The following is a 112,392-nucleotide window of genomic DNA, read 5'->3' as shown; positions in this document are numbered from 1 at the left end:
CCTGGCCCTCACCGCCCAGGCCGAGGCAGGCCTGCCGGTCGCGCCGCTGCTGCGACGTACCGAGCGGCTCATCGCCCGCACGCGCGAGCTGAGCGCCACGGAGCTGCCGCACGCGCTGCTGCTGGGAGCCCGCTTGGCGGGCGCAGTCCGATCCCATCGCGCATCGGCCCTGAGGCGGGCCTGGCTCGAGGAGGCGTCCGCCTACCGGCGGAGCACGTCGGGCCCTACGCGCGTCCTGGGATGGTACGCGCTGGCCCAGTGCCGGGCGCTCGACGGCGACGTCGCCGGTGTGCTGCGCGCGTCTGACGCGGGCCTGAAGGCTCTCGAGGAGCACCGGGCGACCCTCGGCAGCCAGGAGCTGCGGGCCGCCTCATCGAGCCACGGGGCCGACCTGGCCGAGCTCGGGACCCGCACGGCCCTGGAGTCCGGGGACGCGCGCCGGCTGCTCCGATGGTCCGAGCGCTGGCGCGCGACCTCGCTCGCCGTGCCGCCTGCGTACGACCGGCGCGACCCCGAGACGACGGCCGACCTGGCCGCGCTGCGGGCCCAGCACCGGCGCATCGCTGACGCCCGGGCCCACGGTGCGCCGACGGACCGCCTGGAGGCGCGCGCCGCAAAGCTCGAGCAGTCCGTGCGCCAGAGGATGTTCCACCTGCGCGGCTCCGGGGTGACCGCGCAGCAGCTGGACGTCGACAAGCTCCTGGCTGCCCTGGCGGAGGACGACACCGTGTTGGTCGAGCTCACCGAGATCGACGGCCAGCTCCACGCCCTCGTCGCCGGGCACGGACGCGTACGCCGCCTCGACGTGGGTGACGCCGCGGCCGCTGCGTCGGCGGTGGACTTCGCGCTCTTTTCCCTCCGCGGTGCGGCGCGCGGCCGTCGCTCCCAGCTCGACCTCGCCGGCGTACGACTCCAGCGGGCGCTGCTGGGGTCCGCGCTCGACCACGTGGGGGAGGCGCGGGTCGTGGTGTCGGGCACCAGCGCCCTGCAGGGCGTCCCGTGGGGCCTCCTGCCCGGTCTCGCGGACCGGCCGGTGACCAGCACCCCGTCCGCCCGGCTCTGGCTGCGCGCGCGGCAGGCCGCAGCGCCCGAGCCCGACCGGCGCGTCATGCTCGCCGGGCCGGGGCTCGCCAGCGGCGGTGCCGAGGTGCCGGCCGTGGCGGCCCACGACCCGTCCGCCGTGGTGCTCGACGGGCAGGACGCGACCGTGGAGGCCTCGCTGGCCGCGCTCGACGGTGCGGGCCTGGCCCACGTCGCCGCGCACGGGCACTTCCGCGATGACAGCCCGCTCTTCTCCTCGCTCGTGATGGCAGACGGACCGTTGCTGGTGCACGACCTGCAGCGGCTCAGGCGGCCGCCGCACCGGGTCGTGCTCTCGGCGTGCGAGTCGGGGGAGCTCGCCCCCGTCGGGGCCCAGGAGCTGCTCGGCCTCTCCGCCGCCCTGTTGTCCATGGGCACCGCCGGCATCGTCTCCAGCCTCGGCGAGGTCGACGACGCCGCCACGGTCGAGGTGATGGTCGCCCTCCACGCGGCGTTGCGGCAGGGCCACGGCCTCGGCGAGGCGATGCTCGCTGCGCGTCGTGCGGCCGCGGGCGACCAGGTGCTGGCCGCCACCGCCGCGTCGTTCACCGCGCTGGGTGTCTGAGCTCGTCCGCGAGCTGAGGCCTCCGGGGCGATCCGGGCTCAGGGAGCAGACGCCTTCACCGGGTCGGTGGCGTTCTCGCAGGCGTCGAGCGTGCAGCGCACGGTGGCGGACTTGCGCCGACCGTTGACGTCGAGCAGGAGCGTGCCGGGCGACTCCCACTGCCAGTCGCTGAACCAGCCGGTCGTGTACGTCGCCAGCTTCGATCCCCGGACGGTGCGCAGCTTCAGCTCGCCGGGCCCGAGGCCGTCGGTGAGGAGGTGCATGGTCAGCATCTGCGTGCCGTCGGGGGAGAGGGCGGCGACCCGCTCGCGGCACGACGCGAAGCGCTTCACCCGCGGCCGGTCCAGCTCGACGAGCCTGAGGCAGCCGCCGAAGTAGGGGTCCTTGGTGTAGTACGCCAGCAGGCCGTGCTGGAGGCTCGCCAGGCTGCCGGTCCTCCTCACGATCGTCCGGGTGGCGCCGGTGGCGAATGTCCACGCGTAGGTGCGGCCGTCGCGGCTGAGCACGACCTGCTCGGCGTCCACGTCGAGGAGGTCGACATACCGACCGGGTCCCTTGCTGCCCAGGACGGTGCCGTCGGCGGCCGAGGCGACGAGCGTCGTCACCTTCCGTCCCTTGCTGGTGAACTGCTGCCAGGCGAGGGTGCTGCCGTCAGCCGACAGGATGACGGTCGAGGGGTCGATGTTGCGCAGCACGTCGACGACCGAGCCGTCCGCCTCGACCCGTACGACGCGCCGGTTGCGCTTGACGTCCACGTTGTTGGTGCCGACCAGCCAGGCGTCGCCGGAGCGGCCGATGACCCGGGCGATCGTGCCCGGCAGCTCCACGCGGCGTACACCGTCGACGAAGTCGCCGTCCTCGATGTGCGGGACCGCGACGTCCGCGCCCCGGGTGAGCCGCTGCGGCTGGAGGTCGACGGTCGGCGCGGCCGCCTGGGCGGGCGTCGCGAGCGAGAGTGCGGTGGTCAGTGCGGCCAGCACGAGGCCGGCAGTGCGTGAGCGACGCATGGTGTCTCCCCTGGTCTGGGTGCGGTGTCGTCAAGGAGACGTCGCACCTGGTCGCGAGGTTGCCTGCGACCGTGCACCAATCTGGTTCGCGGTGGCCGGAGTGCCGCACCTATCCTTGCGCCCATGACTGGCCGCCTCCTCCGCATGTCGACCCTGTTCGTGCGCACCCTGCGCGACGACCCCAACGACGCCGAGGTGCCGAGCCACAGGCTGCTGGTCCGCGCCGGCTACATCCGCCGCAACGCGCCGGGCATCTACACGATGCTGCCGCTGGGCCTGCGCGTGCTGCGCCGGATCGAGAACATCATCCGCGAGGAGATGGACGACATCGGCGCCCAGGAGCTGTCGTTCCCGGCGCTGCTGCCCCGTGAGCCCTACGAGGCGACCAACCGCTGGACCGAGTACGGCCCCAACATCTTCCGGCTCCAGGACCGCAAGGGCGCCGACTACCTCCTCGGCCCCACGCACGAGGAGATGTTCACCCTCGTGGTGAAGGACCTCTACTCGTCCTACAAGGACCTGCCCCTGTCGATCTACCAGATCCAGACCAAGTACCGCGACGAGGCGCGTCCCCGCGCGGGATTGCTGCGCGGCCGCGAGTTCATCATGAAGGACTCCTACTCCTTCGACGTCGACGACGCCGGATTGGACGAGTCCTACGCGCGGCACCGCGAGGCCTACATCCGGATCTTCGACCGGCTCGGGTTCGAGTACGTCATCGTGCGGGCGCACGCCGGCGCGATGGGCGGCTCCAAGTCCGAGGAGTTCCTCGCCAACGCGGCTGTCGGCGAGGACACCTATGTCACCTGCCCGGCCTGCGGGTTCGCCGCCAACGTCGAGGCTGTCGAGACGCCGTCGCCCGCCCCGGTGTCGTACGACGACGTGCCCGAGGCGCACGTCGAGGACACGCCTGACACCCCCACCATCGACTCCCTGGTCGAGCTGCTCAACGACCGGTTCCCGCGCGAGGACCGTGCGTGGCTGGCCGAGGACACGCTCAAGAACGTGCTCTTCGTCGTCACGCAGCCCGACGCCACCAGCGAGCCCCTGGCCATCGGCGTGCCCGGTGACCGCGAGGTCGATCCCAAGCGGCTCGAGGCAACGCTCTACCCGGCCGAGTTCCGGCCCTTCGGCGAGGAGGACTTCGCCCGATACCCCGACCTCGTGAAGGGCTACATCGGCCCCGGGGTGCTCGGCGAGAAGGGCGCGACCGGGATCCGCTTCCTCGTGGACCCGCGAATCGTGGAGGGCACCCGCTGGGTCACCGGCGCCGACCAGCCCGGCCGCCACGCGATCGACCTGGTCGTGGGTCGCGACTTCACCCCCGACGGCACGATCGAGGCCGCCGAGGTCCGGGCCGGTGACCCCTGCCCGCGCGGCGACGGCATCCTCGAGGCCGCGCGCGGCATCGAGATGGGCCACATCTTCCAGCTCGGCCGCAAGTTCGCCGACGCCCTCGGCTTGCAGGTGCTCGACGAGAACGGCAAGCTCGTCACCGTCACGATGGGCTCCTACGGCATCGGCCCCTCGCGCGCCGTCGCCGCGATCGCGGAGAACACCCTCGACGACCTCGGCCTGTGCTGGCCCCGCAACGTCGCGCCCGCCGACGTCCACGTGGTCGCGGCCGGCAAGGACGAGGCGATCCTCGCCGCTGCCGAGCAGCTGGCGCGCGACCTCAAGGACGCCGGCCTCGAGGTCCTCCTCGACGACCGCGTCGGCAAGGTCAGCCCCGGCGTGAAGTTCAAGGACGCCGAGCTGATCGGCGTGCCGACGATCGTCACCGTGGGCCGCGGCCTGGCCGACGGGACGATCGAGGTCCGCGACCGCAGGTCCGGCGAGCGCGAGGAGGTCGCGGTCGAGCGCGCCGCCACGCACATCGTCGACATCGTCAGGTCCTGACGTGCCCGGGTCCTGGCGCGAGCACCTCGCCGGGATCCGGCCCGACGCCGACCCGGCCGAGGCCGACTGGTGGGACACCGCCTGGGACGCGGGCACGCCACCGGCGGTGGGCTTCCTCATCCCGCACGGGTTCGAGGCCTACGCCCGGGTGCTCCACCCGGCGCACGACTCGGAGTGGCGGGAGGTCCGGTGGGCCGCGGTGGCCGCGGAGAACGGGACGACGCTCCATCCCGAGGCACAGTGGTGGCGGCTGGCTCGACGCTCCGACTCGTACGACCAGAGTGCCGGGTGGGCGGGGCACAACCCCGAGCCCGGCCGCCTGCACCGTCCGGCGTTCGAGGCACTCACCGACGTGCTCGGGCGTCACACCACGCGGTCGGATCCCACGTTCGTCGCCTTCTGGGTCGGGTACGGCGTGTGGCCCCCGGCCTGGTTCGGTCTGCCGACGACGCGTCGTCCGGTCCGGGAGTCCTACCTCTTCGAGCGCCCCTTCGACGACGTGGTGACGCTGTGCGCGGAGGCACCCGCGGTGGCGTACGCCCTGGGCACCCCGACAGGGACGTCCGTGGTGATCGGCGGGCCGCCGCTCACCGCGGACGAGCAGTTCGACGTGTGGGCACCACACGGGTGGCAAAGCCCCAGCGCCTGGTGGCCGGCCGACCACGCGTGGGCGACCTCCAACGACACCGACCTCGACTCCACCCTGGTCGGCGGCTCCCGGGCCCTCGTCGACGACCTCCTCGCCGACGGCCGGCTCGAGGTGCTGCGGTGGCCGGTCGACGGCTCGCTCTGGTCCGGCGCCGACACCGTCAACCAATAGGCACCGGCGACCCGAGGTGCACCCAGCAGGCAGTTCGCCAGCCGCGGACCGCCGCTGAGCGTGGCGCAGGCATGCGAGGACGCGAACTGCCTTCATGGTGCGCGCGAGGGTCGGTAGGTTCGCGGGCATGGCGATCCAGGCTGTCATCTTCGACTGGGGCGGCACGCTGACGCGGTGGCACGACGTGGACTTCCACGCCGAGTCGCTGGCCCTCGCGGAGGCCGTACGTCGTACACCCACGCCCGACGACGACCACCACGCCCACGCCGAACGGCTCCACCGCGCCGGCGACGTGATCTGGGGGCGCAGCCGCGACCACCAGCGGAGTGCGACGATCGCGGACCTGTTCGTCGAGGCCGGGCTCGACCACGACCCGGACCTGCTGCAGGCCTACTACGACTTCTGGGAGCCGCACACCCTCACCGACCCGGAGGCCGGGCCGATGTTCGAGGAGCTGCGCTCGGCCGGGCTCAAGGTCGGCGTGCTGTCCAACACCGTGTGGCCGCGGGCGTGGCACGTCGGGTTCTTCGAGCGTGACGGCGTGTACGACCTCATCGACGGCGACGTGTACTCCAGCGAGATCCCGTGGACCAAGCCGTCACCGCACGCCTTCGCCGCGGCGATGGCGGCCGTCGGCGTCACCGACCCGGGCGCCTGCGTCTACGTGGGTGACCGCCTCTTCGACGACGTCTGGGGCGCGCAGAACGCGGGCCTGCACGCGATCCACGTCCCGTTGAGCAACATCCCACCGGCCCAGGTCGGGCACAGCGAGGGCGAGCCCGACGCCACCGTCGAGTCGCTGGCCGACATCCCGGCCGCCGTGCTCGCCCTCGGCTCCCGCTGAGCGGTTCCCGCCCCCGGGTCGCTGCAACTTTGTGCGTTGCACGAACATGCAACCGTGTTGTGGTTCCCGCCGTCCCGGATCGAATGCATGATTGTGCATGTGGCTCCACCACCCCCACAGGAGGGGCCACATCGGGTGATGCTGACCAACCCCACAAGGCGGTCCGCGTCCTCGGCCATTGGGAAGGATCTCGGGACTTTCCCAATGGTTGAGGCCGCGGGCCGCCTCCCCACATTTCGGGGTCTTCTCCGGCCGGGCTGTCCCCCGACCGCGACGGCAGCGCCGGTCAGTCCAGCTCCGGGGCGCCCGGCCAGGTCTGCGGCTCCCCGCCGAGCTCGAGCTGCCACGTGGCCGACCAGGTCGCCTCGGTGAGCGCCCACTGCCGCACGCTCCCCGACGACTGGGCGACCAGCGCGAGGAGCGTCTCCGCGCCGTCGACCTCGACGGAGAGCGCGGCGTCGCGGATCCGGGCGTCGCCCCGGACCGGGAGCTCGACGTCGTACGCCGCCGCTGCCGCCACCGGCTCGCCACCCGCCGCGGTGACCATGGCGCGGAGCTGGTCGCGGCGCGCCCGGTGCCGGCGGTACGCCGTCGTCAGCGCGTCGTACAGCAGGGGAGCTGCGGCCTGGGAGGTCCGCGCGCCGAGCACGCCGTAGGCGTAGAGGGCCGCGTGCTCGTCGGCGAGCGTCGTCTGGAGCGCGTCGAGCACGGTCATGACGTCGCCTCGGGGAGGCCGAGCGCCGCGACGTGCTGGGAGGTCGAGGCGGCCATGCTGGCCAGGATGCGGGCGAGGTCGCCGCTCGCGGCGCCGAGGCAGCTGTCGCGCAGCGTGCGGAGCAGCTGCTGCTCCGAGCGGCGGACCGCGCGGAGGGCCGGCTGAGGCTGGGCCGGCACGGTGGCGGGCGCGGCGCTCGGCAGCTCGGCGTCGGGCACGGCTCCGGCGAGGAGCTCGCGGTGCGCCGTGTGGGCGGCGACGAGGGGGTCGAGCCGCGCGTCGAGCGCGGGCACCGCGGCGCCGGCCGCGGCGAGCACCGCGCCCGCGTCGACCAGCGCCGCGACCACCGTCGCGACCAGCTCGGAATCCTCCGGCGGAGGCGGTGTCGATGCCGAGGAGCCGGCGTCGCGCGAGGGCGGGTCGATGTCGCACGCCGCCAGGACCAGGGGAGCCGTGAGCGCCGAGCCCAGCGTCGTACGACGGGAGAGCGGGCGTCCGGGCACGCCCGAACCCTATCCGCCGCGAGCCCCGGCCCGGACCGGCCACCGGGGGCTCACGGGGTCGCTCGGTGGGCCGCTAGGGTGTTCCTTCCACAACAGCACAAGGAGGTCGCATCCTCATGAGTTCCCACCAGGACGCCACCCGGGACCGCATCGAAGCGGAGCTGGTCGACCCCTTGAGCGCGATGGGCCTCGACGTCGAGGCCGTCGAGGTCACCCCGGCCGGCAAGCGCCGGGTGCTGCGCGTGGCGGTCGACAAGGACGGTGGCGTCACCCTCGACGACGTGGCCGACGCGACGCGCGAGGTCTCCCGCGTGCTCGACGAGTCCGACGTGATGGGCGAGATGCCCTACACGCTCGAGGTCACGTCCCGCGGGGTCGACCGGCCGCTGACCCTCCCGCGCCACTGGCGCCGCAACGAGGACCGGCTGGTCAAGGCCACGCTCACCGACGGGTCCGCCGTCACCGGGCGGATCCTGGGCTCGTCCGAGGAGTCGGTGACCCTCGACGTGTCCGGCACGAAGCGCGAGGTCGCCTACGCCGACGTGGCGAAGGCCCTCGTGCAGATCGAGTTCAACCGCAAGAGCGAGAAGAAGGACGACTGATGGACATCGATCTGAGCATCCTGCGGATGCTGGAGCGCGAGAAGGAGATCTCCTTCGAGGTGCTGGCCGAGGCCATCGAGCAGGCCCTCCTGACGGCCTACCAGCGCGCGACCGAGTCGCACCGCCCCGCGCGGGTCGAGCTCGACCGCAAGACCGGTCACGTCACCGTCTGGGCGCGCGAGGTCGAGGAGGACGGCACCGCCGGCCCGGAGTACGACGACACCCCGGAGGGCTTCGGCCGCATCGCCGCCACGACCGCCAAGCAGGTCATGCTGCAGCGGCTGCGCGACGCCGAGGACGAGATCAAGTTCGGCGAGTTCTCCGGCAAGGAGGGCGACATCATCTCCGGGGTCATCCAGCAGGGTCGCAACCCCGACGACGTGATGGTCGACCTCGGCAAGGTCGAGGCGCTGCTGCCGGTCAGCGAGCGGGTGCCGGGGGAGAAGTACGTCCACGGCGAGCGCATCAAGTGCCTGGTGACCTCGGTCCGCAAGGGCATGCGCGGCCCGCAGATCACCCTGTCCCGCTCCCACCCGACGCTGGTCAAGAAGCTCTTCGCCCTCGAGGTGCCCGAGATCGCCGACGGCACCGTCGAGGTCGCCGCCATCGCCCGCGAGGCCGGCCACCGCACCAAGATCGCCGTGCACTCCACCGTCCCCGGCGTGAACGCCAAGGGCGCCTGCATCGGCCCGATGGGGCAGCGGGTGCGCAACGTGATGAGCGAGCTGCACGGCGAGAAGATCGACATCGTCGACTGGGCCGAGGACCCTGCCGAGCTCGTCGCCCACGCGCTGTCCCCGGCGCGCGTCACCTCCGTGGAGATCGTCGACCTCGCCGCACGGTCGGCCCGCGTGGTCGTCCCCGACTTCCAGCTCTCCCTCGCCATCGGCAAGGAGGGGCAGAACGCGCGCCTCGCCGCCCGGCTCACCGGCTGGCGGATCGACATCCGCAGCGATGAGGCGCCGGCACCCGAGTAGCGGCGTCGGCGTACGCCCGGTTCGTAAACCTGTGGCGTGAACCGGTAGAGTGGAGGTCAGTGGCCACCACGTCTGACACCCCTGCGCCCGGACCCGTCCGGACCTGCGTGGGTTGCCGGGCCAGGGCCGCTGCGAACGAGCTGTTGCGGGTGGTCGCAGGCTCGGACGCCGAGGGCCGTCCGGCCCTGGTGCCCGATCCGGACCGCCGGGCACCCGGCCGGGGAGCGCACGTCCACCCCACGTCGGAGTGTTGGCAGCTCGCGGTGCGACGCCGAGCGTTTCCCCGGGCCCTGCGCTCGGGACAGGGGCTCGACACCGCGCTGGTGGAGCAGTACCTCACCACGCACGCACCACCACCCGAACCACACGAACACCGACCAGAAACTGGAGCACGCAGCTCATGAGCACTCGATGAGTAACTCGCGATGAGTTTGCACACCCACTAGCTGTTCCGTTTCCCCTCTCCTTCTGGGGTCACGGACCAGAAGGAGCGAAAAACAACCGTGGCAAAGACCCGAGTCCACGAACTCGCCAAGGAGTTCGGAGTCGAGAGCAAGTTCGTTCTCGAGAAGCTCAAGGAGATGGGGGAGTTCGTCAAGTCGGCGTCGTCGACTGTCGAGCCGCCCGTCGAGATGCGCTTCAAGAAGCAGTACGGCGACGAGCTGAAGGCCGCAGCGGCCTCCGCTCCCGCCGCCGAGCCCGCCGCCCCGGCGGAGAAGCCGGCCGCCAAGAAGGCCGCCCCCAAGCCCGGCCCGAAGCCGGCGCCCGCCGCCGAGACGCCCGCCGAGGCGCCCGCGGAGGCCCCGGCCCAGACGCCTGCTGAGGCACCCGCCGCGGCGCCCGCCGAGGCTGCCCCGGCTGCCAAGCCCGGCCCGAAGCCCGGCCCGAAGGCCCCGGCCGCCGAGCCCCAGGCTCCGGCTGCCGAGCCCGAGGCGCCTGCCGCGCCGGCGGCGAAGACGGCGGCCCCCGCGCCCCGTCCGGTCGGCCGTCCCGGCGCGCCGCGTCCGGGCAACAACCCGTTCGCGCCGAGCCAGGGCATGGGGTCGCGTCCGGCCCCGCGCACGCCCGGTGACGACACCCGTCCGCCGCGCCCGCCGGCCGGTGGCGACGCCCGTCCGGGCATGCCCCGACCCAACCCGGCGATGATGCCGAAGTCGCCCGCCGCCTTCGGCAACGGTCCCGGTGGCCGTCCGGCCCGTGGTGGCCCCGGTGGCGGTCCCGGTCGTCCGGGTGCCCCCGGCCGCGGTGCCCCGGGTCGTCCCGGCGCCGGCGCCGGTGCCCCGGGCGGTGCCCCGGGTCGTCCCGGCGGCTTCGGCCCGTCCGGTGGCGGTCGCCCCGGTGGCGGTCGTCCCGGCCAGCGTGGCCAGACCCAGGGTGCCTTCGGTCGCCCGGGTGGACCCTCGCGCCGCGGTCGCAAGTCCAAGCGCGCCCGTCGTCAGGAGTTCGAGGCCATGGAGGCCCCGACGATCGGTGGCGTGCGCGTCCGCAAGGGCAACGGCGAGACCGTCCGTCTCCCGCGTGGTGCGTCCCTGACCGACTTCGCCGAGAAGATCAACGTCGACGCCGCGGCGCTCGTGCAGATGCTCTTCTCGCTCGGCGAGATGGTCACCTCCACCCAGTCGGTCGGTGACGAGACGTTCGAGCTGCTCGCCGAGGAGCTCAACTACGTCGTGCAGATCGTCTCCCCCGAGGACGAGGACCGCGAGCTGCTCGAGACGTTCGACCTCGAGTTCGGCGCCGACGAGGGCGACGAGTCCGACCTGGTGGTCCGTCCGCCGGTCGTCACCGTCATGGGTCACGTCGACCACGGAAAGACCAAGCTCCTCGACGCGCTGCGCAACGCCAACGTCGTCGACAAGGAGGCCGGTGGCATCACCCAGCACATCGGTGCCTACCAGGTCCACACCGAGGTCGACGGCGACGACCGTCGCATCACCCTCATCGACACCCCCGGTCACGAGGCGTTCACCGCCATGCGTGCCCGTGGTGCCCAGGCCACCGACATCGCGATCCTGGTCGTCGCGGCCGACGACGGCGTCATGCCGCAGACGGTCGAGGCGCTCAACCACGCCAAGGCGGCCGACGTGCCGATCGTGGTCGCGGTCAACAAGATCGACAAGCCGGAGGCCGACGCGACCAAGGTCCGCGGCCAGCTGACCGAGTACGGCCTGATCCCCGAGGAGTACGGCGGCGACGCCATGTTCGTCGACGTCTCGGCCAAGGCCGGCCTCAACCTCGACAAGCTGCTCGAGGCCGTCGTGCTCACCGCCGACGCGTCGCTCGACCTGCGTGCCAACCCCGACCAGGACGCCCAGGGCCTCGTGGTCGAGGCGCACCTCGACCGCGGTCGCGGTCCGGTCGCCACGGTCCTGGTCCAGCGCGGCACGCTGCGCGTGGGTGACTCCATCGTCGCCGGCCCGGCCCACGGCCGCGTCCGCGCGATGCTGGACGAGCACGGCAACGAGATCACCGAGGCCGACCCGTCGCGTCCGGCGATGGTGCTGGGTCTCTCCGCGGTGCCGGGTGCGGGCCAGAACTTCATCGTGGTCGAGGACGACCGCATGGCCCGCCAGATCGCCGAGAAGCGGGAGGCGCGCGAGCGTGCGGCCATGCAGGCCAAGCGTCGCGTGCGTCGCAGCCTCGAGGACTTCATGGCCTCCATGGAGAAGGGCGAGAGCCAGGAGCTCAACCTCATCCTCAAGGGCGACGTGTCCGGTTCCGTCGAGGCGCTCGAGGACGCCCTGTCGCAGATCGACGTCGGCGACGAGGTCTCCCTCCGCGTGATCGACCGCGGTGTCGGTGCCATCACCGAGACCAACGTCGACCTGGCGGCGGCCTCCGACGCGATCATCATCGGCTTCAACGTCCGCCCGCAGGGCAAGGCGACCGAGATGGCCGACCGCGAGGGTGTGGAGATCCGCTACTACACGGTGATCTACCAGGCCATCGAGGAGATCGAGGCCGCGCTCAAGGGCATGCTCAAGCCGGAGTACGAGGAGGCCACCCTCGGCCAGGCGGAGATCCGCGAGATCTTCCGCTCGTCCAAGGCGGGCAACATCGCCGGCTGCATGGTCACCTCGGGTGTCATCCGCCGCAACGCCAAGGTGCGCGTCATCCGCGACGGCTCGGTCGTCCAGGACAACCTGGACCTGGCCTCGCTCCGCCGCGAGAAGGACGACGCGTCCGAGGTCCGCGAGGGCTTCGAGTGCGGTCTGGTGCTCCGCAACTTCCAGGACATCAAGATCGGCGACGTCGTCGAGTCCTTCGAGATGCGCGAGATCCCCCGCAGCTGATCACCGAGCGGGCACTTGCTCGCGCTGGACCGGCTCGACCGGGCACTTCCTCGCGCTACAGCGCGAGGAAGTGCCCGGTCAGCGTCTGTCAGCGCGAGGAAGTGCCCGGTGAGCTTTCTGAGAGAGTGAGCACCATGAGCAACCCCCGCGTCCGCAAGATCGCCGACCGCATCCAGGTGGTCGTCGCCGAGATGCTCGAGCGACGCATCAAGGACCCGCGGCTGGGGTTCGTCACCGTCACCGACGTGCGCGTCACCGGCGACTCGCAGCAGGCGTCGATCTTCTACACCGTCCTCGGGACGGAGGACGAGCTCGCCAGCACGGCGGCGGCGCTGGAGTCGGCCAAGGGCGTGATCCGCTCCGAGGTCGCCAAGCAGCTCGGCATGCGCATCGTGCCGTCGCTGACGTTCATCCCCGACGCGCTGCCCGAGAGCGCCCGCGCCCTCGACGAGGTGCTCGAGCGCGCCCGCCAGCAGGACGCGGAGGTCGCCGCCCGCCGGGTCGAGGCCTACGCAGGCGAGGCCGACCCCTACAAGAAGCCGCGCGTGGTCGAGGACGAGGTCGACGACGAGGACGAGCTCGACGACCTGGACGGCGGGCTCGACGAGTCCGACGTGGACGACCGCCCCTGATGGTCGACCCCGGTCTGGTCGTCGTCGACAAGGCCCCGGGCATGACCTCGCACGACGTCGTGGCCCGGGTCCGCCGGCTCGCCGGCACCCGAAAGGTCGGGCACGCCGGCACCCTCGACCCGATGGCCACGGGCGTCCTCGTCCTGGGCGTCGACCGAGCCACCCGGCTCCTCGGCCACCTCATGCTGACCGAGAAGGCCTACGACGCGACCATCCGGCTCGGGGTCGCCACGACCACCGACGACGCCGAGGGCGAGGTCGTGTCGACGTCGCCTGTCGACGGCGTGACGGAGGACGACGTACGACGTGCGCTCGCGGGGTTCGTGGGTGACATCGAGCAGGTGCCGACCGCGGTCTCGGCCATCAAGGTCGACGGCCGGCGTGCCTACGCCCGCGTCCGGGCGGGGGAGGACGTCGAGCTGCCGGCCCGCCCCGTCACCATCCACGAGCTGGTCGTCCACGAGGTCTCGCTGCCCGACGTGCGGATCTCGGTGCGCTGCTCCTCGGGCACCTACATCCGCGCGATCGCGCGCGACCTGGGCGCCGCGCTCGGCGTGGGCGGGCACCTCACCGCCCTGCGACGCACCGCCGTGGGCTCCTTCGACCTGGGGGTCGCCAGGACGCTGGAGGCCCTCGCCGAGGACTTCGCGGTCCTCCCGATCGCCGACGCCGCCCGGTCGTCGTTCGTCCCGGTCGACCTCGACGAGGGGCAGGCGGCCGACGTGCGCTTCGGCCGGGCCCTCGACCTCACCCTGCCGGGGGAAGGTCCGCACGCCCTCTTCGCGCCCGACGGCGCGTTCCTCGCCCTCTACGAGCAGCGCGGCCAGCAGGCGAAGGCCGTCGCGGTCTTCGTCTGACCCGACGCGGCGCCCGGCCCGCGGACGGCGGCGAGCCCGCCAGTAGGCTGCCGCCGTGCAGATCTGGCGAGACGTCGACGACGTGCCGGCCGACCTCGGCCGCACCGTCGTCAGCATCGGGAACTTCGACGGGGTGCACCTGGGCCACGCCCACGTGCTGCGCGAGGCGCGCGAGACCGGGCGCCGGCTCGGCATCGACACCGTCGTCGCGGTCACCTTCGACCCGCACCCGATGGCGGTGCTGCGGCCCGAGCACGCCCCGCCCACACTGACCTCCATCGAGACGCGGGCCCGGCTCCTCGAAGCCGCGGGCGTCGACGCGATCCTCGTGGTCGGCTTCGACCGGGAGATCGCCGGCTGGTCGCCGGAGGAGTTCATCGACCGGATCCTCGTCGGCACGCTGCATGCGGGCGCCGTGGTCGTCGGCTCGAACTTCCGCTTCGGCGCGAAGGCGGCCGGTGAGGTCGCCACGCTCGTGGAGGCGGGGCGCTCGCGCGACTTCGAGACGGTCGGGGTGCCGCTCGACGGCGGCCCGCAGGTGTGGAGCTCGACCTACGTCCGCCAGTGCCTGGCGACGGGGGACGTCGCGGGCGCCGCGGAGGCGCTGGGCCGCCCGTTCACGGTCCGCGGCACCGTCGTGGAGGGCGACAAGCGCGGACGCGAGCTCGGCTACCCGACGGCCAACGTCCCGATCCCGCCCGTCGACGCCGCTCCCGCCGACGGCGTGTACGCCGGCTGGCTCACCCGCCTCGACACCCACGAGCGCTACCCCGCGGCGATCTCCGTGGGCACCAACCCGACCTTCGACGGCGAGCGCGACCGCCGGGTCGAATCCTACGTGCTCGACCGCGACGACCTCGAGCTCTACGGCGTCGAGGTCGAGGTCGCCTTCGTCGACCGGCTGCGCGGGATGGTCAAGTTCGAGGGCATCGAGGCGCTCGTCGAGACCATGCGCGACGACGTACGCCGCGCGCGCGAGGTCCTGGGTGGCTGACGCGCGCCAGAGGGACCTGACGGCCGCCGAGCACTGGTTCGTCGCGCACGGTCTGCCCTACTTCGTCGACGGGATCCGGGACGAGGTCCATCGGGGGCTGTCCCGCGCGCGCCTGGTGCGGGTCGCGCTCGTCGCCGTCGCGCTCGCCGCGCTGGTGGTGGTGGGCTTCGCGCTCGCCCCGCACCTGGAGTGGGACGACGGCGTGGTCCCGGGCATCAACATCGGGCTGCTGAGCGTCGTGCTCTACGGCCTCTTCACGCTGCGCGCATGGGTGATCGCGACCTGGGCAGCCCAGCGGACCTTCTCCAGCCTGGGGCTGCTGTTCCCGCTCGTGACCCGGGCACTGCCGCTGCTGCTGCTCTTCGTGACGTTCCTCTTCATCAACGCCGAGGTGTGGGAGGTCTCCGCGCGGCTGGACGGACGCGTCATGTGGCTGACCGTGGCGTTGTTCGTCCTCATCACGGTCGGCTTCCTGCTGGCCCGGTTGCCCGAGGAGCTGGCGGTCTTCGACGAGGAGGTCGACCCGGAGGCGATCGCCCGCCACTGCGCGGGGACCCCGCTCGAGGGCAGGGTCGACGTGGCCGCGGTCGCCGAGGAGACCCACCTGGCCGGTCTGCAGAAGGCCAACCTCCTGCTGATGCTGCTCATCACCCAGCTGGTCCAGGTGGTCCTGCTGAGCCTCAGCGTCTTCGTCTTCTTCGTGGTGTTCGGCCTGCTCGTCATGGACCCCGGCGTGGTCGAGGGCTGGACGGGGGAGCCGGTCACGGCGCTGCCCTTCGCCGAGCGGGCGAACTGGCAGCTGATCCAGGTCTCGACGTTCCTGGCGGCCTTCAGCGGCCTCTACTTCACCGTGTACGCCGTCACCGACGAGGTCTACCGCACCCAGTTCTTCAGCTCGATCCTGCGCGAGCTCGAGCGCGCCGTGAGCGTGCGCGCGGCCTACCGCTCGCTGCGCCGCACCTCCTGAGGCCGCGCAGGCCCGGACACGACGACGGGCGGCGCGCCGACCCACCTGCCGCGAGGAAGGGGGCCGGGGCACCGCCCGTGCGGTGGATCAGGCGTCGAGGTCCTGCTCGACCAGCGCGGCGATCGTGTCGACCGCGGCCTGGTCGTCACCGGCCACCTCGACCGTGTCGCCGTTGCCGGCGCCGAGGGTCATGATCATCAACGACGAGCTGGCGTCGACCCCGTTGATGGTGACGTCGGAGCCGAGCTCGGCGGCCTTCTCGGCGATGATCGCGGCGGGGCGGGCGTGGAGGCCGACGGCGGAACCGACGACGACGGACTTGCTGGGCATGGTTCTCCTCTGGTCGTGCGGGTGGGACGTACGAGTGGTGCGAACAGGCGGGGGCGGTGCTCAGACAGTAGCGACGTCGGCGTCGGAGCGGCCGAAGCTCTTGAGCACGACGACGAGCGCGGCGCCGACCGCGACACCGGCAGCGAGCGCGATCAGGTAGCCCAGCACGCCGTCGACGGCGAAGAGGACGAAGATGCCGCCGTGCGGCGCCCGCACGCTGACGTCCATCGCCATCGAGAGCCCTCCGGTGACGGCGCTGCCGGCCATGATGGCCGGGATGATGCGCAGCGGGTCGGCCGCCGCGAACGGGATGGCGCCCTCGGTGATGAACGACGCGCCGAGCAACCAGCCGGCCTTGCCGTTCTCGCGCTCGGGCACCGAGAACAGCTGGGGTCGCAGCACCGTCGCCAGGGCGAGGGCGATCGGGGGCACCATGCCGGCGAGCATGACGGCCGCCATGATCTTGAGCTCGGGGGCGTCGTTGGACAGCGCCGCGCCTCCGACCCCCGCCGCAGCGAAGCTGTAGGCCACCTTGTTGAGCGGGCCGCCCATGTCGAAGGCCATCATCAGGCCCAGAATGATGCCGAGCAGCACCGCGCTGCCGCCGCTGAGGGAGCTGAGGCCGTCGGCGAGCTGCTCCATCAGCCAGGCGATGGGGCGGCCCAGCACGACGATCATCAGCAGGCCCACCAGCATGGTGGTGAGCAGCGGGATGACCAGGACCGGCATCAGGCCGCGGGCCCAGGCGGGGACCTTCCAGCCGGTGATCCAGTGCGCGACCATGCCTGCGAGGACACCGCCCACGATGGCGCCGAGGAAGCCGCTCTGCGGAACCCCGAAGGCCGAGACGTCGGTCACCAGGCCGCCCATGACGAAGCCGGGGGCGATGCCGGGTCGGTCCGCGATGGCGTACGCGATGTACCCGGCGAGGGCCGGGACGAAGAAGGCGAAGGCGATCTTGCCGAGCATGAAGAGCGCGGCTCCGAGGTAGGCCAGCACGCCGGAGTCGAGCGGGACGTGGCCCAGCGCGGGCTCGCTGTAGGCGGTGATGTCGGGCGGGCTGAAGAGCGTGCCGTCGGCGAGGACGGCCGCGGCGTGGTTGGCGATCTCGTAGCCACCGAGGAGGAAGCCGAGCGCGATCAGGAGGCCGCCCGCGGCGACGAAGGGGATCATGTAGGACACGCCGGTCATCAGGACCCGGCGGACCCGGCCGCCCCAGGACTCCTCGGCTCCGTGGTCGGCGCCCGCGGCGGACGCCTCGCCCTCGACGCGCGGCGCGCTTGACGGGTCGGCGGCGTAGCGCAGCGCCTCGGCGATCATCGCGTCGGCGTCGTCGATGGGCCGCTTGACGCCCGAGCTGACCATCGGCTTGCCGGCGAACCGGGCGCGGTCGCGCACCCCGACGTCCACGGCGAAGATGACGGCGCCCGCCACAGCGATCGCGTCGTGCGAGAGCGGCGTGGAGCCGGCCGACCCCTGCGTCTCGACCTGGAGGCGGACGCCGGCACGCTCGGCCGCGGCCTCGAGTGCCTCGGCGGCCATGTAGGTGTGCGCGATGCCGGTCGGGCACGCGGTGACGGCGACCAGCGAGGGCGTGGCGGTCGCCGTGCCACCGGCGGGCGGGGCGTCGGCCGGTGCGGTGGCCGGGGCTGCGCCGGCCTGGGCGGCAGCGGTCTCGCCGCCGCTGGGCGACGCGGCACCGGAGGGTGCGCCCGACGCGGGGGCCGGGGCGGGCTCGCCGAGCTCGTGGCTGACCAGGTCGACGACCTCCTCGGCGGACTCGGCGGCGCGGAGCGCGTCGGTGAAGGCCGGCTTCACCAGCGCGCGGGCGAGCTTGGTCAAGATGGTGAGGTGGTCGGCGTCGCCGCCCGCGGGGGCCGCGATGAGGAACGCCAGGTCGGCGGGGCCGTCCTTGGCGCCGAAGTCCACCGGGGGCTCGAGCCGGGCGAAGGCGAGCGTGGGCTCCTCGACGCCGGTGGTGCGGCAGTGCGGGATCGCGATGCCGCCGGGCAGGCCGGTGGCCGACGTCGCCTCCCGGGCGAACGCGTCCTCGACGAGCTGGTCCTTGTCGCTCGCGCGGCCCGCGTCGTCGACGACGGCGGCGAGGGCGCGGATCACGTCCTGCTTGTCGGCGCCCCACGCGGCGCCGAGCCGCACGAGGTCGGTGGTGATCAGGTCGGTCATGCGGTGCCTCCGAGGGCGGTGACGCCGACGAGCTCCGTGCGGAGCTGCGACGGCTGGGGGATGGTGGTGCCGGGAAGGCCTGCGGCGGCGCTGCCGTAGGCGACTGCGAGGGCCAGGCGGTCGGGGGCGGGCAGCCCCCGGATGTCGCCCAGCAGGTAGCCGAAGAGGCTGGAGTCACCCGCCCCGACCGTGCTCACCACGGTGGTGGGCGGCGGGGTGGCGTGCCACGCCCCCTCGGGGGTGACGAGGACGGCGCCGTTGCCGCCCAGGGTGGCGAGGACGGCGCCCACGCCGCGGTCGATCAGCTGTCGAGCGGCAGCGGCGGTCGCCGCAGGGTTGGCCTCGAGCTCGTCGGCGTCGCCGCCGGTGAACGACGCGAGCTCCTCGCCGTTGGGCTTCATCAGGTCGGGCGCCGCCTCGGGGAGGGCGTCCACCAGGGCCTGGAGGGGCGCCTCGCTGGTGTCGACCGCGACCCGGCCGCCGACCTCACGGAGTCGGCGTACGAGGTCGGCGTAGAACCCGGCAGGGGCACCCACGGGAAGTGAGCCTGCCAGCACCGTCCAGTCGGCGCCAGAGGCGCGGACGAGCACGGCCTGGGCCATCAGCTCGAGGTGCAGCGGGAGCACCCCCGCGCCGGGGGAGTTGAGCTTGGTGGTCGTGCCGTCGGGCTCGGTGACCGTGAGGTTGACCCGCACGTCGCCGGCCGGCGTGACCGGACGGCAGTCGATGCCGGCGCCGAGCAGCTCGAGGACGAACGGGTCGTCCTTCGCGGCAGGTACGACGGCGATGCTGGGGATGTCGGCACTGACCGCGGCGCGGGAGATGTTCACGCCCTTGCCGCCGGCCTGCGAGGTCACCGAGGCGACCCGGTGCACCTGGCCGCGCACCAGCTCGCCGTCGAGCGCGACCGTGCGGTCGATGCTCGGGTTGGGGGTCAGGGTCAGGATCATGCGATCACCACCTCGATTCCGGCTTGCTCCAGCGCCCGGCGGTCGACGGACTCGATGCCGCTGTCGGTCACGAGCACGTCGAGGCTGTCGAGCGTCGCGAACCGCACAGCGGTCTCCACCCCGAGCTTGGTGGAGTCCGCGAGCACGACGGTGCGCCGCGCGCAGGCGATGATCGCCCGCTTGGTCGACGCCTCGTCGGAGTCCGGGGTGGTGAGGCCGTGGCCGACGGTGATGCCGTTGGTGGCCACGAAGGCGACGTCGGCCCGCAGCTCGGCGAGCGCGGCCACGGTGTCGGCCCCGACGGCGGCGTGGGTCGTCGGGCGCACCCGTCCCGGCAGCAGGTGCAGCTCGATCTGCGGCAGCCCCGCCAGCCGGGTGGCGACCGGCACGGCGTGCGTGATCACGGTCAGCCGGTGGTCGCGGGGGAGGGCGGCGGCGAACCGGGCGGTGGTGGTGCCGGCGTCGATGACGACCACGGAGTCCGGCGGCGGGAGGAGCGCGACGGCGGCCGCGGCGATCGCCTCCTTGGCCTGCGTGTTGGACTGGTCGCGCTCGCCGATCCCTGATTCGATGACGGTGAGCGAGCCGGCCGGCACCGCGCCGCCGTGCACCCGTCGGACCAGCCCCATCCGGTCCAGCGTCGACAGGTCGCGACGGACGGTCTCGGTGGTGACCTCGAACTGCTCGGCGAGCTGCACCACGGAGAGACGGCCACGGCGGCTGATCAGCTGTGCCATCGCCTGCTGGCGCTCTTCGGCGTACATCGTGGCCCTTCCCGCAGCGATCTGTGTATGTGTTGTTTTAGTCCCGAATGTGTTGCTTGTCAACCATGCCGTGATCTACGGTGTGTCCATGACCACACCCGACACCCTGAGCGGGACCCCGGTCGTTCCGGGGGTCGCCGCCGGCCCCGTCGTCCACGTGCGCGGGGAGGTCTCGCCCGAGGCCATCGCACGCTACGGCGACGGAGACTTCGCCGATGCCGACGCCGCGCTGGCGGCGTACGACGAGGCCGCCGCGGCGGTCGCCGACACGTTCTCCGAGAAGGCCGCCTCCGCGCAGGGCGCGGCGGCGGAGGTCCTCACCGCGAGCGCCGGTCTCGCCCGTGACAAGGGACTGCGGTCCGGCGTCGCGAAGAACCTGCAGGCCGGTCAGGGGCCCGTCGCCGCGGTCCAGGGTGCGGTCGAGCAGTTCGTCACGATCTTCACCAACATGGGCGGCCTGATGGCCGAGCGCGTCACCGACCTGCGCGACATCGAGCGCCGCGTCGTCGCGCACCTGGTGGGGGAGCCCGCGCCTGGGGTGCCGACGCCGAAGGTGCCCTCGATCCTGGTCGCGGAGGACCTCGCGCCCAGCGACACCTCGGGCCTCGACCCCGCGGTCGTGACCGCGCTCGTCACCGAGCGCGGCGGCGCGACCAGCCACACCGCGATCATCGCCCGCCAGCTCGGCATCCCGTGCGTCGTCGGCGCGGCCGGCATCACCGGCCTGGCCGAGGGCACGTTCGTGGTGGTGGACGGCGAGGCCGGCACCATCGAGCAGGGCGCCGACCCCGAGGAGGCGCAGGCGCGCGTCGACGAGAGCCGCCGGCTGCGGGAGGAGCTGGCCGCGTGGACCGGGCCGGCGGCCACGTCCGACGGGATGCCGGTCAAGCTGCTCGCCAACGTCGCCGACGGCGCCTCCGCGCAGACGGCCGGCACCGAGCCAGTCCAGGGCGTGGGCCTGTTCCGCACCGAGCTGTGCTTCCTCAACCGCAAGGACGAGCCGAGCGTCGAGGAGCAGACCGACATCTACGCCGACGTGCTCTCGCCCTACGCCGACGGTCGCTACGTCGTCGTCCGCACCCTCGACGCGGGGTCGGACAAGCCCATCGCGTTCGCGACGCAGGAGGGGGAGGAGAACCCCGCCCTCGGCGTGCGCGGGCTGCGGCTCAGCTTCGGCAACCCCGGGCTCATGGACCGACAGCTCGACGCCATCGCGGCGGCCGCCGAGCGCACCGGCACCGAGACCTGGGTGATGGCGCCGATGGTCGCCACCGTGGCCGAGGCCGCCGACTTCTCGGAGAAGGTGCGCGCCCGCGGGCTCAGGTCCGGCGTGATGGTGGAGATCCCGAGCGCCGCGCTGCTCGCCCACCGCATGCTCGAGGTCGTCGACTTCCTCTCCATCGGCACCAACGACCTCACCCAGTACGCCATGGCCGCCGACCGCATGGCCACCGACCTCGCGCACCTCACCGACCCGTGGCAGCCGGCGGTGCTGCAGCTCATCGCCATCACCGCGCACGCAGGCGCCGAGGCCGGCAAGCCCGTCGGCGTGTGCGGCGAGGCGGCGGCCGACCCGCTGCTGGCCACCGCGCTCATCGGGATGGGCATCTCCTCGCTGTCGATGGCCGCCCGTGCCGTCCGCCCCGTCGGCGCCCAGCTCGCCCGGGTCACCTCGGAGACCTGCGAGGTCGCCGCGGAGGCCGCCCTCGGGGCACCCGACCCGATGGCCGCGCGCGCCGCCGTGCGCGAGGTCCTCGGGCACTGAGGCCCCCCACCCCTGATCCACCTCACCACGGAGGAAACGATGACATCAGCGTACGACCGCTACCGCGCGGCCGATTCCGAGCTCCCCGACGGCTCGTGGACCTGGTTCCTGCACGGCGCGGGCGAGGAGAACATGGGCAAGGACGGTGCGCCCGAGCTGGTGCCCGTCCCCACGCCCGACGCCGACCACATGCTCGTCCGCATCGACAGCGTGGGCCTGTGCTTCTCGGACGTGAAGATCATGCGCCAGGGCGGCAGCCACCCCAAGCTCTACGGCCGCGACCTGTCCCAGGAGCCCACCCGGCTGGGGCACGAGGTCAGCCTCACCGTGATCGAGGTGGGCGACAACCTCAAGGACCGCTACCACCCCGGCCAGCGGCTGGCCGTCCAACCCGACATCTACCAGGACGGCAAGAGCACCGCCTACGGCTACACCATCCCCGGCGGGCTCACCCAGTACCACCTCATGGGTGCCGAGATGCTCGAGACCGACGACGGTGCCTGCCTGCTGCCCCTGCCGGACTCGATGGGGTACGCCGAGGCCTCCACGCTCGAGCCGTGGGGCTGCGTGATGGCCGCCTACACCCAGCGCCGCCGCCTCGAGCCCAAGGCCGGCGGGACGATGTGGATCGTCGGTCGGCCGGGTGACGAGCGGGAGTACGCCTTCTCGGCCGGGCTGGACGCTCCGGCGACCATCGTGCTGACCGACGTGCCCGACTCGGTCGCGACGCTGGTGGAGGGGACGTCCGCCACCACGGTCGTGCGCAACGGCCTGGACGCCGAGGACTACCAGGCGCTCGTGGACGAGCTGACCGGCGGCGCGGGCTTCGACGACATCGTCGTGCTCGACCCGCGGTCGGCAGCGACCATCGGAGCCGTGGCCACCCACATCGCCCGGCGGGGCACCCTCAACCTGGTCGGCGAGACCGAGCTGGACGGCCTGGTGGACACCGACGTGGGTCGCCTCCACTACGACTACACCGCCTACCTCGGCGGCCGGGGTCCGGACATCGCCGCCTCCTACGGCGAGGCGCGCAACCGCTGCGACCTCCGCGCCGGAGGCACGACGGTCTTCGTGGGCGCCGGCGGACCCATGGGGCTGATGCACGTCCAGCGAGCCATCCAGCAGTCCGACGGTCCCCGGACGATCGTCGCCACCGAGGTGAGCGACGAGCGCCTGAAGGCCCTCGAGGAGCGTCTGGCCCACCTGGCCGAGACCAACGACTGCGAGCTGATCACCTTCAACTCGCAGACGTCCGAGAAGTCCCTCCACGACTTCGTCATGGACCTCACCGACGGCAAGGGCGCCGACGACGTGGTGGTCAGCGTCCCCATCGCCGGCGTGATGGCCGAGGCCGACACCCTCATGCGCTCCGACGGCATGCTGGTCTTCTTCGCCGGCGTCCCCAACGGCACGATGGCGCCGATGAACCTCAGCGCGGTCTACCTCGACAACGCCCAGTACACCGGGACGTCGGGACTCACCATCCACGACCAGCAGCAGGTGGTCGACCTGGCCGAGCAGGGCCAGCTCTCGCCGGGCTCGATCGTGGGCGCCATCGGTGGCATGCGGGCGGCGAAGGACGGCCTCCAGGCCCTCGTGGACGCGACGTACTCCGGCAAGGTCCTCGTCTTCCCCCAGGTCCACGACTTCCCCCTCACCGGTCTCGACGAGCTGGGGGAGAGGCTGCCCGAGGTCGCCGCGAAGCTGGGGCCGGGCAACACGTGGAACGACGAGGCGGAGCGGGCGTTCCTCGACAGCCAGCTGGGCGGGTAGCGGCACGCCGCCTCGCTCCTCCCCGACCCTCCTGCGCCACTCGGGCCCACCGGGCCCGGGTGGCGCTGTCGATGCCGTCACGCACCCCGAATCAGGTAAAGCCACACAGTCGGGCACGAATTCATGCCCGAATGCTTGGCAACATGCCCGTTCGTGCGGTTTAATTTCGACATCGTGTGATCGGGGTCACCCCCGCATTCCATCTGGAGGACATCAGCATGGCGACCACCACTTCCACCCCCGCGTCCGGGACGTCCGCGCGCGTACGCGTGCAGCGGTTCGGCACGTTCCTCTCCAACATGATCATGCCGAACATCCCGGCACTGATCGCGTGGGGACTTCTCACCGCCCTCTTCATCGACGTCGGCTGGTTGCCGAACGCCGACCTGGCCACGATGGTCGGACCGACCATCCACTACCTGCTCCCGATCCTGATCGCCGCGACGGGCGGCCGGATGGTCCACGGCGACCGCGGTGCCGTCGTCGGCGCGTTCGCGGTCATGGGTGCCATCGCCGGCTCCGACCTGCTGGTGGCGAACTTCAACGCCGACGCACTGGCGGACTGGGTCGCCGCAGGCAACGCCGAGGCCGACTTCAGTGCGCTCGGCCAGGTCCACATGTTCATCGGAGCGATGATCCTCGGACCGCTCGCGGCCTACGTCATGAAGCGCCTGGACGCGCTGTGGGACGGCAAGGTCAGGGCCGGCTTCGAGATGCTCGTCAACATGTTCTCGGCGGGCATCGTCGCCTTCGTGATGGCCATCGTCGGCTTCTGGGTCGTCGCCCCCGTCGTCAACGAGATCATGGAGGTCCTCGGCAACGCCGTCGAGACCCTGGTCGACAACAACCTGCTGCCCCTCACCTCGCTGCTGATCGAGCCGGCGAAGGTCTTCTTCCTCAACAACGCGATCAACCACGGTGTGCTCACCCCGCTCGGCCTCACCGAGGCGGCGGAGAGCGGCAAGTCCGTGCTCTTCCTGCTCGAGGCGAACCCCGGTCCCGGCCTCGGCCTGCTCCTGGCGTACTCCGTCTTCGGTCGCGGCGTCGCCAAGGCGACGGCGCCCGGCGCGGCGATCATCCACTTCCTGGGCGGGATCCACGAGATCTACTTCCCGTACGTCCTGATGAAGCCCAAGCTGATCCTGGCCATGATCGCCGGCGGCATGACCGGTGTGGCGGTCAACGTCGCCTTCGACGTGGGCCTGCGCGCCCCGGCGGCTCCCGGCTCCATCTTCGCGGTCTACGCCCAGACCGCGCGGGGCAGCTACCTCGGCGTCACCCTGGCCGTGATCGCCTCGGCCGCCGTGACCTTCGCGGTCGCCGCCGTCCTCCTCAAGCTCGACAAGTCCGACGACGAGGGTGACCTGGCCGCTGCGACGGCCCAGATGGAGGCCAACAAGGGCAAGAAGTCGTCGGTCGCCAGCTCCCTGACGGGCGGCGCGGCCGCCGGGGGCACGGCCACCGCGACGCGGGAGATCCGCAACATCGTGTTCGCCTGCGACGCCGGCATGGGCTCCTCCGCGATGGGTGCCTCGGTGCTCCGCAAGAAGATCCAGGACTCCGGGCATCCCGAGGTGACGGTGGTCAACAAGGCGATCGCCAACCTGCAGGACGACGTCGACCTGGTGGTCACCCACCAGGACCTCACCGACCGGGCCCGCCAGCAGAGCCCCTCGGCGATCCACGTCTCGGTCGACAACTTCATGGCCAGTCCTCGCTACGACGAGATCGTGACCATGGTCGACGAGAACAACACCCGGACCTAGCACCCCCGCAGGCCGGCACCGGTGGGGCAGGGCCGGCTCTCCATCCCCGAGGAGAGCCGGCCCTGCCGCACCACCACCGCCGTGTGGTCTCATGACCGGACGGCACCACCCCAACCACGACACCACGACGACCACGCAAGGAATGAGGCGCCAGATGAGCGACGTACTGAGCCGGGACGCGATCGTGCTGGGCGGTCAGGCCCGCGACCGCGACGCGGCCATCACCGAGGCCGGACAGCTGCTGGTGGCGTCCGGAGCCGTCGACCAGGCCTACGTCGACGCGATGCACGAGCGGGAGACGTCGGTCTCGACCTTCATGGGCAACGGCCTCGCCATCCCGCACGGCACCAACGAGGCCAAGGCCCTGATCCAGCACACCGCCATCTCCTTCGTCCGCTACGACGAGCCCATCGACTGGAAGGGCAGCCCGGCGAGGTACGTCGTCGGCATCGCCGGGGCCGGCGACGACCACCTCACGGTCCTCCAGGCGCTGGCCGGGGCGTTCACCGACGACGCCCAGATCGCGGCGCTCGACGCGGCGCAGACCCCCGACGACGTGCTCGCCGTCCTCGGCGACGTCAGCGTCTGAGCTCACGCGCCCGCACGCAGCAGGAGCCCCCGCCGGATCGGTGGGGGCTCCTGTGCGTCTGCCCGACGCGCCGGGACGTTCCTCGGCTGGCGCACTACTGCGGAGTGCGTAGTAGTGTGCGACGCATGGATCAGACCCAGCTCCTCAAGGGGGTGCTCGACCTCGCGGTGCTCGCCGTGGTGCACCGCGAGGACGGCTACGGCTACGACATCGTCCGTCGGCTGCGCGACGGCGGGATCAGCGAGGTCGGGGACGCCTCGGTCTACGGCACGCTTCGCCGGCTCTACGCAGCGGGCGCACTGACGTCGTACGTCGTGCCGTCCGAGAGCGGCCCGCACCGCAAGTACTACGGCATCACCCCGATCGGACGTGACCAGCTCGCGCGCCAGGCCAAGGACTGGCACCACTTCTCGACCACCCTCGACGGGATCCTCGCCGGGCCCGTCGCCTCCTCGCAGGGAGCCAGCGCATGAACACCACCGAACTCCCGGTCCGTCCCGACGTCGCCGCCTTCGTGACCCGCGTGCGTGAGCTGCTGGTCGACCTCTCCGACGAGGACCGCCTCGAGCTCACCGAGGGACTCGAGGCCGACCTCACCGACCAGGTGGCCGAGCACGGCGCGGGAGCGCTCGACGACCCGGAGGCGTACGCCAGTGAGCTGCGCACCGCCGCCGGGTTCGAGCCCGTTGCGCGGCGGCGCGTCCGACGAGGTCGACCGATGTCGGCGAGCGAGGTGCTCGACGACGTCCGCGCGCGTTGGGAGGCGCTGGTCGCACACCCGCGGGTCGCGCCCGGGTGGCGGGTGCTCGTCGCCCTCCGGCCCGCCTGGTGGGTGCTGAGGGCCTGGGCGGCAGCGGTCGTCCTCGCCAGGCTCGTCCCCGGGTGGCATCCCTACGGCCTCACGTGGTTGCCGGGCGTGCACGCGGCGGTCGGGCTCGGGCTCCTCGCTGCGTGCATCGTCGGCAGTGCCCTCGTCGGCCTCGGGAGGGTCTGGCCGGGAAGCGCGTCGAGCGTGCTGGCACGCACGACGCTGCTGCTGCTCAACCTGGCTGCCGTCATCGCCGTGCCCGTGATCAACGGCCAGCTCGACCGGCTGTCGTGGGACCGCTACAGCCAGGGCTACAACGAGGCGCGGTGGCTCGGGAACAGCGAGGGGCTGGTCAACCGCGGGCGACAGGTGTGCAACATCGCGGCGTACGACGCCGACGGCCAACCGCTGATCGGCGTGCAGCTCTTCGACCAGGCGGGCCGGCCCCTCGACGTGCGCTGCTGGGACCAGAGGGCGACCAAGGTGCCGTGGGTGCTGGGCGACGTCACCCGGTGGAACGTCTTCCCGCTGGGCGAGCGCGACCGGCCGGCGCGCACGGAGCGGCGTCGCGAGGACCTGACGAGCGCAGCGTTCCCGACGACGGACCGGGCCACCGCGCCTGAGGTCACCAGCCCGCTCGTCCCCGAACCGGCCGAGCGCGAGCAGACCTCGGCCCGTGACGGGGGCACCAAGGGCGGGGCGAAGGCCGGCGCGAAGGACGGGACCGACGACAGCCGCCGGAACGGGCGCGACGTCAGCAGGCGCTGACCGAGACCGGCACGCCGTTGAGCGCGGCGTTGCCGGACACGTCGAGCAGCTCGGGGTCGGTCAGGTCGTTGACCGAGACCCCCGCGACGTCGCGGCTGCGGCTCATCAGGACTCCGTCCCGGGCGTGGCCGTAGCCGTGGGGGAGCGACACCACGCCGGGCATCAGGTCGTCGGAGGCGGCGACCTCCACCTCGACCGAGCCGACCCGTGAGGTGACCCGGACCCGCGTCCCGTCGGCGATCGACCGGTCGGCGAGGTCGGCCGGGTTCATCAGCAGCTGGTGGCGCGGCCGGCCGCGGGTGAGCCGTTCGGAGTTGTGCATCCAGGAGTTGCAGTCCTGCTTGTGGCGCCGGCCGATCAGCAGGAGCTCGTCGCCGGCCGGGGCGGGCACGGCCGCGAGGCGGGCGACGTCCTCGACCACGAGGGCGGGCGCGAGGTCGACGCGCTTCCGCTTCGACGGCAGCCGGGCGGGCAGCTGCCCGGGGCGCAGCGGGCCGAGGTCGATCCCCGCGGGGCGCGCCCGCAGCTTCGCCAGCGTCACGCCGCTGTCGCCGCGTCGCAGCAGCTGGCCGACGAGGAACGTCGGGCTGGCGGTCAGCCGGGCGCGCTGGACCAGGCGCTTCTTCAACGGGGCCTTCCGGCGCAGCCGCGCCGCCGTGCGCACGGTGATCTCGCGGAAGATCTGCCAGTCGTGGCGCTGGTCGGCGTCCTTCTCGAACACGGCCGGGGTGAACCGGGCCGTGTTGCGCACCGCCAGGAGGTGGAAGACGAGGTCGTAGTGGTCGCGCTCGAGCGCGGTGGTCGGCGGCAGGATCACGTCGGCGTGGCGGGTCGTCTCGTTGACGTAGATGTCGACCGCAGCCATGAAGTCGAGACCACGCAGGGCGGCGTCGAGCCTTGCCCCGTCGGGGGTGGAGAGGACCGGGTTGCCGGCGACGGTGAGCATCGCGCGGACCTGCCCCTCGCCCGGCGTCTCGATCTCCTCGCGCAGCGCGGCGACCGGCAGCTCGCCGGCGGTCTCGGGCAGCCCGCGGACCCGCGAGCGCCAGGCGTCGAAGTGCCCGCGGCCGATCAGCCCGGTGCCGACCGCGTCGATGGCGGGCGTGGTGAACATCGCGCCGCCGACCCGGTCGAGGTTGCCGCTGAGGATGTTCAGGCAGTTCACCGCCCACTGGCACACGGTGCCCCACGGACCGGCCGAGACGCCGATGCGGCTGTAGACCACGCCCGCGTCCGCGGCCACCAGCTCGGCGGCCAGCCGCCGGACCTCGGCGGCGGGCAGGCCGCTCATCGCCTCGGCCCGCTCCGGGGTGAACTCGGCGACCAGGTCGACGACCGTGCCCAGCCCGTCGACGTACGACGTCACGGCGGGCGTCGCGTGCGCGGTGAGCTCGTGCAGCATCGCGAGGAGCACCCACGCGTCGGTCCCCGGTCGGACGAAGTGGTGCTCGTCGGCCACCTTGGCCGTCTCGGTGCGGCGCGGGTCCAGCACGACCATCCGCCCGCCGCGCGCATGCAGGTCGCGGACGCGCTGCGGGAAGTCGGGCACGGTCATCAGCGAGCCGTTGGACGCCATCGGGTTGGCGCCGATCACCAGGAACCACGACGTCCGGTCGATGTCGGGGATCGGCAGGAACAGCTGGTGGCCGAACATCAGGTGCGCCACGAGCTGGTGGGGGAGCTGGTCGACCGACGTGGCGGAGTAGCGGTTCCGCGTCCGGAACGACTTGAACATGGCCGTGCCGTGGGTCATCGATCCCAGGCTGTGCGCGTTGGGGTTGCCGAGGTAGACGCCGAGGGCGTCGTCGCCGTGCTCCTCGATGATGCGAGCGAGGTTGTCGGCCACGAGGTCGAACGCCTCGTCCCAGCCGATCTCCTGCCAGCCCGCGTCGGGTCCCTCGCCGGTGCGGCGGACCGGCCGGCGCAAGCGGTCGGGGTCGGCGTACACGTCGGCGATCGCGACGCCCTTGGGGCAGATGTGGCCGCGGGACAGCGGGTCGGCGGAGTTGCCGCGCACCGCGACGACCTCGCGCCCCTCGACGGTGAGCTCCAGGCCGCAGATCGCCTCGCAGAGGTTGCACACGCCGATGCGCTTCTCGCCCATCACGTCACCTCTTCGTGAGCCAGAAGCCACCCCCGACCAGGGGCGTCCCGGTCGGCGGCAGGAAGGGCCTGAGCTCGTCGAGCAGGTGCGGCGACGTGGCGACGTGGTGGGTGCCGAGCAGGACCTCGTCGCCCGCGGCACCGCCGGCGAGGTAGCACATGAGGAGGTACTGCTCGGCGTAGAACCGGTCGTTCCACTCGGCGGGGTAGTCGTCGGGGATGAACGTGTCGTGCAGGCCGTAGACCACGCCCGGGCTGAGGTAGGGCAGAGACTCGGTGAAGAAGACCGTCACGTCCGAGTTCGTGAAGGCACGGTGGCTGTTGTCGACGAAGAGCATGTCGCCGGGGCCGAGGCGGTCCAGCAGGTCGAGGTCGATGTCCTCGTAGGGGGACCGGACGACCTCGTCGCAGAGCGCGTCGACCTCGGCGCGCGGCTGCGGGTCGATCGAGACGATGCGGGTGTCGAGGCCGTGGTCGCGGATCGCCAGGCGGGCGAACTTCGTCGAGAAGCCCGAACCCACCTCCATGTAGAGCGAGGGCCGCCTGGCGGCGATGAGGCCGTAGAGGGTCGCGCCGTCCAGTGGCGGGAGCCACGGGTTGGACCAGAACGGCAGGGACGGGTCGGTCTCGTCCTCCGGCACCGCGGCCAGGGGTGCGAGCACGGGCCCCATCTCGCGCAGCAGGGCGGCGGAACGGGGGTCGGCGGCGCGCATCAGGTCGCCGAAGAAGTCCTTCCCGGGCCGACCGAACGTCCGTGGCCGCGGGTTGACGGGGTAGTCGAAGAGGGCGGCGCGGCCCTCCTCGACACGGGCCGCGTGGTCACGCTCGAGCTGCATGTAGTGCTGGAGCGTCACGTGGGTGTTGCCGAGGTCGGCGTCGAGCCCGGCCAGCCGTGCCTCGGCGTGGACCAGCTCGGCGCGTGAGCGGCGGGACTCGGACCGAGCGGCCACCAGCGCCGCCCTGGTCCGCTCGAGGCGGGCGGCGAGCCGCGCCGCCTTCTCCTGGCTCCTGGCCAGGCGGCGGCGCACCCGCGCGAGCTCCTCGGCCTGCTGCCGCCGGCGCCGGCCCGGCAGGACCCGGCCGGCCAGCTTCCTCACCCGATGTGCCACGGACCGATCCAACCACGTCGCGCGCGCGAGGTGGGGGCACCCGGACGGGGGTTCCGCATCCCGGGTCGGTCAGGCACACTCTGGGCGCCCGGTCAGCACCGGGCGTCCCCGACAGAATGGAGCACGTCATGGGTTACGGAGGACCGATCGGCCTCATCGTGGTGGGTCTTGTCCTGTCGCTGGCCTTCAACGAGCGGCAGGTGGGTCCCCTCGAGGTGACCACCCTGGGCTGGATCCTCGTGCTGGCCGGAGCACTCTGGCTGGTGCTCACGCTGGTGCAGCAGAACACCCGCCGGCGGCACAGCACCACGGCGACCACGACCGACGCCCACGGCCGCCAGGCGACGACGCAGCGCACCACGGAGTCGGACCCGCCGCCCCCGCCGGCCGTCTGAGCCACGCAGGCACGCAGCAGGAGCCCCCGCCGGGTCCGGCGGGGGGTCCTGCGCGTCCGGTTCGCGATTGGGTCCGCGACCCACGGCTCGATATGCTTCTCCGGTTGTCCGACTGGACGACACGCCGTGCACACGGCCGCGGAACCAGAGTGCCCCGGTGAACAGGCCCGGGCGCGCCGCGCAACGAGAGAACCGAAGGAGCCTTCATGTCGATCGGTACCGACGCGGAGACCAAGAAGAAGATCATCGCCGAGTACGCCCTGACCGAGGGCGACACCGGATCCCCCGAGGTGCAGGTCGCGATGCTGACGCAGCGCATCAAGGACCTCACCGAGCACCTCAAGGAGCACAAGCACGACCACCACTCGCGTCGTGGGCTGTTCCTGCTCGTCGGTCAGCGCCGCCGTCTCCTGGGCTACCTCCAGGACGTCGACATCAACCGTTACCGCTCGCTCATCGAGCGCCTCGGCCTCCGCCGCTGACCACTGGAGCGGCCTCCCGGACACGGGGGGCCGCTCCGCTCGGTTTCCGGGGTCCCGCCGCGCTAGTGTCGGCCCCGACGCACGTCACAACTGAACACCCGAAGATCCAGGAGCGACCCGCGCACCCGGCTCGGTCCTCGGTAGTGGCCTTCAGGTCCCGAGTCCTCACGGACACGACACCTGCGGGCCTCGATCGAAGACCGGCACCTCATGCGGCGTCGCGGATCGCTCCGCGAAGAGAAAGCAGGATCCTGCTTCCATGAGTGAACCCATCATCTCCGCCGTCGAGACCGTCATCGACAACGGCTCCTTCGGCCAGCGCACGGTCAAGTTCGAGACCGGCCTGCTCGCCCGCCAGGCGGCGGGTGCCGTCACGGCGTACCTCGACGACGAGACCATGCTGCTCTCGGCGACCACCGCCTCGAAGACCCCGAAGGACCACTTCGACTTCTTCCCCCTCACGATCGACGTCGAGGAGCGGATGTACGCCGTGGGCCAGATCCCCGGCTCGTTCTTCCGGTCCGAGGGCCGCCCGGGCGAGGACGCGATCCTCACCTGCCGCCTCATCGACCGCCCGCTGCGCCCGACCTTCAAGAAGGGCCTGCGCAACGAGGTCCAGGTCGTCATCACCGTCCTCGCGCTCGACGCCAACGTCCCCTACGACGTGCTGGCCATCAACGCCGCGTCGATGTCGACCCAGCTCTCCGGCCTGCCGTTCTCCGGCCCGGTCGGTGGCGTGCGCGTCGCCCTCATCGACGGCCAGTGGGTCGCCTTCCCGACCCACTCGCAGCTCGAGTCCGCCGTGTTCGACATGGTCGTCGCCGGCCGGGTCACCGAGACCGGCGACGTCGCGATCATGATGGTCGAGGCCGAGGCCACCGAGGAGACCATCACCCTCGTGCAGGGTGGCGCCCAGGCGCCCACCGAGGAGGTCGTGGCCGGTGGCCTCGACGCCGCGAAGCCCTTCATCAAGCAGCTGTGCGAGGCGCAGTCGCAGCTCGCCGCCGAGGCCGCGAAGCCGGTCCAGGACTTCCCCGTCTTCCTCGACTACGAGGACGACGTGTACGCCGCCGTCGAGGAGGCCGTGAAGGCCGACCTGACCGCTGCCATGCAGATCGGCGACAAGCAGGAGCGCGAGGCCCGCACCGACGAGCTCAAGTCCTCCCTGCTCGAGAAGCTCGCCGGCCAGTTCGAGGGCCGGGAGAAGGAGATCGGCGCGGCCTTCCGCTCCGTGAACAAGAACGTCGTGCGTGAGCGCGTGCTGCGCGACAAGGTCCGAATCGACGGCCGCGGCCTGGCCGACATCCGTCCGCTGCACGCCGAGGTCAACGTGATCCCGCGCGTCCACGGCTCGGCGCTGTTCGAGCGCGGCGAGACCCAGATCCTGGGCGTCACCACCCTCGACATGCTCAAGATGGAGCAGCAGCTCGACACCCTCTCCCCGGAGAAGTCGCGCCGCTACATGCACAAGTACGTCTTCCCGCCGTTCTCCACCGGTGAGACCGGCCGTGTGGGCTCGCCCAAGCGCCGCGAGGTCGGCCACGGCGCCCTGGCGCGCCGCGCGCTCCTGCCGGTGCTCCCCACGCGCGAGGAGTTCCCCTACGCGATCCGCCAGCTCTCCGAGGCCATGGGCTCCAACGGCTCCACCTCGATGGGCTCGGTCTGCGCCTCGACCCTCTCGCTGCTGCAGGCCGGCGTGCCGCTCAAGGCACCCGTCGCCGGCATCGCGATGGGCCTCATCTCCGGCGAGATCGACGGTGAGACCCAGTACGTCGCGCTCACCGACATCCTCGGTGCCGAGGACGCCTTCGGCGACATGGACTTCAAGGTCGCCGGCACCCGCGAGTTCGTCACCGCGCTGCAGCTCGACACCAAGCTCGACGGCATCCCCGCCGAGGTGCTGGCCGCCGCGCTGACCCAGGCCCGCGACGCGCGCCTGGCGATCCTCGACGTGATGGGCGAGGCGATCGACGCGCCGGAGGAGATGTCGGTCCACGCGCCGCGCATCATCACCGTCCGCGTGCCCGTCGACAAGATCGGCGAGGTCATCGGCCCCAAGGGCAAGGTGATCAACCAGATCCAGGACGACACGGGCGCGACGCTGTCCATCGAGGACGACGGCACGGTCTACATCGGTGCGACCAACGGCGAGGCGGCCGAGGCCGCCAAGGCCGCGGTCAACGCGATCGCCAACCCGACGATGCCGGAGGTCGGCGAGCGCTACCTCGGCACCGTGGTGAAGACGACCAACTTCGGTGCGTTCGTCTCGCTCATGCCGGGCAAGGACGGCCTGCTGCACATCAGCAAGCTGCGCGCCCTGGCCGGTGGCAAGCGCGTCGAGGCCGTCGAGGACGTCCTGTCGGTGGGCCAGAAGGTGCAGGTCTCGATCGCCGAGATCGACGACCGCGGCAAGCTGTCTCTGGTCCCGGTCGTCGAGGAGACCGAGGGCGGCTCCGAGGAGACGGCCGAGGCCGCCCCCGAGGCAGTCGACGCCGAGTGACCTGCTCCGCGTGATCATCACCTGATGCTCCACCCGCGACCGGTCGGCCGTCTGGCCGACCGGTCGCGGTGCTTCACCCCCCAGCAGAAGAAGGACCCCTTGCAGAAGAACGGCACCACCCGCACCCTCCAGACCGTCAAGGACGCCGACGGGGCCGTGACCTCGCGCGTGCGTCGTACGGTCCTGCCGAGCGGCCTGCGGATCGTCACCGAGCAGATGGCCGGCTCCCGCTCGGCCAGCATCGGCGTGTGGGTCGACGTCGGCTCGCGCGACGAGACGCCCGCGCTCCACGGTTGCTCCCACTTCCTCGAGCACCTGCTCTTCAAGGGCACCGCCGAGCGCTCCGCGATGGAGATCTCGGTGGCCCTCGACGCGGTGGGCGGCGAGTTCAACGCGTTCACCACCAAGGAGTACACGGTCTTCCACGCCCGCGTCCTCGACGAGGACCTCGGCACGGCGGTCGACGTCCTCGGCGACATGGTCACCGCCTCGACCATCACCGAGCTCGACGTCGAGGCCGAGCGCGACGTGATCCTCGACGAGATCGCCATGCACGACGACGACCCGGACGACGTGGTGCACAACCTCTTCGCCCACCAGGCGTGGGGAGACAGCCCGCTCGGGCGCCCGATCGCCGGCACCGAGGCGTCGATCACCGCGATGACGCGCGAGCAGATCCACCGCTTCTACCGCCGCCACTACCGCCCCGAGAACATGGTCGTCTCGGTCGCCGGCAACGTCGACCACACGGCCGTCGTGCGTCAGGTCCGCAAGGCCTTCGGGCGCAGCGGCTTCCTCGACGGCGAGGCCACCCCGGCTTCGCCGCAGCAGACCGACAAGGCCCGGCGGGTCCAGCCCGGCGAGGCCCGCACGGTCCGTCCGCAGGAGCAGGTCAACCTCGTCCTCGGCGTGAAGGGCCTCACCCGCACCGACCCGCGGCGCTACGCCCTGGGCGTGCTCAACACGGCCCTCGGCGGCGGCACGTCGTCGCGGCTGTTCCAGGAGGTCCGCGAGGTGCGCGGACTGGCCTACTCCGTCTACTCCTTCGCCACCCACCACGCCGACGCCGGAGTGGTCGGCGTCTCGGTCGGCTGCCTGCCCGGCAAGTACGACGCCGTGCTGGAGACCGTGCGGGGCGAGCTGGCGAAGGTGGCCGAGGGCGGCATCACCGCCGAGGAGCTCGAGCGCGGCAAGGGCCAGCTCAAGGGCGGGCTGGTGCTCGGCCTCGAGGACTCCGGCTCACGGATGTCGCGCATCGGCAAGGCCGAGCTGGTCTACGACGAGCTGCTCACCATCGACGAGGTGGTCAGCCGCATCGAGGCGGTCACCCTGGAGGACGTCGCGCTGCTGGCGAGGGAGCTGTTCAGCCAGCCCGAGCTGCTTGCGGTCGTGGGTCCGGCGCACTGACCGCTGCCGGGGCACGTCGCGGCGGCCGCGTCGCGACGAGCACCCCGGTGACCACGAGCGCGGCGCCGGCGGCCTCGCCGCGGCTGACGGTCTCGCCGAGCGCGACCCAGGCCGCGCTCATCCCCACCACCGGCACCAGCATCGAGAACGGCGCCACGACCCCTGCGGGGTGCCGGGCCATCAGCCACGTCCAGATCCCTGAGCCCAGCACGGTCCCCACGAGGATCGTGTAGGCCAGGCCGATGACCGCGGGCACCGTGTCGGGGGAGTCCCACGTGGTCAGCGAGTCCGCGATGCGGCCGGGCCCCTCCACGACGAGCGAGAGCGCGAGCATCGGCAGGGGCGGCACCACCGCCATCCAGAGGGTGAGGTGCAGCGGCTCGGGCGCGCGTGCCTGCGCGGTGCACAGGTTGCCGAAAGCCCACGCGAGGGCGCCTGCCAGCACGAGGACGAACGGCCAGAACGCGGCCGGCCCCTCGAGGCGCTGCCAGCCGACGACCGCGAGGCCGACGACGGCGACCAGCACGCCGACCCCGGCGCGCGGGGTCAGCCGGTGGCCGAGCAGGACGCCGGCGAGGAGCACGGTGAACGGGGCGGAGGCCTGCAGCACCAGGGACGACAGCCCCGCCGGCATGCCGGCCGCCATGCCCCAGTAGAGGAACAGGAACTGGAAGGTGCCGAAGCCGAGCCCGTAGCCGACCAGCCAGCGCACCGGCACGCGCGGGAACGGCACCAGCAGCACCGTCGGCACCGCGATCAGCGCGAAGCGCAGCGCGACGAGGAAGAACGGCGGGAAGTGCTGGAGCGAGGCGTCGATCGCCAGGAAGTTCAGGCCCCAGCACGCGGCGACCAACGCGGCGAGGAGGCGGTGGCGGGTCGGCATGGCACCAGCCTGTCGGCGTCCTTGTTGAAGGACAAGTGAAACGTTCTCACGTCGCTGTGTAGGCTGACTACATGGATGTCCGGCACCTCGATCTGCTGCGCGAGCTGGCCGACCGCGGCAGCGTGACGGCGGTCGCCGCCGCCACCCACCGCACCCCGTCGGCGGTGTCGCAACAGCTGAGGAGCGCCGAACGCGCCTTCGGCGTCCCCCTCGTCGAGGCCCGGGGGCGCGGGGTGCGGCTCACCGACGCAGGCCGGGTGCTCGCCGCGTCGGGACGCGACGTCGCTCTCGCGGTCGCCGAGGCCGAGGCGCGGTGGCAGGACTTCCGCGGCACGGTGGCCGGGACGGTGAGCATCGCGGCCCTCCCGAGCGCGGCGACCTTCCTGCTGCCGGGGGTCCTCCGGGAGCTCGCCGACGAGCCGGTCGACGTGGTCTGCACCGACATCGACATCGCCGAGGCGGCGTACGCCGGGCAGGCCGTCGACCACGACATCGTGATCGCGCACTCGGCGCTGCGCAGCCCGACGCACGCCGACGACCTCGTGGTGCGACGGCTTGCCCGTGAGCCGCTCGACATCGCCATGGCGGCCGGACACCCGCTCGCGGCGCACGAGGTCGTGACCCCGGACGACCTGGTCGCCTGGCCGTGGATCGGCGTGCCGCTGGGCTACCCCTTCGACAGCATCCGGCTCGCCGTCGAGGAGGCCACGGGCCGCCTCGTGGACGTACGCCAACGGGTGCGGGACAACCGGCTCGTCGAGGCTCTCGTGGGGGCGGGGGAGTGCCTCGCGGTGCTCCCGCGGTTCACCGCACCCGCCGGTGACGAGGTGGTGCTGCGCCCGATCGCCGGCATCGTGTCGGGTCGCCACGTCCTCGCCATCCTGCGCCCCGACCGGGCGCAGCGCCGCGTGGTGCGTCGGGTGCTGGAGGCGCTGACGACCGTGGGCGGCCGGTACTCGGGGAGTGGCGGCTGACCCGGCGCTCAGCGCTTGGCGATGAGCCCGATGACCGGGGGAGCCTTCTGCTCCACCACGCTGACCCGGAAGCCGCCGCGCTGGAGGTTCTCGGAAGCGAGCTTGACGATGTTGGGCACCAGCTCGGGCCGGCTGGCCTCGTAGAAGAGGTAGACCGCGCCGCCGGGGACGACCCGCTCGTGGAGCAGGGCCACCTCGTCGTCGCAGGCGCGCACCCAGAAGAGGTTCACGTTGAAGGCGAAGACCTTGTTGAGCCGCTTGACCGGCACGCGCAGCGTGGCGAGGTCGATCTGGCGCACCACGAGCCGGCCGGCGTCGACGTACTTCTGGTTGCGCCGCTTGGTGCGGTCGACGCCCGACTCGGAGCGGTCGATGGCGAACAGCTTGCCCGTCTCCAGTTTGGCGCAGATCGCCTCCGCGCCGGCGCCGGGCCCGCAGCCGATCTCCAGGACCTGGTCGCCCGGCTGGACGTCCATGAGGTCGACGGCCCACTTGATGCGCGGCGGGATGGTCGAGATCGGCATGACCCACAGCCTGCCAGACGCGAGTTCACGAGTCAGCCACCGCCACCCACCGGGTGTCCGACTCGCTAGGTTGGGCGGGTGAGCACAGCAGACCCCGCACCGCGTCCCGCGTCCACCGCCGCTCCGATCCGGGTCGGGGTCCTCGGGGCGCGGGGCAAGGTCGGTTCCGAGGTGTGCCGCGCGGTCGGTGCCGCCGGCGACACCGAGCTGGTCGCCGAGGTCGACGCCGGCGACGACCTCGCCGCCCTCGTCGAGGCCGACGCACAGGTCGTCGTCGACTTCACCCACCCCGACGTGGTGATGGACAACCTCCGCTTCTGCATCGAGCACGGCATCCACGCGGTCGTCGGCACGACGGGCTTCGACCAGTCCCGCCTCGACCAGCTCGAGGCCTGGCTGGCCGACGCACCCGGGGTGGGCGTGCTGATCGCGCCGAACTTCTCGATCGGTGCGATCTTGATGATGCGGTTCGCGGCGCAGGCGGCGCCGTTCTTCGAGTCGGTCGAGGTCGTCGAGCTGCACCACCCCGACAAGGCCGACGCGCCGTCCGGCACCGCGCGCCGGACCGCGGAGATGATCGCGGCCGCCCGGCGCGAGGCCGGCAGCGACCCGATGCCCGACGCCACGTCCACCGGTCTCGACGGGGCGCGCGGCGCCGACGTCGACGGCGTCCGGGTCCACGGCCTGCGCGTGCGCGGCCTGGTGGCGCACCAGGAGGTGGTCCTCGGTGCTGCGGGCGAGACGCTCACCATCCGCCACGACTCGCTCGACCGCGTCTCCTTCACCCCCGGCGTGCTGACCGGCGTCCGCGCGATCGGCGACCACCCGGGGCTCACCGTGGGGCTCGACGCCTTCCTCGACATCGGCTGAGCCGAGGCTGCGCCCCTGGTCCGGCTCAGGCGAGGCGGGCCAGGGCGGCGACGACCGCCGCCCCGACCACGACGACGAGGAACGGCATCCTCAGCAGCAGCGCGACGACCGCGAAGGCCAGGCCCAGCACCCTGGCGTCCAGGGTCAGCGACGTACCAGCCGAGAAGACCTGGACCGCGACGAGCGCAGCGAGCAGCGCCACCGGGATCAGGTCGGCGACGCGCTCGACCGTGGGGTGGCTCAGCACCCGCTCGGGAAGCGACATCCCGGCGAGCTTGAGCAGGTAGCAGCCGATCCCGGCGAGGAGCACCGCGGTCCACATCAGCGGTGACCTCCCGCGACGTCGTCGGGGCCGGGGACCTCCGTCAGGTCGTCCCCGCGGGCCAGCGCCCCGACCAGCAGGGCGACGCCGCCCGCCGCCAGCACGGGCACGCCGGGTGCGGTGAGCGGCACCATGGAGATCGCGACGAGGGCCGCGAGGACGCCGACGAGCACGTTGCGGCGATCCTTCAGCCGCGGCCAGAGGAGGGCGAGGAACGCCGCGCCGACGGCGGCGTCGAGGCCGAACGTGCGCGGGTCGCCGACGGCCTCACCGGCGACGGCCCCGACGGCCGTGGCGAGGTTCCAGAGGACGAACACCGAGATCCCGGTGGTCAGGAAGCCCAGGCGCACCGCCGGCGTCGTGCCCCGGCTGACCGACATCGCCGTCGACTCGTCGATGAGGACGTGGGCGGCCGCGGCCCGGCGCCACCCGCGCCACTTCAGCAGCGGCGCCATCCGCAGGCCGTACAACGTGTTCCGGGTGCCGAGGAGCAGCGCCGTCGCGGCCCCGGACATCGGTGCGCCGCCGGCGGCCACGACCCCGGCCAGAGCGAACTGGCTGGCCCCGGTGAACATCAGCAGCGACAGCACGCACGTCTGCGCGACGCTGAGCCCCGAGGCGACCGAGACCGCCCCGAACCCGATGCCGTAGGCGCCGGTCGCGACACCGACCGCCAGGCTGTCGCGCACAATCCCGGAGCGCTCGCTCGGGGTGAGGACTGGCTCGGGCACGCCCCGAGGCTAGTGCGGCTCGCCGCCGCTCCTCGTCAGTGGGTACGACGCCGGACCCGCGCCGCCCGGACGTGCCCCTGGTGGTAGCCGTGGTGGAAGTCGTGGACCAGCGCGAAGGCCGCCGCCACCCCGGCCGCGGCGCCCGCGAGCAGGCCGACCCGGAGGTTCAGCGGGACCTCGGGCATCGCCCCGAGCCAGAAGCCGATGCCGACGCAGACGACCAGCGCGGCGAGGACGAGCGCGAACCGGTGCAGAGCGGGAAGCGGACCGAACATGGTGGAACCCCCGTGGCTGGCCGGCGGAGTAGCCGGCCCCTCCATGGTGACGCGCGCCGCGCGGAAAACAAGATCCGGAGGGGTGGAGTTTCGGCGGGCCACCTCGGGGCGGTCACAGCGGACGGAACCGGCGCGCGTCAGCCGATCGCGGTGTGGAGCCGGACCTGCTTCACCGTGGTCGCGCCGGTGCCGTCCAGGTCGAGCTCGCGGTGGGCGGTGTCGGGCGCCCAGCCCGCCTCGGTGAGGAAGGACCGCAGCGCGTCGTCACCGGCGTTGACCCAGGTCACCGCTCGGGTGAACCGGTCGGCCGCGAGGGTGTCGACCGCCGCCTGGAGGAGCCGGGAGCCGTGGCCCTTCGACGTCTCCTCGGGATCGAGGGTGACCTCAGCGAGCTCGCCGTCGGAGACGGGGTCGCAGTCGGGGTCGGCGGCCGGGGAGGTGAGCGCGAAGCCGACGACCCGGTTGCGCTCCAGCGCGACCAGCACCCGGTTGCGCGCGTCGGCCGGCCGGGCCAGCGCCTGCCGCCACTGCGCGGCGACGGCCGCGGCGTCGGTGGGCAGCACGTCGGGGGGCAGCACGTCGGCGTACAGCACCGGCCACGCCCGCAGCTGCACGGAGGCGATCGCGTCGGCGTCGTCGGCCCACGCGACGCGCACGGAGACGTCGGCGGTGGGGCCGCCGGGGTGCTCGTGGGTCATCGGCGGGTGCTCATCGATAGGTCTCGGGGAGCTTCTCGCCGATCTTCACCTGGGCCTTGGGCAGGCGCAGGAACTTCATCTGCAACGAGCGCATCGCGGCGTACCTCGTGACACCCTTGGTGGGCTCGTCGGGGAACCGGCGCGCCATCTCGCGGCGCAGGCGGAAGCGCAGCATCACGATGTCGAAGATGATGACCATGATCGTGGTGAACAGCACCGTGTTGCCGAGGTTCATCGCGGTCTGGTTGCCGGAGTAGCCCAGGATCATCGACACGATGAGCAGCGGCACCATCAGCTCGATGAAGCTGAAGCGGGAGTCCACGAAGTCGCGGATGAACCGGCGCACCGGGCCCCGGTCGCGCGCGGGGAGGTAGCGGTCGTCGCCGGTCTTCATCGCCTGGCGCATCTTCGCCGCGGTGTCGCCGCGGGCCGCTCGCTGGGCAGCCGCCTGCTCCTTGCGGTTGCGGGGCACCTTGGCCCGCGCCCGGGCGGCCGCCTCGGCTTCCTTGCGCGTCGGCGTGGGTCGACCCTTGCCGCCCACCTTGTCGGTGGCGGCCGGGACCTCGGGCTCGGGGGTGGAACGACGGAACAACGCCTGCTGCCTTCACGTGGATCGGATGCTGGCGCCCAGCCTATCGCCGTCGCCCGGCACGGGCGCCGTCGCGGCCATGGCCTACCTCCGGTTGGGGTTTGGTCCTAGGGTTGGGCCAACGCCCCGCCCACGCTCGCGTGGCGCGTGCGTGCCCCACCGACACGTCATGACCAAGAGAGGGTCTGCACCCCGATGAGTCTCATGAAGCGCATCAGCCTGATCTTCCGCTCCAAGGCCAACAAGGCCCTGGACAAGGCGGAGGACCCCCGGGAGACCCTCGACTACAGCTACCAGCGGCAGCTCGAGCTCCTCTCGAAGGTACGCCGCGGCGTCGCCGACGTCGCCACCAGCCGCAAGCGCGTGGAGCTGCAGGTCAACCAGCTCGAGCAGCAGGCGGCCAAGCTCCAGGGCCAGGCCGAGAAGGCCATCGGCGCGGGTCGCGAGGACCTCGCCCGCGAGGCCCTCACCCGCAAGTCCGGCCTGACGTCCCAGATCACCAGCCTCAAGGAGCAGCAGGCGACGCTCCAGGGCGAGGAGGAGAAGCTCGTCCTGGCACAGCAGCGGCTCCAGGCCAAGGTCGAGGCCTTCCGCACGCGCAAGGAGACCATCAAGGCCACCTACACCGCGGCGGAGGCCCAGACCCGCATCGGCGAGGCCATGTCCGGCATCGGCGAGGAGATGGGCGATGTGGGGCTGGCCATCCAGCGCGCGGAGGACAAGACCGCCCAGATGCAGGCACGGGGCCAGGCCATCGACGAGCTGATCGCCTCCGGCGCCCTCGACGACGCCTCGCAGCTCAACGCCGGCGACGACATCTCCCGCGAGCTCGACGCCCTGTCGTCCACCTCCGACGTGGAGGCCGAGCTGGCCCGGCTCAAGGCCGGTGCCGCGGCGCCCCAGGCCATCGAGGCCGGCGACGGCGGCGACATCCTCGAGGCCGAGGAGGAGCCCGCGCAGCGCCAGGCCAACGAGGGCGGGACCGCATGATCGTCCGCATCCTCGGCGAGGGTCAGTACGACCTCGACGACCACGCGCTCGACGCCCTCAACGGTCTCGACACGCAGATCGAGCAGGCCATCGAGGCCGGTGACGAGGCGATGTTCCGCACGGCGCTGAGCGGCCTGCTCGCGGCCGTGCGGTCCAACGGCACGCACCACGACGTCGACACCCTCGACGAGTCCGACCTGATCCTGCCGCCGCCGGACGCCACGATCGACGAGGTCCGCGAGCTCCTGGGCGACGACGGCCTGATCCCCGGCTGAGGCGGGCCACACCTTCGGCCATGGCCTCCTCGCGCTTCATCAAGGACAGCGGGCTCACCGCCCGGATGACCCTGACCATGTTCCTGCTCGGCGGGCTGTTCGTCGGCCTGGTCGTCGTGCTCATCCAGGTCGTCGGGTCCGGCTACGCGCCGCTCGTGGCGGTCATCGCGATCGGCATGGCCTTCTGGCAGTGGTGGAGCTCCGACAAGGTGGCCATGCGGGCGATGCGCGCCCGCGAGGTCTCCCCGGAGGAGGCACCCGAGCTGCACGGCATGGTCGACCGGCTCTGCGCGCTGGCCGACATGCCGAAGCCGCGGGTGGGCGTCGCGGACATGGCGGTGCCCAACGCCTTCGCGACGGGACGGTCCCCGGACCGCGCGGTGGTCTGCGTGACCACCGGCATCCTGCAGACGCTCGACGCGGAGGAGCTCGAGGCCGTCCTCGCCCACGAGCTGAGCCACGTGGCCCACCGCGACGTGCTGGTCATGACCGTCGCCTCCTCGGCCGGCATCGCGGCCGGCCTGCTGATGCGCTTCGCCCAGTTCGGCGGGATGGGCCGGCGCAACAACAACGGCGCCCTCCCGGCGGTGCTCGTCGCCCTGCTCGTCAGCCTGGTGGTGTACGCCGTCAGCTTCCTGCTGCTGCGCCTGCTGTCGCGCTACCGCGAGCTCTGCGCCGACCGGTCGGGCGCCTACCTGACGATGAAGCCCGCCGCACTGGCCTCCGCGCTCCAGAAGATCAGCGGTGAGGCAGCCGCCACCCCGCAGCGCGACCTGCGTGCCAACGCCGCCAGCGCGCTGTGCATCGTGCCGGCCTTCCGCAGCGGCCTGAGCGGCCTGATGGCCACGCACCCGCCGCTGCAGCAGCGGCTCGAGCAGCTCGCCCGCATCCAGGCCGAGCTCAGCAGGCCGACGGGCTGAGGGGGCAGGCGATGGGGCTCTGGGAGGCGATGCGCGCGCGGACGCAGCCCAAGCGCAACAACCTCGACGCGCTCTTCCACGTGCCGAGCGCGGCGGTCACGCTGCAAACGGCGCTGGGGTTCGAGCCGACGGGCTCCGGCTCGGTCTGCTACCGCTCCGCCGCAGGCGCCGCGTTCGCCCAGGCCCAGGACGACGTGGTGGCCTTGATCCGCGACGACGCGGAGGCGCCCGAGGTCAGCGTCAGCCAGGACGACTTCGGCTTCACCTGGTTGGTGGTCACCGGGGACAGGGACGACATGGCCGGCCTGTGCACCGACCTCCACGCCGTCAACACCACCCTCGAGCTCAACGGCTTCGCGTCCGGCCTGCTCTGCTCGATGGTGCCCTTCCGCAACGCCGCCGGGCAGGCGTTCGGGCTGACCTACCTCTACAAGCAGGGCACGTTCTACCCCTTCGCACCCACGGGCGAGCAGTCCCGCGACACGCTGCTCGAGCTGTCCGTGCGCGACCTCTTGGACAAGGAGCTGCCGATGGAGCCCGACACCCAGCGCTGGCTGGCCGTCTGGAAGGCGCCCGGGCTGTGAGCGCGGGGGCGGAGCGCGACCGCGCGTTGGCCGCGTACGACGTCGTCGAGGGGCCACCGCGACGCGAGCTCGTCGCGCTGGTGGACCTCGCAGCCCACGTGGCGGGCGTGCCGTACGCCGCCGTCAACCTGCTCAGCAGCAGGCAGCAGCACCAGGTGGCCACGACGGGCTTCGAGGGCCGGACGACGCCGTGCGACGACTCGATGTGCCGGCAGGTGGTGGAGTCGGGTCGGCCGATCATGCTCGACGACGCCGGCCGGGACCCGCGCTTCGCCGACAACCCGTGGACGACCGGTGAGATCGCGGAGGTGAAGTACTACGGCTCCCACCCGTTGCGCACGCCCGAAGGCGTCGTCATCGGCACACTGTGCGTGTTCGACAGCGAGGCCCACCCGGTGACCGAGGAGGCGGCGCGCGGGCTGGCGCTGCTCGCCGACCGCGTGGTCGACGTGCTGGAGCTCGACCTGACGTCTCGCCGGCTCGGCGAGGCCAACGCCCGACTGAGCACCTCCAACGAGCGACTGGCGAACTTCGCCGGTCAGGTCAGCCACGACCTGAAGAACCCGCTGACCGCCATCTCGCTGTCCCTCGAGGCGCTCGAGCTGGAGGTCACCGACGACTACCAGGTCGAGACGGTGGCGCGCGCCCGCCGGGGCGTCGACCGGACGAACGACATGATCAGCACGCTCCTCGAGTTCGCCTCGCAGGGAGACCCACCGGGAGACGAGCGCGTCGACCTGGCGACCGAGGTCGAGGCCGCGCTGGACGACCTCGCGGGCCGGATCGACCGTTCGCAGGTCCGTGTCGGCCCGCTGCCGGTGGTGCACGGCGACGCAACGCAGCTGCGGTCCGTGCTGATGAACCTGATCGACAACGCTGCGAAGTTCACGGTCGTGGGGGAGCAGCCCGACGTCGAGGTCGGCAGCCAGCGGGTCGACGGTCGCCACCGGGTCGAGGTGCGCGACCGCGGGCGCGGCATTCCCGACGACAAGCGCGAGCGGGTGTTCGCGCCCCTGGCCCGCCTGGACAAGACCGTGGAGGGCTCGGGCCTCGGCCTGGCGACGTGCCGCCGGGTCGTCGAGGCCCACGGCGGCACGATGGGCGTGGAGCCGCGTGAGGGCGGCGGCTCCGTCTTCTGGTTCGCGCTGCCGGCCGTCGACGTCGACTAGGGCAGCCTGGCCAGCTTCATCTGCTGCGAGGCGTAGACGTGGCCGACGACGGTGCCGTCGAGCCAGTCGGTGAGCCGGCGCGCCTCGCGCTCCAGGGCGTCGCGACCGGCCGGCTCGACGTCCTCGAGGAGGGACAGCCGGACGACGCCCTCGTCGTCCTGCACCCAGCAGCCCACGACCCGACCGTCCCACCAGGCCGTGGTGCCGGCGTTGCCGTTGGTGTCGAAGAGGTAGGGCACGTGCGCGGGGTCGAGGTAGAACCCGCGCTGCTTCCACCCCATGACGGTCGGGTCGAGGGTCGGCAGCAGCGCGGCCCAGGGCTCCACCGGCCCGGCGTCCTCGGCGTCCTCGGGCAGCAGCCACCCGACGGAGCCGTCGTCGAGCGCGACCTGGACGGCGTCGACGTCCGCCAGCGCCCGGGTGACCGCGGTCTTGGTCGACCCGAGCCACCACTGGATGTCCGCGGCCGTGCCCGGACCGAAGGTGGTCAGCCACGAGCGGACGAGGGCGGCGTACCCGTCGGCCTCGCCGAGGGGCTCGGGCACGACGCCGAGCCAGTCCTCGGCGGTGGTCCACGTCGGCTTGTTCAGCCGCCAGTGCCCGGCGTTGCGGCCGCGGAGGACCTTCCCCTCGAGGCCGAGGTGCGTCAGGACCCACGGCGCCACCGGGACCGGTCGGTCCCACGTCTTGTCCGTGTCACCGCCGATCATCCCGGCGAGCTCCGGCACCTCCGCGCGCAGCTGCGTCGTCGTGGCCGGTCCGGCGGCTAGGCGGGCGAGCACTGCCTCTCGCGCGGCGTCGAGCCAGGCGTCGCCGTCAGGGGCGATGCCGGCCCCGGCGATGGCCTTGGCGATCCGCTTGCGCTCGGAGGTCGCGACCCGGGCGGCGGCGCTGCCCCACGCCGCCGGGAGCAGCTCGCGCGGGAAGACGAAGAGCGTGCGCCGCATGGCCAGCTGCTTGACGACCATGCGCACGTCGTAGAGCTCGGCGTCGATCGCCTCGGGCGTCAGCCCCTCCGTGCGCGCGGCGAGCGCGAGGTGGACGGTCGCCGCCTCGGTCGCGTGCAGGGCGGTCATCGCCCACGTGACCGTGCCGACGTCGTCCTTGCGGTGCGGCGGCGCCAGGCAGTGGCGTACGGCGATCCGGCTGCGCCGCTCCGAGTCGCTGACGCGCCGCAGTGCCGTCCCCATCTCGCGCGGCCGGGTCAGTCGCGGTGGGACTTGCCGGGCAGGTCGAGCATCCGTTGCAGGGCCAGCAGCGCGTCGGCCTCGGTCTCCGGGTCGACGGTGATCTGGTTGACGACCTCGCCGGCGACGAGGTTCTCCAGGGCCCAGACGAGGTGGGGCAGGTCGATGCGGTTCATCGTCGAGCAGTAGCAGACGTTGCGGTCGAGGAACACGATCGTCTTGTCGGGGTGGGCGTCGGCGAGCCGCTTGACCAGGTTGAGCTCGGTGCCGATGGCCCAGACGGTGCCGGGCTCGGCCGCCTCGATGGTCTTGATGATGAACTCGGTCGAGCCGACCAGGTCGGCCTTGAGCACGACCTCGTGCTTGCACTCGGGGTGGACCAGCACCCTGATGCCGGGGTGCGCGGCGCGCAGCTCGTCGACGACGTCCTCGGAGAAGCGTCCGTGCACCGAGCAGTGGCCCTTCCAGAGGATCATCCGGGCGCGCTGGAGCTCCTCCGCCGTGAGGCCGCCACCGGGCTGGAGCGGGTCCCACACGACGCAGTCGTCGAGCGACATGCCCATCTGGAGCACGGCGGTGTTGCGACCGAGGTGCTGGTCGGGGAGGAAGAGGACCTTGGCGTCGGCGTCACCCTTCTGCGCGAACGCCCACTCGAGCGCGACGTCGGCGTTGGAGGACGTGCAGACCACCCCGCCGTTGCGGCCGCAGAACGCCTTGATGTCGGCGCTGGAGTTCATGTAGGTCACCGGCACGACGCTGTCCTGGATGCCGGCGTCGGCCATCGCGTCCCAGGCGTCCTCGACCTGCCGCAGCCGGGCCATGTCGGCCATGGAGCACCCGGCGGCGAGGTCGGGCAGCACGACCTGCTGGGCGGGGGAGGTGAGGATGTCGGCCGACTCGGCCATGAAGTGGACGCCGCAGAAGACGATGAACTCGGCGTCGGGACGCGCGGCGGCGTCGCGCGCCAGCTTGAAGGAGTCGCCGGTGACGTCGGCGAACTGGATCACCTCGTCGCGCTGGTAGTGGTGGCCGAGCACGAACACCCGGCCGCCGAGGGCCTCCTTGGCCGCGCGGGCACGCTCGACCAGCGACGGGTCGGATGCCGCAGGCAGGTCGCCGGGGCACTCGACGCCACGCTCGGCGTCGAGGTCGCGGCCCTTGCCGAGCGGGAGCAGCGGCAGGTCGACAAGGCTCATGGACACCATCCTAGGAGGCGAGGCTGACATCACCGTGGCCATGGCACCCTGTCGGTCATGACGCGACGCGGTGAGGTCCTGGCCCTGGTGCAAGCGGGCGGGCAGGGCTCCCGCATGGACGTGCTCACCCGCGAGCGCGCCAAGCCCGCACTGCCCTACGGCGGCGTCCACCGGCTCATCGACTTCGCGCTGTCCGGGCTCGTGCACGCGGACCTCTCCGACGTGTGGGTGTCCCTGGAGTACCAGGTCACCTCGATCGACGAGTACCTCTCCGGCGGCCGGCCGTGGAGCCTGGACCGCAACCGCGGCGGCTTCCGCCGCATCGTCCCGCAGACCGGCACGGGACCGGCGACCGAGAGCGGGTTCGCCCACGGCAACGGCGACCTGCTGCTGCGGATGTCGGCCGACCTCGAGGCCTTCGCCGCCCCCACGCTCGTGGTGTGCAGTGCCGACCACGTCTTCAACATGGACCTCGCCCCGGTGGTGGAGGAGCACGTCGCCGCGGGCCGGGCGGCCACGGTCCTCACCAGCGAGGTGACCAAGAAGGACGCCTCCGACAACGTCGTGGTGGTCACCGGCCGCGGCGGCACGGTGACCGCGGTCGAGCACAAGCCGTCGCGGCCCTCGACGGGCACGGTGGCGACGGAGATCTTCGTCTACGACACGGCCGTGCTCCTCGAGACCCTCCACGAGCTGCGCGCCGAGCTCGTCGGGGAGCAGGACGAGGAGGACGCCCAGGACGGCGACAGCGGCATCGGGGACTTCGGCGAGCACCTCCTTCCGCGCCTGGTGGACCGCGGGAAGGTGGTCGCGGTCCCGCTGACGGGCTACTGGCGCGACGTCGGCCAGCCCGGCCTCTACCTCCAGTCCCACCGCGACCTTCTCGCCGGCAGGGTCGACGTCTTCGACCACCCCGGTCGGCCGGTCATCTCGCACTGGCCCGACCGGCCCGCCGCGCGCGTGCGCGCCGCGGGGGAGTGCCGCGACTCCCTGCTCTCCCCGGGAGCGGACGTGAGCGGGACCGTGGTCGGCAGCGTCCTCGGCCCGGGCGTCGTGGTGGAGAAGGGCGCCGAGGTGCACGACAGCGTCGTGATGGAGGACTGCGTGATCCGCGCTGGGGCCGTGGTCCGCACGACCGTCCTCGACGAGCGCTGCGTGGTCGGCGAGCGGGCGCGGGTCGGCGGTGAGCCCGCCGGGCGGCTCGCGCGGGACGAGGACGTCGTACTCGTCGGGCGGGACTCGCGGATCCGAGCCGACGTCGCCGCGGGTTCGCGGCTCGAGCCGGGGTCCGACGCCTGACCCGTCCGGCTACAGCAGCGAGCCGTGGTGGATGTAGGGCGCAGGCGGCTTCATCCGGCGCACGCACAGGTAGCCGTACTGGTGGATCGACAGCCTTGCCTCCAGCCCGACGTCGAGCGCCCACGCGTTGGCGGCGGTGACGTGGTGGACCGAGACCTGCGCGCCCGGAGCCGACGACGCGAGCGCCTCCCACAGCAGGGCCGCGGCCGTACGCCGGTTGGTGGCCGCCACCAGCGTGGGCGAGCCGTCGCCGTCGATGTAGGCGTAGCCCGAGCCGGTCGTGTGGTCCACGACGACCAGCCGGAACTGGTCGAGCAGGAGCTCGTGGTCGGAGAGGTGCGCGGCGCCGCGGGTGCGTCGGTCGACCGAGTCCATCAGGTCGATGTCGGCGGCCGCGCCCTCGCGGACCCGTTCCACCACCGGGATCGCGCTGCGGTCGACCACGCCGGTGAGCATCATCTGGGGGTGGAGGTCGAAGCCGGCCAGCCGGTAGCGGCGCACGGCACCGGGATCGGCGCTCGCGGAGAACATGCCTCGCAGGCACCCGCGCCCGTGGTGCAGGCTCGCCGCGAGCAGCTGGGTGCCGATGCCGCGGCCCTGGTGCTCGGGCAGCACGGCGAAGGACGCCAGGATCCACATCAGCTCGCGGACCCGGGAGACCGCGCCGCCCACGACCCGGCCGTCGACCTCGGCGACCCAGCAGCCGGCTGCGTCGGTCCGCAGCGCGGCACGGGTGCGGGCGATCCAGGCACCGTTGCGGGCCGGAGGACGGCGTACGGGGTCCGGCCAGGCCCGTTGGTAGGTCCGGGTGTCCACCTCGTGGTAGCTGGTGGCGGTGATCTCCGCGAAGGGCTCGAGGTCGCCCTCGCGCATCGGGCGGACGAGCAGGGTCACGACACGTGCGAGGCGTACCGGGCGAGCAGGTCGGGCCAGTGCGTGTAGGTGGCGCGCACGTGCTCCGAGCCGTCGGACCAGCCGCCGTGCTCGAGGTGGACGCGGGTGCCGTCGCCCTCGTCGGTGAAGCGCACGTCGAGCGTGGTCGGCTCGGTCTGGTCGTGCCCGAGCCAGAAGTCCATGACCAGGTGCCCCAGCGGGTCCCAGGTCGTGACGTTGCCCCAGGTGTAGCGCTGGTCGTCGTCGTGGACGGTCTCGACCGGCCCGTTGGGGTCGATCGCGATGCTGCTGTAGGTGGGCGGGTCGGGGCTCAGCATCGGGTCCCACCACTCGCCCATCTGGGCCGTGAACCCGACGAACGCCTGGGCGGGTTTCACCGGGACCGTGATCTCCGCGACGATCGGTGCAAGGCTCATGCACGTACTCGCTTCGCTCCGTGCGCGCATGAGGCACCTGAGACGCTGTGTTGGATGACTCGCTCGCTGCGCTCGCTCATGCGAGAAGCATGCCCGATGGCACCACTGCAAGGATGGTCGCCATGCGCGTGCTGATCGCCCCGGACAAGTTCGCCGGGACCCTCACGGCCGTGGAGGCCGCCCACGCCATCGCCACCGGCTGGCGTCGCCACGCCCCGGACGACGAGCTCGACCTCGCGCCGATGGCCGACGGTGGCCCCGGTTTCGTGGACGTGCTGCACGCCGCGCTGGGTGGTGAGCTGTCGGCCGTCACGGTCTCCGGGCCGCACGGTGGCCCGGTGCCCGCGGTGGTGTTGCGAGTGGGGGAGACGGCGTACGTCGAGAGCGCGCAGGCCGCGGGCCTGCACCTGGTCTCCGGCCCGGTCGAGACGGCGACGAGCCGCGGGGTCGGCGAGCTCGTGCTCGCTGCGGCCTCCGGCGGCGCGACGACCGTGGTGGTCGGGCTGGGCGGCACCGGCACGAACGACGGCGGCGCCGGCGTCCTCGACGCGCTCGGCGCGACCTCGGACGGTGTGCTCGACGGCGGTGCGGCGCCGCTGGCGACGGTGACTACCGTCGACCTCGCCCCGGCCCGGGCGCGCCTCGACGGGGTGACCCTGGTGGCGGCCAGTGACGTCGACAACCCGCTGACCGGCCTGTTCGGGGCGACCAAGACGTTCGGCCCGCAGAAGGGCGTCGACGAGGACCGGATCGCCGCAGTCGACGGCTGGCTCGAGGCCTTCGCGGTCGCCACCGACCGGCGTACGTCGCTGGAGAAGGGTGCCGGCGCCGCCGGAGGCATCGGCTTCGCGCTCCTCGCCCTCGGCGCCACCCGCGAGCCCGGCATCGGCCTGGTCACCGACGCCGTGTCCCTCGCCCGACGTGCCCGCGCCGCGGACCTCGTGGTCACGGGCGAGGGTGCCTTCGACTTCTCCAGCCGCGCCGGCAAGGTGCCCTACGGCGTGGCTGCCGTCGCCGCCGAGGCCCTCCGCCCCTGCATCGCCCTCGCGGGGCAGGTGCTCGTCGGGTCGCGGGAGATGCGCGCCCTCGGCATCGAGTCGGCGTACTCCCTCGTCGAGCTGGTGGGGGAGGACCGCGCCCTCAGCGCCCCCGCCGACGCCCTCGCCGACCTCGCCGCCCGGGTCGCGCGCACCTGGTCCCGCTGAGCGCCCTCCGCGCCCGGTGCGCGTGTCCCCGCCCGGGGGTGGCGGCAGATCGCGTGTGGTCGGGGGCTGGCGCCGCGATGTGCCGCCACCCCGCACGGCCCGCGAGCCGTCCCCAGCCCGGCCGGCCTCGTACCTGTCCACAAGGAGCGCTGGGCGTGCTGGAGGGCTTCCCCCACCCGACCCACGCTCGTGCACGTGGCAGACCTTCGAGCCCTGCGGGGACACCGACGCGGAACGTCGTGGGTGTCGGTGACGTACGGCGTGCACCGGCCGACAGGCTCCCCGTCGGCACCTGAGCATCCCCCCTTCTGGGACGAGGACGACCTGTGCGGCTGGCAGCTGCTCATGACGGACGTCGGGTGCTTCACGGGGCTGACTGCGCTCGAGGTTTTGGGCGTGCCGTTGCCGCCCCTTCCGGACCGGTGCCCTGTCTTCATGGCCCTCGCGAAGGACGATCCTCGCCCCATGCGCGACGGGGTGCACACGAGCCGGCACATCCGGCCCGTGGCGTACGTCGAGGTGCGCGGCCTCCGTGTCGCCCGCGTGCCGGAGGCGCTGGCCGCGGCAGGACGCTGGGTGGGGCTGGTCGACCTCGTGGCCATGGCGGACGCGGCCCTCCACCTCGAGCTCGTGACGTTCGACGAGCTCGAGGAGATCGCCGCCTCGCCGCGGCCGGGCAGCCGTCGCCTTCGTGCGGCCCTCACCATGGTGGATGCCAGGGCCGAGTCGCTGTGGGAGACGTTGCTCCGCCTGCTCCACGTCGTGTGCGACATCGAGGTCGAGGCCCCAGTGGACGCTGATGGACCCAGACGGGGTCGTCGTCGCGGAGGCCGACCTCTGGCTCGTCGGCACGACGGCGCTGTACGAGTACGACGGGGACGAGCACGAGAAGGCTCCACGCAGGGTCCGTGACCGCCGTCGCGATCGACGGGTGGACAGGCAGGGTTTCGTACGCCGGGGCTACACCGCAGGCGACGTGATCCACCGGGCCGTCTCGGTCCTGGAGGACGCTGACCGCTCGATCGGCCGACCGCACGCCCCGACCCGGATCCGCGCGTGGCACGACCTGCTGCGCGACTCCCTCTTCACGCCTGCGGGCCGGGCGGCGTTCCTCCGGCGCGTGCCGGTGTCGCCACCCCGCCGGCGTCACGCCTGAGGGTGGCGGCAGATCGCGGCTGGAGTGGGTCGTGCGGTGCGATGTGCCGCCACCCCGTCGGATCGGTCTGGTGGGGGTGGCGGCAGATCGCAGCTGGAGTGGGTCGTGGGGTGCGACGTGCCGCCACCCCGAGGATGGGTCTGGTGGGGGTGGCGGCAGATCGCAGCTGGAGTGGGTCGTGGGATGCGATGTGCCGCCACCCCGAGCCGGCGGAGGGGCGATCGCGGCCACACGGCTGGGGAATAACCCGTGGTGTGCGACCATTGGAGACAGCAGTGCCCCGAGACTTCTGGAGTGATGAGATGACCGAGCAGGTCGAGACCACCGAGCGCCGTACCGACCAGATCAACCTCTCCGCCGTCGCGGCGGGCAAGGTCAAGAGCCTCCTCGAGCAGGAGGGCCGCGACGACCTGGCCCTGCGCATCTCCGTCCAGCCGGGTGGCTGCTCGGGCCTGCGCTACCAGCTCTTCTTCGACGAGCGGACCCTCGACGGCGACGTGACCACCGACTTCGACGGCGTGACCGTCGTGGTCGACCGGATGAGCGTCCCCTACCTCAACGGTGCGGAGATCGACTTCGTCGACACCATCGAGAAGCAGGGCTTCACCATCGACAACCCCAACGCCACCGGCTCCTGCGCCTGCGGCGACAGCTTCCACTGAGCTGACACGCACGAAGGCCCCCGCCAGTGGCGGGGGCCTTCGTCGTGCTCGGGGTCCGAGGTGTGCGATCAGTCCAGGTGCAGGTGCAGCGCGCCGGCCAGTCGGGCGGCGGCCTCGGAGATCCGGATCTCGCGCTTGGCGACCTCGGCGGGGTAGTCCTCGAAAGCCAGGCTCGGCGGGGTGGTGACGGCGGCCCTCGCCGCGCGCTCGAGGTGGGCCTCGAGGCGGAGGTTGCGGCCGGTCTCCTGGCAGTCGGCGGCCATCTCGGCGGGGGTCGCGAGCTCGTCGTGGACCAGGTGCGCGGGGCGGGTGCCACCGCCCGATGAAGTCGTCATGACGACGACGTTATTGGCTACTGCGGGGTATCCCGAGGCGTACCGGAAGGTAGTGTTTCGCGTCGTGTCCCTCCTTGTTGCCGGATCCATCGCGACCGACCACCTGATGTCCTTCCCGGGCAAGTTCGCCGACAGCCTGGTCGTGGACCAGCTCGACAAGCTGTCGGTGTCCTTCCTGGTCGAGGAGCTCGAGGTACGACGCGGCGGGTGCGCGGCGAACATCTGCTTCGGCTTGGGCAACCTGGGCCTGCGCCCGGTCCTCGTCGGGGCGGTGGGGGAGGACTTCGCCGAGTACCGCTCCTGGCTCGAGCGCCACAACGTCGACTGCGACTCCGTGCACGTCTCGGAGACCAAGCACACCGCCCGCTTCGTGTGCACCAACGACAGCGCGCACGCCCAGATCGCGAGCTTCTACGCCGGCGCGATGAGCGAGTCGCGCGAGATCGAGCTCAAGCCGATCGTCGACCGCGTCGGGCAGCCCGACTACGTCATCATCGGCCCCGACGACCCGCAGGGCATGCTGCGGCACACCGAGGAGTGCCGCCAGCGCGGCTACCGCTTCCTCGCCGACCCGTCGCAGCAGCTCGCCTTCGGCGACGGCGACCTGATCCGCCCGCTGATCGACGGTGCGGAGATCCTGTTCTCCAACGAGTACGAGGCCAGCCTGATCACGCAGAAGACCGGCTGGACCGCCGAGGAGATCCTCTCCCGGGTCGGCACCTGGGTCGTCACCCTCGGCCCCGCCGGCGTGCGCATCGACCGCTCGGGGGAGGAGTCGGTCGTGGTGCCGGCGGTCCCCGAGATCGAGAAGGTCGAGCCGACCGGCGTCGGCGACGCGTTCCGCGCCGGCTTCCTCGCCGCGCTCAGCTGGGGCCTCGACCACGTCCGCGCAGCCCAGCTCGGCTGCCTGCTGGCCGTCTACGTCGTCGAGCAGGTCGGCACCCAGGAGTACGAGATCTCCCGCAGCGCCTTCCTCGCCCGCTGCGAGGAGACCTACGGCGCCGAGGCCGTCGCCGACCTCGAGCCGCACCTCAGGACGATCCGGCCCTGATCGAGACCCGGTCAGCCGGGCAGCGACATCAGCTGCGGCGCCGCACGACGTAGCGCGGCGCTCCGTCGGCTGCGGTGTCGGTGCCGACGTGGTCCTGGCCCTTCATCCGGCACCAGGCAGGTACGTCGACCGCTGCCGCGGGGTCGCGCGCGACGACGGCGAGCAGGCTGCCGACCTCGACCTCGGCGAGGTGGCGGGCGAGCTCGATGACCGGCATCGGGCAGGGCAGGTCGCGGCAGTCGAGCTCGAGCGCGACGTCGTACGGGCGGTCGGGGGTCACAGGCCCACCCGCGCCCGGATCTCGGCGACCAGGCCGGGCAGGACGTCGCAGAAGGCGTCCACGTCGGCGCGCGTGGTGCCGCGCTGGAGGGAGAGCCGCACGTTGCCGTGGGTGAGCACGCCCATCGCCTCCAGCACGTGGCTCGGCGTGAGCGTCGAGGCCGTGCATGCCGAGCCGCTGGCGATGCCGAACCCGCGGCGGTCGAGCTCGGTGACGAGCGCCTCGCCGTCGACGTAGAGGCAGGAGAAGGTCACCAGGTGGGGGAGCCGCCGGTCGGGGTCGCCCACGACCTCGACGTCGGGGACCTCCATGGCCACCCGGTGGCGTACGACGTCGACGAGGGCGTGCTGGCGAGCGTTGACCTCCTCGCGCTCGGCCACCACGGCTTGCAGCGCGGCGGCCGCGGCGAGGACCGCCGGGACGTTCTCGAAGCCCGTCGAGCGCTCGTCGACCCGGTCGTCGCCGGGGAACGGGTTGCGCCACCGCGCCCGCTTGCGGACCAGCAGCACCCCGACGCCGGCAGGCCCGCCCCACTTGTGCGCGGACCCCGCGGCGGCGGCCCAGCCGTCGGGCAGGGGCAGGCGTCCCATCGAGGCGCAGGCGTCGGTGAACAGCGGCACGTCGCCCGGCAGGTCGACGTCGCCGACGTCCTGGACCGTGCCGACCTCGTGGTTGGCGGACTGCAGGGCGACGACGGCGACGTCGGGTCCGGTGGCGGCCTGCGCGAGGTCGCCGACGCGCACCCGCCCGTCGGCCCCCACGCCCACCTCGGCGGCCCGGGCGCCCCACGCCACGGCGTGCCGCACCGCCGAGTGCTCGATCGCCGAGTGGACCACGACGTCGCCGCGGCGCGAGCCCCGCACCAGGCCGAGCAGGCCGAGGTGGACCGCGTGCGTGCCGCTGGGCGTGAACGTCACCTCGTCCGGTCGGACGCCCAGGGCGTCGGCCGTGGCCTCGCGGGCGTTGTCGAGCAGCAGCCGGGCCTCGCGCCCGGGACGGTGCAGCCGGCGCGGGTCGGCGTACCCTCGGTCGAGGGCCGCGAGCAGGACCTCGCGGGCCGCCGGGTGCAGGGGCGAGGACGACGCGCTGTCGAGGTCGCCCTCTCGGGCCGCGGGACCGGTCACACCCGCAACTTATGCCACGCACGGCGCACTGCGCGGCGGGCGAGGGACGCTCACCGGGCGAGATCGGCCGACACCCGACCCTGCCCCGCATGGCCGGGCCCGATGGGGATACTCTCTATCCGTCGAAAAGGACCGAGAGAGAGGCTCGTCAGTGGGTCTGCAAGTCCCCAAGCTTTCAGGCGCGCCGGCGCGGCGCATCCTGAGGGTCGCGCTGCTGGGCGTGACGATGCTGGTGCTGGCCGGGTGTTCCGACGCCGACGAGCACCAGATCCGCAACCTGGCGATGCCCGACCGTGCCAGCGCGCAGGGTCCCTACACCTACGAGCTGTGGAAGTGGGCCTGGGTGGCCGCCATGGTCACCGGCGTCATCGTCTGGGGCCTGATCTTCTACGCCGTGGTGAGGTTCCGCCGTCGCAGCGACGACGAGGTCCCGCGCCAGACGCGCTACAACCTCCCGCTCGAGGTCTTCTACACGATCGCCCCGGTGCTGATGTGCGTCGTGTTCTTCTTCCACACCGTCCGCGTGCAGGACGAGGTCGTGAAGCTCGAGGACAACCCCGACATGACCGTCGAGGTGATGGGCCAGCAGTGGTCGTGGACCTTCAACTACGGCGTCGGTGAGCAGGACCCGGGCGCGAACCCCGAGGACGACGAGTACGCCTACCAGGAGTACGTCTACACCTCCGGCGACGGCAACGAGATCCCGACGCTGGTGCTGCCCGTCGACCAGCGGATCCAGTTCAACCTGCACTCGCCCGACGTGATCCACGACTTCGGCGTCCCGGCCTTCCTGGTCAAGATGGACGTCATCCCCGGACGCGTGAACCGGCTCCAGGTCACCCCGACCGTCGAGGGCGACTACGCCGGCAAGTGCTACGAGCTCTGCGGCGTCTACCACTCCCGGATGCTGTTCAACGTCAAGGTCGTCAGCCAGGCCGAGTACGACGCCTACCTCGCCGACCTCGCCGAGGCAGGCCAGACGGCCGACTCGCCCGTCCTCGGCGGGTCCAACTCCACGACTCAGACCGGACTGGCCGAAGACCAGTCCCAGGAAGGGAGCCAGGAGTGAGCGCCCCCACCTCCGCCGCCCCGCACGCCGCCCCGGCCGCTCCGCAGGGGCGCAAGACGCTCGGCCAGCAGGCGGTCCGCCTGCTCACCACCACGGACCACAAGCTCATCGGCAAGATGTACCTCGTCACCTCGTTCGCGTGGTTCCTCGCCGCGGGCCTGATGGCGATGCTGATCCGCGCGGAGCTGGCCTACCCCGGCCAGCAGGTCGTCAACGAGCAGCTCTACAACCAGCTGTTCACGATGCACGGCACGATCATGCTGCTGCTGTTCGCGACGCCGCTGTTCTTCGGCTTCGCCAACGTGATCATGCCGCTGCAGATCGGTGCGCCCGACGTGGCGTTCCCGCGCCTCAACATGTTCAGCTACTGGCTGTTCCTGTTCGGCGGCCTGATCGCGGCCTCGGGCTTCCTGACCCCGCAGGGCGCCGCCGACTTCGGCTGGTTCGCCTACACGCCGCTCTCCGACGCGGTCCGCAGCCCCGGCGTGGGCGGTGACCTCTGGATCATGGGCCTCTGGATGGCCGGTCTCGGCTCGATCCTCGGTGGCGTCAACTTCATCACCACGATCATCTGCATGCGTGCCCCCGGCATGACCATGTTCCGGATGCCGATCTTCGTCTGGAACACCCTGATCACCTCGATGCTCGTGATCATGGTCTTCCCGATCCTGGCGGGCGCGCTGCTCTCGCTGGAGGCCGACCGCATCCTCGGTGCCCACGTGTTCGACCCGTCGCACGGCGGGCCGATCCTGTGGCAGCACCTGTTCTGGTTCTTCGGCCACCCCGAGGTCTACATCATCGCGCTGCCGTTCTTCGGCATCATCTCCGAGATCCTCCCGGTCTTCAGCCGCAAGCCGATCTTCGGCTACGTCGGCCTGGTGGCCGCGACGCTCGGCATCGCGATGCTCTCGGTGGCCGTGTGGGCCCACCACATGTTCGTCACCGGTGCGGTGGACCTGCCGTTCTTCTCCGGCATGACCTTCCTGATCGCGGTGCCCACGGGCGTGAAGTTCTTCAACTGGATCGGCACGATGTGGGGCGGCAGCCTGTCCTTCGACACCCCCATGCTGTGGTCGATCGGCTTCCTCACCACCTTCCTGTTCGGTGGCCTCACCGGCGTCATCCTGGCCAGCCCGCCGCTGGACTTCCACGTCTCGGACTCCTACTTCGTGGTCGCGCACTTCCACTACGTCGTCTTCGGCACCGTGGTGTTCGCGATGTTCGCCGGCTTCTACTTCTGGTGGCCGAAGATGACCGGCCGGATGCTCGACGAGCGCCTCGGCAAGGTGCACTTCTGGCTGCTCTTCGTCGGCTTCCACACCACCTTCCTCGTCCAGCACTGGCTGGGTGTCGAGGGCATGCCGCGTCGCTACGCCGACTACCTCCCGGCCGACGGCTTCACCACGCTCAACCAGATCTCCACCGTGGGCTCGTTCCTGCTCGGTGCGTCGATGCTGCCGTTCTTCTACAACGTCTACGTCTCCGCCAAGGCGCCGATGGTCGAGGTGGACGACCCGTGGGGCTGGGGCCGCTCCCTGGAGTGGGCCACCAGCAGCCCGCCGCCGCGCCACAACTTCCTCACGCTGCCCCGGATCCGCTCCGAGTCGCCTGCCTTCGACCTGCACCACCCCGAGGTGGCGCTGCGTGAGCTGAGCGAGCACCCGGCCGAGCGCAACGGTGACCTCGCCGACGCCCCCGAGGTGTCGGGTCGCGAGGAGATGCTGCGCGACCGTGCCGACACGACCACCCCGACCGAGGAGGAGAACCGATGAAGGCCGAGGCCTGGATCTTCGGGATCACCACCGTCTTCGTCGCGGTGGTGGCGCCCGCCTACTGGTTCCTCGCCGAGGACCCCACCGGCACCTCCGCGCTCGTGATGACCGCGTTGCTGACCGGCATGGTCACCCTCTACCTCGGCTTCCACGCCTCGCGCATGGACCCGCGGCCCGAGGACCGCAAGGAGGGCGAGATCGCCGAGGGCGCGGGCGAGCTGGGCTTCTTCCCGCCCTACTCCTGGTGGCCGCTGTGGTGCGCCGCCGCGCTGGGCGTCATCGTCTACGGCACGGCCCTCGCGGCCTGGTGGCTGGTGATCATCGGCTTCACGCTGGGCGCCGTCGTCCTGTGCGGCTTCGTCTTCGAGTACTACCGGGGTGAGCACGCGCACTGAGCGCCCGCGTCGAATTCGGATGACCCCCTCCACGCCGTACGCTGGAGGGGTTCGTCCGTCTCGTGCTGTTCCAGGGGGTCTCGCCGCATGCGTCCTCGTGCGTCCCTGCCCGTGTCCACGTCCGGGCGCCGGGCCCGCCGTCGTACGGCTGCCGCTGCCGCCCTGCTGATGGTCGCCGGGCTCGCCGGCTGCTCCTCCGCCGGAGGCGGCTCGCCGTCGTCCGACGCGCCCGCTGCCGGCGGCGCCGCGTCGGAGTCGCCCGCGCCTGAGCCGGTGCGGCTGACCACGAGCTTCCGCGACGCCCGCGCCGTTCCGATCGACGCCCCGGTGACCGTGAGCGCGACCGGCGGCACGCTCGGCAGCGTGACGGTGACGTCTGCGGCCGGTGAGCTCCCGGGCGCCGTGCGGGACGGCTCCTGGTCGTCGTCCGCGGGCCTCGAACCGGGCACGGAGTACACGATCACGGCGAGCGCCGAGCGTTCCGACGGCAGCAGCGTGGAGCGTACGCGCACCTTCCGCACCGTGGACCTCTCCCTCGACGAGCAGACCTATGCCGCCGTCGCCCCGCTCGACGGCGAGACCGTCGGCGTCGGCATGCCGGTCGTCGTCACCTTCGACGTGCCGGTGACCGACAAGGCGCTGTTCGAGAAGCACATGCGCGTCACCAGCAGCCCGCGGCAGAAGGGCTCCTGGTACTGGCTGAGCGACCACGAGGCGCACTACCGCCCGGCGAGGTACTGGCAGGCCGGCACGGACGTCGACGTCGACCTCGAGATCAACAGCCTGCCTGCCGGCAACGGCATCTACGGCCAGGAGGACCGCCGGGTGTCCTTCCACGTCGGCGACGCCCACGTCTACAAGGTCAACGCGCAGACCCACCAGATGCAGGTCTTCTCCAACGGCGAGCTGCTACGCACCCTCCCGATCACCACCGGCAAGCCCGGCTTCACCACCCGCTCGGGCACCAAGGTGATCATGGAGAAGTTCGACCAGAAGCGGATGAACTCCGAGACCGTCGGCATCAACCGCAACAGTCCCGAGGCCTACGACATCGACGACGTCCAGTGGGCGATGCGGGTCACCTACTCCGGCGAGTTCATCCACGCCGCCCCGTGGTCCGTCGGCTCCCAGGGCTACGCCAACGTCTCGCACGGTTGCACGGGCATGTCGACCGCCGACGCCGGCTGGCTCTACGCCATGAGCCGCCGCGGTGACGTGGTCGAGTACACCGGCACGGACCGCCGGATGACCCTCGAGAACGGCTACGGCGACTGGAACCTCTCCCCGGCCGCGTGGAAGCAGGGCTCCGCCCTCTCCTGAGGCAGCTGGCCGCCACGACAGTGGCGGCACACGACATCGGCCCCAGACAGGTGGCGGCACACGACATCGTTCTGGCCGTCGGTGGTGTCGTCTGCCGCCATGGACGTGAGTGCGGTGTCGTGCGCCGCCACCTTCCACGGGTGGTCGGCGGGGAAGGCATCTGTCCACAACGATGCGGGCTCGACCTCCCTCCACAGGTAGGGGGCATGGCGCTGGTGGCGGTCCTCGTCGCGCTGCACAGTCGCTCGCATGACTCGCCGAGCTCCCGACGACCGTCCGACTGCACCGGCCCTGCGTGGGCAGCCGCGCCTCCGGGCTTACGTCCGCGAGTCGTACGGCGTCCACCGGCGCGCCGACCTGGGGGACGATCTGTGCGCCCAGCTGCAGGCGTGGCAGCTCCTGATGACGGGCGCCGGCTGCTTCACCGCGCTCACGAGCGCCGCGTTGAGGGGCTGGTGGCTGCCTCCCGTGCCTCTGGGCACGCCTGTGTTCATGGCCCTCCAGGTCGACGACCCCCGACCGATGCGCGCCGGTGTGCGCACGAGCCGGCACACCCGCGAGGTGGCGCGAGAGCAGCTCGCCGGGCTGCGATGCGCATCGGCACCGGAGACCCTGTTGGCGTGCGCGAGGTGGATCGGTCTGCTCGACCTGGTGGTCCTCATCGACTGTGCCCTGCACCAGGGGGACTGTGACGTGGACCAGATCAGGGCAGTCATCGGCCCTCGCCGTCCCGGTGCGGTTGCGCTGTCGCGAGCGCTGGCGCTCGCCGACGAACGATCCGAGTCGCCGTACGAGACGCTCCTGCGCCTGCTCCACGTGCTGTGCGGGATCGAGGTGGAGTCCCAGTACGCCGTGCTGGACCAGGCGGGCGTTGAGGTCGCACGCGCCGACCTCCGGATCGTCGGTACGAACGCTCTCCCGGAGTTCGACGGCGACGAGCACGAGGCGGCGCCGCGACGAGTGAGGGACCGGCGACGCGACCGAGCGATCGAGCGCGCGGGGCATGTCCGCCGTGGCTACACCGCGGGAGACGTCCTCCACCGCGGTATCACCATCCTTCAGGACGCCGATCGGTCCATCGGCAGACCACACGACCCGAGCCGGATCCGCGTGTGGCACGACCAGCTGCGCCGCTCGCTGTTCATGCCGTCGGGGCAGGCGGACTTCCTCGACCGCGTCGTGCCCGTGCTGCCGGTCCGCCGTCGCGCCGGGGGTGGGTCGGGCGACGCCGCCTGACGTCCGGCTGGGGGCGGGCGTCCCGGCGCCCCGCCGGATCCGCCCCCACGGTGGCGGCACACCGCATGGGACGGCTGACCCTGGCGGCACACGACAGGTCGAGCGCGCCCAAGCATGTCGTGTGCCGCCACCTTCGGCCCGGGGATGTCGTGTGCCGCCACCTTCGGCCCGGGGATGTCGTGTGCCGCCACCTTCGGCCCGGGGATGTCGTGTGCCGCCACCTTCGGCCCGGGGATGTCGTGTGCCGCCACCTTCGAGCGCGAGCCGAACGCGACGAGGGCCCGCCGGGGTGATCCCGGCGGGCCCTCGTCAGGCGGACGTGGTGCTCAGTGGTCGCGCAGCGGCACGTCGTCGGTGTCGCGCAGGCGGTGGTCGTCGAACTGGTGCCCGTCGACCGGGTGGTCGAGCCCAGCTGCGAGCTCCGCCTCGTGCGCGGCGTGGTGGTGCGCCTCCTCGAGCTCGGCCGCCGTGGGCTTCTGCACGTTGTGGGCGTACATCCAGCGCGACAGCCGGGCCCGCAGCCGCTCCGAGCGGCTGTTGGGTGCGGCCACGCCGGCGGCGTCCGTGTCGCCGGTGCCGGTGAAGACCTCGTCACGGTCACGCGCGGTGAGCGTGTAGGCGGTCTTCGGGTTGATCGGCAGGTGCCGCTCGGCGTACTGGCCCTCGGGGGAACGGGTGATGATGCCCGTCTCGAAGCCATGGAGCAGCTTCTCGTTGTCGTGGCGCTGCAGCGAGATGCACCAGCGACGCGTGATCCAGAACGCCAGGAGCGGGCCGAGGAAGATCGCGACGCGCATGAAGTAGGTGATCTGGTTGATGCTGGCGTGCAGCTTGATGGCGATGATGTCGTTGCCACCGGCCGCCCAGGCGAGGCCGTAGAAGGTCATCAGGGCGACCATGACCGCGGTGCGCGTGGGCGCGTTGCGCGGACGCTGGAGCAGGTGGTGGTCGCGCTTGTCGCCGGTGATCCAGCCCTCCAGGAAGGGCAGCAGGATCAGGATGGTCAGCATCAGCGGCGGCACGAGCAGGATCGGGATCAGCACGTTCCACGAGATCGTGTAGCCGAAGATCACCGTCTCCCAGCCGGTCGGGATGATGCGCAGCAGGCCGTCGGGCCAGCCCATGTACCAGTCGGGCTGGGAGCCGGCGGTGACCTTGGTCGGGTCGTAGGGCCCGAACTTCCACACCGGGTTGATCGACAGCAGGCCGCCCATGAGGGCGATGACGCCGAAGACCATGAAGAAGAAGCCACCGGCCTTGGCGGCGTACACGGGGAGCATCGGGTAGCCGACGACGTTCTGCTCCGTCCGGCCGGGGCCGGGCCACTGCGTGTGCTTGTGGTAGACGAGCAGCAGCATGTGGGCGGCGATGAGCGCGAGCAGGATGCCCGGGATCAGCAGCACGTGCACGATGTAGAGCCGCGGGATGATCGACTCGCCCGGGAACTCGCCGCCGAAGAGCAGGAGCGACATGTAGGTGCCCGCGACCGGCGTGGCCTTCAGGAAGCCGTCCGCGGCGCGGACGCCGGTGCCGGACAGCAGGTCGTCGGGGAGCGAGTAGCCGGTGAAGCCCTCGAGGGTGCCCAGCAGCAGCAGCAGGCAGCCGATGACCCAGTTGAGCTCACGCGGCTTGCGGTAGGCGCCGGTGAAGGCCACGCGCAGCAGGTGCACCATCATCGAGGCGATGAAGATCATCGCGGCCCAGTGGTGCATCTGGCGCATCAGCAGGCCGCCGCGCACGTCGAAGGAGATGTGCAGCGTGGACGCCATCGACTCCGACATGCCGACGCCGCGGAGCTGGTCGTAGGAGCCCTCGTAGGTGACGTGGCCCATCGACGGGTTGAACCACAGCGTCAGGAACACGCCGGTGAGCAGGAGCACCACGAAGCTCCACAGCGCGATCTCGCCGAGCATGAACGACCAGTGGTCGGGGAAGACCTTGCGCAGGTTCTTCTTCATCGCCGTGGCCAGTCCGAGCCGGTCGTCGGCCCAGGTGGCCAGCGAGCCGGCCGGGCCGGGCTTGGACGCGGTGGCAGCGGTCGTGCCGTTGCTGGTCGCGACCTTGCTGGTGTCGATCCTGGAGTCCGTGCTCACAGCTTCTCACGCTCCCAAAAGCTCGCCCCGATGGGCTCGGTGAAGTCGCTCTGCGCGACCAGGTAGCCCTCGTCGTCCACCGCGATGGGCAGCTGGGGAAGGGGGCGGGCAGCCGGGCCGAAGACGACCTTGGCGTGGTCGGCCAGGTCGAAGGTCGACTGGTGGCACGGGCACAGCACGTGGTGGGTGGTGCGCTCGTAGAGGGAGATCGGGCACCCGACGTGGGTGCAGATCTTCGAGTAGCAGATGATGCCGTCGACGGTCCACTTCTCCCGACCCTTGGCCGGGATGATGTCGTCGGGGTTCATGCGCACGATGATGATCGCGCCCTTGGCCTTCTCGGCCTGCTCCTCGGCACCGTGGAGCTCGGGGTACCCGTTCTCCTCCGTCGGGAACATGGCCTCGGGGGCGGCGTTGATGAGGTCGCCCATCTCGATCTCGCTGGCGAGGATCGGGGTGCCGACGACGTCGCGCACCAGGCGCATGCCGGGCTCCCAGATCGTGTGCGCCAGCTTGTCGACGTCGAGCGCGTCACCGGGGGCGAGGTCGCGCAGCAGGACCACGGCCGGCAGGCCGAGGACGCCGACGGCGCCGATCATGGTGTTGCGCACGAGCGGACGGCGGCCGATGCCGGCCTCGTCGAGCCCGTCGTTGAGGGCCTGGACGGTCGCCTCGCGGTCCTCGGCGGGCGAGGCCGCCGGGTGGCGCATCTCGATGATCTCCACGTCGGCCATCAGCTTGCGGGCGAGGTGGATGATCGCGATGCCGATCAGCAGCAGGCTGACGCCCAGCGTGACGCCGAGCGCCACCGTGGAGGCGCCCATCCCGGCGAAGGTGTCCCAGTTGTCGCCGACCTCGAGGGTGAAGTAGGCGACGACGAAGAGGACCGCGCTGATCATCGCGGCCACGAACATCGCCGCGACCTGCCTCTCGGCGCGCTTCTCGGCCTTGGGGTCGACGTCGGTGGGGCGCCAGGTGTGGGCCGGGAGGCCCGGGTCGGGGATCGGCTCGGCCTGGCGGTGGGCGGGCACGTGGGAGTCGGGGGACCCCGCGGCCGAGGGCTCGTTCGCGCCGTGCGGCAGCGGCGTGCCGTCGGGCGCGTTCATGGGCCGGTTGTCGTCGTTCACGCGTTCACCTTGCTCTTCTTGCTCCGGGTCGTGTGCGAGGCGATCCACACCGCCGCGCCGACGAGCCCACCGATGCCGACGAGCCACGCGAACATGCCCTCGGAGACGGGGCCGAGGCCACCGAGCGTGAAGCCGGCGTACTCGGGGGTGTCCTGGATGCTGTCGAGGTAGGCGATGACGTCGCGCTTCTCCTCGGGGGAGAGGTTGCCGTTGCTGAAGTTGGGCATCTGCTGCGGCCCGGTCAGCAGGGCCTCGTAGATGTACTTGCCCTCGACGCCGTGCAGGCTCGGGGCGTAGCCGCCGCGGGGCATGGCGCCGCCACGACCGTTGAAGTTGTGGCAGGCCGTGCAGTTGGTGAGGAAGATCTGACCGCCGCGGGAGATCGCCTCCTCGCGCTCCTCCTCGGACAGGCCCTCGATGGAGTAGTCGGACTCGTTGGGGATGGCCGGGCCGGGGCCCAGCGAGGCGACGTACGCCGACAGGGCGGCGATCTCCTCGTCGTTGAACACGACGGGCTTGCGGGGCGCCTGGGCACCCGGGCTCGCCATCGGCATGCGACCGGTGCCGACCTGGAAGTCGACCGCGGCGGCGCCGACGCCGACCAGGGACGGACCGATCTGGTAGCCCTCGCGCACGGTGGGGATGCCCTCACCGTTCTTGCCGTGGCAGAACGCGCAGCTGGCGAGGAACAGCTCCTTGCCCTGGGCGACCTGCTCGGTCTCGCTCGGCTGGCTGTCCGCCTGCGCCGGGGCCAGGGCCGTGTAGAGGGAGCCGCTGATCAGCAGTCCCAGCAGGAGCACGACGAGACCCGCGAGAGGTCCCCGACGGTGCCGGGAGAGGCGACCAGCGGTTCGGTTGAGCACACGCACGATGAGTCCTTGCCGGTTGCGACGGTATGGGATTTCGGGAGCTTGCTTACTTGATGACGTAGATCGTGAAGAACAGGCCGATCCACACCACGTCGACGAAGTGCCAGTAGTAGGACACCACGATCGCGGTGACGGCTTGCTCGTGGGTGAAGCGCCGGGCGAGGTAGGTGCGTCCCAGCACGAAGAGGAACGCGATCAGGCCGCCGGTCACGTGCAGGCCGTGGAAGCCGGTGGTGAGGTAGAACATCGTGCCGTAGGCCGAGCTCGGGATGGTCACGCCCTCGTGGATGAGCTCGGCGTACTCGAGCGCCTGGCCGCCGATGAAGATCGCGCCCATGACGTAGGTGAGGACGAACCACTCGCGCAGGCCCCACTTGGTGAAGTTGAGCAGCCCGCCGGTGCGGCCGACCTGCCCGCGCTCGGCGGCGAACACGCCCCACTGGCAGGCGAACGAGGACGCCACCAGGATCGCGGTGTTGGCCGTGGAGAACGGCACGTTGAGCTTCTCGGTCTCCTGCGCCCAGAGCTCGGGGCTCACCGCGCGGATGGTGAAGTACGCCGCGAACAGCGCGGCGAAGAACATCAGCTCGCTCGAGAGCCAGATGATCGTGCCCACGCTGACCATGCTCGGTCGGTCGTGGTGCCCGTGCAGACGGGATGCCGGAATCGCTGTTGCAGTCGCCACAGGCGCCATTATGGCTGCTGTGGCGGAACGAGGGCACCCCGGCCCCCCGTGTTGTCGCGTCATAAAGTTCACAGGGTGCTGATCCCCTCGCCCGTGCTCTCCGCAGAGGCCTCCGAGACCCTCCCGCGATTCACGCCCGGGAGCGTCCTGACCGACTGGGGCATCGACCCGATCCCGTTCGTGGTGACCGTGTGGGCGGTCGGGCTGTACGTCCTCGGCGTGGTCGCGCTGCACCGCCGCGGCGACCGGTGGCCGGTGGGGCGCACCCTCGCGTTCGTGGGCCTCGGCATGGGGTCGTTCTTCGTCGCCACCTCGTCCGGGCTGGGCCGCTACGACACCACGCTGCTGAGCGTGCACATGGTCCAGCACATGATCCTGTCGATGGTCGTGCCGCTGGCCCTGGCGCTCGGCGCGCCCGTGACGCTGGCGCTGCGCACCCTCCCCGCGGCCCCGCGGCGGTGGCTGCTGGCGGTGCTCCACTCCCCGGTGGCGAAGGTGCTGGCGTTCCCGCCGCTGGCGTTCGTGCTCTACGTCGCCTCGCCGTGGGCGCTCTACTTCAGCCCCTGGTACGACGCCAGCCTGGACTCGGCGTTCGTCCACCAGATGATGCACGTGCACCTGGTGCTGGTCGGCACGTTGTTCTTCTGGCCGCTGATGGGCGTCGACCCGTTGCCGGGCCGCGTGGGCTACCCGTTCCGCGTGCTCCTGACGATCATGACGCTCCCGTTCCACGCCTTCCTCGGCGTGACGATCATGGGGCAGACGACCCTGATCGGCGGCGAGCACTACCTCGCGCTGCGCGAGGGGCCGATGGGCGCGTGGCTGCCGCCCGCGCTCGAGGACCAGCACCTGGCCGGCGGGATCCTCTGGGCGAGCGGCGACCTGATCGGCGTGCTGTTCTTCGCGGTGCTCTTCACCCAGTGGGTGCGGCAGTCGATCAAGGAGGCCTCGCGCGAGGACCGCCGCCTCGACCTCGCCGAGCGGCGGGGTGCCGGGCGGGCGTGAGCCGTGGACGTGGATACGATGGTCCCGTGAGCGACTCCACCAAGCCGTTGAAGGTGCTGGTCTACAGCGACGACGTCACCACCCGTCAGCAGGTCATCCTCGCTCTGGGCCGGCGCCCCCACCCCGACCTCCCCGAGCTGGAGTACGTCGAGGTGGCGACGGAGCCCGTCGTCCTGCAGAACATGGACTCCGGCGAGATCTCGCTCGCGATCCTCGACGGCGAGGCAGTCCCCGCCGGCGGCATGGGCATCGCCAAGCAGCTGAAGGACGAGATCTACCAGTGCCCGCCCGTGCTGGTGCTGACCGGCCGGCCGCAGGACGCCTGGCTGGCGACCTGGTCGCGCGCGGAGGCCGCGGTCTCGCACCCGATCGACCCGATCCAGCTGGCCGAGGCCGTCATCGGCCTGCTGCGCAGCAACGTCCCGGCCACGTCCTGAACCGGGCCGGGCGACTCCCGGCGCGGCCACTAGCCTGAGGCCATGTCCCACACGTGGCCCGATGTCCTCTCCACGCTGGTCGCCGGTGACGACCTGACCACCGAGCAGGCGCGATGGGCCATGGACGAGGTGTTCGCCGGCGCGGCGACCCCCGTCCAGCTCGCCGGGCTGGTGGTGGCGCTGCGCGCCAAGGGCGAGACCGTCGACGAGGTCTCCGGCATCGCCGCCGCCATGCTCGCCGCGGCGAACCCGATCTCGGTCCCCGGCCGGCTGCTCGACGTCGTCGGCACCGGTGGCGACCGGTCGATGTCGGTCAACATCTCGACGATGGCGGCGATCGTCGCCGCCGGTGCCGGGGCCCGGGTGGTCAAGCACGGCAACCGCTCGGCCTCCTCCAAGTCCGGCTCGGCCGACGTGCTGGAGGCCCTCGGCATCCGCCTCGACCTCAGCCCGGCGCGCGTCGCCGAGGTCGCCGAGGAGGCCGGCATCACCTTCTGCTTCTCCGCCGCCTTCCACCCCGCGATGCGGCACGCCGCCGTGCCGCGGCGCGAGCTGGGCATCGCCACGACCTTCAACATCCTCGGCCCGCTCACCAACCCCGCCCGGCCGCAGGCGCAGGCCATCGGCTGCGCCGACCCCCGGATGGCGCCCGTGATGGCCGGCGTCCTGGCCCAGCGCGGCGTCGACGCCTGGGTCTTCCGTGGCGACGACGGGCTCGACGAGCTGACGACCACCACCACCTCCACGGTGTGGCGGGTGCGTGACGGCGGAGTCACCCAGACGGTGGTCGACCCGGCGTCGCTGGGCCTCGCTGCGGCGACCACCGAGGACCTGCGAGGCGGCGACGCCGCGCACAACGCCGACGTCGTACGCCGCGTGCTGGCGGGGGAGCGCGGCCCGGTGCGCGACGCGGTGCTGCTCAACGCCGGCGCCGCGCTCGCGGTCCACGGCACCCCGGAGCAGGAGGTGGAGCCGGCGCTGGCCGCCGGGATCACGCGTGCGGCCGAGGCCGTCGACTCGGGGGCCGCGGCCGAGGCGTTGGAGCGCTGGGTGGCCGCGTCGGCCCGAGGCTGACCGTCAGGACGCAGGCGGCGTCAGCAGCACGAAGTCGTCGTCGCCCTCGACCTCGGTCCAGCCGAGCAGCTCGGTGAGGCCGTAGCCCAGCCGTGAGTCGGGGTCGACCATCGCGTAGTCGACGTCCAGGTCCGCCACCTCGCGATCCCACGTCGGGGCGAGCGTGGCGATGCCGATGTTGCGCTCGAGCTCGTCGACGGTGAACACGTCGACGTAGCCGTGCATCACCAGCGCGAGCTGGGGGTGCCGCCAGAGCGCCCAGTGGCCGAGCTCCCAGTCGTTGAGGACCTTCGTCCCCGCAGGCATCGCGTCGAGCCGCTCGTCCACCCACGGGGCGACGGGGGAGCGGTCACCGCGCTGGGCGGCGACGAAGCCCAGCGCGACGGTGGCCACCAGGCCGATGGCCCCCACGACGGCGAGCTCGCGGCGACCCATCCGGCCGACGTGCGGCACGAGGCGCTGCAGCGCCATGGCCAGCAGGGGGGTGAGGATGATCGCGGCCACGATCGTGGTCCGTACGGAGTACAAGCCCCACGCCATGCCGAGGCCGAGCAGCATCACGGTCGGCCAGTCGAGGGCCTCGCCGCGCAGCGCCGAGACGAGCACGACCGCCACCATGACCGCCATCGCGATGGTGTTGGGGGAGGTGAAGTCGGGCGGACCCCACTCGGTGAGCTGGGCGTTGCGGGCGCTGACGCCGACCACGGCGCCGTAGGCGTGGACGCCCAGCGGCGTCAGCACCGGCACGATTGCCGACAGCAGCGGGATCGCCGCGAGCTGGAGGAGCCGGCGCCGGTCGCACGTGCGCGCCAGGGCGATGCCGACCACGGCGGCCGCACCGACCGACACGCCCACGACCCACATGCCGTGGAACGGCACCCACGCCCAGGCCACGAGGACCAGCCACCAGCGCGGTCGCTGGTCGCGGACCGTCAGCAGCCAGACGTAGGTCACGAGGAGGATGAGGAGGTAGCTGACCACCTGCGGGCGGGCCGAGAAGCCGGGTGCGGCCGCGAAGGTGCCCGTCACCGCGGCGATGGCGGCGGGGAGCGGGGCCACCCAGCGCCGGCAGACGACGTACATCCCGACCGGGAGGCAGAGGACCAGCACGCCGGCGAGCCAGATGACGCCGGCGAGCCCGAAGGCGTCGGCCATCGCGGACATGCCGATCTGGGACAGCCACTGGCTCGGGTACCACGCGGCGCTGTCGAAGCCGCTGAGGTGTCCCGGGTGCACGAGCGACCACCCGCCGCGGAACTCGTCGCCGAGCCGCAGGTGGAGCCAGGCGTCGCTGCCGGCCTCGGGGACCGCCTGCTGGCGCACGAGCAGGACGAGCGTGGCGGCGAGCGCCAGCAGCGGGAAGGCCCGCCGGATGACGAAGGTGATCACCGGGGCAGCTCCAGCACCCAGGACTCGCCCTCGCGGCGGAACCCGAGCCGGTCGTAGTAGGCCCCCACCATCGAGGGCGGGGTGACGACCCGGCGGATGCCGTGCTCGGCCAGGAGGCCGCTGCGGCGCCAGACGAACTCGCCGGGGGAGAAGTCGCGGTAGCGGGGCGTGACGTAGTCGAGCAGCACGTTGCCGGTCTCACCCTCCTCGCGGAGCAGCACGACGCCCACGGTCTCGTCGCCCTTCTGGACCAGGAAGGCGTCGTGGGTGTCGCCCGGGTCGTGGACGAAGTCCGGGTTGAACCGGAGGATGTCCTCGCCGTGCACACGCAGGACGTGGCGGAGGTACTCGTCGTCGGGCCCGACCTGGAGGACCTCGAAGGCCTTCTCGTCGTGGCGCTGGCGCAGCATCGTGACGATGAACCAGAGGTTGATCGCGACCAGCACGACGTTCATGCCGACCATCGGCCAGACCTCGAGCACGCCGTTGAACACCACCAGGATCACGCACGCGACGGCGTTCAGGACGCGCAGCCGCAGCACGCTGGCCTGGAGGAGCGAGTAGACGAGGAGGACGCTGCCGCCCCATCCCAGGAGGTCCAGCCAGTGGTCAGCGAGCCAGGTCACGGCGGGAGCCTACTTCCCGCCGTGACCGGCTCAGGGGATGCGTCACTTGACCACGTAGAGGACGATCTTCTTCGACTTCGAGCCGAAGACCTGGGCGTTGCCGAGGTAGACCACCTGCAGCTTGTGCTTGCCCTTCTTGAGCTTCTTGATCTTGATCGTCGCCTTGCCCTTGTGCACCGGCGCCATGGTCATCTGGGCGACCTTCTTGCCCTTGTCGAGGACCTGGATGACGCCGGTCGGGGTGGTCAGGCCGGGAACCGTGACGGTCACCCCGAGCTTGGCCGCCTTCTTGAGCTTGACCCGGCTGGACTTCAGCGTGCCCGAGACCGAGGACTTCATCCGACCGACCGCGACGGCGGCCGTGGTGGTGGCGCCCTCGTTGAAGCCGGGGGCCGAGGCGAAGACCGTCACGGAGACGTCCTTGCCGGCGTCGTCCGCCGAGATCTTGTACGTCGACGCGGTGGCGCCGCTGACCGGGGAGCCCTGGCGCAGCCACTGGTAGCGGAACTTGTTCGCGGCCGGCGACCAGAGACCGGTGCTGACCGAGAGCGTGCCGCCCGGCGCCGCCGACCCGGAGATACTGGGTGCGCCGACGTTCTGGAGCGCCCCGCCCGCGGTGACGGCGACCTGGTTGCTCACCGACGCGCCGCTGCTGTACGACGGCTTGCTGCCGATGACCCGCAGCGACACCGCGGCACCGTAGTCGGCCGTGGTCAGCGTGTAGCTGGCCGCTGAGGCGCCGTTGATCGCCGCGCCGTTGCGCAGCCACTGGTAGCTGATCTGCACGTCGGGCTGGTTCCAGACCGGCGGCGTGCTGGTGAGCGTCTGGCCGACCGCGGAGCCGGTGGGCGCCGAGATCTGCGCCGGCGTCAGGGCCCGCAGGGCGGTGTCCACGGTGAAGGTGCGTGCCTGGCTGGTGCCGATCTCCTTGCCGGAGACGTCCAGGGCCTTGACCGTCCACGTGTAGGTGCCGTCGGCCAGGCTCGTCGGCGAGGTCCAGGCGGTCGCCGAGGTGAGGACGACCGGGGGGTTGGAGGCCCCGGTGGTCGTCGGCTCGATGTCCACCGCGTACCGCGAGGCCTGCGTGGAGCCGGCGGCGTACGGCGTCCACGTGAAGGAGGCGCCGACGGGCTGGATCCCCGCCTGGTCGGTGGGGCTGACCAGCGCGACCGGGAGCGGGTCCACCCAGAACCGGCCCAGGTCGGACCAGCGGCCGGCCTTGCCGCCGACATCGGTGCGACGCACGCGCCAGCGGTAGGGCTCGGACGACGGCGGCAGCGGGGTCGGCGGGACGAACGCGGCCTGCTTGGTCACCGTGCGGAACATCTGGTTGCCCGTCGAGGGCACGGTGTCGTCGTTCTTGTAGACCTCGAGCTCCCACGTGGTGTCGAAGCTCTGGGCGGTCCACTGGAACACGGTGCTGCCGGCGGCCACGTGGCTGTTGAACGCCGGGCGGGCGGCCGGGTCGACCTCGGCACGCTCGGGCGCGTTGGTGACGCCCGGGTCGAGGTTGGTGGCCGGGGTGGCCTTGACCAGCTTGCGGGTCTCCGACCAGGCGAGGCGGTTGTTGTTCGCGTCGATCGCCTGCACGTGCCACCACAGGTCGCCCTCGGGGTAGGTCGAGGCGAAGGCGGTGTAGGTGGCCTGGTCGACGATGACGTCGTCGATGGTGTTGCTGTCGGTGATCGTCGCGGACCGCGCGACCTGGAGGCGGTAGCGCTGCGCGGTCTGGTACGGCGGGCGCGAGCCGCCGTACGTCGGCGCGGTGGACTGGTTGGTGAGGTGGTAGTCGGTCCAGCGGAAGGTGATCTGGTCACCGATGGTCGCGTTGTTGGCCGGTGCCTCCAGCGCCACGCGCGGGGACACCTTGCGGAAGGCGTTGGTGCCCGAGTCGACGGAGCCCGAGGGGCCCGGTCCGCAGTTGATGGTCGGCATCACGCGGCTGCAGGGACGGACGTACCAGTAGTAGGCCGGGCCCGACTCGTTGTCCGGCAGCGCCTTGGGGTTGTGCTGCTCCGACGGCGTCCACCGCGAGGCGACCGTCTGGATGCCGTCGTAGACGATGTTCGTGAAGTCCGGGTCCTCGGCGACGTAGACCTGGTAGCCGCCGGCACCGGGCACGGAGTCCCAGTCGAGGACGGGGGTGGCCGACATGCCGGCGCACACCGTCTGCTCGTCGGTCACTCCTCCGTTCACCACGAGTCGCTTCTTGCAGCTGTTGTCCGCGTCGAGCGCGGCGCCGTCGAGGGCGACGTGCTGGCCCGTGGCGGCGGCCGGCTCGGTGATGGTGAAGGTCGAGGTGGGGCCATAGCCCAGGGTGGTTCCCGAGTTCGTGTCGACGGCCTCGACCCGCCACGTGCGGGTGCCGGGGTTGAGGAAGTACGACGAGAGGTCGGTGACCGCGGGGTAGGCGAGGTGCTTGCTGAGGATCGGCGTCTGCGTCTCGGCGACCCAGTACCCGGATGTGTCGGAGACCCAGAGGCGGTAGTGGACCGGGTTGGCCACGCTCGAGGCCCACGGCTGCCAGCTGAGGGCCGGGAACCGCGAGGAGATCTGGCCGGACGCGAGCGGGTTCGGCGTCAGCGGCGCCGCCCCCGCGGGGATCGGTGCCTCCTCGACGAGCACGGTGCCCATCGGGTAGGTCGCCGAGAGCTTGCCGTTGCCGTCGACCGCGGTCAGGTCCCAGCTGAAGAGGTCGGGGTTGCGGCCGGGGTCGGCGGTGTCGTTGTCGCTCGGCAGCAGCTCCGTGGGCGTCCACGACAGGTTCGAGGTCGTCGCGGTGACCGTGCCGGCCGAGCCGGTGACGCGGATGCGGTACTCGTTGGCGTCCGGGCTCGGCTGCCAGCGGAAGGTGGGCACCTTGACGGTGCTGCCGTTGGCCGGGGCGATCGGCTGGATCCGGCCGCTGTCGTAGACGAACTTGCCGGTGCTGGAGTAGACGCCGTTGACGCCCTTGGGGTTGTCGAGGGCGCGCACGCGCCAGTAGGTGGTGGCACCCTGGTTGGGGATGCACTGGTCACCCTGGAAGCCGGGCGTGTAGGTGGTCGAGTCGGTGTAGCACTTCTTGGTCAGCGGGCCCTCGGTGAAGAACCGGTCCTGGCTCACCACGAGCTCGTAGCGGGTCGCGTGCCGCACCGGGGACCACTGGTAGTAGAGGTCGTCGTCGATCGGCGAGGTGTCGGACACCGGGGGGTAGACCAGCGACGGCGCGAACGGCCAGCGACGGTCGAAGACGCTCGGGGTGGCGGGCCACGGCGTCGGCTCACCGGCCGCGTTGTAGGCGCGGACCTTCCAGTAGTAGGCGTTGTTGTCGTACGTCGTCGTGGGGGAGTAGCGGGTCGAGAGCACCTTGCGCTTCTCGATCTGCGTGTTGAAGTCGGGGTCGAGTGCGACCCAGATCTCGTACTCCTTGGCACCCTTCACCGGGTCCCAGTCGAAGACGACGTCCTGCACCTCGACGCGCGGGCGCACGGCGCCCGTGCTCGCGTTGGGGGCGCAGACCAGCTTGGCGCCGCAGCTCGCGGAGGTCACCGGCGGCAGCTGCGCCACGTCGTAGGAGGTGTAGTCGGTCCAGTCGCTCTGCAGCGCGTTCTCGAACTCGGCGCGCACGCGCACGAAGTAGTCCTCGCTGCCGGACTTCTCGCCGACGCCCTGCGGGTCGGGCCACACGAAGGAGGTCGTCTTGACCTCCTTGACGGTGCCGCCGACGCCGTCACCCTCGGCGTCCATCTCGACCTCGTAGGAGATCGCGCCGGGGACCGGCTGCCACGAGATCACGGGCGGCGAGACGGGCGGGAGGACCTGCTGGCCGGGCGAGACCTTGACGTTGGCCGGGACCGTCAGCGGCGCGATGGTCGTCGAGGACGACGTCCAAGGGCTGGTGCCGGTCGCGTCGACGGCCTGCACCTGCCAGTAGAGCGTGCCCGAGCGCAGGATCCGGTTCGGCGTGTAGGACGTGCCGGTGGTCTCCTGGCTGAAGACGAGCGGGGAGAACGACGAGTTCTCCGAGCCCTGCACGCGGTACTTGGTCGCGCCCGCCTGGGCGTCCCAGGTCAGGGTCGGGATCGGGGCCCCGCTGGCCGCCAGGCCGCTCGGCGCGGCAGGCGCCGCCTGCGCCGTCGCCGTGGGCACGATCGTCAGTCCCAGGCACAGTGCCGCGACCGCGGCTGCGCGTGTGAATGACCCGAAGAACCTGCGTGGCATGCCTGATATCCCCTCGTGGGCACGTGATGACCTCGCCACGCTAGGTGTCGCCGTCCGGCGCTGACCGGCAAACAGGCACGCCCTAGTCACAAATGACTAGTCGATGTGACCGATCGGGTGGGGTGGTCGCGTGGTGGGACCCGCGAGCCCGCGGCGATACGGTGGCGTCATGATCACCGCCATCGTGTTCGTCAAGGCCGACGTCGCCCGCATCCCCGAGGTCGCCGAGGCGATCGCGGCGCTCGACGGGGTCAGCGAGGTCTACTCGGTGACGGGCCAGATCGACCTCATCGCCCTGGTGCGGGTGCGTGAGCACGACGACGTCGCGTCGGTGGTGGCCGACCGGCTCAACAAGGTCGAGGGCGTCACCGAGACCGAGACCCACATCGCCTTCCGGACCTACTCGCGCCACGACCTCGAGTCGGCGTTCAGCATCGGCCTCGACTGAGCGGCGCCACCCCCGGAGCCGTCGGGGTCAGCGCACCGGGCGGTGCACGGGCGACGGCAGCCGCTGCTCGTCGAACGGCGTCAGCGACAGGCGGGACTCGTTGACCGCGTCGTAGACCGCGAGGTGGCGGGCGGCCCCCGCCACCGGGCACACCCAGTCGCCCTCGACGTCGACGAGCCGGATCCCCGGAGACTCCAGCCAGCGGAGGATCCGCTCGGTCTCCTCGGCGGTGGCGGCCGGCACCGGGCCGGGCGCACCCTGCACGGTCTCGGCGCTGGCCCGCAGCTCGCGGACGAACTGGTGGGCGTCACCGCCGCGGGGGATGACCCCGGCCGCCGCGAGCCGGCCGTGGCGCACGACGTGCACGGCCCACCGGCCGTCGTCCTCGCGGCGCGCCGCGACCACCTCCCGGCACCGGGTCAGCGCGGAGAGCCGCTGGGTGCGGGCCGCGGCCCGCACGAACGTCGACAGCCGGTCGCGGTGCACGCCCGCCTCCTCGAAGCGCTCGACCTCGGCCAGCGCCTGCATCCGCTCGTTGATCGCCTCGACGACCTGGTCGGGGCGGCGCAGGAGGGTGTCGCGCAGCTGGCGCACGACGGCGGCGTAGGCGGTGGCGTCGACCGTGCCGTCGCACGGAGACAGGCAGCGGCCCATCTCGGCGAGGACGCAGGCCGACCCGGACGGCACGACCGGCAGTCGCCCGCTGCACTGGCGGACCGGGAAGGTCTCGTGCAGCGCGGCCAGGCACTTCTCCGCCGTCTTCCTCGACGAGAACGGGCCGAGGTAGTCGGCGTCGTCGTCGAGGACCCGGCGCACCAGCGACAGCCGTGGCCAGGCCTCCCGCGTGAGCTTGACGAAGTGCACCTTCTCCGGGAAGCGGGACCGGCGGTTGTAGCGCGGCTTGTGCTCGGCGATCAGGCGCAGCTCGCGCACCTCCGCCTCGAGCGGGGTGGCGCACTCGATGCCGGTGACCGAGGCGGCCAGGCCGACCATCTCGCCCATCCGGCTGCGCGTCTCGGAGGCGGTGAAGTAGGTGCGGACGCGGGTGCGCAGGTCGCGGGAGGTGCCGACGTAGAGCACCCGCGAGCGCTCGTCGCGGAAGAGGTAGACGCCCGGGGCGTGGGGCAGGCCCTCGGCCAGGTGCCGCTTGCGCCGCTGCGCGGTCGAGACCCGCGCGGAGAAGGTCTGGAGCTCCTCGAGGGTGTGGACGCCGAGGCCGCCGAGGCGCTCCATCAGGCCGTGCAGCACGTCGACGGTGGCCCGCGCGTCGGACAGCGCGCGGTGGTTGGGGGTGGTGGCGGAGCCGAAGACCTTGGCCAGCGAGGAGAGCTTGCAGTTGGGGGCGTCGTCGCGGGTGATCACCCGGCGCGCGAGCTTGGCGGTGTCGAGCACCTCGAACCGCGGCCAGGTGCGACCCTGACGGGCGGCGAAGTGCTGGAGGAAGCCGACGTCGAAGGGCGCGTTGTGGGCCACGAGCACGCACCCCTCGGCGAACTCGAGGAAGGCGGGCAGCGCCGACTCGATGGGCGGCGCGTCGTGCACCATCGAGTTGGTGATGCCCGTCAGGACCGCGATGAACGCGGGGATCTCGGTGTGGGGGTTGACCAGGGTCTGGAACTCGCCGAGCACCTCGCCGCCACGCACCTTCACGGCACCGATCTCGGTGATCATCGAGCCGCCGGCCGCGGAGCCACCGGTCGTCTCGAGGTCGACGACGCAGAAGGTCAGGTCACGCAGCGGCCGCCCCAGCTCGTCGAAGGTGCGCTGCGCCTCCCACCGGGACGTCGCAGACCGCATGATGGTCGTGCCCATGGCTCGACCGTAGACACGACGTCCGACAATCCGGCGTGGGACGCGCCCGGTTGCTGGCACACTGAGCCCCGTTTGACTGGTGCATGACGGCATGCACGACGAAGGGTGGAGCCTGTGATCTCGGTCGTCATCCCCGCCTTGGACGAGGCGGAGAACCTGGCGGTGCTCATCCCACGGGTCATGAGCACGCTGGCCGACCTCGCCGGCGACTGGCGGGTGCTCGTCGTCGACGACGGCTCCACCGACGACACCGCGCAGGTCGTGGCGAAGCTGGGCGCCGAGGACGCGCGCGTCGCGCTGCTGCAGCACCGTCGCAACCTCGGCAAGGCCGCCGCGCTCGACCACGGCTTCACGCAGGTCCTCGAGGAGGGCGCCGACGTCGTGGTGATGATGGACGCCGACGGGCAGGACGACCCGGCCGAGCTGCCGCGGCTGATCGACGCCCTCGGCGAGGCCGACCTCGTCACGGGCGCCCGGCTCAAGCGCCAGGACCGCTTCGTCAAGCGCAACACCTCCAAGCTCTACAACTGGACGACCGGCCGGCTGTCCGGCGCCCCCGGCCGCGACTTCAACTCCGGCTACAAGGTGATGCGCGCCGACGTCGCGCGCGACGTCACCCCGATGCTCTACGGCGAGATGCACCGCTACCTCACGGTCATCGCCCACCAGGCCGGCTACCGGGTCGCCGAGGTGCCGGTCGAGCACCACGCGCGGATGAGCGGGAGCAGCAAGTACGGGCCGGCGCGCTTCTGGCGCGGCTTCTCCGACCTGCTCACCGTCCGCTTCCTCATGTCCTACGAGAACCGGCCCTCCCACCTCTTCGGCGGGATCGGTGCGGTGTGCTTCCTCCTCGGGATCGGGGTCCTGCTCTACCTCACCGGCGTGAAGCTGACGGGTGACGCGATCGGTGGCCGCCCGCTCCTGCTGGCCGGCGTGCTGCTCACCGTCGTGGGGCTCCAGCTCACGCTGTTCGGGCTCCTCGCCGAGCTCGTCGTGCACGCCCGCAACAGGTCGAACCGGGCCGGCGCATGAGCCCTTGGGGCCAGCCGCCCCGGTGGTTCGTCTGGCTGTGCGCTGCGGCCGTCGTGGCCGGCACCGCCGTGACGGTGGTCGGCACGGTCCGCATCGGCGTCACCGTCGACGAGACGTTCCACGTCGTCCGGCTGCGCAACTACCTGGACCAGGGCTGGTACCTCCTCGACGACGACCTCGGCCCCACCGGACCGGGGGCCTGGGTGAGCGACTCCTACGTCTACGCGCCCGTCGCGGCGCTCTTCCTGCACCTGCTCAACGTGGCCGTCGGCAACGAGGCGTGGTCCGAGGTCTCGGCGTCGGCCGACGCCTACGTCGTACGCCACCTCGGGGTCGCCTTCCTGGCGCTGTGCACCCTCGGCGCGACGGCCGTCATGACCCGGATGGTCTCGGCGTCCTGGCGCTGGGCGGTCGTCGCGTGCGCGGTCCTGGCGGCGCTGCCGATGTGGAGCGGGCACGCGATGTTCAACGTCAAGGACGTCCCGGTCGCGGCCGGCTACACGTTCGTGACGCTCGCCTGCATGCTGCTCGCGACGGCGACCCGCCCGGCGCGCCGCCGTCGCGCGGCGGCCGTCGTCCTCCTCGCGGGCGGCGTGGTGCTGGCGGTCGGTACGCGGCCGGCGATCTGGCCGGGGCTCGCCGCCGCGGTGGGCCTGCTGGGGCTGGTCGCGCTGCTGGGTCGGGACCGCTCCGCCCACTGGTGGCGGCTCACCGACGCCGCGCTCGGGGCGCTCGCCGGCCTGGTGGTCCTGATGGCCGTCTACCCGTCGGTCTTCCTGCACCCCCTGCGCTGGGCGCTCGGCGCCACCTCGGAGTCCGCGGGCTACCACGGTGCCCGCTTCTGGGGCTACATCCCGCTCTACATCATGTGCACCGTCCCGGTCGTGCTCCTCCTCTTCGGGCTGGTCGGCTGCTTCGTCCGGTTCCGCGGCCGGGTCGCGCGTCGGCGCGAGGGCTGGACCTCGCGCGACCTGCTCATGGGCCTGGTGCTCGCGCAGGCGCTGCTCCTGCCCGTGCTGCTGATGATCCGTGTGCCGTCCCTCAACGGCGGCCTGCGCCACCTGCTCTTCGCCGCGCCCGCCGTCGCCGTCCTGGTCGCCGCCGGGATCGCCCAGGTCCTCGGCGACGTGCCGGGTCGCCGCGGCCGGGGGCTCGTCGCCGGCGTCGCCGCCGTCGGGCTCGCGGTCCCCGTCGCGGTCCAGGTGCAGCTCTTCCCCTTGGGCTACTCCTACGCCAACCCGCTCTCGGACGCCGCCGACCTCGGCCTCGCCGCCGACTTCTGGCAAGCCAGCTTCCGCGAGTACGCCGACGACGTCCCGAGCGGCGCGTTCGTCGTGTGCGGCGCGAAGCTCGACGAGGACGCCAGGCCGTGGCGGCAGATGCCCAACGGCGGCCAGTCGTGGCTCGACGTCGGCCGCGACTGCGGCACGTCCGGCGCCCTGAGCGTCCTCCAGCCCTTCCTCCCGGCCGACCGCGACCCCGCCGGCCCCGACGTCGCCTCTGAGTTCGTGGCCCTGGTCGTGTACGACGACCCGTCGCCCGAGGGCTGCGAGGAGATCGGCCGGGTCACCCGCCTCCGGTTCGTCACCGAGGTGGTGGCCAGCCGCGCCCTGCTGTGCCCGCTCGTGGTGCCCGACTACGAGGGGCCGTTCGCCGTCGACGGCGAGGGGCACGGTGCGACGTACCTCCTCGGCGGGTGGAGCGGCGACGGCGGAGACCCGGACATCACGGTGCACGACCGTGCGAGCCTCGGCGTCCACCTCGACGAGCTGCCCGGCCGCCTCGCGATCCGGCTCGCGGGCAGCGCCGACGGCGACGTCGACTTCCTCGTCAACAACGTGCCGGCCCCCGCCACCGCGTCCGGAGACGGGTGGCTGGTGCGCCCGCCCGCCGACCTGCCGGAGGTGGGGGAGCCGGGCAACGTGGTGCTGACCCTCGTCGCGAGCGGGGGCCCGGCGCGCCTCACGCACGTCGAGGTGGAGGGTGTCGTCCCATGAGGAGTGCCTACGTCTCCGTGGTGCGTGCCGTGCGCAGCGTGCTCGGCGCGCTGGGTGTGCTGCGGCTGCTCGACGCGTGGGCCCGTCGGTCCCGCACCGGTCGGTGGGTGAGGTCGTTGCTCGCCATCTACGACGTGCGCGACCTGGTCGCCCTCGACACCCCGTGGTGGACGTTCGAGTCGGCGGACCTCGTGGCCGCCCACCTCGCCGAGCACCCGGGGGCCAGGGTCTTCGAGTGGGGGTCGGGCGCCTCGACGGCGTGGCTCTCACGGCGGGCGGCGGAGGTCGTCGCGGTCGAGCACGACGCCGAGTGGGCCGACCAGGTGCGGCCGCTCACCGGGCCAGGCGTACGGGTCCTCACCGTCCCCCCGGTGCCGGCGTCGCCCGCCTCGACGGTCCGCTCGCGCAAGCCCGGCTTCGAGGGCCTCGACTTCGGTGCCTATGTCGCAGCGGTCGACGACCAGGACGGTGTCTTCGACCTGGTGGTGATCGACGGCCGTGCGCGCGAGGCGTGCCTGGTCCGTGCCGTCCGGCACCTCGCCGAGGACGGCCTCATCGTGTTCGACAACGTCGACCGCCGGCGCTACCGCGACGCGATCTCGGCGCAGCCCGGCATCGAGGTCAGGTGGACCCGTGGGTTGACGCCCTCCCTGCCCTACCCGACGAGGACCGCGCTCATCCGCAGGTCGCGGGCCTCGTGAGGTCCACGGCGGGCGTCGCCGGCGGTGCGGCGTGACCGGCCCCGTCTGGAACCTGCTGCGCGGGGTCTTCCTCGTGGCGGTGGTGGTCGGGGCGTGGTGGTCGTGGCGGGACTCCGGTGACGAGCTGCGCCGCGCGCTCGACCAGGTCGCTCCCGCGCAGGTCGCCCTCGCCGGGGCGCTCGTCCTGGTCGGGCTGGTCGTGACCGGCGCCGTGTGGCGGGTCGCCCTCGGCGCCTTCGGCCTCGGCGGCCCGGTGCGCGAGGTCGTGCCCCCGTTCTTCGTCGCCCAGCTCGGCAAGTACATCCCCGGCTCCGTGTGGTCCTTCGCCGCCCAGGGCGCGCTGGGTGCGCGTCGCGGCCTGCCTCCGCGCGTCCCGGCGGCCGCAGCCGTGCTGTTCCTCGGCGCCCATGTGTCCAGCGGCCTCCTGCTCGCCGGGTTGTTCGGCTGGTGGACCGGGCTGCCCGCCTGGGTGGTGTCGGTGGCGCTCCTCGTCGGCGTGGTCGGCCTGGTCCCCGCCGTGCACCGCGCCGTGGGCCGCCGGGTCGCGGGGGCGGAGTGCGGCTGGACGCTGCACCACAGCCTGGTCGCCGCCGCGCTCATGGTCCCGGTGTGGGCCTGCTACGCCCTGGCGCTGGTCGCGCTCGCCCCCGACGTGGACGCCCGGACGGCGCTGACGCTCGGCTGCGCGTTCGCGGTCGCCCACGCCGCCGGCGTCGCCGTACCCGTCGCCCCCGCCGGCCTCGGCGCACGGGACGGGGTGCTGGTCGTGCTGCTCGCACCCGTGCTCGGCACCGGGCCCGCCGGCATGGTCGCCCTCGTCGCCCGGCTGCTGCACGCCGTGGCGGACTTCGTCGTGGCCGGCGCGGCGTGGCTGGTGGTGCGCGCGTCCGACGCCCGGCGGCCGTCCGGTGGGCCGACCCCCGGCCACTAGGCTGGCGCCGCACCGCGAACCCCGTCCCACCCACCCCACTCAGGAGTGAATCGTGACCGACCAGAACGCCGGCCCTCGTGTCCCCGCCGAGGGTGAGAGGTGGCGCTGCGCCGGGTGCGGCAACCTGACCCGGTTCGACGTGACCCGCACGCGTCGGACGACCGAGTACTGGCACTTCGACCTCGCCGGCGAGCACCGGGTCGAGGAGGAGACCGTGCTCTCCGAGGTCGTCGAGACGGTCTCCTGCCGCTGGTGCGGTCGCGCCGACGCCATCGAGGTCGTCGACCGCGCAACCGCCGACACGGCTGCCGACCCGGCAGCGGGCTGAACCGACCCCACGGCCGTGACCGACGCCGAGCAGCTGCCTGAGCGGCTCCGCCTCCGGGTGGTGGCGCTCGTGTCGGCCGTGCTGCCGTCGGTGACGCCGGTGCCGGCACCGCTGCGCAAGGTCGCCGGCTTCGCGCCCGCGCGCCGTGCCCGGCTCGGCGCTCCCGCCATCTGGGCGGCCCTCGCCGACGACGGGTTCCGTGCCCACGCTGCCGTCCAGGTCGCGGCCGTGCCTGCGGACGGCGAGGACCCCGTCGACGCCGCGGCGCGGGCGTGGCTCGTGCGTGACGAGGGGTGGGAGTCGCTCGTCCGGGACGTCGTCGCCGACCTGGAGCGCGCGGACGCCGAGGACGACAGGGTGCACGGTGACGTCGCCCGGCTCAGTGCGCAGGTCGCGGCGCTGCAGGCCGAGCTCGCGTCGCTCAGGGCGGACCACCGCAGCGAGGTCGAGGCGATGCGCGCCGACCACAAGGTGCTGCGCCAGCGGCTGGGCCAGGCGCGCACGGCCCAGCGCGACGCCGAGGAGCAGCGTGACCAGGCGCTGGCGGCCCGCGACGCCGCCGCCTCGGCCGCGGACGCCGCGGTCGCCGCCGCGGAGGCCGACGTACGCCGGATGCGCGCGCAGGTCGAGCAGGCCGAGGGCGAGCTCGCCGCGTCCCGCCGGGACGGGCGCGCCCAGCGCGACCAGGCCACCGTCCGGGCGCGCTACCTGCTCGAGACCGTGGTCGAGGCGGCCACCGGACTGCGGCGCGAGCTCGGGCTCCCGGCGGTCGAGGGCACGCCGGGCGACCTCGTCGAGGCCTCGCTGGCCGTGCCCCACGCCGCCCCCGCCTCCAGCGCCCCTGGGACTCCTGCGGTGCTCGAGCAGACCCTCGCGCTGCCTCGGGCCCGGCTGCTCGTCGACGGCTACAACGTGACCAAGCAGGCGTGGCCGACCGCCAGCCTCGAGGCGCAGCGGAGCCGGCTCGTGACGGCGCTCGGGCCGCTCGTGGCCCGCACCGGTGCGGAGACCACGGTCGTCTTCGACGCGGCGTCGGCGGCCAGCCGCACGGTGATGCCCGCCCCGCGCGGGGTCAAGGTCGTCTTCAGCCCGGCCGACGTCATCGCCGACGACGTGATCCGCCAGCTGGTGGCGGCCGAGCCCCGGGGGCGGGTGGTCGTCGCGGTGACCGACGACCGGGCCCTGGCCCAGGACCTCACCCGGTCCGGCGCACGCGTGCTGCCCACCTCGGCACTGCTCGGGTCGGTGTCCGCCTGAGGCGTCGTCCCGACGCGCCGCGACACGCCGGAGGGGGCGTTGTCGGTGGGCCCTGCCACCGTGTGGGACATGACGACACGGATCGACTGCGACACCTGCGTGGTGCGCGGCCTGCACTGCCACGACTGCGTGGTGAGCGTGCTGCTGGGGCCCCCGCCGGAGCTGACCATCGACGAGGACGAGATGGCCGCGCTCGACGCGCTGGCCTCCGGGGGACTGGTGCCGCCGCTGCGGCTCGTCGACCCGGTCGCAGGGCCGGTCATCGAGTCGGCCTGACACGCCCGTCGACGAATCGTGGTGAAGATTGGCGGGGCCCGCGATCCCGGTCTAGGGTGTCCCTGGCGCTCGTGGAAGTGGGTCACCCGGACCCGCGCGGGCGTCGCGCCGAGTTGCAGCCCACGTCCCCCGCACCACCCGTGGTCTGTGAGCCGGGGAACCACACTTCCCCCTGGGGTGAATCCCCTGTGAGGCGCACTGCGCGAGCGGTGCGTGGAGCAGGGGTAGGACACGTCGTGCCGAACCCGTCAGCTCACCCGGTAGGCGTACGACACCCCGAGGAGTTCCCCCGCTCGTGGCTCACACCCGCAAGCGAGCTGGCGCGACCGTGCTTGGTCTCTCCGCGATCGCTGCCATCGCTCTCGTGCCTGCGACCCCTGCGCAGGCCGACCCCGACATCAAGGACGTCAAGGCCAAGGTCGACCGCCTCTACCACGAGGCCGAGGCGGCGCAGGAGCGCCTCCACGACGCCAACCTCGAGCTCGCCGACCTCCGCCGCGACCTCGCCGGCCTGAAGGCCGACCAGGCCCGGCAGGACGAGCGGCTCGACGCCGTCCGCGACCAGGTCTCCGACGCCGTCGTGCGCCAGCTCGAGGGCGAGGGCATCTCGACCGTCGGGCAGATCGTGGTGTCCGAGGACCCGGGGTCCTTCCTCGACACGCTGTCGACGATGTCGTCCTTCAACGACCTCCAGGCATCGCTGCTCTCCGACTACGACACCGAGCTCGAGGCCCTCGAGATCCGGCGCGAGGCCACCGACGCCCGCACCACCGAGATCGCCGAGCTCACCGAGCAGCTGAGCACCGAGAAGGAGACGGTCGACGACAAGCTGGCCGAGGCCAAGAGCCTGCTCTCCGACCTCGAGGCCGAGGAGCGCGAGCGCCTGCTCGCCTCGCGCAGCGGCGTCTCCCGGATGCCCAGCTCGGTCCCGGCGTCCGGTCGCGCGGCCGCGGCCGTCCAGTACGCCATGGCCCAGGTCGGCGACGCCTACGTCTACGGCGCGATGGGCGAGAACGCCTTCGACTGCAGCGGCCTGACGATGCGCGCCTGGGCCCAGGCCGGCGTGTCCCTGCCGCACTCCTCGAGCGCCCAGTACGGCTCCGGCCCGCACATCGCGGCCAGCGACCTGCAGCCCGGCGACCTGGTGTTCTACTACAGCCCGATCAGCCACGTCGGCATGTACATCGGCAACGGCATGATCGTCCACGCCGCCAACCCCGGCACCGGCGTCGCCGTCTCGGGTCTCTACTCGATGCCCTACGTCGGCGCGGTCCGCCCTGGCTGACACGCCGACCTCGAAGGCCGGTCGTCCACTCCTGTGGGCGGCCGGCCTTTCGCTGTGCCTGGTGGCCACGCTGGCGCTCGCCCTGCTGCTGCGCGACCCGCGGCACGAGGTCGACACCGGCCCCGTCGACGTACCCCGCGCGAGTCCAGCCGAGGCCACGGCCGTGCTGCAGCACCTCATCATGGCGCTCCGCTCCGGTGACCAGCAGGCACTGGGCGCGCTCGCCCCCGAGGGCGACGACGCCGCGGCCGGCCTGCTCCGGGGCATCGGTCGCAACGCCGCCGCGCTCGACCTGCGCGAGGTCACCGCGCGCTACGTCGACCAGGCAGGGACGGTCACGCAGGACGGTGCCTGGACCGGGGTCGCCGAGGTCACCTGGCAGCTCGGCACCCATGACGCCGCACCGTCGCGGGCCGACGTCTGCGTCGCCTTCACGCCGTCGGGCGACGGCCTGGCCATCGCCGGCTTCGGCGGTGGCCCCGCCGACGGGCCGGGGCGCGTGCCGCTGTGGCTGCGCGGCGCGCTCGCGGTCGTGGAGGCCCCCGGCGTGCTGGTGCTGGCCGACGGGTCCCGCGCCGACGCCGCCGCGGTCGCCGCACGCGTCGAGACCGGCATCCGCGTCGTGCGCCGGGTGCTGCCCGGCTGGTCCGCTCCGGTGGTCGTCGAGGTGCCGGCCAGCGCCGCCGACCTCGACGAGACGCTCGGCGCCACGCCGGGGACCTACGCCGGGATCGCCGCGGTGACCACGACGGCAGGCACGCCCGAGCCCGGGGCCCCGGTCCACGTCTTCGTCAACCCGGAGGTCACCGCCGGCCTCCGCCGCGCCGGTGCGCAGGTCGTGATGAGCCACGAGCTCGTGCACGTCGCCACCGGCGCCGCCGGGAGTCCGGCCGAGCCGTGGCTGCTGGAGGGCTTCGCGGACTACGTCGCCCTGCGCGACGTCGACCTGCCCGAGTCGACGACGCTGGGCCGCGCGATCGACCTCGCCCGGCGCGACGGGGTGCCGCGCGCACTGCCCGCCGCCGCCGACTTCGACACCCGGGCCGCCGACCTCCAGGCGCGCTACGAGCAGGCGTGGCTGGCCTGCCGGGTGGTCGCCGAGCGGCTGGGGGAGCGCGGCCTCGTGGAGGTGTACGACGCCGCTGCCGCCGGCACGCCTGTCGGTCGGGTGCTCGCACGCGCCGGCCTGCCGCTGCCGGAGCTGACCCGGGCGTGGCGGACCCGCCTGCAAGACTTGGCCGGGTGAGCCGCCCGACCCCCCGTGCCCGCGACCGACGCGCGGCTGTGGGGGTGATGCTCCTCGCCGGCGCTGCCTTCGTCGTGACGGCTGCATGGCTCGTCCCGTGGGACCCCGTCCCCGGAGGGACGCCCGACCCGGTCCCGGTGGGGTCGGCGTTCACCGCTGCGGAGGTCGCGGCGGGGGAGCACTACGCCTCCTGGTCGCGGCTGTGGAGCTGGTCCGGGCTCGCGCTCCAGCTCGCGGTGGTCGGCGTGCTCGCCTCGTCCCGCGTCCGCGAGCGCCTCACGCGCCGGCTGCCGGGCCGCTGGTGGGTCCAGGTGCCGCTTGCAGTCGCACTCGTGACGCTGGTCCTCCGTGCGGTTGCGCTGCCCTTCGGCGTCGCGCTCCAGCAGCACCGCCTCGAGCACGGTCTCTCCACCCAGTCCTGGTGGGGCTACGCCCGGGACGTGGCCACCGGTGCCGCCGTCGACGTCGTGGTGACGTCGCTGGGCCTGCTGGTGCTCGTCGGCGTCGCCCGCCGGTGGCAGCGGGCGTGGGTGGTGGTCGCCGCGGCCCTCGCGGCCGCCCTGGTCGTGGTCGGCTCCCTGGTCTACCCGCTCGTCGTCGAGCCGCTCTACAACTCGTTCACGTCGCTGCCCGACGGCCGCTTGCGCACCCAGGTCCTCGCGGTGGCGGCGGAGGAGGGGGTGCCGGTCGACGACGTCCTCGTCGCCGACGCCTCACGACGCACGACCACGCTCAACGCCTACGTGTCCGGCTTCTCGGGGACTCGCCGCGTCGTGCTCTACGACACGCTCGTCGAGTCGCTGCCCGAGGACCAGGTGCTCTCGGTGGCGGCCCACGAGCTCGCCCACGCGCGCCACGACGACGTGCTCACCGGCACGGTGCTGGGCGCGTTGGGCGCAGCCTTCGGCGTCGGGCTGCTCGGCGTCCTCGTCGGCGGGGAGCGGATGAGGCGGGTCTCGGCGGTGCCCCTGGTGATGGCCCTGCTGGCCGTCGGCTCCCAGCTGGCGAGCCCGGTCGAGAACGGCATCAGTCGGCGCATCGAGACGCGGGCGGACGTGGACGCACTGAAGGCGACCGGTGACCCGGTCGCCTTCAGGGAGATGCAGGTGATGCTGGCACGGCGGTCCTTGGCGGACCCGACGCCGCCGGCGTGGTCGCAGTGGTGGTGGGGATCTCACCCCACCGTGCTGCAGCGACTCGCGCTGGCCGACGCCGTGGCACGGTCTGTCAGGGACTGAAGATGCCGGCCGGGATGGAGAACAGGGCGACGACGCCCTGGCCGAAGATCATCACGGCGCCGACGATGACGATGGCGATCATGGCGACCATCAGGCCGTACTCCACCGCGGTCGCGCCGCGCTCCTCCCGCTCGGGGAGCTCAGGAAGCTTCATGGCTTTCACCTCGTGATGGAAGACGAAGGCCGGTGCCGTGGACGACCACGGCACCGGCCTTCGAGAAACCGCGGGGATCTTCGATCAGATCGAGGCGGCGATGTTGCTGAAGAGGGTCTTCAGGTTGCCACCCAGGAGGGTGACGGCGCCGATGATGACGATGGCGATGAGGGCGACCATCAGGCCGTACTCGACCGCGGTGGCGCCACGCTCGTCGCGCTTGGCCTTCAGGTCCTGGACGAGCATGATGGTCATGAACTGGAGCTTCTCGATCATGTGATTCCCCTTGTAGAAAAGTCGGTGTTGATGAGTCCCGAGCCCACGAGGACCCGTCGAGGAATACTCTGCTCGACTTCCGCGGCCGACGAATCGGGTGAACGGCCGGTGCTGCGTAGTCCGATGTGACTATCTTGCGACCACCCTCGCCGACGCCCCGGGTGGCACGTCCGGAGAGGCCCGTCGGGTCAGCGCAGGGACCCGCCGGACGGGAGGTCGTCGAGCATGCCCATCCGCATCGCGGTGACCAGTGCCTGCGCCCGGTTGGCGGCGCCGAGCTTCTGGTAGATGTGCGTGATGTGGGTCTTCGCGGTCGACTCGCTGAGGTAGAGCCGGCCGGCGATGTCGCTGGTGCCCAGGCCCTCGGCGAGCAGCACCAGGACCTCCTCCTCGCGCCCCGACAGGCGCGGTGCGGCCGGGGCGGTGGCGCGTCGCATCATCGCGGCGCTCAGGCCGGCGCAGAGGAACGTACGAGGGGCCACGGCCGCGTGCTTGGCCGCGCTGACGACCTCGGACGCCTTGCTGTCCTTGCCGACGAACGCCGACGCGCCCGCCTCCATGGCCGCGAAGATCTGGTCGTCGCCGGCGTGCATGGTGAGCACCACGAGCCCGACGCTGTCGCTCTCGCTGCGCACGGCGCGCACGATCTCCAGGCCGAGCCCGTCGGGGAGCTGGAGGTCGGTGACGACGACGTCGGGTCGCACCTCGTGGAAGACGGACAACCCCTCGTTGACGCTGCCGGCCTGGCCGACGACGTGCATGTCGACGTCGCGCTCGAAGGCGCGGGCGAGGCCCTGGCGGATCAGCTCGTGGTCGTCGACCAGCATGACGGTGGTGCTCATGGGTGAGCACTCCTCTCTCGGACTTTGGTGGCGTGGTCGGTGTTGAGGTGGACGAGGGTGCCGCCGCCGGGGCGGTCGCACACCTCGAGCGACGCCCCGATCCCGGTGGCGCGCTCGGACATGGTCTGGAGTCCCCAGTGGCGGTCCTTGGGGCTGGCGTTGCCGACGCCGTCGTCCTCGATCCGCAGGTCGAGGGTGACGCCGTCGGTGACGAACTCGACCCACAGGTTGCGGGCGCGCGAGTGCCGGCGGACGTTGCCGATCGCCTCCTGGGCGATCCGGAGCAGCTCGCTCTCGGTCCGCGAGGACAGCGCCGTCCCGGACTCGTCGAAGCTGAGGTGCACCCGGAGGTCGGTGCCCGTGCTGAGGTCGCGCACGTACTCGGCGATCGCCCCGGAGAGGCGGCGGTCGGAGACCTGGTGGCGCAGGTCGAAGATGGAGTAGCGCAGCTCGCTGACCACCCGGCTGATCTCCTCGCGCAGCGACTCGGCGAGGGCGCGTGTCTCGGGCTCGTCGGAGACGGACTCGATCTCGTCGACGACGTAGCCGAGCGCGACGATCTCCTGGGCCACACCGTCGTGCATCTCGCGCGCGAGCCGGTTGCGCTCCTCGGAGGTCGCCATGCCGCGCACCTCGTCGAAGAGCACGGCCGTGTCCATCCGCAGTGCGAAGTTGTCGACGACCTCGGAGGCCTTCTCGGCGATGTCGTCCGTCCAGCGCAGGACGCCGCCGAGGACGAGGTAGCCCAGCGTGCCGTCAGTGCCGTGGATGGTGAGGACCCGCACGTCGGAGGACCGCGTCTCGGCGTCGCGGCGGATCTGGTCCTCGAGCGAGCCCACCTCGCCGTAGCTGGACAGCAGCACCAGCTCACCGCCCGTCGACCCGGTGAAGACCGCGGAGGCGACCGCGCCCGTGCGGCGGCGCAGGTCCGACTCGAGCTCGGCCGCCAGCTGTGCGGTGTCCAGGGCGACCTCCCCTCGGCGGGCGAGGCCGTGCAGCTGCGCCATCAGCTGGTGGGCGGCCTGGTACGGCGCCCGGCGCGCGTCCTGGTGGCGCAGCGAGCGTGACTGCCAGCTGGTCAGCATGCCGGCGCCCAGGCCGCTGAGCACCCAGGGGCCGGCGGCGATGAGGTCGGGGCGAGGGTCGCCGCCCGACGCCGCGGCCACGGCCGCGAGCACGCCCAGGGCACCGACCGCGGCCACGTTGACCGTGGTGACCAGTCCGTGGCGCAGCCCGGTGACGACGGGCGGGGCGGCGAGGTAGGCGTACAGCCCGGCCGACGCGTCGGCGCTGGTGAGCATGAGCGCCGCCAGCAGCATCTCCGCGGCCGCGGTCCACGACGTGCGGTTGAGCTCCGGCGTCCAGTCGAGGACGGCTCCGGCGCCGGCGATCACGACGAGCGCCGCCAGGAGCGGACCCGAGACGCCGGCGCGGTCGTCGGAGAGCACGACCCCCGTGGCGAGCGCGAGGGCGAAGACACGGATCGCCGTCGTGACCCGCCACGTGTACGGGAGGCTGCCCAGGGTGCCCGGCCTGTCCACCCGATCGGTCAGGCGCATCGGCTCACTGGTTCCCGAACGTCTCGGCCATCTGGATGCCGGCCGGGCCCATGATCACCAGGAAGAGGCAGGGCAGGATGAAGAGCACGAGGGGGATCATCATCCGCACCGGCACCTGCTGGGCCTTCTCCTCGGCGCGCTGGCGGCGCTTGGTGCGCATCTCGCCGCTCTGGATGCGCAGCACGCGGCCGATCGGGATGCCGAGGCTGTCGGCCTGCACCATCGCCAGGCAGAACGACTTGAGGTCGTCGAGCGACGTGCGCTCGGCCATCGCGCGCATGGCGTCGGTGCGCCCCACGCCGATGTTCATCTCCTGGAGCAGGCGGGCGAACTCGTTGGCCAGCGGACCGTCGGTGTTGCGGGCGACCCGGTCGACGGCGGCGTCGAAGCCGAGGCCCGCCTCCACCGAGACGGTGAGCAGGTCGAGCGCGTCGGGCAGCGCGTTGCGCATGAGCTTCTCGCGCTTCTGCCCGGCGTTGAAGAGCAGGATGTTGGGCAGCACGTAGCCGAACGCGGCCACCAGGGCCGTGCCGATCACGACCCGCACGAAGGGCCAGTCCATGCCCGCGATGTAGAGGAACCCGATCCCGCCGAACACGGCCAGGCCGAGGACCTTGAGGCCGATGAGGCGGTTGGCGTCCCAGCCGGGCGGGTTTCCGGCGACGTTGAGCCGGTACTCCAGCTTGTGCGCCGTGTCGGCCCGGGCCAGCTTGCGGCCGGTGCCGACCAGCTGGTCGCCGAGGGGGCCGAGGACCCGCTCGGCGAACGGCCGCTCGAGCTCGGTCTTGAGCATGTCGGGGGTGCTCTGGCTCATCGCCTGGATGGCGGCCACCGACCGGGCGACACCCCGGCGCTCCTTGCTGACCACGCCGATGATCGACATGGCCATCACGATCGCCAGGAAGATGAGCCCGGCACCGATCCACAGAATCATCTCAGACCTCCACCGTCGCGAGCTTCGCCATGGCGAACGACCCCAGCGCCAGCAGGAACCCTGCCAGACCGAGGATCACGTAGCCAGGGATCGTGGTGTAGAGCAGCCGGACGTAGTCCGGGTTGGCGAACGTCATGTAGAAGAAGATCAGCGGCGGCAGGCCGGTCAGGATGTAGCCGGAGAGCCGGCCCTCCGCGCTGAGTGCCTTGACCTGGCGGCGGAGGTACTCGCGCTCGCGCAGGGTGTCGGCCACGGTGTGCAGGATCTCGGCCAGGTTGCCGCCGACCTCGCGCTGGATGCGGATCGCCATGACGACCCAGGCGAAGTCGTCGCTCTCCATCCGCTCGCCCACGCCGTCGAGCGCGTCGGTGATGTCCACGCCGAGCCGCTGCTCGACCAGGGCGCGACGCAGCTCGCCGGCCATCGGCTCGTGACCCTCCCGCACGACGGTGTCGACCGCCTGGGGGAGCGAGAGGCCGGCCTGCAGGCCGCCGGCCATCAGGCCGAGGGTCTGGGCGAGCTGGGCGTTGAACGCGCTGAGGCGCCGGCTGTGCCGGATCTTGAGGTAGAGCCACGGCAGCACGGTGCCGAGCACGAGGCCGAGGATGCTCATCGGGATGCCGCCCATCAGCAGGCCGACGAGGCCGGCTCCGAAGGCGATGCCGACGTGGACGAGGATCCACTCGGAGGCGGTCAGCGCCGAGCCGGCGCCCGAGAGCCGCTGCGAGATGCGCGTCTCCATGTCGGCGCTGACGAACCGGTTGGCGACCGACACGGCCGAGCCCTTGAGGTCGGCCGAGCTGCTCGCCTTCCTCTTCGCCTTCGCGTCGGCGCCGGGGGTGCCGTTGAAGTAGGCCTCGAGCTGCTTGACCGACTGCGGCCGGTTGTCGCCCGCGCTGATGAGGGCGGTGGCGAGCAGGCCGAACAGTCCGACCGCGAGCGCGGCGGCGCCCAGGAGCATCCCGGTGTTGCCGATGAGGGCCTTGCCGGAGTCGACGACGTCGGGCACCGCGAAGCCCGGGCCGAGCGTCGCGAAGGCGGTGTCGTGGTACTGGGTGCCGGCGGACTCGACGACGACGTCGATGTTCGCGTCCTCGCCGCTGGCGTAGGGCGCCTCGAAGGTGACCAGCAGCTGCTTCGAGAGGGCCTCGGCCCGCTCGTTGAAGACCGAGGTGAGCACGGCGGGGTCGGCCGGGATGACCGATCCCTTGGTCTCGGTGGCCACGGTGGCGAGCTCGTCGGACTTCGCGCCCTGCACGAGGGAGACGACGTCGACGACGACGCCGGCCTCCTTCGCGTCGGCGGTCGCGACCTCGAGCGTCATGTCGCTGCCGGTGTCGGCGCCGTCGGAGAGGATGAGGAGGTTGCGGGACCCCTCGGCCTCGAGGAGCCTGACACCCTCGACGATGCCGTCGTACACGCTGGTGCCCTTGGCGAGCGTGACGTCGGCCAGTGCCTGGCGTACGGCGTCGTGGTCGACGGTGGGGGAGACCGTGCTGGTCACCTTGCCGGCGAACGCGACCAGGCCGATGGCGACGTCCTCCGGGGCGCTGTCGAGGAACGCGTTGATCGCGGTCGAGGCCGCGGCGAACTTGCCCTGGCCCTTCATGCTGTTGCTCGCGTCGAGGACGATCACGGTGGACCGGTCGATGTCGCCGGCGTCCACCAGCTTGGCCGAGGACTCCACGGCGCTGCCGTTGAGCTCGACGAAGACCTGCTCGGGGTCGACGGTGGTGCCGGCGGGCAGCCCGTCGGTCGACAGGAGCAGGTTGACGGTGCCGCGGTCGGTGTCGACGTGGTCGATGGTGATCTCGTCGTCGGCGAAGCTCGGCGCCCCGCCCGACAGGACCAGGGCGGAGGTCGCGAGCGCGCCGGCGACCCAGCGGTGCAGGACCCTCATCGGGCCCCGCCGACGGTGAACACGGCGGGGTTGAGGTGCACGCCGTGGTCCGCGAGCCGCTCCAGGAAGCGCGGACGCAGGCCGGTCGACTCCAGGCCGCCCTTGAACTTGCCCTGCTCGTTCATGCCGGCGGCGTAGTCGAACAGGAACACGTCCTGCGTCGTGATGATGTCGCCCTCCATGCCCACGATCTCGGTGATCGCGGTGATCCGGCGGGTGCCGTCCTTGAGGCGGGTCTGCTGGATGATCAGGTCGACCGCGCTGGCGACCTGCTCGCGGATGGCGCGCACCGGCAGGTCCATGCCCGCCATCAGCACCATCGTCTCGAGGCGCGAGAGCGCGTCACGCGGCGTGTTCGCGTGGAGCGTCGAGATCGAGCCGTCGTGACCGGTGTTCATCGCCTGCAGCATGTCGAGGGCCGCGGCGTCACGGATCTCACCGACGACCACGCGGTCCGGACGCATGCGGAGGGAGTTCTTCACCAGGTCGCGGATGGTGACCGCGCCCTTGCCCTCGATGTTGGGCGGGCGCGACTCGAGCCGCAGCACGTGGTCCTGCACCAGCCGGAGCTCGGCTGCGTCCTCGATCGTGACGATGCGCTCGTCGTCGGGGATGAAGGACGACAGCACGTTGAGGGTGGTCGTCTTGCCGGCGCCGGTACCACCGGAGACCAGGATGTTCAGCCGGCCGCGGACGCACGCCTCGAGCAGGTCGGCGGACGCGCGGCTGAGCGTGCCGAAGCCGATCAGGTCCTCGACGGTGTAGGGGTCCTCGGAGAACTTGCGGATGGTCAGCTTGGAGCCGTCCAGCGCCAGCGGGGGGATGATCGCGTTGACGCGGCTGCCGTCAGGGAGGCGGGCGTCGACCATCGGGCTGGTCTCGTCGACGCGTCGGCCGATCTTGCTGACGATCTTGTCGATGGTGCGCCGCAGGTGGGCCTCGTCGGCGAACGACGCGTCGACCTTGACGAGCTTGCCGCTGCGCTCGACGTAGATGTCCTCGAAGGTGTTGACCATGACCTCGGAGAGGTCCGGGTCGCGCAGCAGCGGCTCGAGGGGGCCGTAGCCGAGGATGTCGTCGGCGATCTCCTGCGAGATGCGGGACTTGTCGGCCGACGACATCGGCATGTCGACCTCGGCGAGCGTGGTCTGCAGGGCCAGGCGCACCTGCTGCTCGAGGTCGGACTGCGTGAGGTGGGCGTCGTACAGCGTCGGGCCGAGGGTGCTCACCAGCCGGGCGTGGACGACCCGCTTGAGGTCCTTGTACGGGTCGTTGCCGTTGCGGGCCACTGCCGCGCGGCGGCGACCGGCGGCGCTGGACTCCGACGTCGTGGCCGGGGCGGTGGTGGTCGTGGGCGGCGGGCCCGCCGCGGGGGCCGCGGCGGGGTCCGCGGTGCGGGTGCGCGATGCGGCGGCGAGCCGGTCGGTGAGACTCATGTCAGCCCTTCCTCATGCGGAGACGGCTGGCCTTGCGGCCAGAGGCGGCGACCGGGTCGCCGGCGGCCGAGGCGTGCGCCTGGGCCAGGGTGGAGGCGAAGGTGGTGAGCGCCTTGCTGTTCTGGTTGCCGGGGTAGGCGCTGACCAGGGCCTCGCCGCGGTTCACCGCAGCGAGGACCTCGCGGCTCGACACCAGCGTGGCGTCGGCCTTCAGGCCCAGGGTCGCCTCGAACTCGGCCTGGGTCAGGCCCACCTTGGCGTCGACGCGGTTGAGCACGAAGCTCCACGACTCGCGGGCGAAGTTGAGCAGGTCCAGGGTGCTGGTCGCGAGCTTGACGCCCTTGAGCGCCGGGATGTCCAGCGTGCCCACCAGGATGATCGTGTCCGACCGGTCGAGCGCGGCGAGGGCCTGGTCGTCGAAGACGCCCGAGGTGTCCACCACGACGAAGTCGAACATGGCCTTCAACCCGTCGAGGAGCTGACCGATCTCGTCGGCGGTGGCCTGGTCGGGGGAGTCGAGGTGCACGGGCGCGGCGACGACCGACAGGTGCTCGGAGTGCGTGGTGAGCAGCGACTCGATCGCACCCTCGTCGATGCCACCGCGGAAGCTCACCAGGTCGTTGACGTTCCGGCTCGGCGACAGCTGCAGCATGATCGCCACGTCGCCGCTGTTGACGTCGAGGTCGACCAGGCAGACGCGGTGCTTCTGCTGGGCCAGGGCGACCGCGGTGTTGACCGCCACGAGGCTCTTGCCCACGCCGCCCTTGGTGGAGAAGACCGTGAACAGCTTGCCCTGTGGCCCCTCCTCGGCGACGCGCTGCGCCTCGGCCTCGGCGACGAGCCTGGCCTTGGCCTGCTCGGCGGCGGCCTGGACCTCCCCGAGCATGGTCTGCCCGATGGCGCTCGCCACCGAGCGCGCCCGCTGGACGGCGGTGGTGATGCCGGCGAGGTCCTTGCTCTGCACCACCTCGCGCATGCCACTGCGCAGCGCGAGGGAGAGGGCGTTCGCGTCGACGGTGTCGCGCAGCAGGATCACGCCGAGGTCGGGACGGTTGACCCGCGCCCACTGGGCGAAGGCGGTGGCGTCCTGGGTGGTGATGCTGGGGCCGATGACCACCGCGAACTCGTGCGGGTTGTCCTGGATGTTCGACGACAGGTCCTCGACGCTGCCCACCCCGGCGGAGCCGTGGAGCATGGCCTGCAGGAGGGCTCGCTGGGTGGCGTCGGTCTCGAGAATGACAGTCATGATCAGGCCGTCGGGATCGCGGGGGCGTCGGGGACGACCATCTTGCGATCGGTGCCCTTCTCGTCGCGGGTCTTGGTCTTGTCGGACAGGAGGCCGACGTTGAGCTCACCGAAGCGGTCCGCCCAGATCAGCTTCTCCGACTCCTTCTGGGTCAGCGCCAGGGTGAGGATGGTCTTGGGGACCTCCTCGATCGTCTGCGTGCCCTCCTCGTCGGTGGTCGTCCGCGAGGTGGTGGAGGTCTGGCCGACGCCGATCACGGTGGCGCGGTTGAGGATGATGCGGGTGTACGACGAGTCGGTGACCGTGACGAACACGGCGACCTCGGAGCCGGGGTTGACGAAGCCCGCCACCCGCTCGGGGTCGGTGAGCTCGACCGACACGGCGAGCTTGTCGTCGGGGATGACGAGCGTCTCGGTGTCGCCGACGTTGCCGAACTTGTCCGCGATCAGCTGCTCGCCCGGGTAGATGTTCCCGGTGGCGACCAGGCCGGTGACGCTGGTGGAGGAGGACAGGGCGCCGGGGACGAGGTCGTCGCGGCGGATCTCCCTCTTCTCGAACTTGCCGGCCTCTTCCGCGGCGGCGACGGACTCGCCCGCGTTGACGATGTCCTTGGCGACCAGGACCTCGACGAGCTCTTGGCCCTCGGTGGCCCGGTTGTCGATGCCCTGCACGTACATGACGATCAGCAGGGTGCCGACGAGGGCCGTGACGATGGCCAGGGCGAGGAGTACGGAACGACGCGCCATCAGGCATTCCTTCGGTTCAGGGATCCACGGGGGTGGATTCGCTCAGCAACGTGCCGGGAGGTGAACCGACCGTTGAGGGTGCCTGTGCCACCGTCTCCAGTCCGCGAGCAGGCCCCGACGTCCTCTCGCGCATCGACGAAGATAGGGGCGCCCGGGGCGGTCTCGGGGGCTAAGCCTGACAAACCACCCGATGGTGGCCCACGGGTAGTCCGAACTGACTAGTCCGTCGTAGTCATGGTCTAGCCCGCGGGCAGGAAGGGCCTCAGGAGAGGTAGAGCGCCTCGATCTCGGCACGGGCCTCGCGGACCACCACATTGCGCTTGAGCTTGAGGCTGGGGGTCAGCTGACCGCCCTCCTCGCTCCACTCGCCGGGCAGGATCGTGAACTTGCGGATCGACTCGGCCTTGGAGACCGCCTTGTTGGCGTCGTCCACTGCCTCCTGGACGGCGGCGACGAGGTCCGGGTCGTCCACGAGGTCGGCGACCTCGCCGGTCTTGCCGTGCTGCTCGGCCCACGCCGGGAAGGTCTCGCGGTCGATGGTGACGAGGGCGCCGATGAAGGGCTGCCCGTCTCCCACGACCAGGCACTGGTCGACCAGGGCGTGGGCGCGCAGGCGGTCCTCGAGGACCGCGGGCGCGACGTTCTTGCCCCCGGCGGTCACCAGGATCTCCTTCTTGCGGCCGGTGATCCGGACGAAGCCCTCCTCGTCGACCTCGCCGACGTCGCCGGTGTGGAACCAGCCCTCGCGGCCGAGCGCTTCCTCGGTCGCGGCCTCGTTGCCCCAGTAGCCGGCGAAGACCTGGCCGCCCTTGAAGAGCAGCTCGCCGTCGTCGGCGACACGCACGCTGGTGCCGGGCAGGGGCCGGCCCACGGTGCCGATCCTGGTGGCGTCGGGCAGGTTCACCGACAGCGCCGCGGTGGTCTCGGTGAGGCCGTAGCCCTCGAGGACGACGAGCCCGATGCCGCGGTAGAAGTGGCCGAGCCGGTCGCCGAGCGGCGCGCCGCCGGAGATGGCGTAGGTGCAGCGGCCGCCGAGCGCCTGGCGGAGCTTGCCGTAGACGAGCCGGTCGAACAGCGCGTGCTGCGCGCGCAGGCGCAGCGGCACCCTGGGGCCGTCGAGCGCACGGGACCAGGCGATGGCGACGTCGGCAGCGCGGTCGAAGACCTTGCCGCGGCCGTCGGCGGTGGCGCGCTGGGAGGCGGTGTTGAAGACCTTCTCGAAGACGCGGGGCACCGCGAGAATGAAGGTCGGCTGGAACTCGCCGAGGTCGGCGACGAGGTTCTTGATGTCAGCGCTGTGCCCCATCCGGGCCCGGCTCTTCACGCAGCCGATCTGGATGATGCGCGCGAAGACGTGGGCCAGCGGCAGGAAGAGCAGGGTGGAGGCGCCCTCCCGGTCGAACAGCTCGTGCAGCTCGTCGACGGCGACGCCCAGCTCGAACATGAAGTTGCCGTGGGTGATCATGCAGCCCTTGGGCTTGCCGGTGGTGCCGCTGGTGTAGATCAGCGTGGCGAGGTCCAGCGGCGTCGCCGTCGTACGCCGCTGCTCCAGCACCTCGTCGGAGATGTCCGAGCCGAGGCGGCCCAGCACGTCGATGGCGTTGTCCTCGATCGACCAGACGTGCTGGAGCTCGGCGAGGTCGCCGGCCTGTCGGGCCTCGCGCACGCGCGCGAGGTGGTCGGCGCCCTCCGCGACGACGGCGCGGGTGCCGGAGTCGGCGAGGATCCAGCCGATCTGCTCCGCGGACGAGGTCTCGTAGATCGGCACCGTCACCGCACCGGCGAACCAGATCGCGTAGTCGAGCAGCGTCCACTCGTAGCGCGTCTTGGACAGCAGCGCGACGCGGTCGCCCGGCTCGATCCCCGCCGCGACCAGCCCCTTGGCGACCGCGCGGACCTCGTCGTGGAACTCCGCCGCGGTGACGTCGACCCACCCCTCGGCAGTCGCGCGGCTGAACACCGCGGCGTCGCCCGCCTCCCGGGCGTTGGCGACCACGTCGTCGGTGAGGTTCCCGGTCGTCGGGATGACGGTGGTCAGGGGCGTGGAGAACTCACGCACAGCGGCTGTGCCTCCTAGGTGCGGCCTATCGTCGGCGAAGTGCGGGAACGAGCATAGGGGTGCTCGCCCGGTACTCGACGTACCCGGGCAGCTCGCGCGACAGCAGCGCCTCCTCCCGCCGCGCACGCGCCACCTGGAACGTGATGAGCGCCACGAACACCAGCCACGGCCAGACCCCGGTCCGGGAGACGCAGAGGCCGAGCACGTTGACCAGCTCGGCGGCGTAGAGCGGGTGCCGGACCAGCTGGTAGGGGCCGTGGGTCACCATCGTGCGTGCCTGGGGGACGACGCTGATGTTGGTGCCGAGCGCGCCCAGAGCCCAGAGCATCGCGACCAGACCGATGCCCAGGATCGCGGCGGACACCAGCTCCCTCACGGTGCCGGTGGCCGGGCCGGTCGACAGCACCGGGATGAAGAAGGGCGCCGCCGTGCCGGCGAGGGCCACCGCCCAGGACGACCACCGGCGGTCGGTGCGGTCCGACGGGGTGCGGCGGAGGTAGGCGACGATCAGCAGGACGTAGAAGGCGCCGGTGAGCACGCTGACGAGGATCGACAGCGGCGACTCCGCCCACGCGCCCGTGGCGAGCTTGCGCAGGTTCATGAGGAGCAGGAGCACGAAGACGGTGACGGCCACGACGCGGCCGATGTCCGTCCTTGCTCCGGCGGTACGAGTGGGCACGTTCAACCTCCGGCAGGGTGCGAGCCCTCATCGTAGGGGTGGACGCGGCTGCCCGTGGGGGGTTCCCGCAGGACCGCGATAGGGTCAGCCGCATGGCCGAACAGACCTCCTCGTCGATCACCATCGACGCCCCGCCGGCCGACGTCATGGCCGTCATCGCCGACTTCGAGTCCTACCCCGCGTGGGCCAAGGGCGTGCAGACCGCCGAGGTCACCGTCGAGGGGGCCGGCGACCGCGCCGAGCAGGTCTACTTCGCGCTCGACGTCTCGCCGATCAAGGACGAGTACACCCTCGCCTACGACTGGGACGGCGACCGCGAGGTCACGTGGACGCTCGTCGAGGGCAACATGCTCAAGGCGCTCGACGGCGCCTACACGCTGGTGGACCTCGGCAACGGCAGCACCGAGGTCACCTACCGCCTGGCGCTCGACGTGAGCATCCCGCTGATCGGCATGCTGAAGCGCAAGGGCGAGAAGATCCTCATCGACACCGCGCTGAAGGGCCTCAAGAAGCGCGTCGAGTCGCTCTGACGCGCGGGTCCGGGATGCGGATCCTCCTCTTCACCGGCAAGGGCGGCGTCGGGAAGTCCACCCTCGCGGCCGCGACCGCCTGCGCGAGCGCCGCCGCCGGGCACCGGACGCTGGTCCTGTCGACCGACGCCGCGCACTCGCTCGCCGACGCGCTCGACGTGCCCGCCGGCGCCGAGCCGAGCCAGGTCGCTGCGAACCTGTGGCTGCAGCACGTCGACGCGCAGGAACGCTTCGAGCGGTCGTGGGGCGACATCCAGGGCTACCTCCTCAGCGTGCTCGACGTCGCCGGTGTGGACCCGGTCGCGGCCGAGGAGCTGACCGTCATCCCAGGAGCCGAGGAGGTCCTGGCCCTGCTCGAGGTGCGGGCCCAGGCCAGGTCGGGCGCCTGGGACGTGCTCGTCGTCGACTGCGCCCCGACCGCCGAGACGCTCCGGCTGCTCGCGCTCCCGGAGGCGCTGGGCTGGTACATGACCCGGGTCCTGCCCGTCGAGCGCCGGGTGGTCAAGGCGCTCAAGCCCGTGCTGGCCCGTGCGGCCGGGGTGCCGATGCCGGACGACCCGGTGTTCGACGCGATCGAGCGGCTGCACGCCGAGCTCGACGACGTACGAGCCGTCCTGACCGGGCCGGAGACGTCCGTGCGGCTCGTGCTGACCCCCGAGTCCGTCGTGCTGGCCGAGGCGCGCCGGGCCTACACCTTCCTCACCCTCTTCGGCTACACCGTGGACGCCGCCGTGGTGAACCGCGTCTTCCCCGACGGCGGTGCCGACCCGTGGCGCGCCGCCTGGGTCGCCTCCCAGCGTCGGGTGCTGGCCGAGGCCGCCGACTCCTTCGCCGGGCTGGAGCTGCGGACCTCGGTCTACCGCGACACCGAGCCGGTCGGGCGTGAGCAGCTGCTCGACCTCGCCCGCACCGTGTACGACGACGGGGACCCGCTGGCCGCGCCGGACGGGCGCCCCGGGCTGCGCGTGCGGTCGGTGCCGGGCGGTCGTGTCCTGTCGTTCCCGCTGCCGCTCGCCGCGCAGGACGACGTGCGCCTCGCCCGGAAGGGCGACGAGCTCGTCGTCTCGGTGGCGTCGTATCGTCGTCTCCTGACGCTGCCCTCGGGACTGGCGCGGCACCGCGTGGCGGGTGCCCGCGTGCGCGACGGGGAGCTGCAGGTGCGGTTCACCGATCCCACCGCCGAGCCCACCTCTGAGCCCACCTCTGACCCCACCTCTGACCCAGCGCCGACCCGACAGGAGACCACGTGAGCGACGCGGGTGACGCCCACGACTCCCACGACTCCCACGAGGTCGGGTCGCTGGCCGAGGAGGCCGCCCGGCTCCTCGGCACGCTCTCGGGGTGGGCGCGCGAGCACGCCGGCGACGCCGGCGAGGGCCTGTCCGGACTGGCATCGCAGGCGGCGGCCTCCGCCCACGACCTCAACGAGCACCTCGCGACCGGCTCGCCCGAGTGCACGGTGTGCCCGGTCTGCCGGGCGGTGCACGCCGTGCGTCACCTCGGGCCCGAGGTGACCGGCCACCTCGCCGCGGCTGCGACCTCACTGGCCCAGGCCGTCGCCGCCGCCATGGCGACGGTCCCGGAGCCCCGCGGGGGCACCGAGCGCGGGGCGGATCACGGCACGGACGACGGTGTGGAGCACATCGACCTCGCCGACGACTGGCCCGAGGACGGGGCCTCCCCGGATGAGTGAGCGCACCCCCGGCGTCCCCGGCGTGGTCGTCGGCGTGGACATCGGGGGCACGAAGGTGCTGGCGGGCGTCGTCGAGCCGGACGGGACCGTGACGTCCACCGCCCTGCGCACCACCCCCGGCCGCCGGGTGGCGACGAGCCAGGTGGAGGACGCGCTGGTCGAGGCCGTCCTCGAGGCGGCGGTCGGGCGTCCGCTCGCGGCGGTCGGCGTGGCGGCCGCCGGGTTCGTCGACTCGGCCGGCGAGCGCGTGATGTTCGCACCGCACCTCCCGTGGCAGGGCGAGCCGCTGCGCGACCTCCTCGAGGCCCGGCTCGGCTGCCGCGTGGTGCTCGACAACGACGCCAACTGCGCCGCGGTCGCGGAGTGGACCTTCGGCGCCGCGCGTGGCGCGGGGACCGCGCTGATGATGACCCTCGGGACGGGCATCGGGGGTGCAGTGCTCCTCGGGGGTCGCGTGCTGCACGGCGCCAACGGCATGGCGGGGGAGTTCGGGCACATGCAGGTCGTGCCGCAGGGCAGGTCGTGCGAGTGCGGGCGCAGCGGGTGCTGGGAGCAGTACTCGTCGGGCAACGCCCTCGTGCGCGACGCGCGGGCCCTGATGGCCGAGCAGCCCTCCGTCCTCGAGGAGATGTGCGGGGGCAACCCCGAGAGGATCACCGGCCCGATGGTCACCGCGGCGGCCGAGGAGGGGGACCTCGTGGCGCGCCGCGCCTTCGCGTCCGTGGGCGACTGGCTCGGGGTGGGTGCAGCGAACCTCGTCGCCGCCCTCGACCCCGAGCGCGTCGTCATCGGTGGCGGCGTCTCGGCTGCCGGCGACAAGCTGCTCGACCCGGCCCGCGCCGCCCTCGCCCGGACCCTGGTCGGTGCCGAGCACCGCACCGTCCCGGCCCTGGTGGCCGCCCACCTCGGCCCGGCGGCGGGGCTGGTCGGGGCCGCGCAGAGCGCTCGCCTGCCGCGGAGCGGTGCCGGCGCGGAGGTGCCGGTCGCATGAGCGGAGTGACAGCGGCCGCCGCGCGCGGTACCTCGTCCCGCACCGCCGACGCCCGGCTCGTCGTCGCCGTGACCGGCGTCTTCTGCATGTTCGCAGCCCCGGCCGACCCGTCGTACGTCCTGCCGCTCGCCCTCGCCGCGGCGACCGTGGCCTGCCTCTGGCTGGTGCTCCGGGCCCGCCCGGGTGGAGCGGCTGACGACGCCGCCCGGCTCGACGGGGCCGCGTCCGCCCGTCGCGACCGGCTGGTCGCGGTCATCGTGGTGGCCAGCAGCGGCTTCTGCGGCGTCATGGCCGGCGCGCTGGTGGGCGGTCCGCTCGCCGCGGCGGGAGCCGGTGCGGCGTACGCCGTGCTCGCGCACCTCGCGACGTCGCCCGCCCGGTCGCGGCCCCTGGTCTTCGCCGCGCTGGCGCTGCTCCACGCCGCGCTGATGGTCACCGCGATCGTCACGCTGCACGTCCGGATCGACGTCGCGGAGTTCGTCAACGGTGGCCTGGACGCGCTGCTCCACGGCACCAGCCCCTACGCCATCACCATCCGCGACGTCTACGGCCCCGCCGAGTCCGCCCTCTACTACGGCCCCGGCGTGGTCGAGGACGGTCGCGTCCTCTACGGCTACCCCTACCTGCCGTCGACGCTCCTCCTCGACCTGCCGGGCGTGCTGCTCGGGGACGTGCGCTTCGTCCACCTCGCCGCGATGCTCGCCGTGGCGGCCTATGCGTGGTGGGCGGCGACCGACCGGCTCGGGCGGCTGCTCGCCGTGGTGCTGCTGACCTCGCCGACGGCGACGGTGGTCCTGCTCGCCCACTGGATCGAGCCGCTGATGTCGCTGCTGCTGGTGCTCGTCGCAGCGGCGCTGCTGCGGGCTCCCGGGTGGGTGGCCCTCCCGCTGGGGATGCTGCTGTCGTCCAAGCAGTACCTCGTCGCGGTGCTCCCGTCGTTGTGGGTGGTCGTGCGGCGGGCGGGCTGGGCCCGGGCGATGACGGGCTGCGCGGTGGCCGCGGTCGTGATCGGCGTGTTCTTCCTGTGGGACCCGCCGGCCTTCGTCCGATCGGCCGTGGAGCTCCAGCTGCGCCAGCCGTTCCGCGACGACGCGGTCTCGCTGCTGGCCCTGCTCGCCGACGTGACCGGGCCGCTGCCGTCCTGGCTGCTGGGGGTGCTGCCCCTCGGCGTCGGCCTGCTGGTCTCGGTGCTGGTCGTGCGGCGCCTCCGCCCCGGGGCGACGGCGTACCTCCTGGCGACCGGCCTGCCGCTGCTGTGCACCGTCCTGCTGTCGAAGCAGGCCTTCTCGAACTACTACTCCTTCATCGGGACCGCCCTGCTCGCCGCCGCGGTGCTGTGGCCGGTCGACGACCCGATGGCCGAGGAAGACGCGCCCGTGGCGCGCTCGTCGGATCAGCTCCGGCGGTAGTCCGGCACCAGCTCGAGCGCGAGCTGCTCGAGGAACAGGCCGACGTCCGTGACGATGCCCCGGCCCTGGTTGGACCCCCGGTCGGCGAGCTTGGTGACCGTGGAGGGGTTGAGGTCCACGCACACCAGCGGCACCGTGGCGGGCAGGATGTTGCCGGTGGCGACCGAGTGCAGCTGCGTGGCCATCATCAGGCAGTAGCCCACGTCGGCGATCTCGGCGCGCATCGCGCGCTGGCCCTCGATCACGTCGGTGTAGACGTCGGGGAGCGGGCCGTCGTCGCGCACGGAGCCGACGAGGACGTAGTTCTTCCGGTGGGTGACGAGGGCGTGCATGATGCCGCTGGTCACCACGCCGTCGGCGACGGCCTGCGCGATGGATCCAGCCCTGCGGACCGTGTTGAGCGCGCGGACGTGGTGCTCGTGCCCGTGCTCGACGCCCTGGGTGACGGAGAGGTCGACCCCGAGGCTGGTGCCGTAGAGCGACGACTCGATGTCGTGGGTGGCCAGTGCGTTGCCCGCGAAGAGCGTGTCGACGAAACCGGCGCCGATCAGCGCGACCAGGGCCGGCACCGCGCCGGTGTGCACGACGCCGGGCCCCGCCACCCACAGCAGCCGTCGGCCGTCGGCGCGCGTGCGGCGCATCTCGTCGGCGACCTGTCGCACCAGCACCGCCTGCGGCCTGTCGTACGGCGTCTCGCCGACCAGCTGGCTGTAGGCGTCGGTCCCGGTGTCGGGGCGCGGCACCGAGACCTGGATCCCGGCGGCGCCGATGACGATCCGCATCCCGGCCTGGACGTCCGACATCGGCACGGTCCGCACCCGGACTCCTCCGGGGGACTCCAGCACGACGAGGCCGCAGTCCATCTCGGGGTTCTCCACGTCGTACCAGGCGCCGTCGATGCGGATCCGGGTCTCGAGGTTGGTCGTGGAGTAGAACCCATCGGGGAGCACGCCGTCGCGGTCGGCGACGCCGACCACGGCCTCGCCGGGGTCGACCTGGTTCACGCCCCGGGTCTGCAGGCGCATGAGCAGCCGCTGGAGGGACCCCTCGTCCTCGGCCTCGACCGTGATGCGCGCGCTGCTCGGGTCGTTGGCCTCGTGGCCGACGTCGAACCGTTCGATGACGTAGTCGCCGCCGTAGTCGCGGATGTCGTCGAGGATCCGCGACAGGATGCCGCTGTCCATCAGGTGGCCGGTGACCTCGACCGTCTCGCTCGATCCCACGCCGTGACCCTATCCACAGCCCTCCGGCTCAGATCCGTGAGCCGTCGTCCCACGGGTCGCGGGGCGCCCGCGGCATCTCGCGCACGAGGTAGAGGAAGCCGCCCACGAACCAGGCCACCAGGGCCCAGCCGACGAGTCTCGGCAGCCCGAGGGAGAACAGGCCGACCACCAGGGCCAGGACCGGCGCCACGAACAGCCCCGACCACGCGACGCCCCGCTGCCACGTCCGGGGGCGCGGGAACGGCGGCGCGTCCGGCGGGCGGAACCGGTCGACCTCGGCGACCCGGGGACCGTCGTCGTCGACGTCCGCGACCGGGTCGTCGAGCCCGTCGTCGTACGTCGTCGGGGTGGCGTCTGCGGTGTCATCGGCGGCGTCACCGCTGGCGCCGGGCGAGCCCGGCGAGGCGGGGGATCCGGCGCGACCGGCGTCGCGGGCGTGCGGCTCGTCGGGCAGCACCGCGCGCTCGCCGTAGTGCTCCACGATCTCGCGCCAAGCCAGCTCGGTGCGGCTCTCGTCGCCAGGAGTCGTCACGCGATCACGGTACCCGCGCAACGGTTGCATGGGGCAGACTGACCGCCGTGAAGATGCCCTTCCGCGGCGCCCCGGCCGCGCCCCTGGACCCTGCCCTCGTCGCCCCGATGTCGGTGGCCGCGAAGCCGGAGCTCACGGGCGGGCGCCGCATCGGCGTGCTCGTCCAGCACGGGTTCACCGGCAGCTGCGCCTCGATGCGTCCCTGGGCCGAGGACCTCGCCGCGCGGGGCTACGCCGTCGAGATGCCCCTGCTGCCCGGCCACGGCACCCGGTGGCAGGACATGAACCGGGTGACCTGGTCGGACTGGGTTGCCACCGTGGAGGGCGCCTTCGACAAGCTCGCCGCCGAGAACGACGCCGTCGTGGCTGTCGGGCTCTCCATGGGCGGCGCCCTGTCGCTGCGGCTCGCCGCCGACCGGGGTGAGCAGCTCGCGGGGGTCGTCGTGGTCAACGCGGCCATCGACACGCTGCGCAAGGACGCCGTGCTCCTGCCGGTGCTCAAGCGGTTCGTGCCCGCCTTCCCGGGGATCCGCAACGACATCAAGAAGCCGGGCATGGACGAGATCGCCTACCCCGTCATGCCGCTGAAGGCGGCCCACGAGATGTCCGTCGGCTGGGCCCAGCTGCGCCGCGACCTGCCGAAGATCACCATCCCGGTGCTGTCGTTCCGATCCAAGGACGACCACGTCGCCGACATCTCGACCTCGCGCGCCCTCCACGCGGGGCTGTCCTCGAGGGACTTCGAGGAGCGCGTGCTGGAGGACAGCTACCACGTCGCCACCCTCGACCACGACGCCCCGCGCATCTTCGCCGAGTCGGCGGAGTTCATCGACCGGGTCACCCGCGAGCAGCAGGGATAGGCTCGGCAGCGTGCTCTATTGGTTCCTGAAGTGGATCGCCCTCGGGCCCGTGCTGCGACTCGTCTTCCGGCCCAAGGCCTACGGCATCGACCACGTGCCGGAGGAGGGTCCCGCGATCCTGGCGAGCAACCACCTCTCGTACGCCGACTGGCTGTTCATGCCGCTCACCCTGACCCGGCGGGTCACCTTCGTCGCGAAGGCCGAGTACTTCACCACCCCCGGCATCAAGGGCTGGTTCCAGAAGAAGTTCTTCACCGGCGCCGGGCAGGTGCCCATCGACCGTTCGGGGGCCAACGCGGCCGAGGGGGCGATGAAGTCGGCGATGAAGATCCTCGCCGAGGGTGAGCTGTTCGGGATCTACCCCGAGGGCACCCGCTCCCACGACGGCCGGCTCTACCGCGGCAAGACCGGGGTCGCGCGACTGGCCCTCGAGTCCGGCGCGCCCGTCATCCCGTGCGCCGTCGTCGGCACCGACGTCGTCGCGCCCACCGGCAAGGTCTACGGCACCTGGACGCGCCCCGTCGTGCGCTTCGGCAAGCCGCTGGACTTCTCCCGCTACGCCGGGATGGAGAACGACCGCTACATCCTGCGCTCGATCACCGACGAGATCATGTACGAGATCATGCGCCTCTCCGGCCAGGAGTACGTCGACCTCTACGCCAGCAAGGCCAAGGAGCTCGACAAGGAGGCCAAGGAGGAGGCCAAGGAGGAGGCCCGGGAGAAGGCCCGGCAGGCCGCCGCCGAGCAGGCGGCGCAGGAGAAGGCCGGCGACGGGCCGGAGCAGAAGGCGTCCTGAGCGCCCTGACGCCGGCGTCGCGGACGCCGCGCGCCGACTCGGCGCTGGCCGTGGAGGACCGGCTCCACTCGGCACTGGCGATCGTCCGGGTGGTGGTGACCGTCAACATGGTGGGCCTCAACGCCTACCGCCGCGACAACTTCGAGCACCCCACCGCCGGCCTGGCGATCGTCGTCGCGCTGGCCCTCTGGACGGTCCTGGCCATCTGGCTCTACCAGGACCGCGCACGCCGTACGCCGCTGCTGCTGGTCGCCGACCTCGCGATCACCCTCGCCGCCATGGCCGCGACGCCGTGGGTCAAGTCCGAGGGCTTCAACGCGACCATCCCGGGCTTCTGGGTGATGGGGGCGCTGCTGGCCTGGGCCATCCACTGGCACTGGCGCGGCGGCCTGGCGGCCGCCGCCGCGATCGCCCTGTTCGACGTGGTGCCGCGCACGGAGCTCGACCAGGGCAACTACGGCAACGTGTTCCTGGTGCTGATCGGGGGGCCGATCGTGGGCTACCTGTGCGAGTCCCTCCAGCGGATGGCGCGCGAGCGCGACGCGGCCGAGCACGCCGCTGCGGCCGCCGAGGAGCGCACCCGCCTGGCCCGCGCGGTCCACGACGGCGTGCTCCAGGTCCTCGCCATGACGCAGCGGCGGGGCGCGGCCGCGGGCGGTGAGTGGGCCGAGCTCGGCCGGCTGGCGGGGGAGCAGGAGCGCAGCCTGCGCTCGTTGATCCGCCAGCAGGACACCGTCCCCACGGCGGCGGGCGGCCGGGTCGACCTGGCCGGTGCGCTCGAGGCGATGGCGACGGCGCACCCCGTCCGGGTCGAGGTCGCCACACCCGGCACGGCGGTGCTGGTGGACGCCCACGTCGCGACCGAGACCGTGGCTGCCGTGCGCGCGTGCCTGGACAACGTCCTGGCGCACGTCGGGCCGGGCGCGACCGCGTGGGTCCTCGCCCAGGCCGCACCCGACGCCGTCACCGTGTCCGTCCGCGACGACGGACCGGGCATCGCCCCGGGCCGGCTGGAGCAGGCGCAGGAGGAGGGCCGCCTGGGCGTCGTCTCCTCGATCCGCGGGCGCGTCGAGGAGCTCGGTGGCACGGCGCGCGTCGAGAGCGGGTCGTGGGGCACGGAGTGGGAGCTGGTGGTCCCGCTAGCGTGAGGACGTGACGATCCACACCTCTCACCCGTTCCTCGAGCCCGAGGGCGACCGCGACCCCGTACGACGCCTCCGGGGCAGGCAGACCGCCACGGTGTCGCTGTGGACCGCCGGCAGCGACGGCGACCGCGCCGGGCTGACCGTCTCGTCGTGGATGGTGGCCGGCGGCGAGCCCGGCCGGGTGCTGGCGCTGCTCGACCCCGACGCCGACCTCACCGACGTCCTGCTCGACACCGGCCGCGCGGTCCTGCAGCTGCTGAGCTGGCCCGACCGCGGGCTGGCCGAGGCGTTCGCGGGGACCGCCCCCGCGCCTGGCGGGCCGTTCCGGATGGCCGACTGGGTCGCGACCGCGCACGGTCCGCGGCTCGCCCACGCCACGACCTGGGCGCTGGTGTCGCTGGAGTCCGAGGCGCCCGTCGGCTGGTCGACCCTCGTCACCTGCGCGCTCGACGAGGTGATCGTGGGGGAGGAGCGCGACCCGCTCGTCCACCGCCGTGGTCGGTTCAGCCCCCCGAGCGCCTAGCCCGGTCTACGATGCCCCCATCTCTGGGACGGGGGGAACGACTGTGGTGACCGTGATGGTGGTCGACGACCACCCGATGTGGCGCGACGCCGTGGAACGCGACCTGCGCGCGGCCGGGCACGACGTCGTGGCCGTGGCCGCCAACGGGCGCGAGGCGATGGCCCGGTTCCCGGCGGCCGCCCCGCAGGTGGTCGTCCTCGACCTGCAGCTCCCCGACAACAGCGGCGTCCAGGTCACCAGCATGATGCTCGAGCACGACCCGACCGCCCGCGTCCTCATCCTGTCGGCGAGCGGCGAGCAGGCCGACGTCCTCGAGGCGATCAAGGCCGGGGCCACCGGCTACCTCGTGAAGTCTGCCTCCAGCGCCGAGCTGATCGACGCCGTCCAGCGCGTCGCGGAGGGCGACACCGTCTTCACCCCGGGGCTCGCCGGCCTGGTGCTGGGCGAGTTCCGCCGCATCGCCGACGGTCCGGCCGACGACCCGCGCGACCAGCTCACCGAGCGCGAGACCGAGATCCTCAAGATGGTCGCGACGGGGATGAGCTACAAGCAGATCGCGGCCCGGCTCGTGCTGTCCCACCGCACCGTCCAGAACCACGTCCAGAACACCCTGCGCAAGCTGCAGATGAACAACCGGGTGCAGCTCACCCGCTGGGCCATCGAGCACGGCCTCGACGAGGCGGACGACCCGGTCTGAGGGGTGCGTGCGGCCAGGCCGTCGGTCCTCACCGATAGGTTCTGCCCCGTGGATGGACGAGACGGACGGGTCGGCGACTACCTGACACGGCTCGGGATCGACGACCGTCCGCCGCCAACGCTCGACGGGCTGCGGCAGGTGCACCGCGCCCACGTCGGCCGGATCCCCTACGACAACCTCTCGATCATGCTCGGGCGACCCGACCCCGTCGCCGTCGAGGCGGGCGTGGCCCGCGCAGCCGCGGGCGGCCGGTTGGGCTACTGCTTCCAGCAGAACGGCGCGTTCGGGTGGCTGCTCGGCGAGCTGGGCTTCGCGGTCAGCAGGCGCCACGGGCACGTGTGGGCCAGGCCGGAGGACCAGCTCGGCACCGACCTCAACCACCTGGTGCTGGTGGTCTCGGGCCTTCCCACCGAGGACAACCCCGGCGGGCACTGGTGGGCCGACGCCGGTCTCGGCGAGGGATTCGCTGAGCCGCTGCCTCTGGTGCGGGGTGACCACGACGTCGACGGCTGGAGCTTCGGGATCGGCGCCGGCTTCGGAGCCCAGGCAGCGGGGCGCCCGACCGGTCCGGCGGCGTGGACCTACCGTCACCTCCCCGGAGGGGTGCTGGGCGGCATCGTCGTCACCTCGCGCGACCACTCGCCGGCCGCCGTCGACGCCGCCCACCACGTGCTGAGCCGGGGCGAGGGGTCGCCGTTCCGCCGAGTCGTCGTGGCGCAGCGCATCGACGGGCCACGGCTCCGCACGGTCCGCGGCCTGGTGCACCAGGTGCTCACCCCGACCTCGCGCGACCAGCGCGACCTGACGTCGTACGACGAGTGGCGCGCCGCCCTGGTCGACGACCTGCTCCTGCCGGTCGACGACGTCGCCGACGACGAGTGGACCGGGCTCTGGGACCGGACCCTCGCCGCCCACCGCGCCTGGGACGAGGCGGGTCGGCCGTGACGCCCCCGGCCGAGTGGCGCCGGGCCACCCCCGACGACGCGGTCGCGCTGCGCGACCTGGAGCGGATCGCGAGCCAGACCGGCCTCGCCCACGTCTTCGGCGAGCTGCCCTACCCCGACGACGACGTGCTAGCCCGCTGGGCGCTGCTGCTCGACGACCCCGAGGTCGTGGTCGAGGTCGTGGAGGACGACCTCGGCCTCGTGGCGCTCGCCGCCCACGACGGCACGACGCTGCGACACCTCGCCGTCCGCCCCGACCACTGGGGCACCGGCCTCGGCCGCGAGGGCTTCGCCCGGGCCGAGGCCGCCGGCGCGCGCCGGCTGTGGGTCCTCGAGGCCAATGCCAAGGCCCGCGGCCTCTACGGCGCCCTCGGCTGGACCCCGAGCGGCACCACCCAGGAGTGCCCCTGGCCGCCGTACCCCACCGAGGTCGAGTACGTCGCCCCTGCTGCTGGTTGAGGTGCGAGCGACCCTCCCTTCGGTGGTCGAGGTGCGAGCGGAGCGAGCCTCGAAACCACGTCCTGCCTGGTGGTTGAGGTGCGAGCGCAGCGAGCCTCGAAACCACGTCCTGCCCGGTGGTTGAGGTGCGAGCGCCGCGAGCCTCGAAACCACGTCCCGACCCCTCCACAGACTGTGCTTCGACGCTGTCCACTGTCGGTGGCTCTCGGTAGAATCGAACACATGATCGAGACGCTGGCGCAGGACGTCGAGAGGGTCGCAGACGACCTCTCGGCGTCCGACGTGCTCGCCTCGATCCGCGTTGAGAGGGCGGCTGAGCATCGGGCCGCGGCTCGTCAGCTGGACCTGGCTGCGCGGTGGGCCGACCTGCATCCGCCGGAATCGGTCCACCACGCGGCCACGTTCGCGACCCCGGGGTGTGAGCACGAGGAGCCCATCGCGGGTGAGGGTGCGCCGCTGGTGGCGGAGTTCTGCATCCCCGAGCTCGGCGCAGTGCTGGGGATGTCCAGCACGGCGGCGAAGAAGCTCATCGGCCACGCGCTCGAGCTGCGGCACCGGCTGCCGCGGTTGTGGGCGCTGGTGCAGGCGGGTGTGGTGCCGGCGTGGCGGGCCCGGTCGGTCGCGGAGGTCACCATCCACACGACACCGGCCCTGACCCTTGAAGCAGCAGCGTTCGTGGACGGCCAGGTGTCGGCGGTCGCCGGGCGGGTCGCTCCGGCGCAGCTGGACCGGGTGGTCGCGGAGGCGATCAAGCGCTACGACCTCGCCGCCGCGGACCCCGCGAGTGATCCGGAGGACGGTCACCTGCACGTGGACCCGCGGCACGTGACCATCCACGACGAGGACGT

Annotated in this window: 111 protein-coding genes and 1 riboswitch (1 of these 112 only partly in view); of the genes, 67 read left to right on the top strand and 44 right to left on the bottom strand. The window is 72.3% G+C overall.

The window, feature by feature from the left end; genetic code table 11:
- Positions 1–1,645 carry the 3' portion of a CHAT domain-containing protein gene (locus Q9S36_RS26925; RefSeq protein ID WP_311287909.1) on the top strand. The gene continues 947 nt to the left of window position 1, outside the view, so only the last 1,645 of its 2,592 coding nucleotides appear in the window; its start codon lies off the left edge, out of view; its stop codon occupies positions 1,643–1,645.
- Between the two features lie 38 nt (positions 1,646–1,683).
- Here the strand turns inward: Q9S36_RS26925 and Q9S36_RS26920 are convergent, their stop codons facing one another.
- Entirely contained in the window at positions 1,684–2,652 is a 969-nt protein-coding gene (locus Q9S36_RS26920) for a hypothetical protein (protein WP_311287908.1), read from the bottom strand.
- A gap of 123 nt (positions 2,653–2,775) precedes the next feature.
- On the opposite strand from Q9S36_RS26920, the gene Q9S36_RS26915 reads away from it, so the two are divergent.
- The 3 genes from Q9S36_RS26915 (at position 2,776) to Q9S36_RS26905 (ending at position 6,215) form a co-directional block, all read left to right on the top strand.
- Positions 2,776–4,551, top strand: coding sequence for a proline--tRNA ligase (locus Q9S36_RS26915; RefSeq protein ID WP_311287907.1), 1,776 nt, complete (start codon positions 2,776–2,778; stop codon positions 4,549–4,551).
- Position 4,552: 1 nt separating this feature from the next.
- Positions 4,553–5,371 carry a hypothetical protein gene (locus Q9S36_RS26910; RefSeq protein WP_311287906.1) on the top strand — a complete coding sequence of 273 codons (819 nt, stop codon included), beginning with the start codon at positions 4,553–4,555 and terminating at the stop codon, positions 5,369–5,371.
- A 127-nt stretch (positions 5,372–5,498) separates the two neighbouring features.
- On the top strand, positions 5,499–6,215 hold the full coding sequence (locus Q9S36_RS26905) for an HAD family hydrolase (RefSeq protein WP_311287905.1): 717 nt from the start codon (positions 5,499–5,501) through the stop codon (positions 6,213–6,215).
- A gap of 286 nt (positions 6,216–6,501) precedes the next feature.
- On the opposite strand, the gene Q9S36_RS26900 is transcribed toward Q9S36_RS26905, so the two are convergent.
- Both Q9S36_RS26900 and Q9S36_RS26895 read right to left on the bottom strand, forming a co-directional pair.
- Positions 6,502–6,930, bottom strand: a complete 429-nt coding sequence (locus Q9S36_RS26900; protein WP_311287904.1) for a ferritin-like domain-containing protein — start codon at positions 6,928–6,930, stop codon at positions 6,502–6,504.
- Entirely contained in the window at positions 6,927–7,433 is a 507-nt protein-coding gene (locus Q9S36_RS26895) for a hypothetical protein (protein WP_311287903.1), read from the bottom strand. The genes Q9S36_RS26900 and Q9S36_RS26895 overlap by 4 nt, the downstream gene beginning before the upstream one ends.
- 116 nt (positions 7,434–7,549) lie before the next feature.
- Here Q9S36_RS26895 and rimP point away from each other — a divergent pair, with 116 nt between their 5' ends.
- The 8 genes from rimP to Q9S36_RS26855 all read left to right on the top strand — a co-directional run bounded on the left by rimP (position 7,550) and on the right by Q9S36_RS26855 (position 15,755).
- Positions 7,550–8,035, top strand: coding sequence for a ribosome maturation factor RimP (gene rimP, locus Q9S36_RS26890; RefSeq protein WP_311287902.1), 486 nt, complete (start codon positions 7,550–7,552; stop codon positions 8,033–8,035).
- Positions 8,035–9,012, top strand: coding sequence for a transcription termination factor NusA (gene nusA, locus Q9S36_RS26885; RefSeq protein ID WP_311287901.1), 978 nt, complete (start codon positions 8,035–8,037; stop codon positions 9,010–9,012). The genes rimP and nusA overlap by 1 nt, the downstream gene beginning before the upstream one ends.
- Positions 9,013–9,071: 59 nt before the next feature.
- Positions 9,072–9,416 carry a YlxR family protein gene (locus Q9S36_RS26880; protein WP_311287900.1) on the top strand — a complete coding sequence of 115 codons (345 nt, stop codon included), beginning with the start codon at positions 9,072–9,074 and terminating at the stop codon, positions 9,414–9,416.
- A gap of 99 nt (positions 9,417–9,515) precedes the next feature.
- The gene (infB, locus tag Q9S36_RS26875) at positions 9,516–12,305 is read left to right on the top strand and encodes a translation initiation factor IF-2 (RefSeq protein ID WP_311287899.1); all 2,790 of its coding nucleotides are present in this window, start codon (positions 9,516–9,518) and stop codon (positions 12,303–12,305) included.
- Positions 12,306–12,439: 134 nt separating this feature from the next.
- Positions 12,440–12,937, top strand: coding sequence for a 30S ribosome-binding factor RbfA (gene rbfA / locus Q9S36_RS26870; protein ID WP_311287898.1), 498 nt, complete (start codon positions 12,440–12,442; stop codon positions 12,935–12,937).
- Positions 12,937–13,794 carry a tRNA pseudouridine(55) synthase TruB gene (gene truB / locus Q9S36_RS26865; RefSeq protein ID WP_311287897.1) on the top strand — a complete coding sequence of 286 codons (858 nt, stop codon included), beginning with the start codon at positions 12,937–12,939 and terminating at the stop codon, positions 13,792–13,794. The genes rbfA and truB overlap by 1 nt, the downstream gene beginning before the upstream one ends.
- 55 nt (positions 13,795–13,849) lie before the next feature.
- Positions 13,850–14,788, top strand: a complete 939-nt coding sequence (locus tag Q9S36_RS26860) for a bifunctional riboflavin kinase/FAD synthetase (protein WP_311287896.1) — start codon at positions 13,850–13,852, stop codon at positions 14,786–14,788.
- Positions 14,781–15,755 carry a hypothetical protein gene (locus tag Q9S36_RS26855; RefSeq protein WP_311287895.1) on the top strand — a complete coding sequence of 325 codons (975 nt, stop codon included), beginning with the start codon at positions 14,781–14,783 and terminating at the stop codon, positions 15,753–15,755. The genes Q9S36_RS26860 and Q9S36_RS26855 overlap by 8 nt, the downstream gene beginning before the upstream one ends.
- Before the next feature lie 87 nt (positions 15,756–15,842).
- Here the strand turns inward: Q9S36_RS26855 and Q9S36_RS26850 are convergent, their stop codons facing one another.
- From Q9S36_RS26850 to Q9S36_RS26835, 4 genes are read right to left on the bottom strand one after another with little or no spacing between them, the layout of a single operon-like run.
- Positions 15,843–16,085, bottom strand: a complete 243-nt coding sequence (locus tag Q9S36_RS26850) for an HPr family phosphocarrier protein (RefSeq protein ID WP_135840713.1) — start codon at positions 16,083–16,085, stop codon at positions 15,843–15,845.
- 60 nt (positions 16,086–16,145) lie between these two features.
- Entirely contained in the window at positions 16,146–18,269 is a 2,124-nt protein-coding gene (locus Q9S36_RS26845) for a fructose-specific PTS transporter subunit EIIC (RefSeq protein ID WP_311287894.1), read from the bottom strand.
- Positions 18,266–19,219, bottom strand: a complete 954-nt coding sequence (locus Q9S36_RS26840) for a 1-phosphofructokinase family hexose kinase (protein WP_311287893.1) — start codon at positions 19,217–19,219, stop codon at positions 18,266–18,268. The genes Q9S36_RS26845 and Q9S36_RS26840 overlap by 4 nt, the downstream gene beginning before the upstream one ends.
- On the bottom strand, positions 19,216–19,983 hold the full coding sequence (locus Q9S36_RS26835; RefSeq protein WP_311287892.1) for a DeoR/GlpR family DNA-binding transcription regulator: 768 nt from the start codon (positions 19,981–19,983) through the stop codon (positions 19,216–19,218). The genes Q9S36_RS26840 and Q9S36_RS26835 overlap by 4 nt, the downstream gene beginning before the upstream one ends.
- A gap of 88 nt (positions 19,984–20,071) precedes the next feature.
- On the opposite strand from Q9S36_RS26835, the gene ptsP reads away from it, so the two are divergent.
- The 6 genes from ptsP to Q9S36_RS26810 all read left to right on the top strand — a co-directional run bounded on the left by ptsP (position 20,072) and on the right by Q9S36_RS26810 (position 27,455).
- A complete protein-coding gene (gene ptsP / locus Q9S36_RS26830; protein WP_311287891.1) occupies positions 20,072–21,748 on the top strand; it encodes a phosphoenolpyruvate--protein phosphotransferase in 1,677 nt (558 codons plus the stop codon).
- 39 nt (positions 21,749–21,787) lie between these two features.
- Complete coding sequence (locus Q9S36_RS26825) at positions 21,788–23,524, top strand: zinc-binding dehydrogenase (protein WP_311287890.1); 1,737 nt, start codon at positions 21,788–21,790, stop codon at positions 23,522–23,524.
- A 218-nt stretch (positions 23,525–23,742) separates the two neighbouring features.
- Positions 23,743–25,290, top strand: a complete 1,548-nt coding sequence (locus Q9S36_RS26820) for a PTS mannitol transporter subunit IICB (RefSeq protein WP_396653852.1) — start codon at positions 23,743–23,745, stop codon at positions 25,288–25,290.
- A gap of 154 nt (positions 25,291–25,444) precedes the next feature.
- Positions 25,445–25,879: a PTS sugar transporter subunit IIA gene (locus tag Q9S36_RS51665; RefSeq protein WP_396653851.1), complete on the top strand. Its 435-nt coding sequence runs from the start codon at positions 25,445–25,447 to the stop codon at positions 25,877–25,879.
- 125 nt (positions 25,880–26,004) lie between these two features.
- Positions 26,005–26,352: a PadR family transcriptional regulator gene (locus tag Q9S36_RS26815; RefSeq protein WP_311287889.1), complete on the top strand. Its 348-nt coding sequence runs from the start codon at positions 26,005–26,007 to the stop codon at positions 26,350–26,352.
- On the top strand, positions 26,349–27,455 hold the full coding sequence (locus Q9S36_RS26810) for a hypothetical protein (RefSeq protein ID WP_311287888.1): 1,107 nt from the start codon (positions 26,349–26,351) through the stop codon (positions 27,453–27,455). Before Q9S36_RS26815 ends, Q9S36_RS26810 begins: the two co-directional genes overlap by 4 nt.
- Here Q9S36_RS26810 and Q9S36_RS26805 read toward each other — a convergent pair.
- Positions 27,442–29,559, bottom strand: coding sequence for a molybdopterin-dependent oxidoreductase (locus tag Q9S36_RS26805; protein ID WP_311287887.1), 2,118 nt, complete (start codon positions 29,557–29,559; stop codon positions 27,442–27,444). The two genes, Q9S36_RS26810 and Q9S36_RS26805, sit on opposite strands and share 14 nt — an antisense overlap.
- A gap of 4 nt (positions 29,560–29,563) precedes the next feature.
- Entirely contained in the window at positions 29,564–30,667 is a 1,104-nt protein-coding gene (locus Q9S36_RS26800) for a class I SAM-dependent methyltransferase (RefSeq protein ID WP_311287886.1), read from the bottom strand.
- 128 nt (positions 30,668–30,795) lie between these two features.
- On the opposite strand from Q9S36_RS26800, the gene Q9S36_RS26795 reads away from it, so the two are divergent.
- From Q9S36_RS26795 to Q9S36_RS26780, 4 genes are all read left to right on the top strand, one after another.
- Positions 30,796–31,062, top strand: coding sequence for a DUF6458 family protein (locus Q9S36_RS26795; RefSeq protein ID WP_311287885.1), 267 nt, complete (start codon positions 30,796–30,798; stop codon positions 31,060–31,062).
- A 212-nt stretch (positions 31,063–31,274) separates the two neighbouring features.
- Positions 31,275–31,544, top strand: coding sequence for a 30S ribosomal protein S15 (gene rpsO / locus Q9S36_RS26790; protein ID WP_311287985.1), 270 nt, complete (start codon positions 31,275–31,277; stop codon positions 31,542–31,544).
- A 259-nt stretch (positions 31,545–31,803) separates the two neighbouring features.
- On the top strand, positions 31,804–34,044 hold the full coding sequence (locus tag Q9S36_RS26785; protein ID WP_311287884.1) for a polyribonucleotide nucleotidyltransferase: 2,241 nt from the start codon (positions 31,804–31,806) through the stop codon (positions 34,042–34,044).
- 24 nt (positions 34,045–34,068) lie between these two features.
- The gene (locus Q9S36_RS26780) at positions 34,069–35,451 is read left to right on the top strand and encodes a pitrilysin family protein (protein ID WP_311287883.1); all 1,383 of its coding nucleotides are present in this window, start codon (positions 34,069–34,071) and stop codon (positions 35,449–35,451) included.
- On the opposite strand, the gene Q9S36_RS26775 is transcribed toward Q9S36_RS26780, so the two are convergent.
- Positions 35,408–36,334, bottom strand: a complete 927-nt coding sequence (locus Q9S36_RS26775; RefSeq protein WP_311287882.1) for an EamA family transporter — start codon at positions 36,332–36,334, stop codon at positions 35,408–35,410. The two genes, Q9S36_RS26780 and Q9S36_RS26775, sit on opposite strands and share 44 nt — an antisense overlap.
- Before the next feature lie 71 nt (positions 36,335–36,405).
- Between Q9S36_RS26775 and Q9S36_RS26770 the strand changes: the two genes are divergently transcribed.
- Positions 36,406–37,308 (top strand): LysR family transcriptional regulator, encoded by a 903-nt coding sequence (locus Q9S36_RS26770; protein ID WP_311287881.1) that lies wholly within the window; start codon positions 36,406–36,408, stop codon positions 37,306–37,308.
- Between the two features lie 8 nt (positions 37,309–37,316).
- On the opposite strand, the gene Q9S36_RS26765 is transcribed toward Q9S36_RS26770, so the two are convergent.
- Positions 37,317–37,832, bottom strand: coding sequence for a class I SAM-dependent methyltransferase (locus Q9S36_RS26765; RefSeq protein WP_311287880.1), 516 nt, complete (start codon positions 37,830–37,832; stop codon positions 37,317–37,319).
- 78 nt (positions 37,833–37,910) lie between these two features.
- Here Q9S36_RS26765 and dapB point away from each other — a divergent pair, with 78 nt between their 5' ends.
- The gene (gene dapB / locus Q9S36_RS26760; protein WP_311287879.1) at positions 37,911–38,702 is read left to right on the top strand and encodes a 4-hydroxy-tetrahydrodipicolinate reductase; all 792 of its coding nucleotides are present in this window, start codon (positions 37,911–37,913) and stop codon (positions 38,700–38,702) included.
- Positions 38,703–38,727: 25 nt separating this feature from the next.
- On the opposite strand, the gene Q9S36_RS26755 is transcribed toward dapB, so the two are convergent.
- From Q9S36_RS26755 to Q9S36_RS26735, 5 genes are all read right to left on the bottom strand, one after another.
- Positions 38,728–39,024 (bottom strand): AzlD domain-containing protein, encoded by a 297-nt coding sequence (locus Q9S36_RS26755; protein WP_311287878.1) that lies wholly within the window; start codon positions 39,022–39,024, stop codon positions 38,728–38,730.
- Entirely contained in the window at positions 39,024–39,755 is a 732-nt protein-coding gene (locus tag Q9S36_RS26750; protein ID WP_311287877.1) for an AzlC family ABC transporter permease, read from the bottom strand. The genes Q9S36_RS26755 and Q9S36_RS26750 overlap by 1 nt, the downstream gene beginning before the upstream one ends.
- Before the next feature lie 35 nt (positions 39,756–39,790).
- The gene (locus tag Q9S36_RS26745; protein WP_311287876.1) at positions 39,791–40,030 is read right to left on the bottom strand and encodes a hypothetical protein; all 240 of its coding nucleotides are present in this window, start codon (positions 40,028–40,030) and stop codon (positions 39,791–39,793) included.
- A 137-nt stretch (positions 40,031–40,167) separates the two neighbouring features.
- Positions 40,168–40,728: a GNAT family N-acetyltransferase gene (locus Q9S36_RS26740; RefSeq protein WP_311287875.1), complete on the bottom strand. Its 561-nt coding sequence runs from the start codon at positions 40,726–40,728 to the stop codon at positions 40,168–40,170.
- Between the two features lie 10 nt (positions 40,729–40,738).
- Positions 40,739–41,320, bottom strand: coding sequence for a DUF3043 domain-containing protein (locus Q9S36_RS26735; protein ID WP_311287874.1), 582 nt, complete (start codon positions 41,318–41,320; stop codon positions 40,739–40,741).
- Positions 41,321–41,512: 192 nt separating this feature from the next.
- Here Q9S36_RS26735 and Q9S36_RS26730 point away from each other — a divergent pair, with 192 nt between their 5' ends.
- From Q9S36_RS26730 to Q9S36_RS26710, 5 genes are read left to right on the top strand one after another with little or no spacing between them, the layout of a single operon-like run.
- Entirely contained in the window at positions 41,513–42,307 is a 795-nt protein-coding gene (locus tag Q9S36_RS26730) for a PspA/IM30 family protein (RefSeq protein WP_311287873.1), read from the top strand.
- Positions 42,304–42,582: a PspA-associated protein PspAA gene (locus Q9S36_RS26725; protein WP_311287872.1), complete on the top strand. Its 279-nt coding sequence runs from the start codon at positions 42,304–42,306 to the stop codon at positions 42,580–42,582. Before Q9S36_RS26730 ends, Q9S36_RS26725 begins: the two co-directional genes overlap by 4 nt.
- A 20-nt stretch (positions 42,583–42,602) precedes the next feature.
- Positions 42,603–43,502: a zinc metalloprotease HtpX gene (htpX, locus tag Q9S36_RS26720; RefSeq protein ID WP_311287871.1), complete on the top strand. Its 900-nt coding sequence runs from the start codon at positions 42,603–42,605 to the stop codon at positions 43,500–43,502.
- Between the two features lie 11 nt (positions 43,503–43,513).
- Positions 43,514–44,086: a PspA-associated protein PspAB gene (locus Q9S36_RS26715; protein WP_311287870.1), complete on the top strand. Its 573-nt coding sequence runs from the start codon at positions 43,514–43,516 to the stop codon at positions 44,084–44,086.
- Complete coding sequence (locus Q9S36_RS26710; protein WP_311287869.1) at positions 44,083–45,255, top strand: GAF domain-containing sensor histidine kinase; 1,173 nt, start codon at positions 44,083–44,085, stop codon at positions 45,253–45,255. The genes Q9S36_RS26715 and Q9S36_RS26710 overlap by 4 nt, the downstream gene beginning before the upstream one ends.
- On the opposite strand, the gene Q9S36_RS26705 is transcribed toward Q9S36_RS26710, so the two are convergent.
- Together Q9S36_RS26705 and nadA are read right to left on the bottom strand one after the other, a co-directional pair.
- Positions 45,252–46,445: a winged helix DNA-binding domain-containing protein gene (locus Q9S36_RS26705; RefSeq protein ID WP_311287868.1), complete on the bottom strand. Its 1,194-nt coding sequence runs from the start codon at positions 46,443–46,445 to the stop codon at positions 45,252–45,254. The genes Q9S36_RS26710 and Q9S36_RS26705 overlap by 4 nt on opposite strands.
- Positions 46,446–46,459: 14 nt before the next feature.
- A complete protein-coding gene (gene nadA / locus Q9S36_RS26700) occupies positions 46,460–47,647 on the bottom strand; it encodes a quinolinate synthase NadA (protein ID WP_311287867.1) in 1,188 nt (395 codons plus the stop codon).
- Between the two features lie 48 nt (positions 47,648–47,695).
- Between nadA and Q9S36_RS26695 the strand changes: the two genes are divergently transcribed.
- Positions 47,696–48,937 carry a sugar phosphate nucleotidyltransferase gene (locus tag Q9S36_RS26695; protein WP_311287866.1) on the top strand — a complete coding sequence of 414 codons (1,242 nt, stop codon included), beginning with the start codon at positions 47,696–47,698 and terminating at the stop codon, positions 48,935–48,937.
- 9 nt (positions 48,938–48,946) lie between these two features.
- Here Q9S36_RS26695 and Q9S36_RS26690 read toward each other — a convergent pair whose 3' ends face one another.
- Positions 48,947–49,831, bottom strand: coding sequence for a GNAT family N-acetyltransferase (locus Q9S36_RS26690; protein WP_311287865.1), 885 nt, complete (start codon positions 49,829–49,831; stop codon positions 48,947–48,949).
- Positions 49,828–50,247 (bottom strand): SRPBCC domain-containing protein, encoded by a 420-nt coding sequence (locus Q9S36_RS26685; protein WP_311287864.1) that lies wholly within the window; start codon positions 50,245–50,247, stop codon positions 49,828–49,830. Before Q9S36_RS26685 ends, Q9S36_RS26690 begins: the two co-directional genes overlap by 4 nt.
- Before the next feature lie 122 nt (positions 50,248–50,369).
- On the opposite strand from Q9S36_RS26685, the gene Q9S36_RS26680 reads away from it, so the two are divergent.
- The 4 genes from Q9S36_RS26680 (at position 50,370) to erpA (ending at position 53,270) form a co-directional block, all read left to right on the top strand.
- Complete coding sequence (locus Q9S36_RS26680) at positions 50,370–51,452, top strand: glycerate kinase (protein WP_311287863.1); 1,083 nt, start codon at positions 50,370–50,372, stop codon at positions 51,450–51,452.
- A 195-nt stretch (positions 51,453–51,647) separates the two neighbouring features.
- A complete protein-coding gene (locus tag Q9S36_RS26675; RefSeq protein WP_311287862.1) occupies positions 51,648–52,364 on the top strand; it encodes a hypothetical protein in 717 nt (238 codons plus the stop codon).
- A 19-nt stretch (positions 52,365–52,383) separates the two neighbouring features.
- Entirely contained in the window at positions 52,384–52,608 is a 225-nt protein-coding gene (locus tag Q9S36_RS26670; RefSeq protein WP_311287861.1) for a hypothetical protein, read from the top strand.
- A 302-nt stretch (positions 52,609–52,910) separates the two neighbouring features.
- Positions 52,911–53,270, top strand: a complete 360-nt coding sequence (gene erpA / locus Q9S36_RS26665; RefSeq protein WP_090971856.1) for an iron-sulfur cluster insertion protein ErpA — start codon at positions 52,911–52,913, stop codon at positions 53,268–53,270.
- Between the two features lie 68 nt (positions 53,271–53,338).
- Here erpA and Q9S36_RS26660 read toward each other — a convergent pair whose 3' ends face one another.
- Entirely contained in the window at positions 53,339–53,605 is a 267-nt protein-coding gene (locus tag Q9S36_RS26660; RefSeq protein ID WP_311287860.1) for a hypothetical protein, read from the bottom strand.
- A gap of 64 nt (positions 53,606–53,669) precedes the next feature.
- Between Q9S36_RS26660 and Q9S36_RS26655 the strand changes: the two genes are divergently transcribed.
- The gene (locus Q9S36_RS26655; protein WP_311287859.1) at positions 53,670–54,656 is read left to right on the top strand and encodes a carbohydrate kinase family protein; all 987 of its coding nucleotides are present in this window, start codon (positions 53,670–53,672) and stop codon (positions 54,654–54,656) included.
- A 28-nt stretch (positions 54,657–54,684) separates the two neighbouring features.
- Here the strand turns inward: Q9S36_RS26655 and Q9S36_RS26650 are convergent, their stop codons facing one another.
- Positions 54,685–54,936, bottom strand: coding sequence for a sulfurtransferase TusA family protein (locus tag Q9S36_RS26650; protein WP_311287858.1), 252 nt, complete (start codon positions 54,934–54,936; stop codon positions 54,685–54,687).
- Positions 54,933–56,060, bottom strand: a complete 1,128-nt coding sequence (locus Q9S36_RS26645; protein ID WP_311287857.1) for an aminotransferase class V-fold PLP-dependent enzyme — start codon at positions 56,058–56,060, stop codon at positions 54,933–54,935. Before Q9S36_RS26645 ends, Q9S36_RS26650 begins: the two co-directional genes overlap by 4 nt.
- Positions 56,061–56,211: 151 nt before the next feature.
- On the opposite strand from Q9S36_RS26645, the gene coxB reads away from it, so the two are divergent.
- The 5 genes from coxB (at position 56,212) to Q9S36_RS26620 (ending at position 61,852) form a co-directional block, all read left to right on the top strand.
- Positions 56,212–57,129, top strand: coding sequence for a cytochrome c oxidase subunit II (gene coxB / locus Q9S36_RS26640; RefSeq protein ID WP_311287856.1), 918 nt, complete (start codon positions 56,212–56,214; stop codon positions 57,127–57,129).
- A complete protein-coding gene (ctaD, locus tag Q9S36_RS26635) occupies positions 57,126–58,901 on the top strand; it encodes a cytochrome c oxidase subunit I (RefSeq protein WP_311287855.1) in 1,776 nt (591 codons plus the stop codon). Before coxB ends, ctaD begins: the two co-directional genes overlap by 4 nt.
- Positions 58,898–59,296, top strand: a complete 399-nt coding sequence (locus tag Q9S36_RS26630) for a cytochrome c oxidase subunit 4 (RefSeq protein WP_311287854.1) — start codon at positions 58,898–58,900, stop codon at positions 59,294–59,296. The genes ctaD and Q9S36_RS26630 overlap by 4 nt, the downstream gene beginning before the upstream one ends.
- A gap of 87 nt (positions 59,297–59,383) precedes the next feature.
- Entirely contained in the window at positions 59,384–60,616 is a 1,233-nt protein-coding gene (locus Q9S36_RS26625; protein WP_311287853.1) for an Ig-like domain-containing protein, read from the top strand.
- Between the two features lie 249 nt (positions 60,617–60,865).
- Complete coding sequence (locus Q9S36_RS26620) at positions 60,866–61,852, top strand: hypothetical protein (RefSeq protein WP_311287852.1); 987 nt, start codon at positions 60,866–60,868, stop codon at positions 61,850–61,852.
- Between the two features lie 326 nt (positions 61,853–62,178).
- Here Q9S36_RS26620 and Q9S36_RS26615 read toward each other — a convergent pair whose 3' ends face one another.
- The 4 genes from Q9S36_RS26615 to Q9S36_RS26600 form a co-directional block, all read right to left on the bottom strand.
- Positions 62,179–63,945, bottom strand: a complete 1,767-nt coding sequence (locus Q9S36_RS26615; RefSeq protein ID WP_311287851.1) for a ubiquinol-cytochrome c reductase cytochrome b subunit — start codon at positions 63,943–63,945, stop codon at positions 62,179–62,181.
- Positions 63,942–65,072, bottom strand: a complete 1,131-nt coding sequence (locus Q9S36_RS26610; RefSeq protein ID WP_311287850.1) for a Rieske 2Fe-2S domain-containing protein — start codon at positions 65,070–65,072, stop codon at positions 63,942–63,944. The genes Q9S36_RS26615 and Q9S36_RS26610 overlap by 4 nt, the downstream gene beginning before the upstream one ends.
- The gene (locus tag Q9S36_RS26605; protein WP_311287849.1) at positions 65,069–65,872 is read right to left on the bottom strand and encodes a cytochrome c; all 804 of its coding nucleotides are present in this window, start codon (positions 65,870–65,872) and stop codon (positions 65,069–65,071) included. The genes Q9S36_RS26610 and Q9S36_RS26605 overlap by 4 nt, the downstream gene beginning before the upstream one ends.
- 115 nt (positions 65,873–65,987) lie before the next feature.
- Complete coding sequence (locus Q9S36_RS26600) at positions 65,988–66,635, bottom strand: heme-copper oxidase subunit III (protein WP_311287848.1); 648 nt, start codon at positions 66,633–66,635, stop codon at positions 65,988–65,990.
- Between the two features lie 66 nt (positions 66,636–66,701).
- Between Q9S36_RS26600 and Q9S36_RS26595 the strand changes: the two genes are divergently transcribed.
- Genes Q9S36_RS26595 through trpD form a run of 3 tightly spaced genes read left to right on the top strand, consistent with a single transcriptional unit; the run spans position 66,702 to position 69,142 of the window.
- Entirely contained in the window at positions 66,702–67,631 is a 930-nt protein-coding gene (locus tag Q9S36_RS26595) for a cytochrome c oxidase assembly protein (protein ID WP_311287847.1), read from the top strand.
- A 26-nt stretch (positions 67,632–67,657) separates the two neighbouring features.
- Entirely contained in the window at positions 67,658–68,068 is a 411-nt protein-coding gene (locus Q9S36_RS26590; RefSeq protein WP_311287846.1) for a hypothetical protein, read from the top strand.
- A gap of 42 nt (positions 68,069–68,110) precedes the next feature.
- Complete coding sequence (gene trpD, locus Q9S36_RS26585; protein ID WP_311287845.1) at positions 68,111–69,142, top strand: anthranilate phosphoribosyltransferase; 1,032 nt, start codon at positions 68,111–68,113, stop codon at positions 69,140–69,142.
- Between the two features lie 3 nt (positions 69,143–69,145).
- On the opposite strand, the gene Q9S36_RS26580 is transcribed toward trpD, so the two are convergent.
- From Q9S36_RS26580 to Q9S36_RS26570, 3 genes are read right to left on the bottom strand one after another with little or no spacing between them, the layout of a single operon-like run.
- A complete protein-coding gene (locus Q9S36_RS26580) occupies positions 69,146–70,531 on the bottom strand; it encodes a hypothetical protein (protein WP_311287844.1) in 1,386 nt (461 codons plus the stop codon).
- Complete coding sequence (locus Q9S36_RS26575) at positions 70,528–71,157, bottom strand: hypothetical protein (RefSeq protein ID WP_311287843.1); 630 nt, start codon at positions 71,155–71,157, stop codon at positions 70,528–70,530. The genes Q9S36_RS26580 and Q9S36_RS26575 overlap by 4 nt, the downstream gene beginning before the upstream one ends.
- Positions 71,158–71,199: 42 nt before the next feature.
- Entirely contained in the window at positions 71,200–75,360 is a 4,161-nt protein-coding gene (locus Q9S36_RS26570; protein ID WP_311287842.1) for an Ig-like domain repeat protein, read from the bottom strand.
- Positions 75,361–75,529: 169 nt separating this feature from the next.
- On the opposite strand from Q9S36_RS26570, the gene Q9S36_RS26565 reads away from it, so the two are divergent.
- Positions 75,530–75,808: an Lrp/AsnC ligand binding domain-containing protein gene (locus Q9S36_RS26565; protein WP_311287841.1), complete on the top strand. Its 279-nt coding sequence runs from the start codon at positions 75,530–75,532 to the stop codon at positions 75,806–75,808.
- Positions 75,809–75,835: 27 nt separating this feature from the next.
- Here Q9S36_RS26565 and Q9S36_RS26560 read toward each other — a convergent pair whose 3' ends face one another.
- On the bottom strand, positions 75,836–77,620 hold the full coding sequence (locus tag Q9S36_RS26560) for a DEDD exonuclease domain-containing protein (protein ID WP_311287840.1): 1,785 nt from the start codon (positions 77,618–77,620) through the stop codon (positions 75,836–75,838).
- Positions 77,621–77,734: 114 nt separating this feature from the next.
- On the opposite strand from Q9S36_RS26560, the gene Q9S36_RS26555 reads away from it, so the two are divergent.
- From Q9S36_RS26555 to Q9S36_RS26510, 10 genes are all read left to right on the top strand, one after another.
- The gene (locus Q9S36_RS26555; protein ID WP_311287839.1) at positions 77,735–78,652 is read left to right on the top strand and encodes a glycosyltransferase family 2 protein; all 918 of its coding nucleotides are present in this window, start codon (positions 77,735–77,737) and stop codon (positions 78,650–78,652) included.
- Complete coding sequence (locus Q9S36_RS26550; RefSeq protein WP_311287838.1) at positions 78,649–80,649, top strand: hypothetical protein; 2,001 nt, start codon at positions 78,649–78,651, stop codon at positions 80,647–80,649. The genes Q9S36_RS26555 and Q9S36_RS26550 overlap by 4 nt, the downstream gene beginning before the upstream one ends.
- Positions 80,646–81,350 carry a class I SAM-dependent methyltransferase gene (locus Q9S36_RS26545; RefSeq protein ID WP_311287837.1) on the top strand — a complete coding sequence of 235 codons (705 nt, stop codon included), beginning with the start codon at positions 80,646–80,648 and terminating at the stop codon, positions 81,348–81,350. The genes Q9S36_RS26550 and Q9S36_RS26545 overlap by 4 nt, the downstream gene beginning before the upstream one ends.
- Before the next feature lie 31 nt (positions 81,351–81,381).
- The gene (locus Q9S36_RS26540) at positions 81,382–82,281 is read left to right on the top strand and encodes a lysylphosphatidylglycerol synthase domain-containing protein (protein ID WP_311287836.1); all 900 of its coding nucleotides are present in this window, start codon (positions 81,382–81,384) and stop codon (positions 82,279–82,281) included.
- Positions 82,282–82,333: 52 nt separating this feature from the next.
- Positions 82,334–82,609 carry a hypothetical protein gene (locus tag Q9S36_RS26535; RefSeq protein WP_311287835.1) on the top strand — a complete coding sequence of 92 codons (276 nt, stop codon included), beginning with the start codon at positions 82,334–82,336 and terminating at the stop codon, positions 82,607–82,609.
- A 15-nt stretch (positions 82,610–82,624) separates the two neighbouring features.
- Positions 82,625–83,866: an NYN domain-containing protein gene (locus Q9S36_RS26530; protein ID WP_311287834.1), complete on the top strand. Its 1,242-nt coding sequence runs from the start codon at positions 82,625–82,627 to the stop codon at positions 83,864–83,866.
- A gap of 69 nt (positions 83,867–83,935) precedes the next feature.
- Positions 83,936–84,142 carry a hypothetical protein gene (locus Q9S36_RS26525; protein WP_311287833.1) on the top strand — a complete coding sequence of 69 codons (207 nt, stop codon included), beginning with the start codon at positions 83,936–83,938 and terminating at the stop codon, positions 84,140–84,142.
- A 117-nt stretch (positions 84,143–84,259) separates the two neighbouring features.
- Positions 84,260–84,428: riboswitch (cyclic di-AMP (ydaO/yuaA leader) on the top strand.
- Between the two features lie 78 nt (positions 84,429–84,506).
- Positions 84,507–85,427 (top strand): NlpC/P60 family protein, encoded by a 921-nt coding sequence (locus Q9S36_RS26520; protein WP_311287832.1) that lies wholly within the window; start codon positions 84,507–84,509, stop codon positions 85,425–85,427.
- A gap of 61 nt (positions 85,428–85,488) precedes the next feature.
- Positions 85,489–86,673, top strand: a complete 1,185-nt coding sequence (locus tag Q9S36_RS26515) for a hypothetical protein (protein ID WP_311287831.1) — start codon at positions 85,489–85,491, stop codon at positions 86,671–86,673.
- Positions 86,670–87,911, top strand: a complete 1,242-nt coding sequence (locus Q9S36_RS26510; RefSeq protein WP_311287830.1) for a M48 family metallopeptidase — start codon at positions 86,670–86,672, stop codon at positions 87,909–87,911. The genes Q9S36_RS26515 and Q9S36_RS26510 overlap by 4 nt, the downstream gene beginning before the upstream one ends.
- Here the strand turns inward: Q9S36_RS26510 and Q9S36_RS26505 are convergent.
- From Q9S36_RS26505 to Q9S36_RS26455, 11 genes are all read right to left on the bottom strand, one after another.
- Positions 87,901–88,065 (bottom strand): Flp family type IVb pilin, encoded by a 165-nt coding sequence (locus tag Q9S36_RS26505; protein WP_311287829.1) that lies wholly within the window; start codon positions 88,063–88,065, stop codon positions 87,901–87,903. The two genes, Q9S36_RS26510 and Q9S36_RS26505, sit on opposite strands and share 11 nt — an antisense overlap.
- An 84-nt stretch (positions 88,066–88,149) precedes the next feature.
- Positions 88,150–88,341, bottom strand: coding sequence for a Flp family type IVb pilin (locus Q9S36_RS26500; RefSeq protein WP_311287828.1), 192 nt, complete (start codon positions 88,339–88,341; stop codon positions 88,150–88,152).
- A 188-nt stretch (positions 88,342–88,529) separates the two neighbouring features.
- Positions 88,530–89,183, bottom strand: coding sequence for a response regulator transcription factor (locus Q9S36_RS26495; RefSeq protein WP_311287827.1), 654 nt, complete (start codon positions 89,181–89,183; stop codon positions 88,530–88,532).
- Positions 89,180–90,742 carry a histidine kinase gene (locus Q9S36_RS26490; protein WP_311287826.1) on the bottom strand — a complete coding sequence of 521 codons (1,563 nt, stop codon included), beginning with the start codon at positions 90,740–90,742 and terminating at the stop codon, positions 89,180–89,182. The genes Q9S36_RS26495 and Q9S36_RS26490 overlap by 4 nt, the downstream gene beginning before the upstream one ends.
- 4 nt (positions 90,743–90,746) lie before the next feature.
- Complete coding sequence (locus Q9S36_RS26485) at positions 90,747–91,676, bottom strand: type II secretion system F family protein (RefSeq protein WP_311287825.1); 930 nt, start codon at positions 91,674–91,676, stop codon at positions 90,747–90,749.
- 1 nt (position 91,677) lies between these two features.
- Positions 91,678–93,576 carry a type II secretion system F family protein gene (locus tag Q9S36_RS26480; RefSeq protein ID WP_311287824.1) on the bottom strand — a complete coding sequence of 633 codons (1,899 nt, stop codon included), beginning with the start codon at positions 93,574–93,576 and terminating at the stop codon, positions 91,678–91,680.
- Positions 93,573–95,012 carry a CpaF family protein gene (locus Q9S36_RS26475; RefSeq protein WP_311287823.1) on the bottom strand — a complete coding sequence of 480 codons (1,440 nt, stop codon included), beginning with the start codon at positions 95,010–95,012 and terminating at the stop codon, positions 93,573–93,575. Before Q9S36_RS26475 ends, Q9S36_RS26480 begins: the two co-directional genes overlap by 4 nt.
- Position 95,013: 1 nt before the next feature.
- Positions 95,014–96,258 carry an AAA family ATPase gene (locus tag Q9S36_RS26470; protein WP_311287822.1) on the bottom strand — a complete coding sequence of 415 codons (1,245 nt, stop codon included), beginning with the start codon at positions 96,256–96,258 and terminating at the stop codon, positions 95,014–95,016.
- Between the two features lie 2 nt (positions 96,259–96,260).
- A complete protein-coding gene (gene cpaB, locus Q9S36_RS26465) occupies positions 96,261–97,004 on the bottom strand; it encodes a Flp pilus assembly protein CpaB (RefSeq protein WP_311287821.1) in 744 nt (247 codons plus the stop codon).
- 262 nt (positions 97,005–97,266) lie between these two features.
- On the bottom strand, positions 97,267–99,063 hold the full coding sequence (locus Q9S36_RS26460) for an AMP-dependent synthetase/ligase (protein WP_311287820.1): 1,797 nt from the start codon (positions 99,061–99,063) through the stop codon (positions 97,267–97,269).
- Positions 99,064–99,088: 25 nt separating this feature from the next.
- Positions 99,089–99,742, bottom strand: a complete 654-nt coding sequence (locus tag Q9S36_RS26455; protein WP_311287819.1) for an isoprenylcysteine carboxylmethyltransferase family protein — start codon at positions 99,740–99,742, stop codon at positions 99,089–99,091.
- A 92-nt stretch (positions 99,743–99,834) separates the two neighbouring features.
- On the opposite strand from Q9S36_RS26455, the gene Q9S36_RS26450 reads away from it, so the two are divergent.
- The 5 genes from Q9S36_RS26450 to Q9S36_RS26430 are packed head-to-tail and all read left to right on the top strand — an operon-like array spanning position 99,835 to position 104,365.
- Entirely contained in the window at positions 99,835–100,272 is a 438-nt protein-coding gene (locus Q9S36_RS26450; RefSeq protein ID WP_311287818.1) for an SRPBCC family protein, read from the top strand.
- Between the two features lie 14 nt (positions 100,273–100,286).
- The gene (locus Q9S36_RS26445; RefSeq protein WP_311287817.1) at positions 100,287–101,522 is read left to right on the top strand and encodes an ArsA family ATPase; all 1,236 of its coding nucleotides are present in this window, start codon (positions 100,287–100,289) and stop codon (positions 101,520–101,522) included.
- Positions 101,519–101,965, top strand: coding sequence for a hypothetical protein (locus tag Q9S36_RS26440; protein WP_311287816.1), 447 nt, complete (start codon positions 101,519–101,521; stop codon positions 101,963–101,965). Before Q9S36_RS26445 ends, Q9S36_RS26440 begins: the two co-directional genes overlap by 4 nt.
- A complete protein-coding gene (locus Q9S36_RS26435; RefSeq protein WP_311287815.1) occupies positions 101,958–102,956 on the top strand; it encodes an ROK family protein in 999 nt (332 codons plus the stop codon). The genes Q9S36_RS26440 and Q9S36_RS26435 overlap by 8 nt, the downstream gene beginning before the upstream one ends.
- Positions 102,953–104,365: a hypothetical protein gene (locus tag Q9S36_RS26430; RefSeq protein WP_311287814.1), complete on the top strand. Its 1,413-nt coding sequence runs from the start codon at positions 102,953–102,955 to the stop codon at positions 104,363–104,365. The genes Q9S36_RS26435 and Q9S36_RS26430 overlap by 4 nt, the downstream gene beginning before the upstream one ends.
- Here Q9S36_RS26430 and Q9S36_RS26425 read toward each other — a convergent pair.
- Together Q9S36_RS26425 and Q9S36_RS26420 are read right to left on the bottom strand one after the other, a co-directional pair.
- The gene (locus Q9S36_RS26425) at positions 104,350–105,588 is read right to left on the bottom strand and encodes a TIGR00300 family protein (protein WP_311287813.1); all 1,239 of its coding nucleotides are present in this window, start codon (positions 105,586–105,588) and stop codon (positions 104,350–104,352) included. The genes Q9S36_RS26430 and Q9S36_RS26425 overlap by 16 nt on opposite strands.
- 28 nt (positions 105,589–105,616) lie before the next feature.
- Positions 105,617–106,120, bottom strand: a complete 504-nt coding sequence (locus Q9S36_RS26420) for a hypothetical protein (RefSeq protein WP_311287812.1) — start codon at positions 106,118–106,120, stop codon at positions 105,617–105,619.
- Positions 106,121–106,173: 53 nt separating this feature from the next.
- Between Q9S36_RS26420 and Q9S36_RS26415 the strand changes: the two genes are divergently transcribed.
- From Q9S36_RS26415 to Q9S36_RS26380, 8 genes are all read left to right on the top strand, one after another.
- Positions 106,174–106,980, top strand: coding sequence for an alpha/beta fold hydrolase (locus tag Q9S36_RS26415; RefSeq protein ID WP_311287984.1), 807 nt, complete (start codon positions 106,174–106,176; stop codon positions 106,978–106,980).
- A gap of 10 nt (positions 106,981–106,990) precedes the next feature.
- Positions 106,991–107,776, top strand: a complete 786-nt coding sequence (locus Q9S36_RS26410) for a lysophospholipid acyltransferase family protein (RefSeq protein ID WP_311287811.1) — start codon at positions 106,991–106,993, stop codon at positions 107,774–107,776.
- 50 nt (positions 107,777–107,826) lie between these two features.
- Complete coding sequence (gene macS / locus Q9S36_RS26405) at positions 107,827–108,924, top strand: MacS family sensor histidine kinase (protein ID WP_311287810.1); 1,098 nt, start codon at positions 107,827–107,829, stop codon at positions 108,922–108,924.
- 4 nt (positions 108,925–108,928) lie between these two features.
- Positions 108,929–109,444 carry a flavin reductase family protein gene (locus Q9S36_RS26400; RefSeq protein ID WP_311287809.1) on the top strand — a complete coding sequence of 172 codons (516 nt, stop codon included), beginning with the start codon at positions 108,929–108,931 and terminating at the stop codon, positions 109,442–109,444.
- A 55-nt stretch (positions 109,445–109,499) separates the two neighbouring features.
- Entirely contained in the window at positions 109,500–110,141 is a 642-nt protein-coding gene (locus tag Q9S36_RS26395; protein WP_311287983.1) for a response regulator transcription factor, read from the top strand.
- Between the two features lie 48 nt (positions 110,142–110,189).
- Entirely contained in the window at positions 110,190–111,086 is an 897-nt protein-coding gene (locus Q9S36_RS26390; protein WP_311287808.1) for an arylamine N-acetyltransferase, read from the top strand.
- A complete protein-coding gene (locus tag Q9S36_RS26385; RefSeq protein WP_311287807.1) occupies positions 111,083–111,544 on the top strand; it encodes a GNAT family N-acetyltransferase in 462 nt (153 codons plus the stop codon). Before Q9S36_RS26390 ends, Q9S36_RS26385 begins: the two co-directional genes overlap by 4 nt.
- A gap of 222 nt (positions 111,545–111,766) precedes the next feature.
- On the top strand, positions 111,767–112,392 hold a 626-nt coding region (locus Q9S36_RS26380), incomplete at its 3' end, for a hypothetical protein (protein WP_311287806.1).

Source organism: Microbacterium sp. ARD31 (assembly GCF_031844425.1).
This window is presented reverse-complemented; position numbering and strand designations above follow the sequence as displayed.

Bases quoted from the DNA above. Each gene is read 5' to 3' on its own strand.
- Q9S36_RS26570 (WP_311287842.1), bottom strand. From the start codon at position 75,360: ATGCCACGCAGGTTCTTCGGGTCATTCACACGCGCAGCCGCGGTCGCG.
- Q9S36_RS26490 (WP_311287826.1), bottom strand. From the start codon at position 90,742: ATGCGCCTGACCGATCGGGTGGACAGGCCGGGCACCCTGGGCAGCCTC.
- Q9S36_RS26820 (WP_396653852.1), top strand. From the start codon at position 23,743: ATGGCGACCACCACTTCCACCCCCGCGTCCGGGACGTCCGCGCGCGTA.
- Q9S36_RS26500 (WP_311287828.1), bottom strand. From the start codon at position 88,341: ATGATCGAGAAGCTCCAGTTCATGACCATCATGCTCGTCCAGGACCTG.
- Q9S36_RS26525 (WP_311287833.1), top strand. From the start codon at position 83,936: ATGACGACACGGATCGACTGCGACACCTGCGTGGTGCGCGGCCTGCAC.
- Q9S36_RS51665 (WP_396653851.1), top strand. From the start codon at position 25,445: ATGAGCGACGTACTGAGCCGGGACGCGATCGTGCTGGGCGGTCAGGCC.
- Q9S36_RS26850 (WP_135840713.1), bottom strand. From the start codon at position 16,085: ATGCCCAGCAAGTCCGTCGTCGTCGGTTCCGCCGTCGGCCTCCACGCC.
- Q9S36_RS26780 (WP_311287883.1), top strand. From the start codon at position 34,069: ATGCTCCACCCGCGACCGGTCGGCCGTCTGGCCGACCGGTCGCGGTGC.
- Q9S36_RS26805 (WP_311287887.1), bottom strand. From the start codon at position 29,559: ATGGGCGAGAAGCGCATCGGCGTGTGCAACCTCTGCGAGGCGATCTGC.
- Q9S36_RS26625 (WP_311287853.1), top strand. From the start codon at position 59,384: ATGCGTCCTCGTGCGTCCCTGCCCGTGTCCACGTCCGGGCGCCGGGCC.
- Q9S36_RS26445 (WP_311287817.1), top strand. From the start codon at position 100,287: ATGCGGATCCTCCTCTTCACCGGCAAGGGCGGCGTCGGGAAGTCCACC.
- Q9S36_RS26785 (WP_311287884.1), top strand. From the start codon at position 31,804: ATGAGTGAACCCATCATCTCCGCCGTCGAGACCGTCATCGACAACGGC.
- Q9S36_RS26680 (WP_311287863.1), top strand. From the start codon at position 50,370: ATGCGCGTGCTGATCGCCCCGGACAAGTTCGCCGGGACCCTCACGGCC.
- Q9S36_RS26900 (WP_311287904.1), bottom strand. From the start codon at position 6,930: ATGACCGTGCTCGACGCGCTCCAGACGACGCTCGCCGACGAGCACGCG.
- cpaB (WP_311287821.1), bottom strand. From the start codon at position 97,004: ATGGCGCGTCGTTCCGTACTCCTCGCCCTGGCCATCGTCACGGCCCTC.
- Q9S36_RS26620 (WP_311287852.1), top strand. From the start codon at position 60,866: ATGACTCGCCGAGCTCCCGACGACCGTCCGACTGCACCGGCCCTGCGT.
- Q9S36_RS26810 (WP_311287888.1), top strand. From the start codon at position 26,349: ATGAACACCACCGAACTCCCGGTCCGTCCCGACGTCGCCGCCTTCGTG.
- Q9S36_RS26505 (WP_311287829.1), bottom strand. From the start codon at position 88,065: ATGAAGCTTCCTGAGCTCCCCGAGCGGGAGGAGCGCGGCGCGACCGCG.
- Q9S36_RS26450 (WP_311287818.1), top strand. From the start codon at position 99,835: ATGGCCGAACAGACCTCCTCGTCGATCACCATCGACGCCCCGCCGGCC.
- htpX (WP_311287871.1), top strand. From the start codon at position 42,603: ATGGCCTCCTCGCGCTTCATCAAGGACAGCGGGCTCACCGCCCGGATG.
- Q9S36_RS26560 (WP_311287840.1), bottom strand. From the start codon at position 77,620: ATGGGCACGACCATCATGCGGTCTGCGACGTCCCGGTGGGAGGCGCAG.
- Q9S36_RS26415 (WP_311287984.1), top strand. From the start codon at position 106,174: ATGCCCTTCCGCGGCGCCCCGGCCGCGCCCCTGGACCCTGCCCTCGTC.
- Q9S36_RS26495 (WP_311287827.1), bottom strand. From the start codon at position 89,183: ATGAGCACCACCGTCATGCTGGTCGACGACCACGAGCTGATCCGCCAG.
- Q9S36_RS26480 (WP_311287824.1), bottom strand. From the start codon at position 93,576: ATGAGGGTCCTGCACCGCTGGGTCGCCGGCGCGCTCGCGACCTCCGCC.
- nadA (WP_311287867.1), bottom strand. From the start codon at position 47,647: ATGGTGTCCATGAGCCTTGTCGACCTGCCGCTGCTCCCGCTCGGCAAG.
- Q9S36_RS26475 (WP_311287823.1), bottom strand. From the start codon at position 95,012: ATGAGTCTCACCGACCGGCTCGCCGCCGCATCGCGCACCCGCACCGCG.
- Q9S36_RS26915 (WP_311287907.1), top strand. From the start codon at position 2,776: ATGACTGGCCGCCTCCTCCGCATGTCGACCCTGTTCGTGCGCACCCTG.
- Q9S36_RS26685 (WP_311287864.1), bottom strand. From the start codon at position 50,247: ATGAGCCTTGCACCGATCGTCGCGGAGATCACGGTCCCGGTGAAACCC.
- Q9S36_RS26705 (WP_311287868.1), bottom strand. From the start codon at position 46,445: ATGGGGACGGCACTGCGGCGCGTCAGCGACTCGGAGCGGCGCAGCCGG.
- Q9S36_RS26795 (WP_311287885.1), top strand. From the start codon at position 30,796: ATGGGTTACGGAGGACCGATCGGCCTCATCGTGGTGGGTCTTGTCCTG.
- Q9S36_RS26660 (WP_311287860.1), bottom strand. From the start codon at position 53,605: ATGACGACTTCATCGGGCGGTGGCACCCGCCCCGCGCACCTGGTCCAC.
- Q9S36_RS26770 (WP_311287881.1), top strand. From the start codon at position 36,406: ATGGATGTCCGGCACCTCGATCTGCTGCGCGAGCTGGCCGACCGCGGC.
- Q9S36_RS26745 (WP_311287876.1), bottom strand. From the start codon at position 40,030: ATGTTCGGTCCGCTTCCCGCTCTGCACCGGTTCGCGCTCGTCCTCGCC.
- Q9S36_RS26630 (WP_311287854.1), top strand. From the start codon at position 58,898: ATGAAGGCCGAGGCCTGGATCTTCGGGATCACCACCGTCTTCGTCGCG.
- Q9S36_RS26840 (WP_311287893.1), bottom strand. From the start codon at position 19,219: ATGATCCTGACCCTGACCCCCAACCCGAGCATCGACCGCACGGTCGCG.
- Q9S36_RS26905 (WP_311287905.1), top strand. From the start codon at position 5,499: ATGGCGATCCAGGCTGTCATCTTCGACTGGGGCGGCACGCTGACGCGG.
- Q9S36_RS26715 (WP_311287870.1), top strand. From the start codon at position 43,514: ATGGGGCTCTGGGAGGCGATGCGCGCGCGGACGCAGCCCAAGCGCAAC.
- Q9S36_RS26435 (WP_311287815.1), top strand. From the start codon at position 101,958: ATGAGTGAGCGCACCCCCGGCGTCCCCGGCGTGGTCGTCGGCGTGGAC.
- Q9S36_RS26845 (WP_311287894.1), bottom strand. From the start codon at position 18,269: ATGACCGACCTGATCACCACCGACCTCGTGCGGCTCGGCGCCGCGTGG.
- rbfA (WP_311287898.1), top strand. From the start codon at position 12,440: ATGAGCAACCCCCGCGTCCGCAAGATCGCCGACCGCATCCAGGTGGTC.
- Q9S36_RS26815 (WP_311287889.1), top strand. From the start codon at position 26,005: ATGGATCAGACCCAGCTCCTCAAGGGGGTGCTCGACCTCGCGGTGCTC.
- erpA (WP_090971856.1), top strand. From the start codon at position 52,911: ATGACCGAGCAGGTCGAGACCACCGAGCGCCGTACCGACCAGATCAAC.
- Q9S36_RS26825 (WP_311287890.1), top strand. From the start codon at position 21,788: ATGACATCAGCGTACGACCGCTACCGCGCGGCCGATTCCGAGCTCCCC.
- Q9S36_RS26550 (WP_311287838.1), top strand. From the start codon at position 78,649: ATGAGCCCTTGGGGCCAGCCGCCCCGGTGGTTCGTCTGGCTGTGCGCT.
- Q9S36_RS26545 (WP_311287837.1), top strand. From the start codon at position 80,646: ATGAGGAGTGCCTACGTCTCCGTGGTGCGTGCCGTGCGCAGCGTGCTC.
- Q9S36_RS26765 (WP_311287880.1), bottom strand. From the start codon at position 37,832: ATGCCGATCTCGACCATCCCGCCGCGCATCAAGTGGGCCGTCGACCTC.
- Q9S36_RS26485 (WP_311287825.1), bottom strand. From the start codon at position 91,676: ATGATTCTGTGGATCGGTGCCGGGCTCATCTTCCTGGCGATCGTGATG.
- Q9S36_RS26835 (WP_311287892.1), bottom strand. From the start codon at position 19,983: ATGTACGCCGAAGAGCGCCAGCAGGCGATGGCACAGCTGATCAGCCGC.
- Q9S36_RS26470 (WP_311287822.1), bottom strand. From the start codon at position 96,258: ATGACTGTCATTCTCGAGACCGACGCCACCCAGCGAGCCCTCCTGCAG.
- ptsP (WP_311287891.1), top strand. From the start codon at position 20,072: ATGACCACACCCGACACCCTGAGCGGGACCCCGGTCGTTCCGGGGGTC.
- Q9S36_RS26725 (WP_311287872.1), top strand. From the start codon at position 42,304: ATGATCGTCCGCATCCTCGGCGAGGGTCAGTACGACCTCGACGACCAC.
- truB (WP_311287897.1), top strand. From the start codon at position 12,937: ATGGTCGACCCCGGTCTGGTCGTCGTCGACAAGGCCCCGGGCATGACC.
- Q9S36_RS26395 (WP_311287983.1), top strand. From the start codon at position 109,500: ATGGTGGTCGACGACCACCCGATGTGGCGCGACGCCGTGGAACGCGAC.
- nusA (WP_311287901.1), top strand. From the start codon at position 8,035: ATGGACATCGATCTGAGCATCCTGCGGATGCTGGAGCGCGAGAAGGAG.
- Q9S36_RS26600 (WP_311287848.1), bottom strand. From the start codon at position 66,635: ATGGCGCCTGTGGCGACTGCAACAGCGATTCCGGCATCCCGTCTGCAC.
- Q9S36_RS26920 (WP_311287908.1), bottom strand. From the start codon at position 2,652: ATGCGTCGCTCACGCACTGCCGGCCTCGTGCTGGCCGCACTGACCACC.
- rimP (WP_311287902.1), top strand. From the start codon at position 7,550: ATGAGTTCCCACCAGGACGCCACCCGGGACCGCATCGAAGCGGAGCTG.
- Q9S36_RS26695 (WP_311287866.1), top strand. From the start codon at position 47,696: ATGACGCGACGCGGTGAGGTCCTGGCCCTGGTGCAAGCGGGCGGGCAG.
- Q9S36_RS26755 (WP_311287878.1), bottom strand. From the start codon at position 39,024: ATGTGGACCGCGGTGCTCCTCGCCGGGATCGGCTGCTACCTGCTCAAG.
- Q9S36_RS26730 (WP_311287873.1), top strand. From the start codon at position 41,513: ATGAGTCTCATGAAGCGCATCAGCCTGATCTTCCGCTCCAAGGCCAAC.
- Q9S36_RS26430 (WP_311287814.1), top strand. From the start codon at position 102,953: ATGAGCGGAGTGACAGCGGCCGCCGCGCGCGGTACCTCGTCCCGCACC.
- trpD (WP_311287845.1), top strand. From the start codon at position 68,111: ATGTCCCACACGTGGCCCGATGTCCTCTCCACGCTGGTCGCCGGTGAC.
- Q9S36_RS26740 (WP_311287875.1), bottom strand. From the start codon at position 40,728: ATGACCCACGAGCACCCCGGCGGCCCCACCGCCGACGTCTCCGTGCGC.
- Q9S36_RS26775 (WP_311287882.1), bottom strand. From the start codon at position 36,334: ATGCCGACCCGCCACCGCCTCCTCGCCGCGTTGGTCGCCGCGTGCTGG.
- Q9S36_RS26565 (WP_311287841.1), top strand. From the start codon at position 75,530: ATGATCACCGCCATCGTGTTCGTCAAGGCCGACGTCGCCCGCATCCCC.